The sequence below is a fragment of the Herbaspirillum sp. RV1423 genome (assembly GCF_000577615.1).
In the GTDB taxonomy this organism is placed as follows: Bacteria; Pseudomonadota; Gammaproteobacteria; order Burkholderiales; family Burkholderiaceae_D; genus Herbaspirillum.
In genome coordinates this window covers 1-111202 of the sequence record NZ_CBXX010000011.1, presented here as the reverse complement: position 1 = coordinate 111202, position 111202 = coordinate 1, and the positions used below count along the sequence as shown (strand labels likewise).

Here is a 111202-nt window from a genome sequence, read left to right as displayed (position 1 = left end):
GCCGAGTTCCTGGAAGAACGCCAGTTCTTCGGCGATTTCCAGTGTATCGGCCATCATGCACGATTCGGTCAGCTCGATTTCCATCTGCGCCGGATCGATGCCGTAGTCTCGCAGCGCCGTCGCGATGATGGTATTGAGGTTGCCTTGGTTGAGCTGGCGCGAAGAGACGTTGACCGACATCGGCAGGGCGGGCAAGCCGGCGGTTTTCCATTGCGCCAGTTGCGCGCAGGCCTTGCGGATGATCTGTTCGCCCAGCTTCAGGATCAGGCCGGTTTCTTCCGCCACGGGAATGAATTCCAGCGGCGACACCATGCCGCGTACCGGATGTTGCCAGCGCACGAGCGCTTCCATGCTGCAGAATTCGCCGCTCATGGTGTTCACGCGCGGCTGGAAATGCAGTATGAATTCGTCGCGTTCGATCGCCAGCCGCAGCGCGGTTTCGTTTTCGATCTTGACTTGCAGGCGTTCGGACAATTGCGGCTGATAGAAGCGGAAGCGTTTCTTGCCATCCGATTTCGCTGCATGCATGGCGATGTCGGCGTGCTTGAGCAAGGCGTCCACACTTTCTCCGTCGCGCGGAAACATGCTGATGCCGATCGACAGGCTGACCTGCAGGATGTTCTGGTCGGCCAGCATGAGCGGCTTGGAAAACGCCTGCAGGATGCGTTCAGCGAGCTGCGCAGCATCGTCGCTGCTGCTCGTTTGCTGGATGACGGTGAAGGAATCGCCGCCGAAGCGCACCGTCTCGTGCGGCGCCGCAACCAGTTCGCGCAGGCGTTGCGTCACCGCTTGCAGGAGCAGGTCTCCGCTAGAGTGCCCCAGCGTGTCGTTGACGTTCTTGAAATCGTCGAGGTCGAGAAACAGTACGGCAAAACTGCGGCCTTCGCCGGCCGCCTCGTGCAGCATCTTGTTCAGGTACGGGATGACCCAGTGGCGGTTATGCAGGCCGGTCAGTTCGTCGGTATCGAGCTGTTCCAGCAAGATCGCCTCATGCGCCCTGGTCTCGCTGACGTCGCGCACGGTGATGGCCAGGCCGAAGCGCGTGCGCACCATGCGCCGGTGCAGCCACAATGCGCCCAGCGGACTTTCCGGCGGCGTCCGGTATTCATCTTTGTATTCGCCGTTTTCCATCGCGGTGCGGAAAGTCTGCATCAGCCTTGCGAAGTATTCCTGCGAATAAAAGCGCGACATATGGCGGCCGATGAAATTGGCCTTGTCGGCGCCGAAGATGGCGGCTCCGCGCTCGTTGCAATCAAGCACCTGGAAATCGACGACTTCGCCGTCCTTGTTGCGCAGGGCGAGCCACATATAGAAACCGTCGTTGCCGCCTTCGGTGGCAATGCCGTATGCCTCACGGGCTTTTTCGGTTTCATGCCTGCGAATGGCCAGGCGCGTTGAGAACAGCATGCCGGCAAGGGCGCAAATCGTCAGGAAAACTGAGCATGCCGTGGCGATGAACTTGTAGTCGGCCGCTCTTTCACGAAACGATGCGTAAATGTCTCTGGTCGACATGCCAACCACTGCGAATAATGGATAGTCGCGTACCGCATGCCATGAAACGATGCGTTCTTTACCGTCGCTGAAGGAGGCGCCGGACGCAACCGCGGTGCCGCCCGTGCCGGTCAGCACCGGCAATGACCGGAAGATGGTTTGCTGTGTCTGGGTGACGTCCATCGTGCGCACCAGCAGCGGCAATCCATCCTGCTTGAAGAGCGACATGAAATCGTTTCTGCCTATCGTCGAATCGTCCTGCGCCGGCGCCAGGAATGCCGGTTCCACCGCGACCATGACGACGCCGTCGAAACTGCCGTCGGCGCTGTCGAGGCGGCGCGAGAAACGCATCAGCGTTTTTTGCGAACGTATTCCCATGGCTGGATTGCTGATCAGCAGACCGCCGTGCGGGTGGTTCTTGTGCGCGATGAAATAGTCGCGGCCGGATATGTTGGCAACGTTCTTCAATGGCAATGAACTGGTTTTCAGGTTGCCGTCGCGATCGGAGATGGTGACGTAGAGCAGCGCCGAGGCGGGATAGAGGCCTTGCCGCTGCTGGTCTTCCACGCTCAGGCGGCCCTTGGTGTCGGTCCAGTAATACTTGAGATGCAGGGTGATCTGGTCAATCTGGCTGACGGCGCGCGCGAGTTGTTCAGCATATGACTTCGATTGCGCGCTTGCCTCCCGTAATGCGGCCTTGCCGATTTCCGTTTCCCGTTCCCCGAGTCGCGAGAGCAGCAGCGACCACATGATGACGGCAAGAACGAGGCAGCCAAGGGGCCAGGCAAGGATGCTGAGGACGTTGGGTAAGCGCTTCTTCACTGTCGTTTTTTGGAAGTGTGTCTCTTGATCGAGTGCTTGCACGTATTGTGATCGGTCTTGGCGGTTCTTTTTCAGGCCTCTTTTCTTTTTATGGAAATGTATCCCGTTTCATCGCAGCGCAGCGATTTTTGATGAACGATTATATAGAACTCATTTCATGAGTAGGCCTGAGATGAGTTCCAGAACGTTCCCGTGATTTATATGCTTCCCGGCGGGCCGATGAGATACTTTTTTCGTCCGTGCGTGAAATGGATTGATGGACGTATTGTCCGTATCGTGGGCGAAGGGCATGCCGGGAGCGGCACGCTGGAAGAGGATGAGGATATTGTGCCGCGTCAGCAGAAGCAGGGTTTTCTCTTGTGGTTCCAGATACGCACGCCGAGTGCGCACCAGATCAGGAAAATCATCATATTGGCCGGCAGCCAGACCAGTTGCAGCCAGATGTAGTAGCGCATCCATTCGTTCCAGTGGACCGCATGCTGGGCATCGCGGATGCCTAGCCAGGGCATGGAGCTGAAAGAGATATATCGCGTCCAGCCGAGCACGACTACGATCGGTATCAGTACAAAGCTCCAGAAAAACCAGGTACGGTATACGCGCCCCTGGCAAGCGCCGGTATCGTGCGTCGCGCCGTCACTGAGATAATCGTGACGATTGTTCAGGCTGACCGCGTTATTTGCCACATCGTTCTGCATAGTGCCCCCGCATTTGCAAACTGACTTGATTGAATTTGTTCGGTTTCTTATTTCGTCTTTTCAGCGCTATAGCGTGGGATGGCATCATTCCGACAAGCGCGGCAGGGGAACGAGGCGAAGCCGAAGACGATGCAGAACGGGCAGGGAAATGAAAAGCCGGACGCGCGGCGACTGCTTCCGCATGCCGGCTGGCGGATAATTCTCTGGCTGACCGGAAGCAGCCAAATTTGGACAGGGCATTTACGGTTCTCGCTGAGGTTGTACTTGTCCGCGGTTAATGATCCTGGACACGTTGTTATGCAATAGGAAAAACAAGACGATACGTTTCGTCTCTGATTTTAGGTGCAAAATTCCTACGGCGCAACAAAACTTGCGAGAATGTTGTTAAATTAATTCTATTTTTGTCTTGGCGGGGGAGATGCCGTCGAGCACCAGCGCAACGTGCAGATCGACATGGCGTTCGTCAATGCCGGCGTGGCGCATGAGCATGCGCTGGATGATCGGGCCGTAGAGCAGATCGAAAATGACGTCGAAGTCGAGGTCGGCCTTGAATTCACCACTTTTGATGCCGCGCAGCAATACTTGTTTGGTGGCGTTGCGGCGCGGATCGAGGAAGTTTTCGTTGAACAGGCGCATGGTCTCGGCATCGAACTGGGACAGGCCGATCATTTCGCAGACGATGCGGCCGATTTTGCCGCGATAGAGTTTGGCCAGCTTGCGGATCTGGTCTTCTATGTCGTGCCGGACCGATTCCGTTTCGGGAAATGCCACGTCCGGACCGACTTCGCGCAGCAATGCCTCCATCGCCAGCGAACTCTTGTTGGGCCACCAGCGATAAATGGTGGCCTTGCCCACACCCGCGCGCGCAGCTACGCCTTCAAGCGAGAGCTTGTCGAAGCCGATTTCTTCCAACAGGACGCTCGTGGCGTCAAGAATGGCATCGTGCGTAGCGGGGTTGCGGCGTCTGCCTGTGGCCGGATCAGGCATGTATGTGAGAGAAATGATCGTGCTCCAGTAAATGGTGATGCAGTCTGTCTACCGCTTATATCGGTCATATATGTCACAACTTGAGAAGGAAAACGCCGTTGGTGGCGACTTTCGATAACATTTTTTTACATATTAACGGGAATCAGCCGCCGCCGGATGCCTTCCGGCGGCGCTGCGTGCCAACCCGGGGGGTTCTGGGCGCATCAGCGCCGCAGGAATATGGCTTTGCCGGAATGGTTGATGAGCAGCAACAAACCCATCAGCAGCAGAAAGCCGGCGAACAGGCCGACAGAATTAAGCAGCACGTGGGGATAGCCGAGATCGCGGACGTTGATGAAAGGATAGGGATAAAAGCCGGAATTGTCGCCGCGCCACAATGTGACGAACAGATAAACGACCGGATAGACCAGCCACAGCAGGCTCTTTTTCAGGCTGGGCTGGAAACTCGGGACGAAAAAGATCCAGTAAACCATCGACAACAAGGGAATGACGGTATGCAGGCTCTCATTGACGAGCGCACGGAAACCGGCCGGTTGCCATAACTGGCGCAGCAAAAGATTGTAGGCGATGCCAACGAAGACCAGATAAGCAACCACGGCGGTAATGACCTGCGGCTTGCGGAAAAAACGGTTGACGGGATTGCTGCCTTGCAAGGCAAGCGCGGAAAAGCTGACGGCGCTCAGCAGGATGGTCAGGTTGGTGAGATAGCTGGAAAGCCGCGCCAGTCCATCCATCACGCTCATGCCGTGGCCCAGCACGCGACCGATGGTGATGTCGGTCTGTGCGCTCAGCGCAAACCAACTGACGACGGCAATCGCCAGGGCAAGCATGCAGGACAGGTTGGCGAGTTGCCGGTCGGGAAAGATTTCGGCAGACAAGGTCGGTTCGGGTGTAGGCGTGGACATCGACAATCATCAGAGCAAGGGGTGGGCGGTATGATGCAAGGTCGTTGCGGCAAGCCGCCGTAAAGGCAACTTTAGCGAACATTGAATCACGGGAACAGGTATATGGACCGCACCGGTGAAAATATTGTTCCTCGCCGCTGCCGGAAATCAGTCCAGCGTATGTCGTCGCAGGTTCCGCCATGCTTTGTTCACTGGGCCGGCTCAGATGAAGACGAAATCCTCATTGCAGTCCGGCACCAGCCTGACGGTTTGCCGCAACTGGAAAAACAGCGAGGCGCCAATGGGCAGCGCAATGACTCCGATAGTGATCCACATGATCCATTCCTTATTTAGCACGATAGTGCGAAATTAAAATAAAGCAACCCCGGATACGCGCGCCGGGATCGCACTTTAACGTTTCGGCGCTACGATCACTGAATCAGCCATGATAATTAAAACTGCGATAAGTCGAAATCAGGCGGTCGTATGCCGTCTGCACCCGCTCCAGGGCTTTCGGATCGCGCAGGAAGCGGGCGTCGTGCATCAGTCCGACCATCAGGCAATACAACTCGAACACCAGTTGTTCCGGATCGGTGTCCGGACGCAACTGACCTTCTTCCAGCGCCTGTTCCACGGTCCGATGCAACATGCCGCGCCATTGCAGGATGTTTTTCTTGATGCGCTCGCGCATCGGACTGTCCATGTCGTCGTATTCGAAGGCACCGGCAATATAGATGCAACTGACTTCATCGTTAGTGCGCCGCAGCCAGTTGCGGATCATCGAATTAAGTCGCGGCAACCCTCGCGGCAACGTCATCGCCGGCTTGAAAATTTCTTCGACGAAACGCCGGTCGAATTCGTCCAGCACCGCCTGCTGCAAGGCTTCGCGCGAACCCACGCGCGAGAACACGCCGCTCTTGCTGATGTTGAGTCGCTTGGCCACTTCACCTAGAGAGAGTGACTCCAGACCTTCCGCTGCCGCCATCTCAAGGGCGGTGTCGACGATCGCGGCCAGGGTCAGTTCGCTTTTGGTGGTACGGGGAATGACGGTATCCATGGGGGTCAATTTAGCACACTGGTGCGAAATGTAAAGAAGGTTTTCCTGCGACGGTAAAAGTACGGTTGCGGGAATATTCTCGGCGGAAACTTTTCGTGTCGGCAACAACGCTTGCAACACGGCGGCGGTTTCGGGATCGGCAAGAAAGACGCACTCCATCGCCAGCTCCGACAGCTTGAGGCGGATGATTGGCCGGGAAAGCGATTTGCTGGCGCAGCCGGTCCCGGTCGAGCATGTCGGGAGAGCTCATTGCGCGTTCAGGATGCGTTCAACCCGCTCGGCGCTGGCAGGATGGCTGGACAGGTAAGGCGGAATGTCGGCGCTGGCCGCCTCCTTCTCGCCGAGCTTTTCGAACACATAGGCCAGCTTTTGCCGGCTGATGCCGTTGGCCTTGAACAGCGCGATCGCGTAATCATCGGCTTCGCGCTCGACGTCGCGCGAGTATTTCATGTCGAGCAGCACCGTCGGGATATTGGCGATCACCGCCGATATGTCGCCGAACAAGGCTGTCGCCGCCGCGCCGATGGCCGAACTTTGGATCAGGCGACGCATGAGGTGACGCCGGTGCACGTGGCCAAGTTCATGCGCCAGCACGCCCATGACCGCGTTATCGTCATCCAGCAGCTTCACGATCTCATCGGTCAGCACGATCTGGCCGGAGGGCAGCGCCAGTGCATTCGGCCCGATGCGGCTCTTGCGGAACACAATCTCGTAGTGCGGCACGCCTTCCACCTCAGCGGTCAGCGCGCGAAAACGCGTCTTGATTGCCTGGCGCTGCGCGGCCGGCAACTGCGTCGGCGACAAGATGTGATTGTCGAGAAACTCCAGCGCGCCGGCGCCGATGCGCTGTTCGACGCTTGGAGGCAAGGATTTGGCGACCAGATCAGCCGCCGCGGGCAGCAGGTAAGCGTAGCTCAGCACCAGCACCGCAATCAGTACCGCAGCCGCAGCCAGCGTTGCGCGCCAGTTCTGCTGCATGCGCACCACCAGCGAGTCGCGGTGCGAGGTCGCGTGCAGCAGCGCGGCGAAAGCGGCGTTGTCCTGGATTTCGAGATAGGCGCCGTCGGGATAGGTTACCTTGCGCGCCGCCCGATGCAGTCGCTCGGACACGCGCAACTGCATGATCGGGCAGGCGCGTTCGACATCGCCGCTGATGCTGGCCACGCCGTCTTCCACATGCAGCGTGACGAGATGGCGGCGCGAGGTCTTGCCGTCGAAATAAAATGCAGGGACTTGCATAGCGATGCTCAAAGCGAAAGGTCGAAGTCGAGCAGGTCGGTCATGCCTTCCCCTGTGGCCGAACCATGCGCTTCGTTGTCGGCGACGAACTCATCCAGATTTCCGGCCGGCTGCAGGCTCATCGACTCGATCCGGTAACGCAGCGCGCGGATTTGCGCGAACGGCGTGAACAGCCCCAGCGTCACGATGATGCCGATGATGTTGGTGAGGGCGATGAACATCATGCGGGGCCAGCGCATTTCACTGCGGAAGCGATGTTGGTCGAGCCGGGTATGGTTCCAGATCAGGTTTTGCAGCAGCGTGAGGAAAAGCGGATACATCAGGAAGGACCACACATACAGCGCGAAGAACACCTGCATGTACGCGAATCCGCTACGCAAGATGATCATGGCGAGGCCGCCGAAACTGGCGATGATGATAATGAGACCGGCGATATAAATGCCGAACCCGATCAGGTAGGTCTTGTAAAAATCGCCCACTGAACCGTCGAACGAGAAATGGCTGGCGCCGAAGCGCGATTCATTATGCTGGAAGCGCTTGATGCGTTGGTGCGTGAACGGCGTCAGCAAATACAGCGTGAACAAGGTCAGGACGGGCAGCAGCAGATAAACCTTGTACGCGCTGCGGGCATTGCCGCGAAAACCGAAACGGATGCCGCGATAGCTGGAGTTGTACAGCTTGAATTGCAGGCTGCGCCAAATCAGCCAGGGCACCGCGATCGCAAACACGATCAGCGTCATCACCCCGACGATCGGATTGAGCTTGAACGCGAACTGGTAACCGAACAGCAGCACCACCGCGATGATGCGGCCTTTGAGGATGGCGACGGGATTGCCGTGGTATTCGAAGCTGGTGCCGGCGACAGTAGTGTTGTCATAAAAATAACGCAAGCGTCTGACCTTGGCCCACGCGGAATAAATGCCGAACGTGACGACCGACAGCAGCAGGTTGACTATCCATATGCGGAAATATTCGGAACCGCGTCCGCTGAATGAAAACGCTTCTGTCGCCGGCGCCGCAGGCGCGCCCGTAAAGCCGGGACCGGTATCGGGCTGGCCGGGTTGATTGAGAGTGTCGCTCATGTTTACCCCAAATAGTTGTTATGCGACGCGCGCGTCGAGTGCGGCAAAGAATCTCTTGTCACATCCAAAAAGTCAAGTTGGGAAGCGCGACGATACTTGGGAAGGCCGACGTTAAAAAAGCGGATCGCAGCCATGCTGCGCGACGTGATGGTGTCGCCGATTGGCGACACCTGTAGCGATGCATGCGAAGGCAAGGCTGCGATGATGCAGAACGAAATTTACGTGCGTCGAAAAATTTTATACGCGTTTAAAAATAGGCTGCGCGCGAGGTTCGCGATCTCATTCAACTGTTACAAAATTCTCGTGAACTTTCTAATTTGCGATATGCCGAATCGCTGAGATCCTTGTGCCGCTCATATCGTGCAAACGCAATCGGCATCAGCGATACAGCGATCTCTTCCTCCGCGGAGGACGTAGTCGTCATTGGGATGAAAAAATGATGATTGCGTCGCCGATTTGTTCTATCAGTGCCACGTCTTGCACCGCACATTTATCTTCAGGAGATACCATGCTTCGATCAGAAACCCTCTTTGGCAAACGAGAAACCAATTCGCCAAATACTCCTTTCAGCGCCGCGAACAATCTGGCGCAACCGGGCGTATCCAATGTGTCCAAGACAGCTACCCAGACAACCTCCAGTCCGCAGTCGAACAATTCCGGTTCCAACGAAATGGGCAGCAAGCTGATCGTCGGTCCCAATATCAAACTCAAGGGCGTCGAGATCAATGACTGCGACACTCTTGTGGTGGAAGGCCGCGTCGAAGCGACAATGGATTCGCGTGTGATCCAGATCGCTGAAAAGGGGGCCTTCAAGGGTTCCGCTGAAATCGACCTGGCCGAAATCCGCGGCGACTTCGACGGCGACCTGACGGTGCGCCAGAAGCTGGTGATCTATTCGACCGGAAAGGTCTCGGGCAAGATCCGCTACGGCAAACTGGTCATCGAAGAGGGCGGCCAGTTGAGCGGCGACGTGCAGGTCGGCAGCAACGCGGAACAGCGCGAGCTGTTGCAGGCCAAGACAGCATAAGCCGGGGCGGGCGCCAAAGCGCATGGTACAACCGGAGCCGTTGCAGCATTGACGGCGCGGTCTTTCGGGATGTTCGCGATGCCTTTTGGAGTTTTCCGGAGGCGTTGTGGTGTTGTGCGGTCAAGGATAATCAGTCGTCAGGCCATGCGGCGCTATGCGGCGGCGGTTTGCGTCCGGTCTTTGTCTGGTCATTTATCCGGTCGTTGACGGCCCTTGCCAAGGCATTTTCCTCCGTATTTCCAAGCTCTTGTTCATCGCTTCCAGGCCCGTTTTTCGGGACTGGGATTTTGTGCGCATGCACCGGGCATGCGACAATAACGCTTTTCGCCCTTTTTAGCTGCATTCTGGAAACATATCCGGAGCAGGCGGCAGGCGACAGCGCTTTCAAGATCGACTATGACTCACCCGGAATACATCCTCACCATCTCCTGTCTCGACCAGCGCGGCATCGTGCATCGCGTGTCGGGTTTTTTGGCCGACCACGGCTGCAACATCATCGATTCGGCCCAGTTCGGCGACGCGCAATCGAAGCTGTTTTTCATGCGCGTGCATTTTGCCTCCGAAGACGCGTCCGTGACCGATGAAACGCTGCGCGCGGATTTCGCTGTGCTGGGCGGCTCGCTCAACATGGATTGGCAATTGCACGATGCCGGCAAGAAGCCGCGCGTGATGCTGATGGTGTCCAAGATCGGCCACTGCCTCAACGACCTGCTGTTCCGCTACAAGAGCGGGCTGCTGCCGGTGGAAATCCCGGCCATCGTGTCCAATCACACCGACTTTTACCAGTTGGCGGCGAGCTACAACATTCCTTTCCATCATCTGCCGCTGGCGGCCGGGGCTTCAGAAGACGCCAAGCTGGCGCAGGAAGCGCGTGTGCTCGAAATCGTCGAACACAACCAGATCGACCTGGTGGTGCTGGCGCGTTACATGCAGATCCTGTCGCCGTCGATCTGTGCTGCGCTCAAGGGCCGCGCCATCAACATCCATCATTCCTTCCTGCCCAGCTTCAAAGGCGCCAAGCCTTACTATCAGGCGCATGACCGCGGCGTGAAGCTGATCGGCGCCACCGCGCACTTCGTCACCAGCGATCTGGACGAAGGTCCGATCATCGAGCAGGGCGTTGAACGCGTCGACCATTCGATGGGCCCGGAAACCCTGACCGCCATCGGCCGCGACATTGAGTCGGTGGTGCTGGCGCGCGCCGTGAAATGGTTTACGGAGCACCGTATCCTGCTGAACGGACACAAGACGGTCATTTTCAAGTAACGATTCGAAAAACAAGAACGCCGGCGCGGATATGGCCCGCAGCCGGCGTTTTGCATTGCGAAGGCTGGTGAGCAAGCCCTGGCCGTCAGCCCGGATATTGATCGCGCATGGCGCGCTTGTTGAGTTTGCCGACGCTGGTGCGCGCCAGCTCCCGCACGAACTCGATGCGGTCCGGCACGCCATACTTTGAAATCACGCCATCGTCGGCGGCAGCCAGCACCAGGCTGCGGATGTCGTCGGCGCCGACCTTGCCGACCTGATCCGGCTTCAGCACCACCAGCGCCACCGGGCGCTCGCCCCATTTCGCGTCCTTGATGCCGATCACCGCGGTCTCCGCCACGGCGGGATGGCGCGCGATGATTTCTTCGATTTCCAGCGAGGATACCCATTCGCCGCCGGTCTTGATCACATCCTTGATGCGGTCCGTGACTTGCAGGTAGCCGCGCTGGTCGATGTTGCCGATGTCTTGCGTGTGCAGCCAGCCGCCTTCCCACAGGGCTTGCGAGGCTTCCGGAGCATGCAGGTAGCCTTGCGTCAGCCAGGGCGCGCGCACCACGACTTCGCCGGCGCTCTTGCCGTCGCGCGGACAATCGTTCATGTCGGCATCGACCGTGCGCAGCGCCACCAGCGGCAGCGGCCGGCCGGTCTTGACGCGCGTGGCGACATCTTGTCCGGTGCCGAGTTCGTCGGTGGGGACTTGCGCCAGCGACAGGATCGGGCAGGTCTCCGACATGCCGTAGCCGGTGAACACATCGATGCCGCGTTCGCGCGCGGTCTGCGCCAGCGCGCTGGTCATGGCAGAGCCGCCGATGATCATTTTCCAGTTCGACAGGTCCACATCCTTTGCCGCAGGCGCGCTCAGCACCATGTGCAGGATCGTGGGCACGCAATGCGAGAAGGTCACTTTCTCGGTATCGATCAGCTTGAGTATCGTGTCGGGCACGTAGCGGCCAGGGTAAACCTGCTTGAGTCCGGCCATGGTGGCGACGTAGGGCATGCCCCAGGCATGCACATGGAACATCGGCGTGAGCGGCATGTAGACATCGTCGCGATGCAGGCGTCCTTGTTGCGGCGCCAGCGCCAGTCCTGCAGCGACCGACAGCGTGTGCAGCACCAGTTGGCGATGGCTGAAGTACACGCCCTTGGGCAGGCCGGTGGTGCCGGTCGTATAGAACGTGGTGGCGCGCGCATTCTCGTCGAAGTCGGGGAACTCGCACTTGGGCGAGACGTGCGCCAGCAGGTCTTCATACTCGCCGGCAAAGCCGGGACCGCGCGGCGCAGGCGTGCCGTCGTCGGTGAGCACCACGCAGCGCGTGAGTGTATTCAACTCGCCGCGGATCTGCTTGAGCACCGGCATGAAATCCGAATTGACCAGCAACACGTCGGCCTGGGCATGGTTGAGTGTGTAGGCGATCTGTTCCGGCGACAGGCGCACGTTGACGGTTTGCAGCACGCAGCCGAGCATCGGCACGGCAAAGAAGCATTCGAGATAGCGATGGCTGTCCCAGTCCATCACAGCCACCGTATTGCCGGGTTGCAGTCCCATCTCGCGCAGCATGTTGCCCAGGCGCTGGATGCGTTCGTTGAGATCGGCGTAGGTGTGGCGGCGTTGCGGGGCCAGGCCGTAGACGATCTCCTGGTCCGGCGCGGTCGCCAGCGAGGCGTGCAGCAATTGTTTGATCAGCAGCGGGTAGCTGTACGCCTCGGGCGTGGTGTCGATGATGTGGACGCTCATGCTGTCTCCTGTCGTTGGTGTTGCGAGTCCTGGATATCCGCTCCGGTCTTCGCGTTCAGTTGACAGATGATAGTCCGATTTTCTGTCGCCAGCCTTACTTGGGCGGCAAGACTTCAATCGTGGTGACGGTCAGCGCGCCATTGTTTTTTTTGGCCGTGAACAGTACCTGGTCGCCGGTCTTGACCTGATTCAGCATATCCGGCGAAGCGGCACGAAACACCATGGTCATGGCGGGCATGTCGAGATTGGGAATCTCGCCGTGGCGAATGGTGATCTTGCCGGCGTCGACATCGACCTTGCGGATTTCTCCGCTGACCTTGGGCATTGCATCTTGCGCTGCCGCTCCGGCGACGTGCATCGCACGCATGTCGCGGTTCATGTCCTGCCCGGCGACGGGCAGGACGGTTGTCAACGTCGCCAGCAAGGCAATGGCGGTATAAGCGTATTTCATGATTTTTCCTTTGCAATATCGAGTCAATGTTTGTGTGTCTTGCCGTTGGCCGCGACAGTAACGCTGCCTTTCATGCCGGCATCGTAATGGCCCGGCTGCAGGCAGGCGAAGTTGACTGTGCCAGCCTGGCTGAATTGCCACACCAGCTCGCCGCTCTTGCCGGGATCGAGGGTGATCTGGTTGTCGTCGGCGTGTTCCATTTCAGGATTCTTCAGCATGGCGGCGTAATGCGTCTTGAGTTGGGCGTCGCTGCCGAAGATCATTTCATGCCTGATCTTGCCGTTGTTGGTGACGATGAATTTGATGGTGTCGCCGGCTTTTACCTGGATGTCGTCCGGCGTAAAGCGCATGTTGTCGTTCATGTCGACCTTGATGGTGCGGTCCGCCTTTGCCGCCATGCCGGGCTGGCCGATGCTGTTGTCGGCGTGATCGTCATGATGGTGCGACATGGTTTGCGCCGAGGCGCTGCCGACAGCGGCGAATGCAATGGCGAAGGCAGAAAGAAAATATTGGTATTTCATGGTGTTGCTCCTTGATCAATGTTGATGGGTACGACGGACGACGTTGACGGCATTGCCGTCTGTTTCAGGTTGTTTGCCGGGGGCGGAAGCGGACGGTTGTTGCGGTCCGCGCCATTCATAGGCGACGGTGCCGGGCGGCGCCCGGTACCAGCCGGGATCGCGGTAATCGTTGCGCGCCAGGTTCTTGCGCACCTTGACCACGCTGAACATGCCGCCCATTTCCAGCGACCCGTAGGGACCGGTGCCGCCCATCATGGGCAGGGTGTTGTCAGGCAGCGGCATTTCCATGTCGCCCATGGAGCCGCCTTTGTCGCCCATCACCATGTAGTCGGGAATCAGCTTGTTGATCTTCTTGGCCAGATCGCGCTGGTCGACGCCGATCATGGTCGGCACGTCATGGCCCATGGCGTTCATGGTGTGATGCGACTTGTGGCAATGCAGCGCCCAGTCGCCTTCTTCTGTGGCGTCGAATTCGATCGCGCGCATCTGGCCGACGGCGATGTCGGCGCTGACTTCCGGCCAGCGCGACGCCGGCGGCGTCCAGCCGCCGTCGGTGCCGGTCACGACGAACTCATGGCCGTGCAGATGGATGGGGTGATTGGTCATGGTCAGGTTGCCGACGCGGATACGCACGCGGTCGTTTTGCCGCACCGGCAGCGGATCGATGCCGGGGAAAGCGCGGCTGTTCCAGGTCCACAGGTTGAAGTCGAGCATGGTGTTGACCTTGGGCGTGGCGGCGCCCGGTTCGATGTCGTAGGCGTTGAGCAGGAAGACGAAGTCGCGGTCCACGCGCATGAAGTCGGGATTCTTGGGATGGGTGATCCAGAAGCCCATCATGCCCATCGCCATCTGCACCATTTCATCGGCATGCGGGTGGTACATGAAAGTGCCGGCGCGCCTGGCCGTGAACTCGTAGACGAAGGTCTTGCCGGGCGGGATGCCGGGTTGCGTCAGGCCGGTGACGCCGTCCATGCCGTTGGGCAGGCGCTGGCCGTGCCAGTGCACCGAGGTGTGTTCGGGCAGCCTGTTGGTGACGAAGATGCGCACGCGATCGCCTTCCACCACCTCGATGGTGGGGCCGGGACTCTGGCCGTTGTAACCCCACAGATTGGCTTTCATACCGGGGGCGATTTCACGCACGACAGGTTCGGCGACGAGGTGGAATTCCTTGACGCCGCCGTTCATGCGCCAGGGCAGCGACCAGCCGTTGAGCGTAACGACCGGGTGATAGGGGCGGCCGTTCGGCGGCGACAGCGGGGCCTGCGTGCCGGCGCTGCCTTGCGTGACGGCCTCTGGCAGCGAGGCGGCGCCGATGCGGCTGACCGCGGTGGCGCCGACGGCCAGCGCGGAACCTTGCAGGAAGGCGCGGCGGCTGAGTTTGTTGGCGGGATTATTCATGCGTTTTTCCTTGTGTTTTGCTCTCTGGTGCGGATGTTTGCGCCGACGCAAGCGGTCCGCCCAACGCCAGTTGCAATTCGCTGTCGGCAATCCAGTAATCGCGCGCGGCGTCGATGGCGGCGTTGACAGCGTTGGCCTGTTCGCGCGCATCGGCCAGCAGTTCGAACACGCTGGCCAGCATGCCGTTGTAACGCAGCAGGTATTCGTCGGAGATGCGTTTGCGCAGCGGCACAACCTCGTCGCGATACTGGCGCGCCAGCGTGTAGGCGTGCTGATGCGCGACATAGGCGACGCGCACTTCCGACTGCGCTTGCACGGCAGTGGCGGCCAGGCGATGTGCGGCCTGCATGTAGATCGCTTCGGCCTTGGCCACACGTGCATCGCCCCAGTCGAACAGGGGGATTTCAATGCTGGCCTGGTAACCGATTTCAGCCGCTTTGCCGCTTTCGGTGTTGCGCACATAACCGAGATCGAGCACGTTGACCAGACGCGTGGCCTTGGTCAGGCCGAGCGAGGTCTGCAAGGCAGAGACTTCCAGTCGCGCCGATTGCACGTCCAGCCGTTGTTCCAGGGCGATGGCTTCGATGTCGCCAAGCGGTACGGCCTGTGCGGGAAGGTCAGGCAGGCGCGGCGGCAATTGCAAGGCGCCGTCCTGCTTGCGCAGACCCAGCAGGCGGGTCAGGTTTTCCTTCTCTTGAACGGCTTGTGTCCGGGCGCGCGTCAATTGCGTCGAGGTCTCCATGTAAAAAGCCTGTTCGCGCGCGGCATCGAGTTGCGAGAAATTGCCGCGTTGAGCCATGCGCGCCGCCAGTTCGTGCGCGACTTCGGCGGCTTGCCGCACTTGTTCCAGATAGCCCACGCTTTGTTCCGCCGCGATGCTCTGGTAGTAGGCGCGGCGCGTCTGCGCAGCGGTGCGCAGCATGGCATCGGCCAGCTTCAGCTTGGTTTGTTCGAAGCGCCGCGCCTCAATGCGCGATGTTGCCGGCATGGTCAGCAGGCTCATCACCGAAAATGACAGGCTGCGGTCGATCTTGATATCGTCGCCGCTGTGCGTGCGGCTGAAACCGAAACCGGGATTGGGCAAGCGCCCGGCTTGCACAAGATCGGCTTCGGCAATGCCGAGTTCGCTGTAGGACGCTTGCAGTTCGCGGTTATTGATGAGCGCGATCTGGACGGCGTCGTCGACACCGAGCGGTTTCGCCAGCATGGCGCGCACGCGCTGGCCGACGACATGGACATCCTGTTCGGAGCGCATCCAGCCGGTTGGTCGGTTCAGGCGCTGTTGCGCTGTTTGGTTGACGGCGTCGAAACCGCCGTCGTCGCTGAAGCTCGCGCAACCGCTCAGCACGATGGCGAGCAGCGGCGGCGCGAGCGACCGCAAAGGGGGAAATGCATTCATGTAAGCCTCGTGCAAACGAAGTGTTCGCCGGCGGAAACGACATGCCGGAACGTCAGCAGGAAGCTGCAGGCGGACCGATGCAAGCCGGCGCCGCGCAGACAGCTTCAGTGATTACACGGGCAGTGAAGGGGGGCGTTCGGGATTTTCCGGCGTATAGCCGACGAAGCCATGTTGGACCATGGCGACATGAATGTCTGCCGCGACCGGCAGGTTGATGAGCTTGTCCAGCGCCAGCGGCAGGATGGCGCCGATGGTGCAGACGCTGCAAGAGCTGCAGGAAGCGGTGGATGCCTTGTGTTGATGGAGCATCGACTGATCGGGTGAATGCGCGGCATCGGCTTGCGCGACCACATTCATGCTGTGGCCGGCGTAATGATGTTCTTGCGATGGCGCCGGGTCGGCAACCGCATGCATGGCCTGCGTCTGATGCGAAGGCGCGCACACGACCTGCACGGCGGCGGCGAATCCCTGGACGGGAATCGCAAAAGCCAGCAGCCAGAGCAGGAAGATTTTTACGCGCGAAGTCATGGGCGGTAGTGTAGCACTGCTGAAAACGGCGTCGTTATTTTTTTATCGCGTCTTTGGACGTCGCAGGCCGCAACCCGGTGTATGCGGCGCGCGGTCGGATCAGTTCACCGCTGGCGCGCTGTTCCAGCGCTTGGGCGATCCAGCCCATGCCGCGCCCGAGGGCGAACAGACCGAACGCCGCGCCCACCGGCAATTGCAGATGGCGCCGCAGCGCTGCCAGCGCAAAGTCGAGAGAGGGCGGCAAGCCGATCAGCCGGAATGCCGCCGCGACGGTTTCCTGCAAGGCGGGATGATGCGGCAGGACTTTCGCCAGCAAGGCATCGGCGCGCACGTCGCCGTCGGGATAGAGATGATGTCCGAAGCCCGGCAAGTCTTCGCCGCGCGCCAGGCGTTGTTGCAACCTGCTGGCGATATCGGCATCGCCGGTTTCGTCGAGAAAGGCTTCCACGCGCGCGGTGGCGCCGCCGTGCTTGCCGCCGGTCAGCGCCGCGAGGCCGGCGATGACCGCCGCGCGTAGGCTGGTACCGGTGGAAGCGACGCAGCGCGCGGTGAAGCTGGATGCATTCAGTTCATGGTCGGCGCACAGGACCAGGGCCATGCGAACGAGGTGTGCGCCTTGCTCGTCGAGGCCCCACGCGGCAGCGCATTGTTCATGGATCGGCGTTGCGCCGGAGCGCGTGCCGAGCAAGCTGGCGGCGAGCAGGCGCATCAACGCGCCGCAGCCCTCGGCCATGCGCTCGGGGGCCTGCCAGGCAGCGGTCGGCGCGTCGTCGCTGGCGATCGTGAACAGCGGCAGCATGGCCTCTTCGGCGCGGCGTCCGGCGAAGTGCCTGCGCATGGCGTCGAAGGCCGGATGCGCAACCGCTTGCCGCGCGCCGAAGGCTTGTTCCCGCGAGCAGTTCCACAGCAGTGCGGCGATGTCTTCCACGGTCTGCTCCTGCGTGTCGGCAAGGGTGACGGCGTCCTTGCCGCGATAGTAAAGCCGGCCGTCTTCGATCAGCGTGATGGCCGATTCCAGCACCGGCAAGCCCCAGTTTAGCGTGGCCTTGGCGACTTCCCTGGGTTTGCGTCCGCGTGTGCGCTGGGCGGCGAGGCGTTTCACTTCTTCCTCAAGGTAGCGGCTTTCACGCGACTTGCCGTTGGCTTGCGCCGTGAGCAGGCCGCGGCTGACGTAAGCGTACAAAGTCTGGCGGGAGACGCCGAGCAGGGCTGCGGCGTCGGCGGAACTCAGGTAAGCGGGCATGATGTCCAAGAAACAAATGCGTTTATGTTGAGATTTGTATTGACGATTATGTTGATTATCTTAATCAATATTGACAATTAAAACGACTGGAATATGCTGGCCATCATCTTGTTGAAGAGAGGCAGATATGTTGAATCGCGAATCATCCGAATCCAGTGTGCGCGGCTTCCTGCGTGAGATATGGCTGGCCGCCCACGGCCGCGAGGCCGATCTGGAGCATGTGCATTTCACCGGCAGCGGCAGCTTGCCGTCGATCTTTGCCGTCACCGACCTGGCGACGGCCTCGGTCGGCGCCGCCGGGCTGGCTGTGGCCGAGCTGATGCATGCCGGCGGCGGCGAGTTCGCGCGCGTGCAGGCCGACCGCCGGCTGGCGTCGTTCTGGTTCGGTTCCTCGATCCGGCCGCAAGGCTGGGAAGCGCCGTCTTTGTGGGATACAGTCGCCGGCGATTACCAGACTGCCGACGGCTGGATACGTCTGCACACCAATGCCCCGCATCACCGCGAAGCGGCGCTGACCGTGCTCGATGCGACGGCCGACCGTGCCGCCGTGGCGCAGGCGGTGGCCGGCTGGCAAGCCGAAGAACTCGAAATCGCCGTGGTCGCTCAGGGCGGTTGCGCCGCGCAGATGCGCACGATGGAGCAATGGCGTTGGCATCCCCAGGGCGCGGCGGTCAACAGCGAACCGCTGCTGCATATCGCCGAAGGTCCTGGCGCCGTTGCGCCGGACTGGCAGATCGGCAAGCAGCGTCCGTTGCAGGACATTCGCGTGCTGGACCTGACGCGCGTGCTGGCGGGACCGACCGCGACGCGGTTCATGGCGGGTTTCGGCGCCGACGTGCTGCGCATCGATCCGCCGACCTGGGACGAACCGGGCGTGGTCCCCGATATGGTGCCTGGCAAGCGTTGCGCGCGGCTCGACCTGAAGACCTCGCTGGGGCAGGAAATCTTCACGCAGTTGCTGGCGCAAGCCGATGTGCTGGTGCATGGCTACCGTTCGGATGCGCTGGCCGGGATGGGCTTTGACACCGCCAGCCGCCGCCGCATCAATCCGGCGCTGGTCGACGTCAGTCTCGATGCTTACGGCTGGAGCGGTCCGTGGAAAGCCCGGCGCGGATTCGACAGCCTGGTGCAGATGAGCAGCGGCATCGCCGAGGCCGGCATGCGTCGGCTCGGACGCGACAAGCCGACGCCGCTGCCGGTGCAGGCGCTCGACCATGCCGTCGGCTATCTGCTGGCGACCGCCGCGATACGCGGCCTGACGCAGCGTGTGAAAACCGGCAAGGGCATTGAAATGCGCACGTCGCTGGCGCGCATGGCGCAATTGCTGGTGACTGAATCCGGGCGGCAGGTCGACGCGGTGCTGCAAGCGGAAAACGCCGCCGACCTCGCGCCGGCGATTGAAGAAACATTTTGGGGGCCGGCCCGGCGGCTGCACGGACCGGTGGCGGTCGGCCGCACTGCGATGGCATGGGACCGTCCGGCGATGCCGCTCGGTTCGGCGTCGCCGGAGTTCCAATCAGAGCGAGCGCACTAGCCGCAAACCGTTGAAAACCACGATCAGGCTCGCACCCATATCGGCGAACACCGCCATCCACAGCGAGCTTTCGCCGGTCAGCGCGAGCACCAGGAAAATCGCCTTGATGCCGAGCGCGATCGCGATGTTCTGCATCAGCACGCGATGCGTTTTTTTGCTCAGGTCAATGAAGTCGGGAATCTTGCGCAAGTCATCGTCCATCAGCGCGACGTCGGCGGTTTCCAGCGCGGTGTCGGTGCCGGCCGCGCCCATGGCGAAACCGATCTGGGCGCGTGCGAGTGCAGGCGCATCGTTGATGCCGTCGCCGACCATGCCGACATGGCCGTGCCGCTCGATCAGGCCGGCGATGGCGTCGAGTTTATCCTCAGGCAACTGATCGCCGCGGGCGTCGTCGAGTCCGACGATGTCGGCGATGGCGCGTGCAGTGTGCGCATTGTCGCCGGTCAGCATGGTGACGCTGACGCCAAGCTTGTGCAGGCGCGCGATGGCCTCGCGGCTGCTATCGCGCACGGTGTCGGCGACCGCCAGCAGCAATTGCGCGCTGCCGTCGCGGCACAGGATGGTGGTTGTCTTGCCTTGTTTTTCCAATACCTGCAAGCGTTCTTCCAGCGCCGGGCTGCACATGCCCATTTCATGCACCAGGCGGTGATTGCCGAGGTAGAACTCGCTGCCGCCGATACGGCCTTTGACGCCGCGTCCGGTCAGCGCTTCGAAATCGGTAACGTCATCGGCAACCTCATCGGCTGCGCCGTTTTGCAGCGATTTCCAGTGCGCGGCAATCGCCGCCGAGACCGGATGGTCGGAGCGCAGCGCCAGGCTGGCGGCATGCCGCAACAACATCGCTTCATCGTCCGCGGACAATAGCTGCACATCGGTGACGACCGGCTTGCCGTGCGTGATGGTGCCGGTCTTGTCGAGCGCCAGCGCCTTGAGCAGGCGGCCTTGTTCCAGATAGACGCCGCCCTTGATCAGGATGCCGTGGCGCGCCGCCGCCGCCAATCCGCTGACGATGGTAACCGGCGTGGAAATCACCAATGCGCAAGGACAGGCGATCACCAGCAGCACCAGCGCTTTGTAGAACCACGGATAGAACGCTGCGCCGAATGCGAACGGCGGGACGACGGCGACCAGCACCGCGACCGCCACGACCGCAGGAATGTAATAGCGCGCGAATTGATCGACGAAACGCTGCGTCGGCGCGCGCTGGCCTTGCGCCTGCTGCACGCTTTTGACGATGCGCGACAGCGTCGATTCGCTTTGCGCAGCGGTGACGCGATAATCGAAGGCGCTGTGGCCGTTGATGGTGCCGGCAAAGACCTGGTCGCCGGCTTGCTTGGCGACCGGCATGCTCTCGCCAGTGATGGGCGCCTGGTTGACGGCCGGCTGTCCTTGCGTGACGACGCCGTCGAGCGGAATGCGCTCGCCCGGTTTGACGCGCACTTCGGCGCCGGGGGCCACCAGCTTCGCGGCCAGGCTGATCCACGCGCCGTCCTGCAAGACGGTGGCCTGGTCCGGCGACATCGCCATTAATCCGGCAATGGCATTGCGCGCGCGGTCCAGCGACAGCGATTCGATCATTTCTGCCAGTGTAAACAGCACGATGACGACGGCGGCTTCCGGCCATTGGCCGATGATGGCGGCGCCGATCACAGCCAGCGACATCAGGAAGTTCATGTTCAGCGACAAATGGCGCAAGGCGATCCAGCCTTTTTTGAGCGTGTCCACGCCGCCTGTCGCAATCGCGAACAAGGCCAGCGCAATGACTGCCAGCGAGCGGTCGTCGCCGCTGTTCCACGCCACGACTTCGGCGGCCAGCGCCGCCACGCCGGCGATGCCGACCATCAGCCATTTGCGCGCCGGGATGGCGTAGGAGGCGCCGTGGTCATCTTCATCGCTGCCGATGCTGGCATCGAGCGTGTCGCTTTTGACCTTGGGCAGCATGTCGAGCGCGGTCAGCGTCGCGACGATGGGGGCGACCGAGGCCAGCCGATGCTGCACGGTCAGTTCGCGCTGGATCAGGTTGAACTGCATCGCCGCAACGCCGTCCATGTGCGACAGGCGTTCGCGGATCAACTTTTCTTCGGTCGGGCAATCCATTTTCTGGATGAAGAAAACCGCTTCTTCGGCATCCTTCAGGCCGGTCGGCCTGGCGTTGCCGGCAGCAGGCGAGGAGGCGCCATGATCGTGCCCGTGACCACTTTCCTGGTCATCCTGATGGTTGTGGTCGTGATGACAACAATTCGACATGCATACTCCTGACAAGCAAAATATGAGGGCTTGCTGTATATTTAAAACCCTGAACCAGCTACAGGGTCAAGTCTTTCATGACCCTGTTTCCAGGCGGGTTTCATTGTTCTACAGTAGCCAATACAGGAGCAGGCATGGATATCTTGAAAATAGGCGAACTGGCCGCGCTCACCGATTGCCCGGTGGAAACCATCCGTTACTACGAGCGTGAAACGCTGTTGCCTGCGCCGACGCGCTCGCAGGGAAATTACCGTTTATACGGCGACGCCCACGTCGAGCGTTTGCAATTCATCCGTCATTGCCGTTCGCTCGACATGACGCTCGATGAAGTGCGTAGCCTGCTGCAATTTCGCGACGCGCCCGAAGAGAATTGCGGCGAGGTCGATGCCTTGCTCGACAAGCATATCGACCACGTCGCGCAACGCATCAACGAACTCAAGAACCTGCAAGTACTGTTGAAGAAGCTGCGCGCGCAATGCGACAGCGCACAGCCGACCAAAGACTGCGGCATCCTGCAGGGCCTGGCCAACATGGGCGACGACAGCAAGCCGGTCAATCTCGGCAGCCACGGCAGCGGCTGTCATTGAAGTTGACGTCGTGTAGGGAGCGTCTTCTCTCAGTGGCAGCTCAAGGCGTCGAGGATAGGACAATCCGGACGGGAATCTCCGTGGCAATGCTGTACCAGTTGTTCCAGCGTCGATTTCATTGCCTGTAATTCACGGATTTTCTCGTCCAGGTCATTGATGTGTTCGCTGGCCAGTTGCTTGACTTTGCGGCTCGGACGCGACTGGTCCAGCCACAGGCCCATCAGGTCGGCAATCTGCTTCATCGAAAATCCCAGCACGCGTCCTTGCCGGATAAAGCGCAGCAGATGCACGTCGCGTTCGCTGTAGAGGCGGTAGCCGGCGTCGGAACGCGCCATCTTCGGCACCAGGCCGATGTCTTCGTAGTGACGGATCATTTTGGCCGTGACGCCGGACGCCCGGGCGGCTTCGCCGATATTCATGCTCATGGTTTTTCTCCCTTGCCGTCATGCGGATGCCAGCGTTTCAGCAGGAGCGCATTGCTGACCACGCTTACGCTCGATATCGCCATCGCGGCGCCGGCAATCATCGGATTCAACAGGCCGAAAGCCGCCAGCGGAATGCCGACGACGTTGTAGATGAACGCCCAGAACAGGTTCTGGCGGATCTTGCCGTAGGTGCGCCGCGAGATGTCGATGGCGTCCGCCACCAGCGCCGGATCGCCGCGCATGAGCGTGATGCCGGCGGCTTGCATGGCAACGTCGGTGCCGGTGGACATGGCGATGCCGACATCGGCGGCGGCCAGCGCCGGCGCGTCGTTGATGCCGTCGCCGACCATCGCGATGATTTCCCGGCTCTCGCCGCCGTCATTGCGCAAGCCGACGATCGCCTGCGCCTTGTCAGCCGGAAGGATGTTGGCACGGAAATCGTCGAGGCCGAGTTCTTTTGCTACATGCGCGGCCGCGCCGTAATTGTCGCCGCTCAACATCACGGTGCGGATGTTCAGGTCGTGCAGGCGTCGTATTGCCTTCAGCGCACTAGGCTTGACGGTGTCGCCGAACGCCAGTAGGCCGAGCAGCGTCATGCCGTGTTCCGCATCGTCCTGCGCCAGCCAGGAGATCGTGCGGCCTTGCTGTTCCAGTTCATGCGCCGCAGCGCCGAGCGCAGGGCGGCTGTCCGGCGCGGCGCCCAGTTCCTGCATCCAGCGGGCGCTGCCGAGATAGGTCCGTCGGCCATCGACGATGGCCTGGGTGCCGCGGCCGGGGATGGACTTGCTGTCGCTTGCGGCTGCCGGCGCGATGTTTTTCCTTGCGGCGGCGGCCATCACTGCATGCGCCAGCGGGTGTTCGCTGTTGCGCTGGAGCGCGGCGGCAATGCCGAGCAATTCATCTTCGTTGCGGCCGACCGCATGCAGCGCCGCCAGCACCGGCTTGCCTTCGGTCAGCGTGCCGGTCTTGTCGAAAGCGACGGCGGTGATGCGATGGGCGATTTCCAGCGCTTCCGCATCCTTGATCAGGATGCCGTGACGCGCCGCCACGCCGGTGCCGGCCATGATGGCGGTCGGCGTCGCTAGGCCGAGCGCGCACGGACAGGCGATCACCAGCACGGCGACGGCATTGAGCAGCGCCTGTTCCCAATCGCCGCCGATCAGGCCCCAGCCCAGCAGCGTCAGCAGCGCCAGCGCCAGGACGACGGGAACGAACACGGCGCTGACCTGATCGACCAGGCGCTGTATCGGCGCCTTGGCCGCCTGTGCGTGTTCGACCATGCGAATGATGCGGGCCAACACGGTTTCGGCGCCGATGGCGGCGGTTTCGACAAGCAGCAGGCCGTCGCCGTTGATGGCGCCGCCGGTGACGCGGTCGCCGGCCTGTTTTTCCATCGGCAGGCTTTCGCCGGTGAGCATCGATTCGTCCAGTTGGCTGAGTCCTTCGCGCACGACGCCATCGACGGCCACGCGTTCGCCGGGACGCACCACCACCAGATCGCCGATGCGGACCGCGGACAGGGCGACCTCGCTGTCGACGCCGTCGCGCCGCACCGTGGCCTTGTCCGGACGCAGCGCGTTGAGCGCGCGGATGGCATCGGCGGTCTGGCGTTTGGCGCGGGCCTCCAGCCATTTTCCGAGCAGCACCAGCGTAATGACGGCGGCCGCCGCTTCAAAATAGAAGTGCGCCTCACCATGCATGCCGGCGTGGGCGTCGTTGCCCAGCCATTGCCGGAACAACTGGTAGAGCGACAATCCGTAGGCGGCGCTGGTGCCGAGCGCGACGAGCAGATCCATGTTGCCGGTATGCGCTTTCAGCGCGCGCCAGCCGGCGCGATAGAAACGCGCGCCGAGCCAGAACTGCACCGGCGTCGCCAGCAGCAGTTGCCATGTTCCCGGCAATTGCCATGCAATGCCGAAAAGCATCAGCAGCATTGGCAGGATCAGCGGCGCCGTCAGGATGGCGCCCGCGGCCACCGACCACCAGGCGGGCAAGGCGGCGGTTTTCTGCGCACCGACCTGCGTTGCGGCTGGAAGGCTGGCGTCATAGCCGGCACGCCCGACCGCTGCAATCAACGCCTCGACGGGCACGTCGGCAGTTGTCGCGAGCGTAGCTTTTTCGCTGGCGAGATTGACCGAGACCTCGCTCACGCCGGGCACTTTGCGCAGGGCTTTTTCCACCCGGCCGACGCAGGAAGCGCAGGTCATGCCGGCTATGTCCAGCGTGATTTCTTTTTGCCGGACGTCATAGCCGGCCTTGTTGACGGCGGCGATCAGTTGTTCGGCATGGACGCCCGGTTCTGCTTGCACGGTGGCAAGTTCGGTGGCCAGGTTGACGCTGACGTCGCGCACCGAGGGGATCGCACGCAAGGCTTTTTCGACACGGCCGACGCAGGAGGCGCAAGTCATGCCTTCAACTGCCAGCGTCAGTTCTTGCAGCCTGGGAGAAGCGGATAAAGAGGATATCGAAGAGGGCATGAGTAGCTCGTAGAGGAATTGATCATGATGTCAGCATGATCCTTCCCATCATGGTAAGGTCAAGGCTCATTCTGACACAAATGGCGAGGACAAGTGCTTGACCTTGCCTGCATGGGAAGGTTTAAGCTGCGTTCGTCAACTCAGGATTCGTTAACCGGAAAAGGAGCAATGCCATGCTGACATTCAATGTACAGGATATGACCTGCAACCACTGCGCTGGCGCTATCACCCGCGCCGTCAAGGAAGTCGACGCCGACGCCAAAGTCGACGTGCAGGTGGCGGAGAAGCGCGTCAATATCGACAGCAGCGTCGCTGCGGCGGAGTTCGCCGAAGCGATCAAGGAAGCCGGTTATACGCCCGTTGCCGTTTAAGCCCGGCACCGTCGTCCCGGTGCAAGCCGGGTGATGGCGGGTCGGCGCCGAGTTACTTGCTCAACAGGCGCATGGCTCGTTCCAGTCCGTCAATCGTCAGCGGAAACATCCGCTGGCTCATCAGTTGCTGGACGATGGCGATCGATTGCCGGTATTGCCACAAGCCTTCCGGTTCCGGATTGAGCCAGGCGAAATTGCCGAAGGTGCTGGTGAAGCGCTGCAGCCAGACGGCGCCGGCTTCTTCGTTGTTATATTCCACCGAGCCGCCGGGCTGGACGATTTCGTAAGGGCTCATGGTCGCGTCGCCGACGAAGATCAGCTTGGTGTCCGGCGCATACTTGTGCAGCAGATCCCAGGTCGGGAAGCGTTCGGCGTGGCGCCGGCGATTGTTCTTCCACACATAGTCGTAGACGCAGTTGTGGAAGTAGAAAAATTCCATGTTCTTGAATTCCGTCCTGGCGGCGGAAAACAATTCTTCGGTGCGCGCGATGTGGTCGTCCATCGAGCCGCCGACATCGAACAGCATCATCACCTTGATGTTGTTGCGCCGTTCAGGCTGCATCCTGATGTCGAGATAGCCGGCGTTGTTGGCGGTGGCGCGGATGGTGTCATCCAGCGCCAGCTCTTCCTCGGCGCCGTCGCGTGCGAACTTGCGCAGGCGGCGCAGCGCCACCTTGATGTTGCGCGTGCCGAGCTCGCGTTCGCTGTCGTAATCCTTGTAGGTGCGCTCGTCCCACACCTTGACCGCGCTGCGGTTCTTGCCGGCGCCGCCGATGCGGATGCCTTCCGGGTTGTAGCCGCTGTTGCCGAACGGCGAGGTGCCGCCGGTGCCGATCCATTTGTTGCCGCCTTCGTGGCGCTCATGCTGTTCCTTGAGCAACTCCTTGAGACGGTCCATCAGCTTGTCGTAGCCGAGCTTCTCCAACGCCGCTTTCTGTTCCGGCGTCAGTTCGCGCTGCATGCGTTTCATCAGCCAGTCGAGCGGGATTTCCGGGTTCTTTTCAAAGATCGTTTCTATGCCCTTGAAATAGCTGCCGAAGGCTTTGTCGAACTTGTCGTAATTAGCTTCGTCCTTGACCAGCGTGACGCGTGATAGGTAGTAAAAGTCATCGATAGCCGGCGAGATGACGTTCTTTTGCATGGCCTCAAGCAGGATCAGGAACTCCTTGATGGAGACCGGGATCCGTGCGTCCTTGAGCGTGAAGAAAAAGTCGATCAGCATGATGAAATAAAGTGGCGGTCCGGAATCAATGGCCCAGCTTGAATTGCAGATGACGTTTGACCGTCGGCCATTCGGATTCGATGATCGAGAACACCACCGTATCGCGCAGCGAGCCGTCCGGCATGCGTTGATGGTTGCGCAGGATGCCGTCCTGTTTGGCGCCCAGGCGCAGGATGGCGGTGCGCGATTGCTGGTTCATCCAGTGCGTGCGGAATTCCACGGCGATGCAGCGCAGCGTCTCGAACGCATGGGTCAGCAGCATCAGCTTGCACTCGGTGTTGATGCCGGTGCGCTGGGCGCTGGCGGCGGTCCAGGTGGAACCGATCTCGAGCCGGCGATGCATGGCGTCGGCGTTCATGTAGGTCGTCATGCCGCATAAGGCGCCGGTATCATGGCGCCGCGTGACGAAAGGCAGCATCGAGCCTTGTTCCTGCAACCTGAGACGACGTTCGATTTCGGCGCGCATGTTTTCGGGTTTGGGAATGGAGGTATACCAGAGCTTCCACAGCTTGCCGTCCGAAGCCGCCGCGATCAGCGCGTCGTGATGGTCGAGCGACAGCGGTTCGAGCGTGGCGTACTGACCTTTGAGCGTGATCGGGTGCAGGAATTGCATGGCGGACTCCTTGCGGGGCAGTGTACGGTTAACGGTTGTTGCGGGACATGAACACCAGGCGTTCGAACAGATGCACGTCCTGTTCATTCTTGAGCAGGGCGCCATGCAGCGGCGGGATGGATGCCTTGCCGTCCTTGCTGTGCAAGGTCTCGGCCGGAATGTCTTCGGCCAGCAGCAGCTTGAGCCAGTCGATCAGTTCCGAGGTCGACGGTTTCTTTTTCAATCCCGGGATGTCGCGCACTTCATAAAATGTCTGCAGCGCCTGCGCCAGCAGGTCGCGCTTGAGGTGCGGAAAGTGCACGTCGACGATCTGCTGCATGGTGTCCTTGTCGGGGAACTTGATGTAATGGAAGAAGCAGCGGCGCAGGAAGGCGTCGGGCAATTCCTTTTCGTTGTTCGAGGTGATGATCACCAGCGGGCGATGCCTGGCCTGGACCATCTCGCGCGTTTCGTAGACATAGAACTCCATGCGGTCGAGTTCGCGCAGCAGATCGTTGGGAAACTCGATGTCGGCTTTGTCGATTTCGTCGATCAGCAGGACTTGCGGCTCATCGGCGGTAAACGCCTGCCACAGCACGCCCCTGACGATGTAGTTGTGGATGTCCTTGACGCGCTCGTCGCCGAGTTGCGAATCGCGCAGGCGCGATACCGCATCGTATTCGTACAGACCTTGTTGCGCCTTGGTGGTCGATTTGATATGCCATTGCAGCAAGGGCCGGTTCAATGCGGATGCCACTTCTTCGGCCAGCATGGTCTTGCCGGTGCCGGGTTCGCCCTTGATCAGCAGCGGGCGCTGCAAGGTCAGCGCGGCGTTGACGGCCAGTTTCAGGTCGTCGGTGGCAACGTAACTGGAGGAACCTTCAAAGCGTGTTTCTTGTCGCATGGCAGGATGTCATCAGGACGAAAATAAATCCGAGTATAAGGTAAAAATCCGGGAGCACATTCCGTGTCCGGTTGAAATCCGGCATTTCGTCCCCAAATAGTATTGCTATGTGATCGACGGCGCCTTTGTCGTTGTTGCCGATCCTTTTTCCTCATAAAACAGAGTGAGGCATGAAGTTTCTTTTCCTTAAGATACGCGTGATCTGGCGGCGCTTTCGCCATGGCCTGCAAGCGCGTTACGAACACCACGCCGATCATGCGCCGCAGTTGGAAGTCCTGATGCGTCGCGCCGATCCCGATTCCGCCTGGCACGATCGCGCCAACTGGATGATCGATGTCGCCGAATGGATACGCCATCAGCCCAAGGTGTCCCTGTTGGACGCCGAGGGCTGGCGCCGGGTCAAGCATCAGCGCGTGCGCGCGATGCTCGACTGGCTCGACGCGCATCGCGATATCCGGCGGCAAGTCCAGAACTGCTTGCAAAAGACCCTGCGCGAAGCCAGCGGCCCCGAGTTGTTTTCGGTCACCGGTTTGCCGCATGAGTCCGCCTTTTTCTCCGAACTGACCGAGCGCGCCTTCAAAATACTGCTGCCGCGGCATCTGTCGCCGAGCGAGCTGCCGACCTTGTTCGCCGCGATGTTTCCTGATCCGGACGACGCCGAATGGTTGCTCGAACTAGACCAGGAGTTGCAGGAGCGCCTGTGGAAGCTGGCTGCCGACGACGGCATTTCGCACACCTATTGGCAGCAGATCGAAGAGGCCCTGACCTATCTGACCACGGTGGTGGTGGCCGACGGCATCAGCCCGGCGTTCCGCCAGCGGCTGGAACCGAAGATGCCTCTGCAGGCCACGCCGTTCATGGCGTTGCGGCGGGAGATGGAAGCCTATCTGCGCGCCGCTCCCTATGACGAAGGTGCCTTGCGCAGCGCGCGTATGCTGATCGCGGTGTGCCAGGCGCAGACCGACCGCATTTATGCCCATCTGGACGAATACGGCGTTTCGGTCAGCCTGGTGTATCGCCTCGAACGCATGCGCGCGCAACTTGGGCGCATGGGACGGCTGATCGACGTGCGCTCCTCGACGTGGAAGGCGCAGCCGGCAACTCCCGAAACCGGCCGCGTGCAACTGCTGCTGGCGGATCTGGTCGCCGCGCATCACAGCCGCTCGTCGGTGCGCAGCCTGGTGCGGCGCAGCTTTGCGCTGCTGGCGCGCAAGATGGTCGAACGCAGTGCCGATCATGGCGAACACTACATCGCGCGCGACCGCGCCAGCTATTACGCGATGCTCAAGGCCGCCTGTTTCGGCGGCATCGTGACGGCGTTTACCGTGCTCATGAAAATCGCCTTGGGCAAACTGGGGCTGGCGGATTTCTTCGAAGGCGCTTTTGCATCGCTGAACTACGCGATCAGTTTCCTGATCATCGCCGCCATTGGCGGCGTGCTCGCCACCAAACAGCCTGCGGTGACCGCGCCGGCGCTGGCGGCCAAGATGGGCGAGCTGGATACCGTCGACGGATTGCGCGCCTTGCTCGGCGAGACCGCGATGCTGCTGCGATCGCAGGCGGCGGCGATCTTCGGCAATATCGCGGCGGTGATTCCGACCATGCTGCTCATCACGGCCGCGTTCATGCTGATGTTCGGCGCCACGCTGATGACGCCGGACAAAGCACGTGCCGCCATGCATGACCTGTCGCTGGTCGGGCCGGCGCCCTTGTATGCCGCCTTCACCGGCGTCCTGTTGTGGTTGTCCAGCCTGGCTGCGGGTTTTGCCGACAACTGGTTTGCCCTGCGCCGCCTGCGCGAGGCGCTGGCGCACCAGCGCCGCCTGGTCCATGCGCTCGGCGCCACGCGTGCCGCGCGCTGGGCGGCCTGGCTGGAACGCCATGTCGCCACCATCGCCGGCAATGTGTCGCTTGGCGTCTTGCTAGGCATGACGCCGGTGCTGGCGCATTTTTTCGGTTTGCCGCTGGATGTGCGCCACGTCACGCTGGCGACCGGTACGCTGGTTGCCGCCGGCGCCAGCCTCGGCTGGGGTATCGTGGCGACGCCGGCCTTCTGGCTGGCGGTCTGCGGCGTCCTGCTGATCGGCGCGCTGAACGTGGGCGTGGCGTTTTCTTGTGCGCTGGCCCTGGCTTTGCGCGCGCGCGACATTCCTGCGCGGATTCGGCGTGTGGTTTTTCGTGCTGTGCTGCGACGTTTCACGGCTTCGCCATGGACGTTCTTCTTCCCTGAAAAAGCCGTAAGCGCTTCTGTCAAGCCTGTTCCGACCGAATCGGAAACTGAAGAAGAACGCTGAAGCAGCGCAATAAGCCGAGCTTGAGGGCAGCGCTGTTGTAATTTGGCGCGCCGCGACAGTTTGACTCGCGGCGCTCTTGGGGTAAAATCAACCGGTTTTTTGGCGTCGCAGGGGAAGGGCGAGAATGCTTAAGCCAAATTGGTTGAGCCAATAATGTATAGCCAAACCTGTGGAACCAGCTTCGAAAAGTGTCGTGTTTCGCCTTGTTTGATTTTATTTACCCCTGCCAATATGAAAAAACTATTCGTACTGCTCGCTTTTGCGGGTGTTGCCAGCGCGGCCTCGGCCGTCGATCTTGCAGGTAACACCGGTAAGGTCAATGTGTCGATGTGCATCGGCTGTCACGGGATTCCGGGCTACAAAGCGACTTACCCCGAGGTCTATCAGGTCCCCATGCTGGGCGGCCAGTCTGAAAAATATATCGAGAACGCGCTGAAGGCCTATCAAAAAGGCGAGCGTAAGCATCCAAGCATGCAGGGTATCGCCGCCAGCCTGTCCGACAAGGACATCGCTGCACTGGCTGCTTACTACTCACAGCAAAAATAAGGGAAGCACGAGATGAAAAATATCCTGACCTGGGCGGTTTTTGCCGCTGCCTCCGCTGTTTCCCTGCATGCCCTCGCGGCGGGCAATGCCGAATCGGGCAAGCTGCTGGTTGAAAAATACAATTGCGCTTCCTGCCACGGCAAAGATTTCAATTCCCCGATCGACCCGTCCTACCCGAAGCTGGCGGGCCAGCATCAGGATTACCTGCAACACGCGCTGATCTCCTATCGACGCGGCAACGACGGCATGAACGGTCGCACCAACGCGATCATGGCCGGCCAGGCCAAGGTGCTGACCGACAAGGACATCCAGGACATCACCGCTTATCTGCATGGCTTGCCGGGTTCGCTGGTGCTGCAAAAGTAATGTGCAGTAAATGCGGCAACGTAAAAAGCCTCTTCATTGAAGAGGCTTTTTTCATGGTCGCGTCATGCGATGGTGAATGCTAGAACGCATCTCATGCCTATTGATGAAATGAGTTCTAGCGGCGCTTGATGCTTTCGATATAAGCCGCGCCATCCGGAGGCAGGCCGCTGCGCTGTGAATTCCAGATCATCTCGCCCAGGCATTCCATGATTTCATGATGCGCTTCATGTTCCGAGCCCTTGCGCTGCGCCAGCGCCTGGAAGGCTTTGCGGATGCCGGGCGGCTGGTCGATCGAAATCTGCTCGCTGATCGACAAATGCATCGACAGATGCAGGAAGGGATTGTGCCCTTGCTCGACCGAATAGTCTGCCGCCAGCGCCTGTTCGACATCGGCCAGGGCATCGTCGTATTCGGGATGCTGGGCGATCCAGTCGCGGGCGATGGCTTCGAGCGGGGTCAGGATCTGGTTGGCGCGATGCTTGCGGAAGGTTTCGCAGAAGAAGCGGCGTACGTCATGCTGGGACGGGTTGAACATTGCGGCGGCTGGTAAAACGCGTGAAAGCCTTATTGTACGTCCTATCGGCAAGATCGTCCGGAGCAAGCGGACAGTGAGCAATTGCGAAGGCATTCTGCACAAGGATTCAAGCAGATCGAATTGTCCTGCGGTAATATGTCCGCGCAAGACGAGCACACATCGTCACATCCAGGGAGAAAGGGAACTCCGCTCATGAAACTCATGCTTTGCAGTTTTCAGCTAGCGTTCCTGTTGTTGGCGGCGCCATTGGCATCGATGGCGTCGGTCGCCAAAGAAGCGGCGAAAGAGAAAGAAATGCAAATCGTCCTGATCGGTTATGCCGGTCCGTTGAGCGGCACTTCCGCCGGCGTCGGCAAAAGCATGGCCAATGCCGTGCAACTGGCGATCGATGAAGCCAACCGGCACGGTTTGCAAATCCAGGGCAAGCCGGTGCAGTTGCAGGCGCTGATCCAGGATGACCGCACCAATCCGCGCACTGCCGAATTCGTGGCGCACTATCTCGTCAAAAGCGGCGTCATCGGCGTGATCGGGCACTGGAACAGCGCCGCCAGCCTGGCGGCTGCACCCATCTACAATGCTGCCGGCGTGATCCAGATTTCACCTGCTACCATGAGCACGCTGTACACCCAGCAAGGCAACCGTGCCGTGTTCCGCACCATTGGCAACAACGGCAGCGCCGGCAGCTACACCGCCGACTATGCCGTCAAGAGCCTGCAGGCAAGGCGCTTTCTCGTGGTTGACGACGGCACGCCGTTCGGACGCGGCTTCGCCGAGCAATTCAGCCGTTCGGCGAAGGATAACGGCGCCCAGATTGTCGGTTCGCATTCCGTCAGCGACAAGACTTCGGACTTCAATGCGGTGCTGGCCGACGTGGCCAGGCTACGGCCTGACGCCGTACTGTTCGGCGGACTCGACATGCAGGCGTCGACCTTGGCACGCAGCCTGAAGCGGCGTAATCCCGAGACCCGCTTCATCGGTGCCAGCGGCACGGTCGGCTTACCGTTCCTGCGGGCGGCGGGCGCCGACGGCAATGGCAGCATTGTGCTGGAGCCGGGTTTGCCGATGGATAAAATGCCGGGTTGGAAGAGCTTCGAGAAGAACTATATGCAAAAATTCGACAGCAATATCGACTTGTACGCCCCGTTCGCTTACGACGCTACGCAAGTGCTGATCGCCGCCATGCGGCAGGCCAATTCAGTGGAGCCGAAGAGGGTCGCGGAAGTGCTGCATGAAATTCGCTTCAACGGCATGACGGGAACGATTTCCTTCAATCAGGACGGCGACCTCAACAATCCGACCTTCACCATCTATGAAGTGCAGAACCAGAGCTGGGTTGTGAAGAAGGTCATCAGCGGCAGCGCCAATTGATTGACAGGGAGACGCTGACAGGACGCCGCTAGCGGCTGTCCTAAACACCCTTTTGCGGCAGCGGCGTTTTTTGCCTGAACTCGCACAGATCTGCGATGATGCAGTTCCAGCATTGCGGCTTGCGCGCGGTACAGGTGTAGCGACCGTGCAGGATGAGCCAGTGATGGGCGTCCTGCAGGAATTCCGGCGCCACGAATTTCATCAGCTTGCGTTCGACTTCATCGACATCTTTGCCCGGCGCAATGCCGGTACGGTTGGAAACGCGGAAGATATGCGTATCGACCGCGATGGTCGGATGGCCGAAGGCGGTATTGAGCACCACATTGGCAGTCTTGCGGCCGACGCCGGGCAGGGCTTCCAGCTCTTCGCGTGTCTGCGGCACTTCACCATCATGCTGTTCCAGCAGGATGCGGCAGGTCTCGATGACGTTTTTGGCCTTGGTGCGGAACAGGCCGATGGTCTGGATGTAGGGAATCAGCTTGTCCACGCCCAGCTTGTAGATCTTGGCCGGCGTATTGGCGACCGGGTACAGCTTGCGCGTGGCCTTGTTGACGGAGACGTCGGTGGCCTGGGCCGACAGCAGCACCGCGATCAGCAACTCGAACGGCGTGGAGTACTCCAGTTCGGTGGTCGGGGTCGGATTGGCTTGGCGCAGGCGGGTGAAGATTTCGCGGCGTTTTTCGCTGTTCATGGCTGGTCAGTTTGGCTTGGCGTTCGGTTGGTCGCTGCTGGCGGCGGCTTGTTCTTTTTTCAGGCGTGCGCGTTCAATGGCTGCCTGGATGAGGGCTTTCTTGCGATCCTGCTCGGCTTTTTCTGCGGGCGTCAGTGCGTCGACTGCTTCGACTTCCCTGAGTTTTGCGGCGGCTTTCGCGGCCAGGCGGGCATCGTTTTCTTCCTTCTCGCGGAGCAGTCGGACGTTGCGGAAATCATGCTGCCTGCGGGCGGCGTCGGCTTGTTCCTGCGACCAGGCGTTCCAGCCGGTTTTGCCCGGCGTGATTTCCACCATCTCGATGCAGTCAACCGGGCAGGGCGCCACGCACAGATCGCAGCCGGTGCAGGCATCAGCCAGCACGGTATGCATTTGTTTGGCGGCGCCGACGATGGCGTCGACCGGGCAGGCCTGGATGCACAGCGTGCAACCGATGCAGGCGGTTTCATCGATGACCGCGCGGGTGCGGCTGCGTTCGACGCCGTTGGCGGGATTGAGCGGCACGACCGGCTTGCCGAGCAATTGCGCCAGCCGCGCGACGCCTTGCGCGCCGCCGGGCGGACATTGATTGTAGCCGGCGCGGCCATCTGCAATCGCTTCCGCATACGGGCGGCAGGCGGGGTAGCCACACTTGCCGCATTGGGTTTGCGGCAGCAGGTTTTCGATCTGGTCGGCAAGTGAGAGGACTGCGGAAGATGACACGGTGAGATAAAAAAGCGAAATGAAGCCGTATTATCCCGGGAAACCGGCATGGCGTGGGAAATGAGAACCGTCAGGCGACAAAAAAGCCTTTGCCGGCGTTCGGCAAAGGCTTGCGGGACATGCTGCGATCAGGAGTTGGCTTTGATGAATTCGCCGATCTTGGGACAGATGATTTCACGCCAGCGGCGGCCCGAGAAAATGCCGTAGTGGCCGCACTTGGGGGCAGTGAAATGCTGCTTGCGCGACTTGGGAACCGACGAGCACAGATCTTGCGCGGCCTGGGTCTGGCCGGAGCCGGAAATGTCGTCCAGCTCGCCCTCGATGGTGAACAGCGCCACCGATTTGATATCTTGCGGACGCACCGGTTTGCCTTCGATCTTCCAGGTGCCTTGCGGCAGGTCGAAGTCCTGGAACACGATCTTGATGGTTTCCAGGTAGAACTCGGCCGGCATGTCCAGCACGGCATTGTATTCGTCGTAGAATTTGCGGTGGCTTTCGGCGGATTCGTCGTCGCCGTCGCGCAGGTGCATGTAGAAATCCCAGTGGCTTTCCGCGTGGCGACGCGGGTTCATGGCGACGAAACCGGCGTGTTGCAGGAAGCCCGGATAAACCTTGCGGCCGAAGCCGGGATAATTCGGCGGTACGCTGTAGATCACGGTATTTTCAAACCAACTGAACGGCTTTTCGGTCGCCAGGTCGTTGACCGAGGTCGGCGATTTGCGGGCGTCAATGGGGCCGCCCATCATGGTCATGCTCTTGGGCAGCCTGGGATCATCGGCGCTGGCCATCAGTGAGATCGCCGCCAGCACCGGCACGGTCGGCTGGCACACTGAAATGACGTGTACGTCCGGACCGAGCGTGCGGATGAATTCCTGTATGTAATAGACATAGTCGTGCAGGTGAAAGGCGCCTTTGTCGAGCGGCACCATGCGTGCGTCGGTCCAGTCTGTGATGAAGACGTCATGGCCCGGCAGCAAGCCGCGCACGGTGTCGCGCAGCAGCGTCGAATGGTGGCCGGACAGCGGCGCCACCAGCAGCACAGTGGGTTGCCCGAGCGCGGCAAACTGTTTGCTGTCCATATCCTTGCTGAAGTGGATCAGGCGGCAGAAAGGTTTTGTTTCGGCAATTTTTTCGATGACGCCGACAGTCTTGCCGTTGATTTCGGTCGATTCGATCTGGAACTGAGGTTTTTCGTAGTCTTTGCCGAGGCGATACAACAGCTCGTAGCCGGCAGCGATACGTTGTGCAAATGGCGTGTGGGCTAGCGGGGAGACTGGGTCGGAGAACAGCTTGGCCGAGGTTTCCGCCCATTGCATCAGGGGATTGAGAAAGGCGCGGTTTAATTCGTGAAGTTGATAAAGCATGGCGGACCTTTACACATATTACGCATGAAGCTGGCTGATAGGTTCACAACGGCATCATGTGCTGTCGAGACTACAATCTTGCTATGTTGCAATGCAATATTTTACCATGCTTTGCCTGTGGCCGTGGCGCTTCGGGGCATGATAAAAACACCAAATGTCGACAAAGAATTTTCAGGTTGTCGATCAAATAAAGGCTTTTTATTCAACGATTTATAGCGACATTATCGGCATCCGAATGTTTGACTTGAACCTATATGTGGGGCGAAAGGCAAGAAAAAAGCCCCTGTCCGAATGGAGAGGGGCTTTGTCGGCAAAACGGGATTAATCGAAAACCGGTGTTTCCACGCCGAGGATCTTGTGCAGTTTCGGCGATGTCGTCGTGTACTGCATATGGATCTTCTTCTCGGGGAAAATGTAGGGCGCCGCGCCGAAAGCGGCCAGCGCGGCTTCGTGGAAGCCAGACAGGATCAGTTTCTTCTTGCCCGGGTAGGTGTTGATGTCGCCGACTGCGAAGATGCCGGGAACATTGGTTTCGAATTTCTCGGTGTCGACAACCTTGAGCTGTTTGCGCTCGATGTCCAGGCCCCATTCGGCGATCGGACCCAGCTTCGGCGACAGGCCGAAAAACACCAGCAGCATGTCCAGCGGCAGGCGGCGGGTGACGCCATCGGCGCCGGTGACCTTGATCTCGGACAGCTTGCCGTCCTTGGTTTCGAAGCCGGTGGCCTGGCCGACCAGGAATTGCATTTCGTACTGTTCGCACAGTTCCTTCATCTTGGCGACCGAGGCCGGCGCGGCGCGGAATTCTTCGCGACGGTGCAGCAGCACGACGGATTCGGCTTTGCCGACGAAGTTCAGCGCCCAGTCCAGCGCGGAGTCGCCGCCGCCGCAGATGACGATATTCTTGCCTTCAAACAGCGCAGGTTCCTTGACGCGGTAGAACAGTTGCGAGCCTTCGAAGGCTTCGATGCCGTCGACCTTCAGCGTGCGCGGCTGGAACGAACCGACGCCGGCGGCGATGAAGATGGTCTTGGTGATGAACTTGGTGCCGGCGGAAGTTTCGAGATCGAAACGGCCGTCTTCGCGCTTTTGCACCACGGTGACTTCCTGGCCCAGGTGGAAAATCGGATCGAACGGCTCGATCTGCTTCAACAGGTTGTCGGTCAGTTCCTGGCCGGTGCAGACGGGTACGGCAGGGATGTCGTAGATCGGCTTGTCAGGATACAGTTCGACGCATTGGCCGCCGACATTGGGGAGCGAGTCGATGATGTGCGCCTTGATTTCCAGCAGGCCCAGTTCGAATACCTGGAACAGGCCGACAGGACCGGCGCCGACGATGACGGCATCGGTTTCGATCGGTGTTGTCTTGCCGGCGTCGGCGGCAGCGATCTTGAAGTTATCCATATAAAAATCCAATTCCCGTTTCAGTTGAGGGTGCTTCCAGGCTCAATTGGCTATCGGCCAGGGCAGGTCTGCACGGCATATCGCCCATGCATTCCCGGTCTTGGCTGGATGGCTGGAGGTGAAGGCTGTCGGTCGAGGAGGGCGGAGCCGGGCTCTGCTGTCAGTGTTCCCGGCGCCGCGCCGATGCAGCGCTTAGCGTTGCAGGAACTCCAGTTTGTTCTTGACGTCTTTCCATTCCTCGGCTTCCGCCAGGGGGGCCTTGGTCTTGGTGATAGAAGGCCAGTTGCGCGCCAGTTGCTCATTGAGCTTGATGAACTCCTGCTGATCGGCCGGGACGTCTTCTTCCGCATAGATCGCATTGACCGGACATTCCGCAACGCAAACGGCGCAGTCGATGCACTCGTCCGGATCAATTGCGAGAAAATTCGGGCCTTCGCGGAAGCAATCAACCGGGCATACATCAACGCAGTCCGTGTAACGGCAGCGGATGCAGGATTCGGTCACAACGTGGGTCATAACAGTCCTATCTGTAAAATTTCTTTAAAACCGATGGCAAACTCACCCGGAATTAGTGGCAATATGGCGCGATTCATTTTGCGCACGTATGGATATTGCCGCCGGAGTTTGTATTCTTCCTGCGTGTTGCGTATTTTTCAGGCAAATTCGGAGCAAATCCTCTGCTTGAGCAACAATTTCTATGCAACCGGCTGGAAAGCCTTGTATTTTAAGGCAATTCAACTTTTCTCACAAATGAGGCTTATACAGATTGCGTATAAGTAAATATGAAATATTCATTCGTCCAAGGACAAGATTAAAAGTGCATGACGAACAAGCAAAGGCAGGCTTCATGAGGCGCGCTCTGGCCGTGCTGGCAATGGCTGCGGGCGTGGCGGCGGCTGCGGCGGCCCAGGCCGGGAACATCCGCATCGGCGAAATCAACAGTTTTACCGGCGCGACGCAGTCCGGCCAGGCTTACCGTAACGGGGCCGAATTGGCCGTTGCCGAAATCAACGCCGCCGGCGGTCTGCTCGGCCGCCAATTGGAGCTGATTGCGCGCGACGACAATGGCAGTTCCGACGAAGCGGTCCGGCATGCCCAAGCCCTCATCAGGACGGACCGCGTGGACGTGTTGACTGGTTCCATGCTGTCGAACGTGGCGCTGGCCGTGGCAAAGACGGCGGCGTCGGAGAAAAAGCTGTTCGTGGTCGGCGACGCCCTGTCGGACGCGATTACGCTGGACAAGGGCAATCGCTATACCTTCCGCCTGCGGCCGTCGACCTACATGCAGGCCGCGATGCTGGCGGAAGTCGCCGCCAGGCTGCCGGGACGCCGTTGGGCCATCGTCGCGCCCAACTATGAGTACGGGCAAAGTGCAGTGTCCAACTTCAAGCTGTTGTTGAAAGAACGCCGTCCGGACGTCGAATTCGTCGCCGAGCAATGGCCGGCCCTCGGCAAGATGCGCGCCGAGGCAGTCGTGAAGGTGCTGCGCCAGGCGCGTCCGGACGCTATTTTCAACGCCACGTTCGGCGGCGATCTGAAGGAGTTCGCGGAAGAGGGCAGCCGTCAGGGCTTGTTCGCCGCCAGCACCGTCTTTTCGATGTCCGCTGGCGAAGCGATCGGTGACACGCTGGCGCAATATGAAGGCGCCAAGAACTGGGTGGTGCTCGGCTATCCCGCCGAACAGATCGCGACCGCCGAACATCAGCGCTTTCGCGAGGCATACCTGAAGCGCTTCAGCGAGCGTCCGCTATTGTCGGCGATCTTCGGCTACAGCACCATCATGTCGATCGCCGCAGGCATCAAGAAGGCCGGCTCCGTCGATTCGGAGAAACTGGTCGTCGCCATGCGCGGCCTGGGCGTGGAAACACCGGTCGGTCCGATCACCTTCCGCGCCGAAGACCAGCAGTCGAGCATGGGCGCTTTCGTCGCAACGCTGGTCTGCAAGGACGGCCGCAGCAGCATGAACGACTGGCGCTACCTCGACGGCATGCGCTACATGCCGGGCGACACCTATGTCAGAAGCCGCCGGCCGGCGTCGGCGATGCGATGAGCGTTGCGGGCCGTGCCCGAACATCGACCCCGCCCGCGGACGGGGCGCCTTCCGCTTCATCCAAGGTAAGATAGTATCCCTTGTCCCTTCATAGCAACGATCATTGCGAATCGTCAGGCACCATGATTATTTCTTCCTTGCTCGATACCGATCTTTACAAGTTCACGATGATGCAGGTCGTGTTGCATCACTTCCCGGGGGCGCAAGTCGAGTACCGCTTCAAATGCCGTAATGAGGACATCGACCTGACGCCCTACATCGACGAGATCAAGGCCGAAATAGCCGCCTTGTGCCGCCTGCGCTTCCAGGAAGCTGAGTTGGCCTACCTGCGAAGTTTTCGCTTCATCAAGAGCGATTTCGTCGATTTTCTGGATTTGTTCCACCTCAACGAAAAATACATCAGCGTCGTGCCATCGCCGGCCAACAACGGCGAGATCGAGATCCAGGTCAAGGGGCCGTGGTTGCACACCATCCTGTTCGAAGTGCCGGTGCTGGCCATCGTCAACGAAGTCTATTTCCGCGATACGCAGCGTGCGCCCGATTACGAAACCGGCCGCGCGCGCCTGCGCGAAAAAATCGCACTGCTGACCGACAATCCCCTGCTGGAAGGTTGCAAGATCGCCGACTACGGCACGCGCCGCCGTTTCTCGCGCAGTTGGCATGCCGAGGTGATCCTGGCGATGAAGGAAAGCATGGGCAGCCATTTCGCCGGCACCTCCAACGTCCAGTTCGCCATGCAGCACGATCTGACGCCGTTGGGCACGATGGCGCACGAATACCTGCAAGCCTGCCAGGCGCTCGGTGCGCGCCTGCGCGATTCGCAGATATACGGCTTTGAAATGTGGGCGCGGGAGTATCGCGGCGACCTCGGCATCGCCTTGTCGGATGTCTACGGCATGGATGCTTTCCTGCGCGACTTCGACATGTATTTCTGCAAGCTGTTCGATGGCGCCCGCCACGATTCCGGCGATCCCTTCGAATGGGGCGAGCGCTTGCTGCAGCACTACAACGACAACCGCGTCGACGCCAAGAGCAAGGTGCTGGTGTTCTCCGATGGCCTCGACTTCGACAAGGTGGTCTCGCTCTATCTGCGTTTCAAGGACCGCGCCAAGGTCGCCTTCGGCGTCGGCACCAATCTCACCAACGACCTCGGTTATACGCCCTTGCAGGTGGTCATGAAGATGGTGCGCTGTAACGGCCAGCCGGTGGCGAAACTCTCCGATACGCCGGCCAAGAACATGTGCGACGATGAAGCCTACGTCAAGTATTTGCGGCAGGTGTTCGAAATCAAATAAGCGTTTTCCCGTACATGAATCCGCAATAAAATTGCTCGGGTTGAAATATTTTAAAGCGAGCCGATCCTGGTGATCGGCAACGGCCTTGCTGTTATAGTGTGCCCTCGTCCGATCCGGTTTTTTCGTTTCTACAGGGCCAAAATTGCGCACAAAACTTTCCACAATCTCGGCCTGCCTGGCCCTCGCTTTGCTGCTTCCCATTCCGGCCGTGGCGGCCGATCTTGATGGAGGCAGCCTGTCTGCATCGTGGGGAATTCCATTCATCGGCCTGCTGTTGTCGATCGCGCTGGGGCCGTTGCTGTTCGCGCATTTCTGGCACCACCATTTCGGCAAGATTGCACTCGCGTGGGCGGCGGCTTTTTTGCTGCCGTTTGCCGTCGCGTTCGGCGCTCACGCCGCAGTGGCCGGGACGGTGCATGCTTTGCTGGCGGAATACATTCCTTTCATTGCCTTGCTGACCGCCTTGTTCGTGGTGGCCGGCGGCATTTGCGTGCGCGGCAATCTGCACGGCACGCCGGCACTCAATACCGGCCTGTTGGCGCTGGGGACGGTGCTGGCCAGCATCATGGGCACCACCGGCGCATCGATGCTGCTGATACGCCCGCTGATTCGCGCCAACGACAACCGCAAGCACGCGGTGCATATCGTGGTGTTCTTTATTTTCCTGGTGGCCAATGCCGGCGGTTCGCTGACGCCGCTGGGTGACCCGCCGTTGTTCCTGGGTTTCCTCAAGGGCGTGGATTTTTTCTGGACCATGCAGAACATCTTTCCGGAAACCTTGTTCATCTGCGTTTCATTGCTGGTGATATTTTATTTTCTGGATCGCCATTTTTATCAAAACAAAGAGGAGGAGTTGCCTCCCGCTGCCGATCCCACACCTGATTCCGGCATCCGCTTCGAAGGGAAATTCAATTTCTTCCTGTTGCTGGTGGTGATCGGGCTGGTGCTGATGAGCGGCTTCTGGAAGCCTGGGGTGGAATTCTCCGTCATGGGTACGCCGGTTGAGTTGCAGAATCTGTTGCGCGATATCGCCTTGATTGCGGTCATCCTGATTTCCTTGTGGAGTACACCGAAAATCGCACGCGAAGGGAACGATTTTTCCTGGGGGCCGATCCTCGAAGTGGCGAAACTGTTCGCCGGCATTTTTGTTACGATCATTCCCGTCATTGCCATGCTGCGCGCCGGCGAAACTGGCGCGTTCGGCGCGGTAGTGCGCGCCGTCACCGGCGCTGACGGACAGCCCGTCAACGCCATGTATTTCTGGATTACCGGATTGCTGTCATCCTTCCTCGACAACGCACCGACTTATCTGGTGTTCTTCAATACTGCTTCGGGCGACGCGCATACGTTGATGACGACGCTCAGTTCCACTCTGGCGGCGATCTCCGCCGGCGCCGTGTTCATGGGCGCCAACAGCTATATCGGCAATGCGCCCAACATGATGGTCAAGGCCATTGCCGAAGAGCGCGGCATCAAGATGCCTTCGTTCTTCGGCTATATGGCGTGGTCGCTGGCCATCCTGGTGCCGCTGTTCATCGTGATGACCTTTCTGTTTTTTGTTTAACGATAAAAGAGACATGCATGAAACCCAAGATATTCGTTGCCCGTGCCGTTTTCCCCGAAGTGCTGGAGCGCCTGGCGCAGCATTTCGACGTCGAGTCGAATCAGGAAGACCGCATCTTTTCCGCGGATGAACTGATTGTCAAAGTGCAGGGCAAGGCGGGTCTGTTTTCCACGCCCAGCGAGCCGGTGACGACTGCATTATTCGCGGCCAATCCGCAATTGAAGGCGGTTTGCAACATGGCGGTCGGCTACAACAACATCGATATTGCCGCTGCGACCAAGGCCGGGGTGCAGGCGACCAATACGCCCGACGTACTCAACGAAACCACCGCCGATTTCGGCTGGGCCTTGTTGATGGCCACCGCGCGCCGCGTCACGGAATCGGAACACTGGCTCCGCGCAGGACACTGGAAAAAATGGAGTTACGACAGCTTCGTCGGTCCCGACGTGCATGGCTCGACGCTGGGCGTTATCGGCATGGGCCGCATCGGCCAGGCGATTGCGCGCCGCTCAATGGGTTTCGACATGAACGTGGTCTATCACAACCGTTCGCGTCTCGCGCCGGAACTGGAAGCGCGCGCCAATAACGCCAATTATGTCGGCAAGGAGGAACTGTTGCGTACAGCGGATCACGTGATCCTGGTCCTGCCGTATTCCAAGGAGTCGCATCACACCATCAAGGCCGCCGACCTGGCATTGATGAAGCCGCAAGCCACGCTGATCAATCTGGCGCGCGGCGGTATTGTCGACGACGCGGCGTTGATCGACGCCTTGCGCGACAAGAAGATCGCTGCGGCCGGCCTCGACGTGTTTGAAAACGAACCGGCTTTCAATCCCGGTTTCCTGGCGCTGTCGAACGTCGTGCTGACGCCGCATATCGCTAGCGCCTCGACGCCGACCCGGCTGGCCATGGCCAACTGCGCAGCCGACAATCTGATCGCGGCCTTGTCGGGGCAGACGCCGCCGAATCTGCTCAATCGCGACGTGCAACCGAAAGTGTGATAAAAAATTGTTCTGCATGCAATAAAAAAACCGCCTTTGAACTGACCCCTTAAAGTTGGACAAAAGTCCAACCTTTGGGTTTTTTTACATGGCGGTTTTTTTATTTGTTCCGGCCGTCGGGATCAGCCCTTGAGTTCGGCGATCAGGTCGATGTACTGCTGCTGGGCTTCTTCCTGCGGCAAGCCTTTGAGGGCTTCCCAGGCGTCCCATTTGGCGCGGCCGACGAAATCGGTCATGCCCGGACGGTCGCCTTGCACGTCGCCGCTGCTGCCTTGCTTATACAGGCCGTACATCTTCAGTAGGGTCATATTGTCCGGGCGTTCCGAGAGGTTCTTGGATTCCGCCAAGGTTTGTTCAAATTGTTCTTGCAGGCTCATTGTTTCCTCCTTGATGCCTTGAAACTGGCTCAGACAGCCAGCAGTTCGACCTCGAAGATCAGCGTGGCGTTGGGCGGAATCACACCGCCGGCGCCGCGTGCGCCATAGCCGAGGGAAGCGGGGATGATCAGCTTGCGGATGCCGCCGACCTTCATGCCTTGCACGCCTTCGTCCCAACCTTTGATCACATGGCCTGCACCCAGAGGGAACGCAAACGGATCGTTACGGTCTTTACTGGAGTCAAATTTGCTGCCGGCGCTGCCATCCGGATTTTGCAACCAGCCGGTGTAATGCACGCTGACATGGTTTCCTGCCTTGGCTTCGTCGCCTGCGCCAACCTGGATTTCTTCGTACTGCAGTCCAGAGGAGGTAGCGATAGTAGACATTTTTTTCCTTTCAAAGAGTATGTTTATGCCGTTTTTAGCCGCGCGTCCGGGAGCGGGAGGGTTCTGGAAAGCCCGTCTTCCCTACGTTTTGCGCATGAGCATGCTGCGTTACTGAACGGGGGTGGTCGCAGTGTAAACCAAAACAACCGGATCAACACCTCTCGTGTCAGCCGAATGGCCGGTAGAGGCGTTATGTTCCCTTGGGGCGTGCTTTTTACAAATGTTATGCACGATAAGATCGCAATTTTTCAAGTAAAGTTCTTCATGCTGCATAGTCTTGCCCGGTTTTCCCGGCTTATCCTTTTGGCGCTGTGCGTGTTGCTCAATGCTCCGGTATATGCGAACGTGGTCGTCGTACTTAATTCGGGAGACGCGACCGTTTCCCTGCTCGACCAGGCGACTTATAAGGAAATCAACACTTTTTCCGTAGGCAAGGAACCGCACCACCTGATGGCGACGCCCGACAACAAGTCGCTCATCGTTGCCAGCGCCACCGGCAATCAACTGATTTTTCTCGATCCCAAGACCGGCCAAGTGCAACGCCAGTTGCGCGGCATTATCGATCCCTATCAAATCGGCTTTTCGCCGGACCAGAAATGGTTCGTCGCCAATGGCCTGCGGCTGGATCGCGTCGACATTTATCGCTACGATGGACATAACCTCGACCTCGCCAAGCGCGTGCGTCTGGCGAAAACACCCAGCCATATTGCTTTCGACGCCGACAGCACCACCGCCTTCGTCACCCAGCAAGGCAGCGACGAAGTCAGCGCCATCGACCTCGCCACGCAACAGGTCAAATGGACCATGCCAACCGGCAAATTGCCCGCCGGTATTTTCATGACGCCTGACAACAAATACCTGCTGATCGGCATCATGGGCAAGGATTATGTCCAGGTCATCGACTGGCGCGCGCAAAAGACAGTCAAGACGATCCGTACCGGCGAAGGCGCGCACAATTTCCGTGCACAAGGCGACAAGCGTTACGTCTACGTCTCCAACCGCGTGTCCAATACTATCAACGTCATCGACCTGCAGACCCTGGAAAGCGTCGGCCACATTGCCGTGCCGGGCGGTCCGGATTGCATGGAAGTGACTGAGGACGGCAAGACCATGTGGGTCACCTTGCGCTGGATCAAGAAGGTCGCAGTCATCGACTTGCCCAGCAAAAAAGTCGTGAAAGTCATCCCGGTCGGCCGCTCGCCGCACGGTATTTACTTCTTCAATCGCGCTCCCGACCTCTGATGCAGATCGCCCCGTCTCGCCTGCGCAAGCTCGCCGCCCTGACCGTCATGGCGGTCGCGATCTGGCCGGCGCAGGCGGCCACCGACGACGCCGGCGCCTGCAAGGGAACGATCTACCTGACTTTCGATACCGGCAGCCAGTCGCAGGCCGAGTTCATTGCGCAGACGCTGAACCGGCATCACATCAAGGCGACCTTCTTCCTCGCCAACGAAAAGACCATCAACGGCGACTACACGCTTGATCCGGCGTGGGCGCCCTACTGGAAGGCGCGAGTGGCGGAAGGCCATGCCTTCGGCACCCATACTTTCGATCATGTCTATGTGCAGCGCGATCTTCCCGATGGCCATATCGAGGTCAAGCCGCAATTCGGCGCCCATGCCGGCAAAAAGGAAGTCTGGACCGCTGCGCAATACTGCGACGAGCTGCAGCGCGTGGCCCGGCGTTTCAAGGAATTGACCGGCGCCACGCTGGACCACCTGTGGCGCGCCCCGGGCGGCAAGCTGACGCCGCAACTGCTGGCGGCAGGACGCGCTTGCGGTTATTCTCATGTGGCATGGGCCGATGCCGGCTTTTCCGGCGACGAACTGCCGAGCGACAAATGGCCCAATGCCATGCTGTTGCAACAATCCTTGCGTAAACTGAAGGACGGCGACATCGTGATGGCGCATCTGGGCATCTGGTCGCGTAAGGATCCGTGGGCGCCGACGGTGCTGGAGCCACTGATTTCAGGATTGGAACAAAAGGGATTCTGTTTCGCCACCTTGCGTGAACATCCGGCTTACCAGGCCGCCCTGAGCAAGCAGCAGACTGCGGTCATCAAATAAGTATTCATCATGATGCACATCATTCAGGTTTTTTCCGATTTGTTTGCGACGGCCCAAGGGTGGTTGTTCGAGACCGTGGTCCAGCCGATGGTGTTTGCCCTCGGCCTGGGCGAGTTCGTCGAAGAGGCGTTCACCGGCACCGAATGGTTCCTGGTCGGCGTGTGCGAACTGGCGGTGCTGTTCATCATCCTGCGTCCCCTGGAATCATGGATCCCGGTGCATCCGATCACCGACAAGCGCGCGCGCTGGAACGATTTCATCTATACCGCCCTGCATCGTCTCGGCGCGTTTTCGATCCTGGTGTTTTTCCTGCTCGATCCGCTGATGGCCTACCTCAGCGAGTTCTTGCACTGGGAAGGCTGGGGCACCTTCAACCTCGATGACGTCTGGCCCGGCGTGACCGATCAGGCGCTGGTCAGCTTCCTGTTTTATCTGGTCGTGCTGGATTTTTGCGACTATTGGTACCACCGCGCCCAGCATGGCTTCCGCTGGCTGTGGGCCTTGCATAGCCTGCATCACAGCCAGGAAAACATGAACCTGTGGAGCGACGACCGCAATCATCTGCTCGACGATCTGGTGCGCGACGTCCTCATGGGCCTGGTGGCGCTGGCGATCGGCGTGCAGCCGGGGCAATACATCCTGCTGGTGTCGGCTTCGCGCATGCTGCAAAGCCTGCAGCATGCCAACGTGCGCATCCATTTCGGCCGCATCGGCGAATACCTGCTGGTCTCGCCGCGCTTCCATCGCCTTCACCACGCCATCGGCATCGGCCATGAAAGCCGCGGCAGGAATTCGCTGGGCGGGCATAACTTTGCCGTGCTGTTCCCGATCTGGGACGTGCTGTTCCGCACTACCCATTTCGGCACCGGCTTCGCCATGACCGGCGTGCGCGATCAATTGCCGCCGCCGGCCGGCAAGGGGCGCAACTACGGGCGCGGCTTCTGGGCGCAGCAGTGGCTGGGACTCAAGCGCATCATCGAGTTCTCAAGGAAGGCCGCGCGCTGATGCGGCTCCTGACGACCTCGTTCGGGCGGGCGCTGCTGTCGCAGTTGCATATCAGGATGCTGCTGCTGACCATCCTCCCCTTTGTCGTCTCCATTGCGATCTGGGGTGTCGCCCTCTGGTGGGGATTGCAGCCGATGATCGACTGGCTGCAGGACTATTTCGTCGTCCACAACGGTTTCGGCGTCGCCGGCTCCATTCTCAACTGGTTCAACATGGGCGCGTTGAAGACGGTCATCGTGCCTTTGCTAGCCATGTGGGCCTTGCTGCCGCTGATGATACTGACTGCGTTGGTGTTCGTCGGGCTGTGGGCGGTGCCGGTGATTGCGCGGCACGTCGGCGGCCGTCACTATCCGCAACTGGAGCGGCGCCACGGCGGTTCGTGGTGGGGCAGCCTGTGGACGTCGCTGTGGTGTTTCGCCGTATTCGTATTTGCCTGGATCGTCACGTTGCCGGTGTCGATCTTTCCGCCGCTGGCCTTCGTCATCCATCCGGTGCTGTGGGGATGGCTGACGTATCGCGTGATGGCCTACGACACGCTGGCCGACTATGCCACAGCGGAGGAACGCCGCACCATTTTGCATATGCATCGCTGGCCTTTGCTGCTGGTGGGCGCGGTCGCCGGTGCAATGGGAGCGGCGCCGACGCTGTTGTGGCTGGGCGGGGCGCTGTCGGTGATTTTTTTCCCGCTGCTGGCTGCCGGCGCGATCTGGCTGTACGTGCTGGTGTTTGTGTTCACGGGACTGTGGTTTCAATACTATTGCCTGGAAGCCTTGAGCAAGCTGCGCGTGTCGGCTTCCGCGACTGCAGGAGCACCTGCCTGATTTTACAGATCAGGGCATAATGTGTGGCTACTACCTGCAGGAACGAACGGATACCTATGGCTATCGGACTCATCATCATCGGCGACGAAATCCTCTCCGGCAAACGCGTCGACAAGCATTTCCCCAAAGTACTTGAACTACTGACCGCACGCGGTCTGCAACTCAACTGGGCGGAGTACCTGGGCGACGACCCGGCGCGCATCACCAATACCCTCAAGCGCACTTTTGCCGGCGAAGACATCGTCTTCTGTACCGGCGGCATCGGCGCCACCCCGGACGACCACACGCGCCAATGCGCCGCTGCTGCATTGGGCGTGCCGCTGGCGCTGCATCCCGACGCCAAGGTGAAAATCCAGGAACGCATCGCCGACACGGCGCGCGAATCGGGTATCACGCCGATCTACGATGCGCCGGAAAACCTGCATCGCCTGAAGATGGGCGAGTTCCCGGTCGGTTCGTCGATCATTCCGAATCCCTACAACAAGATTCCCGGCTTCTTCGTGCCCAACGTCAGCGGCGAGGGCGCGCATTATTTCGCGCCGGGATTCCCGGTGATGGCGTGGCCGATGTTCGAATGGGTGCTCGATACGCATTATGCGCACCTGTTCCATCGCCTGGCCTGGGCGGAGAAGTCCGTGCTGGTGTTCGAGATGCCGGAATCGACGCTCACGCCGTTGATGGAATCCATCGAAGCTGAATTTTCACAGGTGAAGGTATTTAGCTTGCCGCACGTTGGCGACGACAAGACGCGCCGCCATATCGATCTGGGCGTCAAGGGAGAACCGTCGCAAGTGGAACTGGCGTTCAGCATGATGAAGGCTGGGCTGCGCCAGCTCAGGGCCGAGTACCAACAGGTAAATTGAGCGGAAGAAAGATGGCGGGGTAAAAAAATGCCCCGGCTCGCCGAGGCATCGGAACGGTATCTTAGGAGGAAATCAGATACCGAGGAGACAACGATTGCTCCGAGGCGCTACGGGAAAACAGCATGCGCCTCATTGCTGAATGACGTATATCGCACAAGCATCGCTTGCATTGCATCTTGCAGCGTTACCACGTATCAACGTACCGGTAAAGCAAACCAGGCAGAATAATCATCATAACGAATAATGTCTGCCCGGGTGTTGTTGCCGTTTAACTTATTCGCTGAAATTATTTCTTGCTGCCGCGCGCTGTTGCTTTTACGGTCGCCTGAGACAACTGATCGACGGCGGTGGAAACATTCGATTCCAGCGCTTCGGCGGCCTGCTTGGCACTCTTGGTGAATTGCTCGTAACCGGCATTGAAGTTGCCAATCGTGGTCTTGACGAACGACATGGCGTTTTCGGTACCGGCCGGCGCATTCTTGGAGGCCTCGTCGATCAGCGAAATCACCTTGCGGTTGACTTCGGCCAACTGCGCTTCTGCGGTCTTGGTCAGTTCAGCCTGGGTAGTCGATACGATGCCGGCCAGATGGCGGCCGTAGGCGAGGCCTTTTTCCACGGTCGGTTGGGCCTGGGCGGTGGACAGGGAGAAAAATTCCTGTGGATCTTTGGCGGTCAGCAGCTTTTGCGCGGCTTCATGGGTTTCTTCCAGGGAAGATTTGGTGGCTTTCAGGTTCAGGTCCACCAGTTTTTCGACGCCCTCGAAAGTCTTGTTTGCAAACTGGCTTAACAGCGCGATCTGGGCTTCGAAGTTTGCTTTGGTTGCAGCAGAAAATTGGTCTGTGAGGGTCGTCATTTGCGTAGTCCTTTGGTCCGATATTGAAATGAATGGAATGATCAGGGAAGGTGCACGCATATTGTTGGATACTCTTTTGTGCGGCGCACAAAATGAATTCTAGGTGAAAATACTGACAAGTCAATGGATTTTGTCGGCAATTTTTAAAATGATTGTGATTTGTTTTTTATGTCGACACCCATACTCCCACGTCGGATTTTTTTTGCAAAAAGATGATGCGATGAGCCAGCTTTGAAAGCCTATTTTGAAAGCCTATTACAGCGACCATTTTGTTTTGCCGTTGCCGGCCGGGCATCGTTTTCCCATGATCAAATACCGCCTTATTCGTGAGGGGGCAGCGCGCGAAGTCGCAGATCTGGAATTCCACGAAGCCCAGGCGGCCAGCGACGGTGTGCTGGCACTCGCGCATCATCCCAGGTATGTCGATTTGGTGTCGCACGGCCGGTTGCCGGAGCAGGTGCAAAAAGACATCGGCTTTCCGTGGTCTCCGGAAATGGTCGAGCGTTCACGCCGATCGGCCGGCGCCACCATTGCCGCCTGCCGCAGCGCATTGGAACAGGGCGTTGCCGTCAATTTGGCCGGCGGCACGCATCATGCCTATGCTGATCGCGGCGCGGGTTTTTGTGTTTTCAACGACGCCGCCGTCGCCGCGCGCCTGATGCAAGCCGAACGCCGCGCCGCGCGCGTGGCTGTGGTCGACCTCGATGTCCATCAGGGCAACGGCACCGCGTCCATATTGTCGGATGACGATTCGGTGTTTACGCTGTCGCTGCATGGCGAACGCAATTATCCATTTGAAAAAGAGCGGAGCGATCTCGACGTCGCCTTGCCCGATGGCGTGACGGATGCCGGATATCTATCGGCGTTGCAAGATGCATTGGCGCAGTTGATGGAGCGCTTCGATCCGCAACTGATCATTTATCTGGCCGGTGCGGATCCGCATGAGGGCGACCGGCTTGGACGCATGAAGCTCACCATGGCGGGCCTGGCAGCGCGCGACAGACAGGTCTTCGAACTGGGACGCCAGCAAAAAATTCCAATCGCGGTTACGATGGCGGGCGGTTACGGCAAAAACATAGAAGACACCGTCGCCGTCCACGTACAAACAATTACGCTTGCCAGTCGATACGCTGCCGACTGGAACTAATCAACGCCGCGGGAATGTTCCAATTGCAACTTCCCGCACCATGTTTCTCGGATAAGTATGATTCGCACCGCCGCAGGCGCCCGCCAGGAAGACCGTTCCTGGCATCCCATATTGCTCAATCTGATTCCCTTGGCTTTCGTGCTGATCTGGAGCACCGGGTTCATTGTCGCCAAATTCGGTTTGCCGTATGCGCCGCCGCTGACTTTCCTGATACTGCGCTTCATCGGTGTGCTGATTTGCCTGTTGCCGCTGGTGCTGATCCTGCGCGCGCCTTGGCCGCAGGGCCGGCAGGTTGGCCACATCGCCGTGGCCGGGGTGTTGCTGCATGCCGGTTATCTGGCTGGCGTGTGGTGTGCCATCAAGCTGGGCATGCCGGCTGGGCTGAGCGCTCTGATCGTAGGACTGCAACCAGTATTGACGGCATTCGCCGCGCCTTTTGTCGGCGAGCGCGTGAAAGGGCGGCAATGGCTGGGCCTTGCCTTGGGTTTGTGCGGTGTCGGTCTGGTGGTTGCCAGCAAGATTTCGTTGATCGGCTTGTCGTGGAGCGCCATTTCTCTCTGCGTGATGGCGCTGGCGGCGATCACTATCGGCACCTTGTATCAAAAGCGTTTCTGTCCGCGGTTCGACTTGCGCACCGGCACCATCATCCAATTCATCGCCTCGATGCTGGTCACGCTGCCATTTGCGATATTGATCGAGGGTTTCGATTTCCATCTGCGCACGGTGATGTGGACACCGCAGTTCATCGGCGCCTTGCTGTGGTCTGTCCTGGCGTTGTCGATCGGCGCCATTTTCCTGCTGTTTGCCTTGATCCGGCGCAGCGCGGCGACGCAGGTCACGAGCCTGCTCTATCTGACGCCGCCCACCACGGCGATGATGGCCTGGTTGATGTTCGGCGAGGCTTTCAACATGGTCGGCATCATCGGCATGCTGGTGGCCGTGGTCGGGGTGGCGTTCGTGGTTCCCAAATAAGGGGGCTCAGGCCGGCATCAGGGTAATCAACTTGAGATCCGGTCGGTTCGCCACGCGGAAATTCACCTGCTGATAGGTCAGTTCGCCGCGCACCGGATGCCGGAACAGCCGTTTGCCGCCTTCGCGTTCCACCACATCCTGCAGGCTCCATGCACGCTTGAACAGGCTGCTGCGCGCCGACAGTTCTTCCACCATCGTCTTGATCTGCGGATCGTCCAGGTATTGTCCGCAATCGGCGCGAAATTCGGCAACAAGCCGGCGCGCCCGTTGTTCCCAATCGGTGATGAGGTCTTGCGAGGCCGCGGTGCAGAACGTGAAGAACAGCAGGTTGCTGCTTTCGCTTTTGGCATTGAGCCAGCCGGTGAACAGATTCCGCGCCGGGACATTCCATGCCAGCGCGTTCCAGTAGCGATCCAGCACGTAGGCCGGTTCACGGATGCTGCGCACGACGTCGAGGATTTCCGGCGCGATGTTCTCGCTGTGGTCGTCCTGATGCACTGGATCTTTCTTTTCCGCCAGCTCGAACAGATAGGCGCGCTTGGCGCGCGGCAGATGCAGCGCATCGGCGATACGCGACAGCGCTTGCGCAGAGATCGAATCGGTGCGGCCCTGTTCTATCCAGGTGTACCAGGTCACGCTGATGGCGCATAACTGCGCGACTTCTTCGCGCCGCAACCCGGGCGTGCGGCGACGCGTGCCATGCGCAAGGTGGCTTAGGCCGGCCAGCGCCGGGGAAGTTTGTTCACGCTGGGTCTTGATGAATTCTCCCAGCGCCTTGCGCTTCATGTCCTGTTTAATGTCTGCGGTTGCCATGGCGATAATGAAAGGCTGATGCTGTTGGATTTGGTAATAGTATAAATGGTGAACTTGTACCAGGATACAGGATCGCTAAACTAAGGCTTCCGTCACTTTATTCATCTTCGGGAGCCAAGCAATGCGTAGCCATAACCAAGTGATTTCAGAACAATTCGGTAATACCGCAGCATCCTATCTGACCAGCGCCGTCCACGCTCAGGGCGCCGACCTGCAAGACCTCGCGGCGTATGCCGCCGCATATCCGCAAGCCCGCGTGCTGGACCTCGGCTGCGGTGGCGGCCATGCCAGCTTCGCAATGGCGCCGGTTGCGGCGCAGGTGATCGCCTACGATCTGTCCGCGGAGATGCTTGAAGTCGTGCGCGCCGCCGCAGCGGATCGCAAGTTGTCCAATATTGAAGTTCAGCAGGGCAGCGCCGATCGCCTGCCGTTCGCCGATGCGTCCTTCGACGTCGTCTGCACGCGCTTCAGTGCGCACCACTGGCGCAACCTGCCGCAGGCATTGCAGGAAGCTGCACGCGTGCTGAAGCAGGGCGGCCGTTTTGTCGTCATCGACACGGCGGCGCCGGCCGATGTGTTATCCGATACCTACATGCAGGCGATCGAATTGTTGCGCGACACCTCGCACGTGCGCAACGTCAGTCTGTCCTCGTGGAAGAAGCTGATCGCGCAGGCCGGTTTGCAGGTAGGCTTTTCCAAGAGCTGGAAGCTGACGCTGGAATTTGCCTCCTGGGTCGCGCGTATGCGCACGTCGCCGGAACATATCGTCGCCATCCAGTCGCTCTGGCGCGCCGCACCGGCAGAGGTGCGCAGCTACTTCAATGTCGCAGAGGATTATTCCTTCGACATCGATACGGTACTGATCGAAGCCATCAAGAAATAATATGCTGTACGACCTAATCTGGCTTCCATAATATATTGGACCAAGGATGAGCCGGCGCTTAGAGTGGCATCGTTTTGCCACCGGGAAGGGAAGCTCCAGCCATGAAAGCCCTGCGCTCATCCGATTTTCTCGCCGTCCTTGCGCTCGCTGCCGCAGCCTTGTTCTGGGCCGGCAATATGCTGGTCGGCAAAGCCCTTAACGAACAAGTCGCGCCGATGGCGCTGGCGTTCTGGCGCTGGGGGCTGATCCTGCTGATTCTGGCGCCGTTCGTCGTGCGCGACGTCATACGCTACCGCGGGGAAATCCGCGCGGCCACGCCGGTACTCATGCTGCTCGCCTTGCTCGGCACCGGTCTCTACAATGCCCTGATTTTCGGCGCCCTGCATTACACCAGCGCCACCAACGCTGCATTGCTGAATTCTTCGATTCCCGTGTGGACCTTGCTCTTGTCGGTGCCGTTTCACAGGCGTTGGCCGGATCGTATGGAACTGCTCGGCGTCATCGTGTCACTCTATGGTGTGGCAGCGATCATCAGCCACGGTTCGCTTGTCGGCCTGTCGGGTTTCCGGCTCAATCGCGGCGATGCCTGGATGCTGGTCGCGATGGTGATGTGGAGCGTGTATCTGCTGCTGTTGCCGCGTCGTCCGCGCGTGTTGCCGACGTTTTGTTTTCTGTGGGTGACCGGTGTGCTCGGATTGTCTGGCTTGACTTTGCTGATGCTGGTCAACGGAGGCGGGCAGGCGTTCGTTATACCGCTCAATCGGAGTACTGCCGCCGGTGTTTCTTATCTGGCAGTCTTCCCAAGCATACTGGCGACCCTGGCGTGCAATTACGGCATCGACCGTATCGGTTCCGTCAGGGCATCTCAATGCGTCCATTTGGTGCCTGTATTTGCTTCTGTTATCGCGATGGCCTACCTCGGGGAGACATTACACTGGTATCATGCTGCAGGTTTTATTCTTGTACTGGCGGGTCTGTTTATAGCAAATCACAAAGGTGTCGCGGCCATGAAAAAAGTCGCGTAGGTTTTCAAAAACGAAAAAAATGCGCTTTTTTTAAGAAAGTCGTTTAAAAAGTTGCGCTAACTACCTAATTATCTTGCGATTTTCCCTCGGTTTGCTACACTGCCAACAGTTTCTTGTGCGTATCAATCAGGGGGAGGTTTACCAATGCTTAAATCTGCGCTAGCTGTCGTTGCTACGGCACTTTTCGTTCTGGTCGGTATTTCTCCTGTACAAGCGCAAACTTCGGTTAACACCAAGAAAACGGTCGTTAAAAAGACCGTTATCAAGAAAGTTGTCGTTAGACGACATTCTGCCGCCTCTCCCAAACGCGCCACCCAGGCATCTCTCGACCGTCGCGAAAAGCTGGTCAAGAAGGTCGCCATGGTCCACGGCAAGCGCCGTGTGGTTTATCAGCGCGTGGCGGCCATACCGACGGTGCCGGTGGTGCCTCCGGTCATGACGGCGGGTGATCTGGCCGGGCTCAACCTGACGCAGGATCCGTTGGCCCTGCGTTCCAACGTTGCATTGGTCATCGATCAGGCCAGCTCGCAAGTCCTGTTTGAAAAGAATTCCTCGGTGGCCTTGCCTATTGCCTCGGTCACCAAGCTGATGACATCCCTGGTGGTGGTGGAAGCACGCCAGAACATGGAAGAAATCCTGACCGTCACCGATGACGACGTCGATCGCGAAAAACACAGCAGTTCCCGCCTGCGCGTCGGTGCGCAACTATCGCGCGACGACATGTTGCACATCGCCCTGATGAGTTCCGAGAACCGCGCCGCCTCCGCTTTGGGCCGCAATTATCCGGGCGGTCTGCCGGCCTTCGTCGCCGCCATGAATGCCAAGGCTCGCTCGCTCGGCATGATGGATACGCACTACGTCGATTCGACCGGCTTGTCCAGCCATAACGTCGCCAGCGCGCGCGACCTCGCCAAACTGGTGGTCGCCGCCTATAACTATCCGATCATCCGCCAGTACTCGACCGATGCCAAATATATGGTCGAGCCCAGTGGCCATGCATTGCAGTACGCCAGCTCCAATCGTCTGGTCGCCAGCAAGGATTGGGACATCGGCCTGCAAAAGACCGGTTACATCAATGAAGCCGGCCATTGCCTGGTCATGCTGACCAAGATCGAGGGCCGTTCGGTGGTGATGGTGTTCCTAGATTCCAAAGGCAAGCTGTCGCATGTCGGCGATGCCGCGCGTATGCGCAAATGGCTGTCCGAGCAAGGTCCGCAGAACCTGACCCGCGTCAACTTGCATGCACGCGCCGACGAAGGCTGATCAGACATTCGACCGGTCTCGGGCCGGGTAATAAAAAAGGCGAACGTGGTTCGCCTTTTTTCATTCTGTTCCCTGCAAGAAATTCTTTCAGGCACCATCCTGCTGGTTTGCGTAACCAAGCGCCGAGGAGATTTGCGCTGCCGTCGTCACCAGATCTTCTACCCATTCCTCTTGCAGCCGGTCCGCTGGCGCTGAGATCGACAAGCCGGCCACCAGTTTGCCCGAGTCGTCCCGAATGCCGGCCGCCATGCAGCGCACACCCAGTTCCAGTTCCTCGTTGTCGCGCGCATAGCCGAGCGCGCGCACCATGCTCAGTTCGCGCTCCAGCTTGCCGAGGTCGGTGATGGAATTCTTGTTGTGTCCGGCCAGCCCGGTGCGTGTGGCGTATGCGCGCACCGCCTTGGGATCGTCGATCGACAGGAACAGTTTGCCGGTGGAGGTCAGATGCAGCGGCGCGCGGCCGCCGATGGCGCGCACCACCTGCATGCCCGAGCGCTCGGAGAACGAGCGGTCGATATACACGATTTCATCGCTTTGACGTACGGACAGATTGATTGTCTGATGCGTCTTGCGGTGCAGCGCGCGCATGAAGTCGAGCGCCGCCTCGCGCACGCTCAGGCGGCTCTTGACGATATTGCCCAGTTCCAGCAAACGCATGCCGAGGCGATAAGTGCCCGGTTCGGAACGGTCGACGAAACGTTTCACCACCAGATCGTTGAGGATGCGGTGGGCAGTGGAGGGATGCAATTTGGTCGTCGCCGACAATTCCTTCAGGCTGATCGGGTCCGGAGACGCTGCCAGTGCATCCAGCAAAGACACCATGCGTTCGATGACCTGAATCGATATTGCGCCTGTGTCGTCGTGGGCTTCTTTTTTCATAGCGGTGTTTGATGCATTGCAATAGGTCCTTTATACCACATTGTGAAAAATAGAAAAAGGCGATGCGCTATTGCGAGGCATTTCTTTGTGTTTCCACCGGCTCTGCGTAGGGGCGAAAATGGAGCCGTACGTAAAGCACGTATTTAGAACTCGCATTACATTCCGTCATGACGTCGTCGAGGTCGATATGACGATGGACCGCCATTTGCCCGTCAATTCATAGCTGCGGGCTATATTGCTGCAGGTGATTCCCATATGCGTATTTGATATGAAAGGCCGCATCTATATTCGGCGGCCTTGCGATTGCATATCTGATTTCCGCATATTGAGAGAAGAAAGTATTCGTTCGTTTTTTATTGCTCCCTCATTAATCTGTGCTCTCCAGAACAAAACTGAACCAAGAGGGATGCAGATCATGTTGAAAAAGTTTATCAAGTCGGTTGCGGTGGCAGCCTTGTTTTCGCCGCTGGTGCAATTGGTGCCGCTGGCGCACGCCGCAGATATCTCCTTGCTGAATGTCTCTTACGACCCGACTCGCGAACTCTACGCCGACTACAACAAGGCCTTCGCCAAATACTGGAAAGCCAAGACCGGCGACAACGTGACCATCAAGGCGTCCCACGGCGGTTCCGGCAAGCAGGGCCGTTCGGTGATCGACGGCATCGACGCCGACGTCGTCACGCTGGCGCTGGCCTACGACATCGACGAAATCTCCGAAAAAGCCAAGCTGTTGCCGGCCGACTGGCAAAAACGCCTCGAGCACAATAGCTCGCCCTACACCTCGACCATCGTGTTCCTGGTGCGCAAAGGCAATCCGAAACACATCAAGGATTGGGACGACCTGATCAAGCCGGGCGTATCCGTGATTACGCCGAATCCCAAGACTTCCGGCGGCGCACGCTGGAACTACCTGGCGGCCTGGGCCTATGCGCTGAAGAAGGGCGGCAATGACGCCGCGGCGCGGGACTATATCTCCAAGCTGTTCAAGAACGTGCCGGTGCTGGATTCCGGCGCGCGCGGCGCCACCATCAGCTTTGTTGAACGCGGTCTCGGCGACGTCCTGCTGGCTTGGGAAAACGAAGCGTTGATTTCGCTCAAGGAATGGGGCCCGGACAAGTTCGACGTCGTCACGCCGTCGCTTTCCATCCTGGCTGAGCCGCCGGTAGCGCTGGTCGACAAGGTCGTCGACCGCCGCGGCACCCGCAAGGTCGCCGAAGAGTACCTCAAGTATCTGTACTCCGACGAAGGCCAGGAAATCATCGCCCGGAATTACTACCGCCCGATCAACCCGAAGATCGCCGCCAAATACGCGTCGCAATATCCGAAGGTCAATCTGATCACAGTCGACAATACCTTCGGCGGCTGGCAAAAAGCCCAGAAGGATCATTTCTCCGACGGCGGCAGTTTCGACCAGTTGTACGTGCCGAACAAGAAGTAATCGAACAGCAACGCATGAGGTTTCCGGAAGCGCACATCACAGCTTCCGGCATCTTCACCGGATTCACCCTTTGAGTTTTTACCATGACGATTCTCCTGCTGGCCGGTAGTCCCTCCGCGCCATCCCGTTCCACCCGCTTGCTGCATCACGTCGGCGAAAAGCTGGCCGCGCTCGGGCACCGTTATTCCAAACTGGATGTGCGCGACTTGCCCGGGCAGGCATTGATCCGCGCCGACTTCAACGACGCCGAGATCAAGGCTGCGCTGGCCCGCGTCGCGGAAGCGTCGGCGGTGGTGGTCGCCACGCCGGTGTACAAAGCGGCGTACAGCGGCGTGCTGAAAGCTTTCCTCGATCTGCTGCCGCAGTTCGGCCTGACCGACAAGCTGGTGTTGCCGCTGGCGACCGGCGGCAGCCAGTCGCACATGCTGGCGCTCGACTACGCCTTGCGTCCCGTGTTGTCGTCGCTGGGACCCAGGCATGTCCTGCCGAGCATTTACGCCACAGAAGCGCAGGTGACCTGGTCCGAGCAGGAAGGCCTGGTGCTGGACAGTCCGATCGTCGCGCGCGTGCAGGAGGGCGTCGAGCAACTGTCGAGCAGCCTGATTGCCTTGCACAAGACGGCACCCGGTGTGTTTACCGACGTTCCGTTTTCGCAGATTCGATGTAGCGTTTAAGCGCCGCACAGACTTCACTATTTTGATCGACGGCCATCGAGATCTGCGACATACGCAGAGGGGCCGTCTTACGCCAAAAAACTATTTCGGGAAAACAGATGAGTGCACAACAACAACGCTTTACCAGACGCCGCACCTTGGGTTTGCTATCCGCATTGACCTTCGCCGCCGCGACCCTGGGCGCCAGCCATCTAGCCGCCGCACAATCCAAACCGGTGCTGCGCATCGGCTATCAGAAAGCCGCCAGCACGCTGGTGTTGCTGAAGGCGCACGGATCGCTGGAAAAACGCCTGCAAGCGCAAGGCGTGGAAGTGAAATGGGCGGAATTCGCCGCCGGTCCGCAATTGCTGGAAGCGCTGAACGTCGGTTCGGTCGACTTCGGCTATGTCGGCGAGGCGCCGCCGGTGTTCGCGCAAGCCGCAGGCGCCGACTTCGTCTATACCGCCTATGAAATCCCGACGCCGAATGCGGAAGGCTTGCTGGTGCAAAAGGATTCGCCGATCAAGACCGTCGCCGGACTGAAGGGGAAGAAAATCGCCTTCAACAAGGGCTCGGACGTGCATTGGCTGGTGGTCGCCCTGCTCAAGAAGGCGGGGCTCGGCTACAGCGACATCCAGCCGGTCTACCTGGCGCCGGCCGATGCGCGCGCCGCGTTTGAAAAAGGTGCGGTCGATGCGTGGGCCATCTGGGATCCGTTCCAGGCCGCCGCCGAAAAACAGATCGGCGCACGCCGTCTTGCCACGGGCGTGGGCGCCGTCAGCCATCATCAATTCTTCCTGAGCGCGCGTCCTTTCGCTGAAAAGAATCCCGAGATCATCAAGATCCTGCTCGAAGAAGTCACCAAGGAAGGCCAATGGATACGCGCCAACATCAAGGAAGCAGCGGCCCAACTGGCGCCGATCCAGGGCCTGGATGCGGACGTGATCGAAGTCGGCCTGAAGCGCTACGAGCATATCTTCAAGCCGGTCGACGCCAAGGTGCTGGAAGAACAGCAGCGCATCGCCGACGCCTTCTTCGATCTCAAACTGATTCCCAAGAAACTCAACGTCAAGGATGCGGTGCTGAAATAAGCGCCGCCGCAATGCCGTTTTTGCCTATCATCGATTGGAGTCTGCAATGAACGTTTTCTGGTTTATCCCCACCCACGGCGACAGCCGCTATCTCGGCACCGCCGAAGGCGGCCGTCTGGTCAGCCACGACTACATGAAGCAGGTCGCCGTCGCCGCCGACACGCTGGGATATGACGGCGTGCTGCTGCCGACCGGACGTTCCTGCGAAGACGCGTGGATCACCGCCGCCAGCCTGATCGGCGAAACCAGGCAACTGAAGTTCCTGGTCGCGGTGCGTCCGGGCCTGACCGCACCGACCTTGTCGGCGCGCATGGCGGCCACGTTCGACCGCCTCTCTGGCGGCCGCCTGCTGGTCAATGTCGTCACCGGCGGCGATCCGGCCGAGCAAGAGAGCGACGGCATCTTCGGCACGCACAAGGAACGCTATGAAATCTCCGACGAGTTCCTGAAAATCTGGCGCGACGTCCTGAGCAAAACGCACACCGGCGGCGAAACCGATTTCGAAGGCAAGCACCTCAGCGTCAAGGGCGCCAAGGCCCTGTATCCGCCGGTGCAGACGCCGTACCCGCCGCTGTATTTCGGCGGTTCGTCGGATGACGCGATCGATCTGGCCGCAGAACAGGTCGATGTCTACCTGACCTGGGGCGAACCGCCGGCAGCGGTTGCGGAAAAAATCGCCAAGGTCCGGGCGCGCGCCGACAAGGCAGGGCGCAAGCTGCGCTTCGGCATCCGCCTGCACGTGATCGTGCGCGAAACCAATGACGCCGCCTGGCGCGCCGCCGACGAACTGATCAGCAAGCTCGACGACGCCACCATCGCCAAAGCGCAGCAGACTTTCGCCAAGATGGATTCCGAAGGACAGCGCCGCATGGCCGCGCTGCACGGCGGCAAGCGCGACAAGCTGGAGGTCAGCCCCAATCTGTGGGCCGGCGTCGGCCTGGTGCGCGGCGGCGCGGGCACCGCGCTGGTCGGCGATGGCCCGACCGTGGCGGCGCGGATGAAGGAGTACGCCGACCTCGGCATCGACACCTTCATCCTGTCGGGCTATCCGCACCTGGAAGAATCCTATCGTTTTGCCGAACTGGTATTCCCGCTGTTGCCGCGCAAGCAGAAGGAAACGCTGCCCGGCTTCAACCTGAGCGGTCCGTTCGGCGAGATTGTCGGCAATACCCATGTGCCGCCGCCGGCAGCACCGGTGCTGCGCGTGTCTGAAAGTTAAGGATCCATCATGAGTGCAAGCATCGCCGGTTCTTCCGTCGAGACGCAGCGCAAGACCGCAGTTGGAAAACGCAGCGGCAACGGCTTCGGCGCGACGCAATTGCTGTCCTGGGCCTTGCCGGTCGGCCTGATCGTCGTCTGGCAGATCGCCGCCCAGGTCGGCTGGCTGTCCAGCCGCATCCTGCCGGAACCGCTGGCCGTGCTGCGCGCGGCGTGGAACCTGTCGCTGTCGGGCGAGTTGTGGACCCATCTCGGCGTGAGCACCGGGCGCGCGGCTTCCGGCTTTGCCGTCGGCGGCGGGATGGGGCTGCTGCTGGGCCTGTTGACCGGCACCTTCCGCCAGGCCGAAGTGCTGCTCGACACCACGCTGCAAATGGTGCGCAACATCCCTGCGCTGGCGCTGATACCGCTGGTGATCCTGTGGTTCGGCATCGACGAGATGTCCAAGCTGTTCCTGGTGTCGGTGGGTGTGTTCTTCCCGATTTACCTCAACACCTTCCACGGCATCCGATCGGTCGACAAGGGCCTGATCGAGATGGCCAGGAGTTACGGCTTGTCTGGCTGGCCGCTGTATCGCGACGTGATCCTGCCGGGCGCGTTGCCGTCCATCCTGGTCGGTGTGCGCTTTGCGCTGGGGCTGGTGTGGGTGCTGCTGATCGTGGCCGAGACGATTTCGGCGCAGGCCGGCATCGGTTACATGACCATGAATGCGCGCGAATTCCTGCAAACCGATGTGGTGCTGGTCGGCATCCTGTTGTATGCCCTGCTGGGCAAGCTGGCCGATGTGCTGGCGCGCGGCCTGGAAAAATTCTGGCTGCGCTGGCATCCGGGTTACCAATGAAAGAGGACGGCATGATGCAGAACAATCCCGTCGAACATACCGAAGTGAATAATGCCGCCGAACGCAAGGTCCGCGGCGTGCGCGTGGTAGCCAAAGCGCTGTCCAAATCGTATGGCGGCCGCGAGGTGCTCAAGGTGGTCGAGCTCGACGTCGAACCCGGCGAGTTCGTCGCCATCGTCGGCCGCAGCGGCTGCGGCAAGAGCACTTTGCTGCGCCTGATCGCCAAACTGGAAACAGCGACGCAAGGCGAGGTCGCCTTTGCGCAACACGGCGCCGATAAGCGTCAGCCCGGCTTCCAGCCGGAGACGCGCATCATGTTCCAGGACTCACGCCTGCTGCCATGGAAGCGCGTGCTCAACAACGTCGCGCTGGGTTTATCCAAGGCCGCCTTGCCGGCGGCATCGCAGGCCTTGCGCCAGGTCGGCCTTGAAGAACGTGCAGGCGAATGGCCCGCCGTGCTGTCTGGCGGCCAGCGTCAGCGCGTCGCGCTGGCCCGTGCGCTGGTGCATGACCCGGAGCTGTTGCTGCTGGACGAACCGCTGGGTGCGCTCGACGCGCTGACCCGCATCGAGATGCAGCAACTGATCGAATCGCTGTGGCAAAAGCGCAGCTTCACCGCCGTGCTGGTCACGCATGATGTACAGGAAGCGATTGCGCTGGCCGACCGTGTGGTGCTGATCGAGGACGGTCGCATCACGCTGGATCAGCCGGTCGACCTGCCGCGTCCGCGTGCGCGTGGCAACCCGGCATTCGCCCGGCTTGAGGAATACATTCTGTCGCGCGTGCTGCAGCATCCGGCCAGCGCGCCGGACAGTTCGCTCGGCGACATTTCGCTGCAGAAGACCGTCAGTCAGGTGCAGTGGGCGATTTAGGTTTCCATCATTTATTTTTTTAACGCAGTCCCTCAAGGAGCAAAGCATGACCATTCAAGCCATCAACGTCCGTAATCAATTCAAGGGCAAAGTGAAAGCCATCATCGAGGGTTCGGTTGTTTCAGAAGTCGACGTCGAAACGCCTGCCGGCATCGTGACCTCAGTCATCACCACACGTTCGGTCAAGGACCTCGGTCTGGTGATCGGCAGCGAAGTCGTCGCGCTGGTCAAGGCGACCGAAGTCTCGATCGCTAAGCTCTGATCTGCTTTCGCATCGGAGCCGTCGATGAAGTATCAAGCCCTGGAAAAATATCTTGCCCGCCTTGACGGTTCCGTCAAGGAAGGGGCCAGGGTATGGCTGGATGCGGAAGGGAAGGCGCAGGGCAAGTATTTCAACACTACGCTCACTTCCGCATTCCAGCCGATACGGATGTTCGGCAATCACGAACTTGCCGACGCCGGTATCGTCGCGCACGAAGGTTTTGCGCGCAGTTATTCCGAAGACGACAGCGGCCTGCACTTGTGGCGCCTGCTCGATCAGGCCGCCAGCGACGACGAGTCGGTGGAGCTCGACCGGCTGTGCCGCATGCTGCATTCCATCAATTTTTACCGCCAGGCGGAAGACGAAGTCAGCCTGCATCTGAGCGTGCATGCTCGCCTGCTGGCTGCGGTTGAAAGCAATCACGGCATTGCTTTCCGACGCATCCTCAATTTGCTGGAATTGCCGCATGAGAAGATCGTGCTGCAGATGCCGGTGGTCACGCAAAATCAGGGCTGGCTGCTGAACTATGTGTTGGACAATTACAGGCGCAACGGATTCAGGCTCGGCATCAGCGCCGCCGACGCGCGCGACGCGCTGGCGTTGCTGGACAAGGTCAAGCCCGACATGATCAAGGTCGATGCACGCGAACTGGCCGACGAAGAGAGTACGGAGCGGCTGCTGCGCCGGGCCGGCGAGCACGACATCCGCGTGGTGTTCAAGCGCGTCGAAAATCCGACGGTCTTCGGCAAGTTGCAGGAATTGGGTAGTAGCCTGTCGACGCCGGTGTATGCTCAAGGGTATCTGTGGGACACGCCGAAATCGACCCTGGCGCAGCCGACGCCGAACCCTGAAAGCAAGGTGGCCTGACATGAGCAAGACGACCGCAACGACAGAAAACGGTGCCCGCATCGCGGATTTCCGCGTGCTGGTGGTGCCGGGACTCGACGGCAGCGGTCCGGATCATTGGCAGTCGCGTTGGCAGCGGCTCTATCCTTCCTTCGAGCGCGTCGAGCAGGATCGCTGGGATGTCGCCGACTTGCCGGTCTGGTCGGCGCGTTTGCAGGAAGTGTTGGCGCAGCGCCCGCAACCGACCGTGATCGTCGCGCACAGCTTCGGTTGCCTGACGACGGTGCATCGCGCGGGCATTGATGCCGCCCATGTTGTCGGCGCGCTGCTGGTGGCGCCGGCGGATCCTGAAAAATTCAAAGTGACCGATGTTGTCCAGGTACGGCTGCCGTTTCCTTCGGTGGTGATCGGTAGCACCGACGATCCCTGGATGTCTGCTGAACGCGCTGAGCATTGGGCGGGCGTTTGGGGGAGCGAGTTTGTCAATGCGGGGGCGGTGGGGCATATCAATACTGCTTCGGGGTTGGGGGATTGGGTGGCTGGGCAGGATGTGTTGGCGGAGTTGGTTAAGTGGGTTGGTAGCCGTAATTCTGTGGCTTCTGCTTAGGCTCGATTGTTCCTTTTTCCATAACGAGTTCTTTTCTTTCTTCGGACGACCGTGGTTGCCGGGGGCGGCCCGGCAGCCGCTCACTTTTCTTGCTTCGCCAAGAAAAGTAAGCAAAAGAAGGCGACCGCGATTCGCCGCCCCGCTTTGCGGGGTTCCCGTTGATGTCACGCACAAATCGGGAAGGGAAACAAACTCGCTTCGCTCAGACAAGTTTCCCTTCTTTATCCGATTTATGCGCGTCACCAACGGCAGCTCATAAGCGGAACGTCTTTTTCGGCTCGCTTCGCCTTGCCTTGGGTGGCTCGCCTCCGGCATCGTGATTACTTAGATTCCTTGTCCACCGGCCACTTCAATTCTTTGCGCCGTCACCCAGCGATTGTCCGCCGACAGCAGGCTGGCGATCATCGGGCCGATGTCATCCGGTACACCTACGCGACCCAGTGCGGTCAGGCCTGCAAACTGTTTGTTGATCTCGGGATTGTCACGCACGACGCCGCCGCCAAAGTCGGTTTCGATGGCGCCGGGCGCGACCGTGTTGACCGCGATGCCGCGGGCTCCCAATTCCTTTGCCATATAGCGCGTGAGCACTTCGACCGCGCCTTTGGCGGCGGCATATACCGCATAGCCGGGGAACGCGGTGCGCGTCAGTCCTGAGGACAGGTTGACGATGCGGCCGCCGTCGGCGATCAGGGGCAGCAGGGTTTGCGTGAGGAAATACACTCCCTTGAAATGTACATTCACCAGTCCGTCGAACTGTGCCTCGGTGGTGTTGCCGATCAGCGCGTAGTCGCCGTGGCCGGCGTTGTTGACCAGGTGATCGATGGTGTCGCGCGACCAGGTATCGCGCAGCACGGCGCGCAGGCGTTCGGCGAAGGGCGCGAACGTGGCGACGTCGCCGGTGTCGAGTTGCAGCGCGACTGCCTTGCGGCCGAGCGCCTGGATTTCAGCGACTACGGCTTGCGCTTCGTCGCTGCGGCTGTGGTAGGTGAAGACGACGTCGCCGCCGTGGCGGGCGATGCTGAGGGCGGTGTTGCGGCCGAGTCCGCGGCTGGCGCCGGTGATGAGAGTGATCTTGGTCATGATGGAGCTCCTGTGCCAATGGGTTGATGGAAGCCGCAGTATCGAACGCAGGGGACAGGCCCGGTTACCGGAAACTCGACGTTCCTTGCCTGATCCTCCAAGTCGTGCGCAAGTCGTGTGCAAGACTGTCGCCGACAAGGTAGGCTTGCACCATGACGACCTTGCTCACCACCGTGCAACGCTATGCCGACGCCCACGCCGAACTGGACGGGCTGGCGCATACGCCCATCGCCGGGCTCACCATCGTGCGCGCGACTGAAGTCAGCGAATTGCTTTACGCCATTTCGCAACCGCTGGTGTGCCTGGTCTTGCAAGGCGGCAAGCGCGTGGCCGTGGGCGCGCAGGCCTTTGCCTTTTCGGCCGGCGATTCACTGTTGATCACGGCGGACGTGCCGACGGTCAGTCAGATCACGCGTGCGAGTCTGGCGGCGCCATATCTGTCGCTGGTGCTGGAACTCGATCCTGCGGTGATTGCCGATCTGGCGATGCAGATGGAGATGGTGCCGGCTGCTGCGCAGGCGCCGGTGCGCGTCGATCCGACCGATGCCGAAGTCGCCGACGCGGCGCTGCGGTTGATGCGCTTGCTTGATCGTCCGGCGGCGTTGCCGGTGCTGCAGACCCAATTGACGCGCGAGCTGCATTATTGGCTGCTGGCGGGCAAGCATGGCGCGGCGATTCGCAACCTGGGGTGGCCGGATAGTCAGGCGCGGCGCGTGGCGCGTGCGGTGGAAGTGTTGAGGACTGATTTCGCGCAGGCGTTGCCGGTCGAGCGCCTGGCGGAGGTGGCGGGCATGAGTCCGTCGTCGTTCCATCAGCATTTTCGCAGCGTGACCTCGTTGTCGCCGTTGCAGTTCCAGAAACAGTTGCGCCTGATCGAGGCCAGGAGGCTGATGCTGGCCGAAGGCGTCAGCGCCAGCAGTGCGGCGTTCTCGGTCGGCTATGAGAGTGTGCCGCAGTTCACGCGCGAATACGGCAGGATGTTCGGCCTGCCGCCAGTGAAGGATATCGAACAGGCGAAGAGCAGGGTGCGTGCTTCCGCCTCAGTCTGACCACGCGCCGGTCTTGCCGAGCGCCTTCAGGATGCCGTGCTCTTCGATGCTGCGCAGGAATGTCTTCACCGCAGAAACAAACTCCACCCGCTTGGCCAGTTCACTGCCGAACACGGCTTCCATCGCCAGCAAGGCATCCACGCGCTCGTCGACGTCGGCGATGCATGCAGCCGCCTGCAGGGATTCAGCCAGCGGATCCGAGATCGGATACATCAGCCCGGCTTCGTCTTCGCCGCGCAGATAGCGCATCCAGCCCGCCACCGCAAAACATAATCGCTCGCATGGCTGGCCCGCATCGAGCCGCGCACGGATGGTGCCTAGCAGGCGCTGCGGCAATTTCTGCGAGCCATCCATGGCGATCTGTTGCAGACGATGTTTCAGTGCCGGATTACGGAAGCGTTCCACCAGTTCGTCGCGATATTCCGCCAGGCCAGGGCGTTGCAGTGTCGGCGCAATTTCCCGCGTCATCATCTGTTCGATGAAACCGCGCAAGCCATCGTCGCGAATGGCCTGGTCGACGGTGACATAACCCGCCAGCGCACCCAGGTAGGCCAGGCTGGAATGGCTGCCGTTGAGCATGCGCAGCTTGGCATGCTCGTAGGGTTCAGCGTCTTCCACCAGGGTGGCGCCGACGGTTTCCCACGCCGGACGCGGACCGGCGAAGCGGTCTTCGATCACCCATTGCGAGAACGGCTCCGTCACGACCGGCCAGGCGTCGTCGACGCCGAGGCGTGCGGCGACGGCGGCGCGATCTTCATCGGTGGTTTTCGGCACGATGCGATCCACCATGGAGTTGGGGAAAGCGCCGTGCCGTGAAATCCAGCGCGCCAGATCGGCATCGACCCGCTCGGCGAATGCCAGCACCAGACCGCGCGCGGTATTGCCGTTGGACGGCAGGTTGTCGCAGGACAGCACGGTGAACGGCGGCAGCCGGGCATTGCGGCGCTTGTCGAGTGCGCGCACGATGAAGCCGATGGCTGAACGCGGCGCGTCGGCATGGGCAAGATCGTGGACGATGTCGGGATGGTCGAAGCGCAAGGCGTTGGTTGCCGGATCGTGGCAATAGCCTTTTTCCGTCACGGTCAGGCTGACGATGTGGCAATGCGGATCGCACATCGCCGCCAGCACCGCAGCAGGCGATTCCGGCGCGACCAGCGATTGCGCCAGCGCACCGATCACACGCAATTGTTCGCCATCGACGCCGCGAATGCTCAGTGTGTAGAGATTATCCTGCGGCGCCAGCGCATCGCGCGTGTCGGGCTGGCGCAGCGAGACGCCGACGATGCCCCAGCGCAGGTCGCCCGCGGCCAGCACCGCATTGGTATAGACCGCCTGGTGCGCCCGGTGGAAGGCGCCCAGGCCGAGATGCACGATGCCCGGCAGCAAGGCCGCTCTGTCGTATGTCGGCAGGGCCGCCTGCGCATCGACTTGTTTGCCGGCTTGCGCCAGCGCTTTCTGGTTCAGTCTCATCTTAATTCTGCGGATGCTCTTTGACGCGCGACACCAGTTGCGTGGGGCTGACGAAACGCATCGCGATCAGCAGCCAGATCAGCGTCACGATCATGTAGACCATCGCCATCGCATCGATCGATTGCGACGCCCGCACGCCTGCCGCAAACACCGAGTAATACAGCGCCACCACCAGCGTTTGCGTATCCGAGCCGGCGGTCAGGAAGGTCAGTTCGAACATCGCGATCGTGCGCACCAGCACCAGCAGCGACGCCGCCAGGATGCCCGGCGCCAGCAGCGGCACCAGCACGTGGCGGAACATCGTGAAGGTGCGCGCGCCGAACACGCGGGCGGCCGATTCCAGATTCGGATCGATCTGTTCGATGAAGGGCGTCATGACGAGGATCACGAACGGTAGCGCCGGCAGCAGGTTGGCGATGATCACGCCGGGCAGGGTGCCGGCCAGATGCAGTTCATACATCAGCGTCGCCAGCGGAATGCCGTAGGTGATCGGCGGAATCATCAGCGGCAGCAGGAACAGGCCGGTCAACAGCTTCTTGCCGCGGAAGTTGCGCCGCGCCAGCGTGTAGGCAGCCGGTACGCCGATCAGGATGGACAGCACCACCACCGACAGCACTACCTGCATCGTCACCAGCAGCACATCGCCGAGCTGGAATTCCTGCCAGGCGGCGGAATACCATTCCAGCGTCCAGCCGCTCGGCAGCCAGGTGCCGAGCCAGCGTTTGGCGACAGAGTTGGTGGCGACCGAGGCGATCATCAGGCCGACGTTGATCAGGAAGAAGGTCATCAGGCCCACCACCAGTCCGCTCCACGCGCGGCTGGCCCAATGCGTGCGACGCTTCGGCGAGGATGGTCTGGAGTCGGATTGCGATGTCATCATGGGAGAAGTAGTTGTCGTTGCTTGATTCATGATTAACCCTTGCCGCCGGTGACCGGCCCGCGATAGAACAGATTGCGCAAGCCGAGCACGATCACCACCACGCCCAGTTGCACCGCGCCCATGATCATCGCCACCGCCGACGCCATGGAATAGTCGTAGTTCTCGAACGCCGCTTCATACGCCGCAATCGAAATCACGCGCGTCGCGCCGGCCGGCGAACCGAGCAGCACCGCCGACGGGAATACCGAGAACGCCTGCACGAACGACAGGCAGAACGCCATCGCCAGTCCCGGCAGGATCAGCGGGAAAATCACGTAGCGGAACTGGTTGAACGGATTCGCTCCCAGCGTCGCCGCCGCGCGCGGCAGCACCGGATCGATGCCGGTGATGTACGACAGGATCAGCAGGAAGGCGAACGGAAAGCCGGAGATCACCAGCGAAATCACCACGCCTGCATAATTGTGCGTCAGGCGGATCGCGCCCTCATAGACATGCAGCGTCTGCAGGATCTGCGCGAACCAGCCCTTGGGGCCGAAGTAGGTCAGCATGCCTTCGGCGATCAGCACCGTGCCCAGCGTGATCGGGATCACCAGGATGGTGGTGGCGATCTTCTGGTACGGCGTCTTGTGACGCAGGCGATAGGCCACCGGCACCGCGATCAGGATATTGATCAACGTCGCCGGCAAGGCCAGCTTGAGCGTCACGCCGATGGTCATCCACAGGTTGTCGGTGCTGAAGAACTTGATGTAATTCGACAGCATGCCGCCTTCGAGCGGCTGGAACGACAGGATCAGGCCGTGGATGAAGGGATAGACGAACACCGCCAGCATGAAGATCACGGCCGGCGCGGCCATCCACATGGCGGGGTCGCGCCAGCGCGCGCCGGCGGTCTGGGAAGACATCTGCATCATGCCACCTGCTCGAAAGGATAGGCCAGCACGCGGTCCGGCGCGACCGAGACGCGGATGGTCTCGCCCGGCGAGGCCTTGCCTTCGGCGCGCACATACAGGCGCGTGTTGTCTTGCGTGCGCAGCATGAACAGCGACTCGCGGCCGTAGTACTCGACCGATTCGACGCGCGCGCCGAGGCTGTTGGCAGGGGTGCTGCCATCGGCGCAGATGCTGAATTCCTCCGGACGGATCGATACCGCTGCACGGCCGTTGAGGCGCATCTTGGGAATGCCGGTCAGATGGATGCCGGGACCCGCCAGCGTGACGGTTTGCGCGTCCTGGCCGACGACGTCGAGCACCAGTTCGTTGCGATAACCCATGAAGCGCGCCACCGCCAGATTGGACGGCTGGCCGTAGACTTCCGGCGGCGTGCCGATCTGCTGCACCTTGCCGTCCTTCATGACGACGATGCGATCCGCCAGCGACAGGGCTTCGTCCTGGTCGTGCGTGACGTACAGCGTGGTGCGGCCGAGTTCGCCGTGGATGCGGCGGATTTCGGAACGCATTTCCAGGCGCAGCTTGGCGTCGAGGTTGGACAGCGGCTCGTCCATCAGGATCAGCGGCGGTTCGATGACGATGGCGCGGGCGATCGCCACGCGCTGCTGCTGGCCGCCGGACAATTGGCCGGGCAGCTTGTGCATGTGCTGCGCCAGTTGCACCAGGTCGAGCGCGCGCTTGACGCGGGTCTGGATCTCGGCGCCGGACACGCCGCGCATCAACAGGCCGAAGCCGACGTTCTTGGCCACCGTCATGTGCGGGAACAAGGCGTAATTCTGGAACACCATGCCGAAGCCGCGCTGTTCCGGCGGCAACGTGTCGATGCGGCGATCGTCAAGATAGATGCCGCCGTCCGATAGCGGCAACAGGCCGGCGATGCAGTTCAGCGCAGTCGATTTGCCGCAGCCGGAAGGACCGAGCAGGGCGATGAATTCGCCGCGCGCAATGTCCATCTGGAAACCGTCGAGCGCGGCGATCTGCGGCGCATCGCCGGTTTTTGCAGGGCCGTCGAAGCGACGTGTCACGCGATCCAGTCGCAATGTCTTGAAGTCATGTTTCATGCTTGCCTCTTGTTGAACGTAATGAGCCGGGCGGCGTGCAATCCATCGTTGCCGTCCGGCTTGTCTCTGCTTTTCTTCTGCTGCGTTTGCTTTTACCAAACCTGTTCATGATCTGTAGCGAGAGGTCATCAGCCGGTGGCGGACGGAGCACAGGAACCGGAATGCACTTCAGTACATGAGGATTCCGAGCACCGCCCGCCGCCGGATCATGGCCTCGCAGTATGATCATGAGCAGGTTTTATTTGAATTTTTGAGCGCCGACTTGCTCATCCCAAATGCGGAATGCATTCACCATCACCTGCGCATCCAGCGGCTGCACATGCGGGAATCTGGCGATCCAGTCGGCGTACTCGGCGCGGCCGAATTCCTTCAAGGTGTCCTGGCTGGACTGCGGCGCCATTGTCACCGGCACGTTCTTGATCGCAGGGCCGGGGTAGAAATAACCCTTGTCGTAGGTCTGCGCCTGTTGCTTCGGCAGCAGCAGATATGCCATCACGTCCAGCACCACGGCTTGCTTGGCCGGGGCGAGGCCCTTCGGCACGATCATGTAATGGGTATCGTTGACCCAGGTCATGTTCTTGAAAGCGCCGACCTTGAATTCTTTCGGCACCACGCCCAGCGCGCGCGGGTTGATGTCCCAGCCGGTCACGGTGACGGTCATGTCGCGCGAGCCTTCGCCGAGTTCCTTCATCACCGCGCCGGTACCGCCGGGGTAGTACTCGATGCAGGTGTTGAGGTCTTTCAGGTAAGCCCAGGTTTTATCCCAACCCTTGACCGGATCTTTCGGATCCTTGTCGCCGAGCAGATAGGGCAGGCCCATCAGGAAAGTGCGGCCGGGGCCGGAATTGGCCGGACGCGCGTAGATCAGCTTGTTCGGATTGGCCTTGCACCAGGCCAGCAATTCCTGCGGCGTGGTCGGGACCTGCTTGACCTTGTCCGGGTTGTATTCCAGCAGCGGACCGGCCGGCATGAAGGCGACCGCAAGGCCCTGGTTGTGCGCCAGTTCCTGCATGCGTTTGACTTCCGGCAGGTAATTGTCGGTCAGCGGCGTGAATTTGGCGGCGTTCTCGGGCAGCAAGGTTACCCACAGGTTTTGCTCGATGCCGGCAGCCAGGATGTCGGTGCCGCCCAGCACCAGGTCGATGTCGCTGCGCTTGGCATTTTGCATGGCCTTGAGCTTGCTCGGCAGTTCAGGCGCAGGCGCCTTGGTGAAGGTGAATTTGACGTTGGGGTGGATGGTCTTGTAGGACTCGATGGCGTCCTGCAGCAAGGCCAGCGAACCGGCGACGTCGACCACGTTGATGGTGACGGCAGATTGCGCCTGCGCCGGATTGCCGCCGACCAGCGCGGCCAGGCCGAGGCCGATGGCGACCGCCATGAAGGTGCGGCGCGCGGCCTTGTTCACGGTGTTTTTGACCTGCTGCTGCCAATGGAAAACCTGTTTCATTGTTGTCTCCTCCTAGGGATTGAATTGTTGGGTAGCGGGATAAAGCGGACGTCTTGTGACGCTCTGATGAATCTTCAAACCGTACTGCTTGTTGATGCCGTCTTGCCGATGTTGCTTCCTTCGAGAAGTGGATTACAAACGATAGGCCTGCCTGGCCAGCCGGTAAGTCAGATCGTGCGCAAGTTCCAGCGCTTCGTCTTCGCGCAGGCGATGTTCGGCCACCAGTCGCGCCAGATAGCCGCAGTCGATGCGGCGGCTGACGTCGTGGCGCGCCGGGATTGACAGGAAGGCGCGGGTGTCGTCGTTGAAACCGACCGTATTGGCGAAGCCGGCGGTCTCGGTGGTCAGTTCGCGGAAGCGGCGCATGCCTTCCGGCGCGTCGAAGAACCACCAGGCGGGACCGAGCTTCAGGGCGGGATACACGCCGGCCAGCGGAGCCAGTTCGCGCGAATAGCTGGTTTCGTCGAGCGTGAACAGAATGATGCTCAGGCGCGGATCGAGGCCGAAGCGATCGAGCAGCGGTTTCAACGCGCCGACGTATTCGGTCTGCATCGGGATGTCAAAACCTTTATCGCGGCCGAAGCGCGCCAGCATCGCCGGGCTATGGCTGCGCCATGAGCCGGGATGGATTTGCATCACCAGGCCGTCGGCGATGCTCATGGCCGCCATTTCGGTCAGCATTTGCGCGCGGAACAGTTCGGCTTGGTCGCGGCTGATGTTGCCGGACAAGGCCTTGTCGAACAGCGCCTTGCATTCGGCGAGCGGAAGGTCGGCGGTGCGCGCGCTCGGATGGCCATGGTCGGTCGAGGTGGCGCCGTGTTCCTTGAAGAAGGCGCGGCGGATGCGATGCGCCTGCAGATAGCCTTCCCAGGTGCGGGTGTTTTCGCCGGTCAGTTCGCCGAAGCGCTCGACGTTGGCGGTAAAACCTTCGAATTCGGGATCGACCACCGGATCGGGACGATAGGCCGTGATTACGCGCGGACGGCCTTTGGCGGTTTGCCAGAGATCGCTCTTCAGCTTGCCGTGATGGGCGAGCGGATCGAGCGGCGATTCGGTGGTGGCGATGACGTCGATGTTGAAACGTTCGAACAATGCGCGCGGGCGGAATTCGGGACGCCGCAGGCAGGCGTCGATATGGTCGTAGAGACGGTCGGCGTTGGCGATGTTCAGGCTTTCTTCGAGGCCGAACACTTCCTGGAACACATGGTCCAGCCACATGCGCGACGGTGTGCCGCGAAACAGCGGCCAATGCTTCGCCACCAGGCGCCAGATGCGGCGCGGATCGGTTTCGACGGCGCTGCCGTTGCTGCCTTCACGTGCGGGGATGCCTAGCTCTTCCAGCTTGATGCCCTGGCTGAACAGCATGCGGAACACATAGTGGTCCGGCTGGATCAGCAACGCCGACGGATCGGGGAAGGCGGCGTTGTCGGCGAACCAGCTCGGGTCGGTATGGCCGTGCGGGCTGACGATGGGCGCGTCCTTGATCTCCTGATAGAGACGCCGCGCAATGGCGCGCGTGTCCTGGTCGGCAGGGAATAGTCGGTCGGGGTGCAGCAATGGCATGTCGTCTCCTCATTTCCAATGTCTTGCTTGGCTACCGTCGAATCCTTGGCTTTTGCGGCTTCTGGGGGATTGCGAGGCAGCGCTCGTTCTGAATCCTCTATTCCGTGTGGTGCGGCAGGTAGGCCTTGCCGCCGCCCCAGCCGCGCGAGAACTCGGTGGTCACGCGTTCGAGATGGGCGTGCATCGCCTTGCGCGCGCCTTCGGGGTCGCGGTCGACGATGGCTTGCAGGATGCGCCGATGGTCGACCAGCGTCTGCTGGCGCAACTCTTCGGTATGGAAGTGTTCTTCCATCTTGATCCACAGGCGGCCGCGCTGGTTCCACAGGTTTTCGATCACGCTGACCAGGGCGCTGTTGCCGGTGGCGCGGGCAATCGAGAGGTGGAAGCTGCGGTCGGCTTCTTCATTGTTGGGGCGGTCGTGATAGAAGCGCTCCATGTCGTTGAGCGCGCGCAGGATGGCGTCAAGCGCGCCGTCGGTGGCCATGCGCGCGGCGATCGCGGCGACTTCGCCTTCGATCAGGCAGCGCGCCGACAGGATCTCGAACGGGCCCGGCCCGATCTCCTGGATGGCCGGCGCCGCGCCTTTCTTTTCAATCACGTAAATCCCCGAACCGCCGCGCACTTCGATGATGCCGGTCAGCTCCAGGGCGATCAGCGCCTCGCGCACCGAGGCGCGGCTGACCTTGAGCCGGGTGGCCAGATCGCGTTCCGACGGCAGGCGTTCGCCGGGATGGATTTGCTCGTCGCGGATATACGCCTGGATGCTGTCGGCGACCACGCGATACAGCCGCGTTTCGGGAGCGCTGAGTTCGGCAAGGGCAGTGACGGTTTTGAGCATGGCGAGCTTGTCAGGTGATCGCTAAAAAATTGGTCAGGCCATTCTAGGTTGGCCTGACCAATATTGCAATATGGTCTGGCCGATTTATTTTTTGGTTGACCGATGTGAGAGTTTGTAAGGCTTGCAGACGTATTGAAACGTAAATACAGATGTGAAAAGTGGTTGACCAGTTTTGTTTTTGATTGGTGATCAGTCGTCTGATGACTATAGCTGAAGCCGCTTTCAAGGAAAAGGGGAAATGTGTTCTCAGGTTTGCTTCAGCCGCTTTTGCCCCATTCCGTTATGCACAAAACTTCTATGGACATGCAAAAAAATTCGTTCTCTTTATAACAATGCGATGAGAATATCGGCATTCATTAGTCGTATTTGTAATAAGGCGACGCCAACCTGTTGCCGATCAAGCACGCTGCGCAGTTGCGTTGCCGGCCGATCCAAGAACAAGGAAGTACTAGCGTGACTGTTTCCATCGCAGCCAACAAGAAAGCGCCGTTCCGAGTGTTGCCGGGCTTCCGCCTGTCGCTCGGTTTTACGCTGTTCTATCTCACCCTGATCGTGCTGATTCCCTTGTCGGCGGTGTTTCTCAAGACCTTCACCATGACCTGGGATGCCTTCGTCAGCGCGGTGACCTCGCCGCGCGTGATGGCGTCGTACCGGCTGACCTTCGGCGCATCGCTGCTGGGTGCGTTGATCAATGTGATTTTCGGCGGCATCGTGGCCTGGGTGCTGGTGCGCTACAAGTTTCCCGGCAAGCGCATCGTCGACGCGCTGGTCGACCTGCCGTTCGCCTTGCCGACGGCGGTGGCGGGTATTGCGCTGACCACGCTGTATTCGCAGAACGGCTGGATCGGCCGCTATCTGGAGCCGCTCGGCATCAAGGTCGCCTTTACGCCGTTGGGCGTGCTGGTGGCTCTGACTTTCATCGGTTTGCCGTTTGTCGTGCGCACTGTCCAGCCCGTGCTGGAAGACGCCGAGCGCGAACTGGAAGAGGCCGCCGCCAGTCTCGGCGCCTCGCGTCTGCAGACGTTTGCGCGCGTGATTTTCCCGACGGTGTTTCCGGCCCTGCTGACCGGTTTCGCGCTGGCTTTCGCCCGCGCCACCGGCGAGTACGGTTCGGTGGTGTTCATCGCCGGCAACATGCCGATGGTGTCGGAAATCACGCCGCTGTTCATCATCACCAAGCTGGAGCAATACGATTACACCGGCGCGACGGCGATTGCCGTGGTGATGCTGGTCGTGTCGTTCGCCTTGCTGCTGACCATTAACCTGTTGCAAGCCTGGGTCCGCAAGCGCGGCCAGGCCGAGAAAGTCTGATATGAGCGCCGTCATCACTCCCGGCATCAATGCCGCACCGTCGCGCGGAGAGCCCGCCCATGCGCCGGCCGCCACGCTGGAGCCGGCTTGGGTACGCATCCTGCTGATTGCGATTGCCTTCCTCTTCCTGACGCTGTTCCTGTTCGTGCCGCTGGTGGCGGTGTTTTACGAAGGGCTGAAGAAGGGCCTGGACGTCTATATCGATTCGATCGTCGAACCGGATGCCTGGTCGGCGATCAAGCTGACCTTGCTGACCGCGGCGATTGCAGTGCCGCTGAACCTGGTGTTCGGCGTGGCGGCGGCGTGGTCGATCGCCAAATTTGAATTCCGCGGCAAGAACATCCTGCTGACGCTGATCGACCTGCCGTTCTCGGTGTCGCCGGTGATTTCGGGCCTGATCTATGTGCTGCTGTTCGGCCTGCAAGGCTATTTCGGACCGTGGCTGCGCGAGCATGACATCAAGATCCTGTTCGCCGTGCCGGGCATCGTGCTGGCGACGGTGTTCGTGACCTTCCCGTTTGTGGCGCGCGAGCTGATCCCGTTGATGCAGTCGCAGGGCAGCGAAGAGGAAGAGGCCGCGCTGGTGCTGGGGGCATCCGGCTGGAAGACCTTCCGCCACGTGACGCTGCCCAACATCAAATGGGGCCTGCTGTACGGCGTGATCCTGTGCAACGCCCGCGCCATGGGCGAGTTCGGCGCGGTGTCGGTGGTGTCCGGCCACATCCGCGGCGAGACCAACACGATTCCGCTGCAGGTGGAAATCCTCTACAACGAATTCAACATCGTCGGCGCTTTCGCCGTGGCGTCGCTGCTGGCCTTCCTGGCGCTGGTGACGCTGGCGATCAAGACCTTTATCGAATGGCGCCTGCACAAGCAGTTGGCGGCCAATATCGTCCCGGATCAGGAGTAAGTCATGAGCATCGAAGTCAAGGACATCAACAAGCGCTTCGGCAATTTCGTCGCGCTCAACAACGTCTCGCTGAATTTCCCGGCGGGGGAATTGACAGCCTTGCTGGGGCCGTCCGGCTGCGGCAAGACCACGCTGTTGCGTATCATCGCGGGGCTGGAATCGCCTGATTCCGGCCAGGTGCTGCTCGACGGCGAGGACGCCTCGGCGCGCCACGTGCGCGAACGCCAGGTCGGTTTCGTGTTCCAGCATTACGCCTTGTTCAAGCATATGACGGTGTTCGAGAACATCGCCTTCGGCCTGCGCGTCAAACCGCGCAGCCGGCGTCCGTCGGAAGCGCAGATCCGCGAAAAGGTCACGAGCCTGCTCGAACTGGTGCAGCTCGACTGGCTGGCCGATCGCTACCCGCCGCAGTTGTCCGGCGGCCAGCGTCAGCGCATCGCGCTGGCGCGCGCATTGGCGGTGGAACCGCGCGTGCTGCTGCTGGATGAGCCGTTCGGCGCGTTGGATGCCAAGGTGCGCAAGGAATTGCGCCGCTGGTTGCGCCGCCTGCATGACGAGTTGCAGGTCACCAGTATTTTCGTCACGCATGACCAGGAAGAGGCATTGGAAGTCGCCGACCAGATCGTGCTGATGAACAAGGGCAACGTCGAACAGATCGGTTCGCCCGGCGAGGTCTACAACCATCCGGCATCGCCTTTCGTGTACGGCTTTCTCGGCAACGTCAACCTGTTCCACGGCCGCGTGCATGAAGGCGTGCTCGACGCCGGCGGCATCACCTTCGATGCGCCCGATCACGCGCAGGCGCAGGATGAAAAGGGCATCGGCTACGTGCGTCCGCACGACCTCGACGTCGACCGTTATTCGCCCGGCGTGGAAGGCATCGTGGTCCAGCTCAGGCGCTCGCACGCCATCGGTCCGCTGGCGCAACTGGAACTGGAGCGCGACGACAATGCCCAGTTGATCGAGGCCGTCATTTCCAATGAACGCTTTGCCCAATTGAACCTGAAAGATGGCGAAACCCTGGTGGTGCGTCCGCGCCGCCTGCATGTTTTCGTCGAGGATACCGTTTCCCGGAATAAGGATGCACGATGAATTTCCAGCAACTACGCTCCATTCGCGAAGCCGCGCGTTGCGGTTTCAACCTGACGGAAGTCGCCAACGTCCTGTTCACCTCGCAACCGGGCGTAAGCCGCCAGATCCGCGAGCTGGAGGAGGAACTCGGCGTCGAGATCTTCGAGCGCAACGGCAAGCGCCTGACCGGCCTGACCGAGCCGGGCAAGGGCATCCTGCACATCATCGAACGCCTGCTGCTGGAAGCGGAAAACCTGCGCCAGGCCAGCCAGGAATACGCCGGCGAGCAAAGCGGCACGCTGACCATTGCGACCACGCACACGCAGGCGCGCTATGTCTTGCCGCGCGTGGTGCAGGCGTTCCGCGCGGCCTTTCCGCAAGTGCGCATCGCGCTCCAGCAAAGCGCGCCCGAGCATATCGCCGAATGGGTGATGTCGGGCAAGGCCGACGTCGGCATCGCGACCGAGGGCCTGAGTCAGTTCAAGGATCTGGTGTCGTTCCCCTGCTATACCTGGCACCACGTGGTGGTCGTGCCGCAAGGCCATCCGCTGCTGTCGCTCAAGCATCCGGTCACGCTGGAAGAGCTGGCGGCGCATTCGCTGATTACCTATGACGTCGGCTTTACCGGCCGCGGCCATATCGACGACGCCTTCCGCACTGCCGGCATCGACAAGGACATCGTCCTGACGGCCATGGACTCGGACGTGATCCAGCAGTACGTGGCGCTCGGCTTGGGCGTGGGCATCGTTGCCTCGATGGCGATCGAGCAGGGCAAGCATCACGGTCTGGAAGCGATCGAAGCGTCGCACCTGTTTGCCTCCAACGTCACGCGCCTGGCGGTGCGTCGCGGCGCCTACCTGCGCGCTTACACTTACGACTTCATCCTGCAGTTCGCGCCGGAGTTGAAGCGCGCCGATATTGTCGCTGCGCTCAACGAGCCGACCGGGCATTGAGCCGACGCAAGCCTGCCGTTGAAACCATCTTCAACCGCCTTCATTTGAAGGCGGTTTTGTTTTGGGCGATATAAGTATCGGTCGCCGGCGCCGCGGGCAGGCAGCCCAGGCCTTGCAAGGTGGCGTGCACGGCTTCGTCGAGCGGCGTGTGCGGCTCGCTGCCGAGCACTTGCAGCAGGCGCGTATTATCCATGCGCACCGGCTGCTGCCACAGGTAGCGCATCTCCTTCATTTCCCTGAACAGCGGCACGAAAGGCGCCGCCGGTCCCAGCAGCCACCACGGGAAGCTGCGTACCGGCAGCCTGGCGTTGCCGAGCGCACGGCGGATGGCGGCGATCATCTGCATGCCGTCGGCGTCCCAGTGGCCGGCCATCTGGAAGCGTGCGAACGCATCGAGCGATTGTTCGCGCTCCACCAGGCGCATCATGGTTTCCGCCAGGTCGGGCAGATAAGTCCATTGATGGCCGAGGCCGGCCTTGCCGGGATAGATAATCGACGTCGGCGTCTTGCCGGGCTTGACCAAGGCTTGCGAAAACCAGTTGTTGCCGGCCTGCGGACCGAAAAAATCCCCGGCGCGCACGATCAGGCCGCGTACGCCGTCGCCCGATGCCGCTTGCAGGCGGCGCTCCATTTCCACGCGGATCGCGCCTTTGCGCGTGACCGGATGCTGCGGCGACATTTCGTTGAGATCGGGCAAGGCATCCGGGCCGTAGTTGTAGACCGTGCCCGGCAACAGGATGCGTGCGCCGAACGCCTTGGCGGCGGCGATGCTGTTGTCCATCATCGGCAGCACCAGTTCGGCCCAGCGCTGGTAGCCGGGCGGATTGACCGCGTGGACGATCAGGTCGGCGCCGCGTGCGGCCGCGACCACATCGGCGCGCTGCATGGCATCGCCCGCTATCCACTCGAACGTGTTCATGCCGGGCCGTGCGGCCATGCCTTCTGCATCGCGGTGCAGGGCACGCACATGCCAGCCGCGCGTCAGCAGCTTGCGGGCCATTTCGCCGCCGATGCCGCCGGTCACGCCGAGAACCAATGCAGTTTTTCCGTTTGCCATGATGCGTTCCTTTGTTGTGGAGTAAAGACTGCCCCAGTGTCGGGTAAATTCAGGCTAAATGGAATTGGTTAAAAGTATCGAGATGCTATACTTATTTGTATGGCTAAACAAAATACCGCCGATCCGGGCTGGGAGTTGTATCGCTCCTTTCTGGCCGTGCTCAACGAGGGCTCGCTCTCGGCGGCGGCGCGTTCGCTCGGCCTGACCCAGCCGACCATCGGCCGCCATGTCGACGCGCTGGAGCAGGCGGTCGGCTTTGCCTTGTTCATCCGCTCCCAGCACGGCTTCATGCCGACCGAAGCAGCGTTGAGTCTGCAGCCTTATGCCGAGAGTCTGGCGGCGACGACGGCGGCGTTGCTGCGCGCGGCTTCGGCGCATGGCGGGCAGGGCGAGCAGGTGCGCGGCACCGTGCGCATTACCGCCAGCGAAGTGGTCGGAGCGGAAATCCTGCCGGCCATCCTGGTCCGGCTCAAGCAGGCGCACCCGGAACTGACGGTGGAACTGGCGTTGTCGAATCGCGTCGAGGACTTGCTCAAGCGCGAGGCTGACATTGCGGTGCGCATGCTCAGGCCGACGCAGGAAGTGCTGGTGGCACGCCGCGCCGGCGCCATCGAGTTGGGATTGCATGCGCACAAGGATTACCTGGCGCGGCGCGGGACGCCCAGAAACATGGAGCAACTGAGCGGACACACGGTGATCGGTTTCGACAAGGAAACCGCCTTCATCCGCAACGTCGCCAAGGACATGCCCGCAGTGCGCCGCAGCCGGTTCGCGCTGCGCACCGACAGCGATCTCGCGCAACTGGCGATGTTACGCGCCGGTTACGGCATTGGCTTTTGCCAGGCGCCGCTGGCGCGCCGCGACGGCAATCTGGTGCGCCTGCTGCCGAAGCAGTGCTCCCTCAAGCTCGATACCTGGGTGGCGATGCATGAAGACTTGCGCAACAGCGCGCGCGTGAGCGTGACCTTCGATGCGCTGGTGGCGGGTTTGCAGGAATACATCGCTCAATGAGCGGCGCTCCGCCTCGCAAGCGTCCGGTGTGCCCGCGTTGCCTGCGTGCGCAGAGCAGTTGCATCTGCCATTGGATACGCTCGCTGGCGTCGCAGACGCAGGTGCTGATTTTGCAGCATCCGCTGGAAATCCATCAGGCCAAGGGCAGCGGCAGGCTACTGCATCTCAGTCTGGAAGGAAGCGTGCTGGTCGTCGGCGAACAATTTGAGGAGGGGCGGTTGCGGGCATTGTTGTCTGCCTCGGAGGCGGGGCAGGCGATCCAGCCGCTGCTGTTGTATCCGCGGACGCCGGGCGACCGGCAAGTTGCGCTGTTGCCGGACTTGGCCATCCCGTCGCGCCTGCGCCTGGTGATCCTCGACGCCACCTGGCGCAAAAGCCGCAAGATGCTGCACCTGAATCCTTTGCTGCAAACGTTGCCGCGCTTGCCGCTGAGCGATCCTCCTGCTTCGCAATACCGTATCCGCAAGGCCCATCGCGCCGATCAGTTGTCCACGCTGGAAGCGGCTTGCCATGCGCTGGCGCAACTGGAGCAAAATGCAGCGCGCTATTTGCCGTTGTTGCAGGCCTTCGACGGCTTTGTCGACCAGCAGGCCGCCTACGTTCCGGCCGGGGACGAATTCAACGATCCAGCGTAATCGGCAAGCCCGACAGCGGCTTGACTTCTTCCAGGCAAATCATCGAACGCAAGCCGGCCACGCCCGGCACCTGCATCAGGCGATCGGTGAGGAAATGCGACAGGCTTTTGAGATCGTGCGACACCACTTTGAGCAAGTAGTCGAAATCGCCGGAAATCGTGTAGCACTCGATGATTTCCGGGAACGCCCGAATCACGCTTTCCACCTCGCGTACCTGTTTGAACTGGGCGCGGTCCAGCGACAGGGCGACAAACGCCGTGACATCCAGTCCGACGGCGGAAGGCGCCACCAGGGCGGCGTAACGGCGTATCACGCCCTGTTCTTCCAGTACGCGCACGCGGCGCAGGCATTGCGGCGGCGACAGGTGGATGTTGTCGGAGAGGTCGACGTTGCTCATGCGGCCGTCGTTTTGCAGCAATTCAAGGATCTTGACGTCGAGTTTATCCATGGAATCTCCTTGATATGAAACAAAGCTGCACAACTATGTCATTGAATATAGGATAAAGAAAGCAAATTTCCAATGTTCATCTGTAAAATTTCTCATATTGAAGCAAGCGGAGACGCCTCGTTGCGCCACTCATCATGATCAAGTACATCGGAACCCGGGAATTGAAGTCCTTTCTTGCCGCACGCCCGGTCGAGCGCGTTATCGAGACGCTGGCAGGCTATATCAAGGCAGACTACTTGCGCTGGCAACAGTTCGACAAAACGGCGCGCACGGCGAGCCATTCGACGGTCGGCGTGATTGAATTGATGCCGATTTCGGACTGCCGGCTGTATGCGTTCAAATATGTGAACGGGCATCCCGGCAACACCTCGCAGGGTTTGCTGACGGTCACCGCATTCGGCGTGCTGGCCGATGTCGCCAGCGGCTATCCGCGCCTGCTCAGTGAACTGACGCTGACCACGGCATTGCGCACGGCGGCGACGTCGGTGCTGGCGGCAAGGCACATGGCGCGGCCCGACAGTCGTATCATGTCCTTGATCGGCAATGGCGCGCAGAGTGAGTTTCAGGCGATTGCTTTTCACCGCCTGCTCGGCATCGAAGAGTTGCGCGTGTTCGACGTCGATCCCGCAGCCACACAGAAACTGTGCCGCAATCTGGCCGCGTATCCGGACTTGCGCATCGTGCGCGCCGGCAGTGCCGCCGAGGCGGTGCGCGGCGCGGACATCGTCACCACCGTGACGGCGGACAAGCGCAGGGCCGTGATCGTTACGCCCGACATGATCGAAGCCGGCACGCACATCAACGCCGTCGGCGGCGATTGCCCGGGCAAGACCGAATTGCATCGCGATGTGTTGGACAAGGCGCGCGTGATCGTGGAGTTCGAGCCGCAATCGCGCATCGAGGGCGAGCTGCAGCAAATGCCGGCGGACTTTGCCGTGACCGAGTTGTGGCAGGTTTTGTCGGGCGCCGCGGTCGGACGCGGCAGCGAGGCCGAGGTGACGGTGTTCGACTCGGTGGGTTTCGCGCTGGAGGATTTTTCGGCGCTGCGCTATCTGGACGAACAGCTCGGCGACGAGCATGCGCAACATATCGACCTCGTGCCGGAACTGGCCGATCCGAAGGATTTGTACGGCGCCGCCATGAATGGCGGTTTGGGTGGTCCGATGACGGCTGAAACATTGCAGGCGGCGCAGGCATTGCTGCACGCCTGAACCAAGGAAAATATATGAAAGAAATCAGACTGATCGGCGCACCCACAGATATCGGCGCTGGCCGCCGAGGTGCATCGATGGGGCCGGAAGCCCTGCGCGTGGCAAACCTGCAGCAGGCCTTGCAGCAGTATGGCCTGCGAGTGGCGGACGGCGGCGACGTGAACGGTCCGCCCAACCCGCAGCAAGGGCCGGTCGGCGGCTTTCGTCATCTGGAACAGGTTGCGGCTTGGAACCGTCAGGTGCATGAAGCGGTGTACGGCGCCTTGCATCAGGGACAGTTGCCGGTCTTGCTGGGCGGCGACCATGCGCTGGCGATCGGTTCGATTGCGGCGGTGGCGCAGTATTGCCGCGAACAGGGAAAGAAGCTGCTGGTGCTGTGGCTGGACGCCCATGCCGACGCCAACACCAATACCTCGACGCCGACCGGCAATATCCACGGCATGCCGGTAAGCTGCCTGCTCGGCATCGGTCCGGAACAATTGACAGGCATCGGCGGCAAGGTGCCGGCGCTGGCGCCGGACGCCATCCGCCAGATTGGCATCCGCAGCGTCGACCGCGAAGAAAAGCAGCACCTGCGCGAACTCGGCCTGCGCGTCTACGACATGCGCCATATCGACGAGTATGGCATGCGCGTCGCCATGGAACAGGCCTTGGCCGGCATCGATGTGGACACGCATCTGCATGTGAGTTTCGACATCGATTTTCTCGATCCGGCGGTGGCGCCGGGCGTCGGCACGGCGGTGCCGGGCGGCCCGACCTATCGCGAGACCCAGTTGTGCATGGAAATGATCGCCGACACCGGACGCCTGGCGTCGCTCGACGTGATGGAACTCAATCCGGCCTGCGATGTGCGCAATCAGACAGCGGAACTGGTTGTCGAACTGGTCGAAAGCCTGTTTGGAAAATCGACGCTGATCAGATGAAGATCTTGCGTCGATCCGTTCAACGCAAGGCGTCGGCGCATTCCTTGACCAGCGCCGGACCTCGATAGATCAGGCCCGAATACAATTGCACCAGCGAGGCCCCGGCTTGGATCTTTGCCTTGGCGTCGCTGCCGCTGAGGATGCCGCCGACGCCGATGATAGGCAGGGCGTCGCCGAGTTCGGCCTTGAGGCCGCGCACCACCTGGTTCGACAATTCAAACACCGGCGCGCCCGACAGGCCGCCGGTTTCGTCGGCATATTGCAAGCCCTTGACGGCGTCGCGCGTGATGGTGGTGTTGGTGGCGATGACGCCGTCGAGTTTGTGGCGCAGCAGCGCGTCGGCGATGTTCTTGATCTGTTCGCTGTCGATGTCCGGGGCAATCTTCAACACCACCGGCACGTAGCGCTTGTGCCGGTCGGCCAGGCGCTGCTGCGCGTCTTTCAGTTGCGACAGCAGGGCGTCGAGTTCGGATGCGTCTTGCAACTGACGCAGGTTCTTGGTGTTGGGCGAGGAAATGTTAACCGTGACGTAGCTGGCGTAGGGATAGACCTTTTCCAGGCAGTGCAGATAATCGTCGGCGGCGCGTTCGATCGGCGTGTCGGCGTTCTTGCCGATGTTCAGGCCGAGCACGCCCTGTTTGTTCTGATAAAAACGCGAGGCCTGCACGTTGGCGACGAAGGCGTCGACGCCGCCGTTGTTGAACCCCATCCGGTTGATGATCGCATGCGCGGCGGGCAGGCGGAACATGCGCGGCCTCGGGTTGCCCGGCTGCGCGCGCGGTGTGACCGTGCCGATTTCAATCGAGCCAAAACCCAGCGCCGCCAGACCGTCGATGTAAGAGCCGTCCTTGTCCAGGCCGGCAGCGAGGCCGATTGGGTTGGGAAAGGTGATGCCCATGACCGTGCGCGGATCGGCGGCGGGTTTGCTGATGAAGTCGGTCAGGCCGAGCGCGGCGGCGCGGCGTAGTGCAGGCAGCGTCAGGTGATGGGCGGTTTCCGCATCGAGGGAAAACAGCAGGGGACGGGCAAGGGCGTAGAGGAATTTGTCGGACACGATAGTCGGCTGGAGAGAAAAGTGCCGCTATTTTAACGTGTTCCGAGGTGCTTTCCGACGGAAATGGCTTGCCGGAAACGATCGCTTATTTGAATCATCCCGAGGGTGACAATCGGCCCGGTTACTCGCGCAATTCGCTCCAGTTGCCGTTCTGCAATGCTTCCAGGGGCTGGAAATTGGTCTTGTAGGCCATCTTGGCGCTTTCCTTGATCCAATAGCCCAGGTACACGTAGGGAATGCCGAGCAGGCGGGCCTGTTCGATTTGCCACAGGACATTGTAGGTGCCGTAGGACGAGCCTTCGACATCGGGATCGTAGAAAGTGTAGACCGATGATAAACCGTCATCAAGCACGTCGATGATGCTGATCATGCGCAAGGCGCCGCCTGGTTCGCGGAATTCGACCAGGCGCGTGTTGACCTTGCTTTGCAGCAGGAATTGCGCGTATTGGTCGCGGCTGTCATGGTCCATGCCGCCGCCGGCGTGCCGCACCGACTGGTAGCGCAGGTACAGTTCGTAATGCTCGTAGGCATAGGTCAGGTTGGTGACCAGCGTCACCAGTTGCCGGTTCTTGTTCCAGGCGCGGCGCTGGCTGCGGTTGGGCACGAATTCGGCGGTCTTGATGCGCACCGGCGTGCAGGCGTGGCAGCCGTCGCAATAGGGGCGGTAGGTGAAGATGCCGCTGCGGCGGAAACCGGTCTTGACCAATTCGGAATAGACGTCGGCGTTGATCAGGTGCGACGGCGTGGCGACTTGCGAGCGGGCTTGCTGGTTGTCCAGATAACTACAGGGATAGGGAGCCGTTGCATAAAACTGCAACGTCGAAAACGGCAGGTCTTTAAGGTGCGTCATGTGCGTCCTGTTGTGCAGTCACTGGCAGTCACTTCGCTGTGCGCCGGGTGTTCGGCCCGTGTAACGATTGCGTCACGATTACCAGTAATTTACACTACTTTTCCGCGTCGGTAACAGTGCCTGCCGCAAGGGTTTTCACGCATGGGGAAACAGGTCCAGCGGATGCCAGAATCCGATCTGCGGCGCCTCGATGGCCTGGCGCAGGTGCGCGATGAATTCGCTGCGCGGAATGGGAATGGCGCCCAGCGACGCCAGGTGCGGGGTCTCCTGCTGGCAATCGATCATCTGCACGCCGTGCCGGCGCAGGAAATGCACCAGATAGGCCAGCGCCACTTTGGAGGCGTCGGTCACGCGCGCGAACATCGATTCGCCGTAAAACATCTGGCCGATGGACACGCCATAGGCGCCGCCGACCAGCTTTCCCTCCAGCCAGACCTCCGAAGAGTGGGCATAGCCGGCGCGGTGCAGGCCGCAATAGCCATCGACGATATCCTTGGAAATCCAGGTGCCGACTTCACCCCGGCGTGGCCCGGCGCAGGCGCGCATGACTTCCCGGAACGCCGAATCGAAGCGCACCTCCCAACGCTTGTCGGTATGGCGGCTGCGCTCCACCTTGCGCAAGGTTTTTTTCAGGCTGTCGGAAATGATGAAACGGTCGGTATACAGCACCATGCGCGGATCGGTGCTCCACCACAGGATGGGCTGGCCTTCGGAGAACCACGGGAAGATGCCGTGGCGATAAGCGTCCAGCAAGCGTTGCGGCGACAGGTCGGCGCCGGCGGCGAGCAAGCCAGCCGGCTCGGTCAGGGCCTTGGAGACATCCGGGAAGGGCGAGTCGACATCCAGCCAGGAAATCATGCGTGGCCCCGCGTTTACTCGGCTTGCGTCATGCGTTTGCGAATGTCGTCGGTATGCAGGCCGAAGCCGCCATCGCCGGTCCTGACTTTGGCGAAGTCGGAAAAAAAGGCGCGCAATGTGTACTCGACGGTGGGAAAAGCGATGTCCGGCCAGGGGATTTCGTCTTCCTTGAACAGGGCCACTTCCAGGCTTTCGGTGCCGGCGGCGTAATCGAGATCGAGCAGTTCGGCGAGATAGAAGAAATGCACCTGATGCACGTGCGGTACATTGATCAGCGAGAACAGCGGGCCCAACTCGATGCGCGCGCCGGCTTCTTCTTCGGTTTCGCGCACGGCGGCATCGGTGGTGGTCTCGCCGTTTTCCATGAAACCGGCCGGCAGCGTCCAGTAGCCGTAACGCGGTTCGATGGCGCGCCGGCACAGCAGCACGCGCACTTCGCCGTCACGCTTCCATGCCGGAATCGAACCGATCACCATCTTGGGATTTTGGTAATGAATGGCGCCGCAATTGCTGCATACGTAGCGAGGGCGATTGTCATCTGGAGGAATCTGCAAGGAAACCGGATGAGCGCATTCAGAACAAAATTTCATAAAAGACTGTGGGCGTATTTTTGTAGGAATGTCCGAAGGCGACCAATTGCGCCATCGTGGAATGGATATTTCATGGCAAAGCGCGGTAGAAGTGTATCACTGTCGTCAGCAGGGACACTTTTTTATCGGTCGCGTGCGTGGCAACGCAGCCCGCAGCAAGGCGAACGGAGGCATTCAGCGATAATGAAAGTATTCGCCCTGTTCATTTGCATAGTTCGGATATATGTCGTATAATCTTTTTCTTCAGACGCGGGGTGGAGCAGTCTGGCAGCTCGTCGGGCTCATAACCCGAAGGTCGTAGGTTCAAATCCTGCCCCCGCAACCAAATTTGTCTAAAACCGTTGATAGCCTTGGCTCTCAGCGGTTTTTTGCATTTCGGGCGGTGTGCCACAAAGTGAGCCACCTCGCCATGCCACAAATCAAAGCCCCTCGGCTGTACCGCAACCGTTGCGGTGTTTTCTATTTCCGCCTCAAAACCGCCCAACAAGACCGCAAGGTCAGCCTTCGCACGAAATGCCCGGTGACTGCTAACATTGTTGCTTTGCAATTGAATGCAGTCATTGAACGGGGTCGGGCAATGAATAAGAACTCAAATAATCCGAACGTTGTGGACTTCAATTTCAATCTGGACGACATCCGTCGATACGAAATTGAAGTGGGCGGCATCAAAATCAAAGCAGATGGACCGCAAAACGCGTGATGTAATATCGCGGATCGACTTTTTTCAGTGTTTCGGGGATGAGGCCGCTCCGATTGTCTGCCAAGATCGTCAGTTCCACATTGAATCCATCCAGAAAAACGAAAGCCCGCTCCGTGGCTTCCATCGCTCTTCGTCCTTCTATCCAAAGCTTGCGAGTGGATATCCAGAGACCGAAGGTTAATAATGCCATCAAGACATTGAAAATAGTTTGCAAGACATCAAGAGGTTTCGAGTCATCTTTCGAAGACGGGGGCGAGACTGTTGCATCTTCTTTATCGGCAACGGCTTTGGATGCTATTGATCGGAGGGAATCTCACGGAAGCCTCGACAGCCGCGTAACTGATCGCCAAGGCGATCAAGGTTGAGTAAAACAGATATTTCCTCATACGGCCCCCCAATTGGCTATTGTTGTGGGGTCATCATACGGAGAGAGTTGAAAACTGGACGGTGGTGAGAAGCGAGGGGCGAGGCTTTCGTTGGGCAGGTCACTCTTCTTGAAATTGTAGGAATGCGACTCGCATCAGCTCTGTCCCTGTGGCGATATCGAGTTTCTGTTTGATGTGCTAGCAGTATGCCTCAATTGTGTTGGGCGAAACGTTGAACTCGCGAGCGATGTCCGATTTCTTGAGTGTAGCCCAGTTCGTGCTGTCTTAAGATAGCTTGGGACAACTTCTAACTTGAATTGTGCCGTGTATTTCGTCAATGAAAAACCCCGAAAGTGGGGAGCCAACTTTCGGGGTTCAGTTCGCGCCGAGGTCTTTTCTATCTCAGCTTGCAGAGCTTATCAAGCAGTCGTCTTGGCTCCATCGCCGTTTTGCACGATCGCCGTGGTCGAGCCGGTTTTCGATGTGGAGTTCACGTCGGTCTTGATGTCGCCGCCCGCATTGGCCATCAGTTTGGCAAAATCGACAGTGGATTTGTGTTTTGTGGCAGCTTGCTGCGCGTGGACAGTGGCAGCGGCTGTGCTCGATGAAACGGTATTGGTCGTCATGGTGGTCACCTCTATAGAAAGACGAGTTCGTGGTCGGTTCCAGCGAGGCCAGTATAGGCGAGGAAATCGGAGCGGTTGATGGCGTGCCGTGAAACTTACACAGCTTTACGTTCATGACATGCTGGCGTCTTTTCTTCGCAACTACGCCTCGTCTTCCGCCGCCAACGCAAGCATTTCCTCATAGGCGGACTGCGCGGCCCGGCGATATGCAGGCGATTCGCGGCGACGTTCGTCGGCGGCCAGTTGCTGCATCTCTTTGTATGCGCGATCGGCTCGCTGGCGAGCGGCCGTCGATGGTATCTGTGCGCGTTGCGTTGCGGTAGGCGCGGCGGTTCCGGGGCGGCGCTGCGGGCGCGGTGCCGGAGGTGTGGAAGGCGCGTCCGGGCGGGTCAGCCAGGCGACGAGGACCGGCAGCAGCAGTATCGGCCAGATCAAAAAAAGGAATTGCATGACGGCATTGGCGGGTTGAATGAACATGCCATGCATTGTCCGCAGTCCCGGCGCCGGACAATATAGGAAAAATCTCAAACTCGATTTCGGGAGAGTGAAGCCGACGGCAGGCCTTTCCTGTTCGCACGGAAAGCGACGTTAGCCAGTTTTATGTTCCAATGGCGGCTTCCTGTTTCCTGAAAGTGAAAGAGAAAACGATGACCTCTTTTCGTTGCTTGCCGTGGATCGCCGGCCTGATGCAGGCTCTCGCATTGTCGCTGATATTGGCGGCTTGCCAGTCCATGCCGGCGAAGCCGGGCGTCGCCGACCGGCAGAAAATCGATCATCTGCTGACGCTCATCGATCAGCGCCTGGATGTGGCGGCGAAGGTGGCGCAGTCGAAGTGGAACTCCGGCGCGCCGATCAATGACCCCGTACGCGAGCGGCAGATCCTGGACGATCTCACGGCATCGCTGCAAGATGCCGGCGACGCCGACAAGGCGTTCATGCGCCGCTTCTTCCAGGCGCAATTCGATGCCGGAAAGATCATTCAACTGACCCTGCACGCGCAATGGCGGCGGGAAGCGCATGCGCGTTTCGCCAATCCTCCCGATCTGGCGCGCGATATTCGTCCCGAACTGGATCGGCTCACGCCCTTGCTGATTGCGGCGTTGAATCAGGTGCGGCCATTGTTGCCGCAGGCGTCGGCAAAGCAGTACCTGTATCAGCGCGGCGCTGCGCTGGTGCGGGGCGACGCCGATGGCGCCGTGCGAACGGAAGCGTTGCGCGTTCTATTGGAGTAGCGTCGGTTCAGCGCTTGTTTCGTCCGGCGCAGGCTTTTTGCCGCACGGACAAGCCGGGCAGGGCGGTTATATCGTCACGCTTCAGGCAAGCGCGATAAGCCTCGGCATAAGACCGGAATTCGGCGCGTGCGGCGGCGGTCGGCAGATCAAGCAGGCGCTTGATGAAATCGCGGCTGCCGATTTCGAAGTGCTGGTAGTCGATCGGCTGTTTCCAGTACCCCCCCCAGACCAGGAAGCCGTGCCGGAAGAAGACATCCCGCACTGCTTCCGCCATGCCCGGCCGAGGCTTGCGCGTCACGTAATCCGGATTTGCCGCAGGCGGCAGCACGACGGTGTCTTGCGCGGCATTCTTGCCGATATAAGGATTCTGCAAGGGATTGATGTCGATCGCGACGCCATAGGCATGCTTGGACCATGCGCCGCCGCCGGTCATCGGACGGCCGTTGAATGCCGAGGTATTGTTGTCCCGCATCGAGGCTTCGTCGTCGCCCCGGTACGCCTCCAGCGGTTGCGCCATCTGCAACGGAAATCCGCGCGCCAGCAGTTCGTCGAAGATGTCTTGCACCTGCGGCGCGACGGCGTCGAGGACGACGACGCGCCCATCATCGTGCAGCTTGCCCTGGAAATCGCGATAACGGAACGAGACTTGCGCCAGACGCGCACAGGGTGCCGGATTCTCCGCGCTGAGCACCTTGGTTTCTTGCATCCGTGCACATTGCTGCGGTGTCAACGGCGCAACGCCGGCCGCTGCGCCGGTGCAGGACATCAGTGCCGCCATGGCGGGGAAAATGATCTTTGGAAAATGAGGGAATGGCAGCGGCATGCGATGGCGGACAGGAAATTATCGAAAGATTTCGTCGCGAATACTTACGCAAAGATGCGTCATTCTCCTACAAGACGCTACCTTTGTGGCGGGAACGATTGAAGACGAGGGTATCTAAATTTGTGGAGGTACTTGTCGTACCCATTCGTGTTCAACAACTCTTGGAGGCATCTATGTTAGTACGCCACGCAGTGTTAGCTTCGGTCATGTTCACGGCCCTTCTGGCCGGTTGCAACAAGCGCGATGAGGCGCCGTCAACACCCGCCGCCAGCGATTCATCGAGCGCCGCGCCGGCGCCGGCCGTGCCCAGCCCGCCAGCCATTGCGCCGCCGCCAGCACCGGACGCCGGCAGCAACGCAACCCCGCCAGCGACACCCCCGGCTGACAGCAGTACGAATACCGACAAGAAGCCCTAAGGAAACGATACAGGGAAAGACCCTGCATACGGGCGCTTCAGGCACCTCAAAAATATTGTGGATGTGTTTGGAATAAATGCGAACTTTGTTCGCACGAGGGAATCCTAAAAATGGTTGAACTGTTCCTTCAACCTCCCTCTTGAAAGGGATTTTGACCCGCAGGACTATGTCTGCGGGTTTTTTTTATGGATAACCCGCTTCAGAAGGCCGGCACCAGCGACCCCTTGAATTCGGTCTCGATGAAACTGCGCACTTCAGGGGATTGATATGCCTTGACCAGTTTCTTGACCCAGGGTTTGTCCTTGTCTTCGGTGCGTGTGGCGATCAGGTTGGCATAGCGGCTTTTGGCGTCTTCGACGGCGATTGTGTCGCGCTTCAGCGACAGGCCGGCCTTCTCAGCATAGTCGTTATTGATCGATGCCGCCGCCAGGTCGTCGAGCGAACGCGGCAGTTGCGCGGCGTCCAGTTCCACCAGCTTCAGTTTCTTCGGGTTTTCGATGATGTCGAGCGGCGTGGCATTGACGCCGTTTTCACCGACACCCGGCTTCAGTTTGATCAGGCCGTATTTTTGCAGCAGCAACAAGGCGCGATTGCCGTTGGAGGGATCGTTCTGGATGCCGATGCTCGCGCCTTGCGGCAATTGATCCACAGATTTGTACTTTTTCGAATAGATGCCCAGCGGCGCCGTGATGGTCAGCCCGACCGGCACGATCTTGTAGCCGCGCGCCTTGATCTGACTGTCGAGGAAAGGCTTGTGCTGGAAAGCGTTGGCATCCAGGTCGCCTGCGGCCAGCGCTTCGTTGGGCTGCAAGTAGTCGCTGAAGGTGACGATCTGGATGTCCAGGCCGTCGCGTGCGGCGACTTTCTTCACGACTTCAAACGTCTGCTCGGCATTGCCGACCGAGACGCCCACCTTGATTTTTGTCTTGTCCTGAGCCGATGCCGTATTGAGGCTCAATGCCAGCAAAACGGCCAGCACATTGATTGACCAGCGATGCATTTTTTCTCCCGATGATATGTATAGGCAAACACCCTGCAAAGGGTAGGGCCATGTTTGCATATCGGTTGTCGCGGGAGAAGGAAGGAATCCGCATGTCCATATGCGTCTTCCGTTGCCAGTTGGTTGCTAGCTTTTGGGGGATTTCAGAATCTTCTGCAGGATGCGATTGGGAGGCTCCTGGCAAATCTCGCACCAATCGATGAATTCCATGACGTCGACGTAGCGTTCGCCATTTTCCACTTTCGATATGTACGACTGCGTCTTGCGCATTTTCTGCGCAAGATCGGTCTGGGTCAGTTGCGCCTTTATTCGCACGGCTTGCAATTGCAGGCGTAACGCTTCGTATCGAGGTGTGTAGAGCATATGGTTATGCTATATTCCAAATTGGAATATTCCATTTGAGAATATTCTTGCTATGTCAGTCGCCAGGAGTGCGCTGTGTGAACGTTTTTTTATTTTTTATACCGACAGACAGGACCAGACGCACAAATCAGACAGAAAGGAAACGCGGTGCAGATAAAGACGTGACGTCGCGCGGCGAGACATCAGACAGGCATGAAGGGATGCCGGTCCTGAACGTCATGCAGCGGCTTGTTCAGCATGAGTGCGAGTGCCATCAATTTTGCAATTCCCATTAACAAGAATGAGAAAGAGTGATCATGAAATGGTTCTATAACTTGAGAATAGCGAACAAGCTGGTCATTTCGGTTGTTGGCGTGCTTATCCTGACGGCGATTCTCGGTGTTTTTTCCATTGCTCAACTGTCCCGCGTGAGTCAGGCCTCGACGGACATCAGCACCAACTGGATGCCGAGCATGCGTTCCGCGTTGCAGATGAAAGCCGCGTTGAGCCGGATCCGGGCTTCGGAGTTGCAGCATATCTTGTCGGACAACGATCAGGATTTCGGTTTTTACGAACGCGCGATTGCAGCCCAGTTGACGCAGTTCAAGGAGTTTGATGCCAAGTATCTCAGTTTGGTTTCAGAACCGGAAGAGAAAAAAGCGTATACCGAATTCAAGAAGAATTTCAATATGTATCTGGCCGAAAACGCGAAGGTGCTGGGTCTGTCGCGCGTCAAGAAAGTCGATGAAGCGCGCGAACTGGTGCGCGGCGATTCGACCAGGCTGTACCGGCTCATCAACGATCAGCTCGATCGCATGGGGGAAATCAGCGAAGCCGGCAGCGCCAAGGCCGATGAGGCCGCCATTTCGATGTATGAGAGTTCACGCATCTGGATCGTGGGCTTGCTGGCGGGCAGCATTATCCTGGGAATGCTGCTGGCTTTCTGGATTGCAAGAATTGTCTCACGCCCGTTGAATGTGGCCGTCGAGGTCGCCAGGCGCGTTGCCGAGGGAGATCTGACTGCACACATCGACGTGCAATCGAAAGATGAAACCGGTCAGTTGATGCAGGCGCTCAAGGCGATGAACGATAGCCTGCTGAACATCGTTTCACAGGTCAGGACGGGGACCGACATGATCGCCACGGCCTCCACCCAGATCGCGACCGGCAATTCCGATCTGTCCAGCCGCACCGAGGAGCAAGCCAGTTCTCTGGAGGAAACCGCCTCGTCGATGGAAGAGCTGACCTCAACCGTCAAGCAGAACGCCGACAATGCGCGCCAAGCCAATCAACTGGCGGTTTCCGCTTCCGAAGTGGCGATCCAGGGTGGCAGCGTGGTCGGGAAGGTGGTCGACACCATGGGCGCCATCAACGACTCGTCGAAGAAAATCGTCGACATCATCAGCGTGATCGACGGGATTGCCTTCCAGACCAACATCCTGGCATTGAACGCCGCGGTGGAAGCCGCACGCGCCGGCGAGCAGGGACGGGGATTTGCGGTGGTGGCGTCGGAGGTGCGCAGTCTGGCGCAGCGTTCGGCGTCCGCCGCGAAAGAAATCAAGGGGCTGATCGACGATTCGGTCGACAAGGTCGGTTCGGGCAGCAAGCTGGTCGCGCAGGCCGGCCAGACCATGACTGAAGTGGTGGCCAGCGTGAAACGCGTGACCGACATCGTCAGCGAGATTACCGCCGCCAGCCAGGAGCAGAGCGCCGGTATCGAGCAGGTCAATCAGGCCATCACGCAGATGGATCAGGTCACGCAACAGAATGCGGCGTTGGTGGAGGAAGCCGCGGCGGCGGCGCAATCCTTGCAGGACCAGGCCGGCAAATTGTCCGGGATTGTCGGCATTTTCAAGATCGAGCAGGAGCAATTGCAGGCGCCCGGCACGGCCAAACCGATCAACCCGCTCAAGCAGCAGATGGTGGACATTTCGCCGCGCGCGGCCGCGCTGAAGGGACAGACAGCGCCCAAGCTGGCGCCGCCCAGGAACAATGACGATGAGGAATGGGCGCAGTTCTGAGCAGGGTTGTCATGTTTTTGCCGCCGACGCCGCCTTGTCGCAAGAAAGGTGGCATTTTTTTGTGGCGCGAGTTTCTTTTCCGTGGACAAAAAGTGCAGGAAGGGGTTGATTTTTCGGGCAAAAATTGGGTAAAACGACAAAAATTTAAAAAAAGATGTCGGATATGACGAAAATGTTACACTCCTGACCCATGATTCCAAACATCGGTAAAAATGAGGAATCTTGTTGATAATGTGGCTTGGTCGCGTTATTACCTGAATCAATAAATAATTGGAGGAAATTCAATGAAATCCTTGAACCGTCTGACAAAAATTGCCCTGGCTGTTGGTGTTGCCGCATCCGTCGTTTCCTTTGCCGGCATGGCCCGGGCAGAAACTGTGAAGATCGCGATTGCCGGCCCGATGACTGGCGCCGTCGCCCAGTACGGCGATATGGTCAAGGCCGGCGCACTGACGGCAATTGAACAAATCAATGCCGCCGGCGGCGCTGGCGGCAACAAGTTCGAAGCGGTCCTGATGGACGACGCCTGTGAGCCGAAACAAGCTGTCGCGGTCGCCAACAAGATCGTCAGCGAAGGCATCAAGTTCGTCATCGGCCACGTCTGCTCGGGCTCGACCATTCCGGCTTCCGACATTTATGAAAACGAAGGCGTGGTCATGATCACGCCTTCGGCGACGGCGCCTCAACTGACTGAAGCCAAGCCGCACAAGTTCATCTTCCGCACCATCGGCCGCGATGACCAGCAAGGTCCCGCCGCCGCCAAATACGTGATCGAAAAGCTGAAGCCGAAGAAGGCTGCCGTGCTGCACGACAAGCAATCCTACGGCCAGGGCGTGGCGACTTCGGTCAAGGCCGGCCTGGATGCGGCGAAGATTCCTGTTGTCGTGTTTGAAGGCGTGAACGCCGGCGACAGCGATTATTCCGCCGTCATCACCAAGCTGAAATCGCAAGGCGTCGACTTCGTCTACTTCGGCGGCTACCATCCGGAAATGGGCCTGATCATGCGCCAGGCGCGCGAGCAAGGCGTCAAGGCCGTGTTCATGGGGCCTGAAGGCGTGGGCAACAAGGACATCACCGCGATTGCCGGTCCTGCTTCCGAAGGCATGCTGGTGACGCTGCCGGCCGACTTCGCCGCCGATCCCGCCAATGCCGCGCTGGTCAAGGCTTTCGCCGCACAAAAGCGCGATCCAAACGGTCCGTTCCAGATGCCTGCCTATTCGGGCGTGAAGGTGATTGCCGATGCGATCACCGCCACCAAGTCGACCGACCCGACCAAGGTTGCCGCGTACATCCATGCCAATTCCTTCAAGACACCGATCGGTACCATCGAATATGACAAGAAGGGCGACCTGAAGTCGTTCAAGTTCGTCGTGTTCACCTGGCACAAAGACGCAACGAAGACTGAAGCCAAGTAATTTTTTCATCGGCTTGCAGTAGTCGTCCTCACTGACGTCCCATGCAAATGCCCCATTGCGGTAAGAATGGGGCATTTGCACATCTATATTTGCCGGGTTTCCTATGAATGAACTGCTCCCTCAACTGACCCAGCAGCTCGTCAACGGGCTGAGTCTGGGCGCGATCTATGCATTGATCGCCATCGGCTACACCATGGTCTACGGCATCATCGGCATGATCAATTTCGCGCATGGCGAAATTTACATGATCGGTTCCTACGTCGGCCTGGTGACGCTCACCGCTATCGGCGTGCAGGCGGGCTATCCCTTGCCGCTGTTGCTGGGCGCCGCGCTGATCGTTTCGGTGGTGGTCACCGGCTTGTACGGTTGGACGGTCGAGCGCGTGGCTTACCGGCCGCTGCGCGGCGGGCCGCGCCTGGTGCCGTTGATTTCGGCTATCGGCATGTCGATCTTCCTGCAGAACTACGTGCAGATTGGCCAGGGCTCGCGCGACATGTCGGTGCCGGTGCTGATTTCCGGCGCCGTCGAGTTCCAGATGGGCAGCGATTTCACGGTAACGATTCCCTATTCGCGCATGATCATCGTCAGCGTCACCTTGCTGCTGATGGTGTGCCTGACGCTGTTCATCGCGCGTTCGCGCATGGGTCGCGCCTGCCGCGCCTGCGCTGAAGACATGGGCATGGCCAACCTGCTCGGCATCGACACTAATCGCGTGATTTCCTTCACCTTCGTGCTCGGCGCGATGCTGGCGGCGGTCGGCGGCGTGCTGATTGCGCTGACCATCGGCAAGCTCAATCCGTATATCGGCTTCATCGCCGGCATCAAGGCGTTTACTGCGGCCGTGCTGGGCGGCATCGGCAGCATTCCCGGCGCCATGCTGGGCGGCGTGCTGCTGGGGCTGGCCGAGACCTTTGCCGCAGGTTACCTGCCGGCCGAATACAAGGACGTGGTGTCCTTCGCCTTGCTGGTGCTGATCCTCTTGTTCCGCCCGACAGGTTTGCTGGGCAAACCGGACGTGGAGAAAGTCTGATGCCGATTACACTCAAAAACGCCGTGGCGGCGGCGATCCTGACCGCCATCCTGACCACGCCGATGCTGGGCCTGCAATTGAAGCTCGAAGGCTATCGCGTGGTCCTCAACGCGCACTGGACGCCGGTGCTGATTGCGGTGCTGGCGGTGTTCGTGTTCCAACTGATCAAGCCGTTCCTGGCGCGCAGCGCCAAGAAGATCCACCTGCCCGCATTGCCGCAGTTGCAGCCGCGCCAACAGCGCTACGGCTTGCTGGTGCTGCTGGCAGTCGCGCTGGTGTGGCCGTTCTTCGGTTCGCGCGGCAATGTCGACGTGGCGACGCTGGCGCTGATCTACGTGATCCTCGGCCTCGGCCTGAATATCGTGGTCGGTTTCGCCGGCCTGCTCGACCTGGGATATGTCGGTTTCTACGCGGTTGGCGGCTATACCTATGCCTTGCTGAATCAGTACTTCGGTTTCACGTTCTGGGAGTGCCTGCCGATTGCGGCCGGCATGTCGGCGCTGTTCGGCTTCGTCCTGGGCTTCCCGGTGCTGCGCCTGCGCGGCGACTACCTGGCCATCGTCACGCTGGGCTTCGGCGAAATCATCCGCCTGCTGCTCAACAACATGACCTCGCTGACCGGCGGTCCGGACGGCGTGTCGGGCATCCCGAAACCGACCGTGTTTGGCATCGAAATGGCGCGCAGCGCCAGCGTCGAGGGCGGCACCACCTTCCATGAAATGCTGGGCCTGACCTATCAGGGCGGGCACATGGTGATCTTCCTGTATTTCCTTGCCTTGCTGCTGGTGCTGTTCACGTATTTCGTGACCAGCCGCCTGATCCGCATGCCGATGGGGCGCGCCTGGGAAGCCTTGCGCGATGACGAGATCGCCTGCCGTTCGCTGGGCATCAATCCGACCAAGATCAAGCTGTCGGCGTTTACGCTGGGCGCGGCGTTCGCCGGTCTTGCCGGCAGCTTCTTTGCCGCGCGCCAGGGCCTGGTGAATCCGGAATCCTTCACCTTCATCGAATCGGCGCTGATCCTGGCGATCGTGGTGCTGGGCGGCATGGGCTCGCAACTGGGTGTGATCCTGGCGGCGATCCTGCTGACCGTGCTGCCGGAAATCGCGCGCAGCTTCGCCGAATACCGCATGCTGATTTTCGGCCTGGTGATGGTGCTGATGATGATGTGGCGTCCGCAAGGCTTGCTGCCGGCGACGCGTCCTCATGTGGAGTTGCCAAAATGACGGCGATGACGACAAACAATACTTTGCTGGAAGTCTCCGGCCTGTCGATGCGTTTCGGCGGCCTGCTGGCGGTCGACAGCGTGTCGCTGTCGGTGATGGACAAGGAGGTCTTCGCCATCATCGGTCCCAACGGCGCCGGCAAGACCACGGTGTTCAACTGCATCAGCGGCTTCTATCAGCCGACCAGCGGCGACATCAGCCTGGGCGGCGCGTCGATTGCGCGCAAGCCTAGCCATGTAGTGGCGCAGCAAGGCCTGGTGCGGACTTTCCAGAACATCCGCCTGTTCAAGACCCTGACCGTGGTTGAAAACCTGCTGGTGGCTCAGCACAACCAGCTCAACAACAACCTGGTATCGGGCCTGCTCAAGCTGCCGGGATATCGTCGTTCCGAAAAGGATGCGCTCGATCGCGCTGTCTACTGGCTCGACCAGCTCGGCCTGACGGCGCTGGCCAACCGCGAAGCCGGCACCTTATCGTATGGCTTGCAACGCCGCGTCGAGATCGCGCGCTGCATGATCACCAGGCCGCGCCTGCTGCTGCTCGACGAACCGGCCGCCGGCCTCAATCCGCAAGAGAAGCAGGAGCTGCAGCAACTGATCGACAAGCTGCGCCGCGAACACGGCGTCGCCGTGTTGCTGATCGAACACGACATGAGCCTGATCATGGGCATCTCCGACCGCATCCTGGTGATGGAGCACGGCAAGCCCATCGTCACCGGCACGCCGGACCAAGTGCGCAACGACGAGCGCGTGATCAAAGCCTACCTGGGAGAAGAGTGATGTTGCAGTTTGAACAGGTGCACACTCATTACGGCGCCATCGAGGCGCTGCATGGCGTATCGCTGAATGTGGAGAAGGGCGAGATCGTCACGCTGATCGGCGCCAACGGCGCCGGCAAGACCACCTTGCTCATGACCTTGTGCGGCAAGCCGCGCGCCTCGAGCGGCAAGATCGTTTTTGAGGGCGAGGACATTACCCGGCGTTCGACCCATGAAATCATGCGCATGGGCATGGCGATTTCGCCGGAAGGCCGGCGTGTTTTCCCGAGCCTGACCGTGCTCGAAAACCTCAAGATGGGCGCGTTCTTTGCAAAGAACGAGGAGATCGAGCAGGGCATCGAACATGTCTTCGGCTTGTTCCCGCGTTTGAAGGAGCGCGCACACCAGCGCGCCGGCACCATGTCCGGCGGCGAACAGCAGATGCTGGCCATCGGCCGTGCGCTGATGAGCAAGCCGCGCCTGCTGTTGCTGGATGAACCGACGCTGGGCCTGGCGCCGCTGGTGATTGCGCAGATCTTCGAGATCATCCGCACCATCCGCGACAACGGCGTCACGGTGTTCCTGGTCGAGCAAAACGCCAACAAGGCGCTGGGCGTGGCCGACCGCGGCTACGTGCTGGAAAACGGCCATGTCGTGCTGGCCGACACCGGCGCCAACCTGCTGGCCAACGACGCCGTGCGTAAAGCCTACCTGGGCCATGCTTAAGAATTAAGGGCTGTATCTATAATAAACTGACCTTGTCTACAGGAAAAAAAGGGACTTGCCGGTAATGCCATTCAGTTAAGCTTAATCAGCTTCGATTTTTGAAGTGAAAAGAGTCGTAAAAATAAGAGGCGCCGCTCCGAATAACTTCGCAGCGGCGCTTTTTTTGTTTTAACCGGACAGCATAGGGGTTTGCTGGAAACTTTTATATGGCTAACATGCTAATTTGACAACTCAAGGCTGAGGGGCTCGTATGCTATACGACGGAATCGAAGTAACTGATCTAAACGCGATTTGGTGGATTGAAGAAAATCAGCGAATAAAAGCGTTACCCATCATTAGCACACATAATTTTATAACTTTAGGTTCAAAAACCAAGAATGGCGGCGTAGTTCATACAGCCACCTCAGGTCGAACAATTAATGGTATTTCGGTGGCGTTAGTTGGCGATGAGGTGCGCTATCCAAACGGGGAAATTGCCTTCATCACCTCAGGCGCGGGCGCTGCATCGATATATGACGGAAAATGCCTTGCCGTAGAGGGTAGCCATGTCAGCAATGGCGACGGAATCGAAACCAGTAACCAGAAAGGCTACGGCATCGTTATCCGAGCAGGCATGCCACCCATCCCCGGTTTCCTCGAAGAGGGATACGTACCGCCTCCTTTGGAAGCCTTGCAGGGATGAAGCGCTTCTACATTTTCGAAGGTGACAAGACCTCATCTGGCGGGACGCCGATAGCGTCGCAAGACCACTCTACCTGGCATGGTCGCAAGTACATCATGCTTGACGATAAGGTCTACTGCCCGGCGTGTAAGAAGACCGGCACGGTCGTTGGACAAGGCGCGCGTCTAAATGACGACTGGATGGGAAAGCGTCCCGCCCTCAATGACGATATATGTGTTTGTGATTGCAGGCCGGCGCCAAAACTGATCGCTTATCAGGATAGTGATTGGCAGATGATGACCGCCGAAGAAGTCGCCTATCAGGGCGGCGGGGCGGCTCGGAACGTAGCTGCCACCGCCCCAACCTCGCAATTTTTTGGCTCAACACTTGGTGACGACGAGACTCACGCGATCCGGTTTCAAGCGCTCGATCCCGAGACGGGCGACCCTATGCCCAAGTGCGCCTACATCCTGATGCGCGAGAACGGCGCTCAGCATGGTGGTGTCACGGATCGAGAGGGCTTCACGGAGGTCATCGAAACCGCACGGCCTGAACAGATCGGCATCCACTTCATGTTCAAGTCTCCCAAGGGTGAAACCATTGATCGAGAGGACTTGGCAGCATGAGCGACATTCGCAACGAGGATCTCAAGACGGGCACCTTTGACACTTGGGCCGTCATCAAAGCCAAACGGGCTGTTGCGGTCAATACCGTGCAGGTGAAGGTCAATCACAAAGCCGCCACCCGGCAAGCGATCATCGTGTCGCTTCGGCGAGAAGGCTATACCGTTGAAACCCGTGCCCAGTGGAAAGCGAAAGAACCACCCGGAAGTCCGAAACGCGACTGGGACTATCACGGCATTGCGATCCACCATGCGGGCAACAGCTTTTCGTGTGAAGCGGACAGCGCAGAGCAGTTACGAAAAGCGGAACGCATTGACTTCGAGAAATTCGGCCATCTCAGCTATCACTATGCAATAGGCTGCGATGGATTGATCTACGAAGCACTCGATATTCGAAACAAAGGGGCACATATCGCGGTAGGCAATACAGGCGTGATCGGTATCGTCATGCTGGCAGACCTGAGCGTACACGGCGAAGCGTACAAGGAGGAATACCACGAAAAGTCCTTGCTTGGAAAGATGAGAGGAATTTTCGATTGGGTTCCGGATAAGGTGGATGTCGTGACCGATGAGCCGCCAGAAGTGCAAATAAAGGCGCTCTTCGCTTTGGTGAAAGCACTCCGGACCTATTTTCCCATCACCAGTCTTGGTGGTCATCGAGAATACCAGCGTTTGGCGACTCATGAAGGCAGAGCCTGTCCTGGCGCGTACGGGATGATTCTGGTGAATATGTTGCGCAACGACCTGAAGCTGGGAGGCCCAAAATGAGCCAACGGTTGTTGTCCATCACGCTGGCATTACTTCTGGTTATGACTGTATGGCTCTTTCTTGGCATCGAAGAGACACCTCGTGAGCATCGCACTGATTACGAGTTCTTCGCTAAGCAGATGCCAAGTCTTCAGGTTATTTATCGTAATCCCGCAGTCTGCGGCGAATGCGATGTTGAACCTTTTTCCACGCTATCCCCAGAAACGCTGGAAAAACTTTCCGGCTTTTGCCGGGTACGGTTCGGCCTAGATAACATTCGGGCATGCTATGCAGTCTTCGAGGAGATGCAGCGCATGGCGACTGAACGGACAGCCCAACCTGAGAAAACCCCATGAAGCGGCTCATTGCCATCGCAACGGGAGTCCTCATGTCAGCTTGTTCGAACAAAATGCATCAAGTATGGGTGGCAACCCGAAGCACCCCCGTGTACGCATCTCAGAGCGACACGGAAGAGAAAATTCTGTTCACGCTAGCAGCAGGCGATGCTTGTATTCCCTTGAGAGACGTTGTCATGAAGGTATATCTGCACACTGAGATGCAATGCAAAAACGGGCGCGGGTGGGTTATCGACAAACAAAATTTTGACATAAAATCGACTGGCTGACCCGAGTTACATCGTACGCGAATGACCATAGAATTTTTATTAAAGGCAGGTGTATGAAATTCTTTGTTTTATTTCTCCTATGTTTTGCGTCAAATTTTGCTATTTCTGACAGCCTGAAGATAGGTGAAAATATTGCCGGTGAAGTGATTCATAAAATAGATGCAGAAAAAATTACGAACGACATTTACACGCCTAATGCTTACCACTTTATAAAGAAAGATCAAAGTACCCCGACCTGCTCACTTGTTGACAGAAAAAACCAAAGTAACCTATTGGAGATAATGTCGCCGGAGGAAATGGAATACCCCAATTGTAATAAAATTTGGAGGCCGATCATAACCAAGATTGGTAGCGATTATTATGCTACGTATAGATATGACGTTGAAGATCCTAAGAAAGTTTTCACTTCGTCCTATCAACTGGTGAAAATTGCAAAAGACGGATTTTATAAGTGCAAGCAAAACGACTCAATCAACGAACTTCTTCAACAGAAAAAAACAAACACTTCTGCTGCGATTAGGGACGTAATAAAGATAATCGGATGTACTCCGCTTGCGGATGATCGTAGCGTTTGACGAAATTGATGTTCCGGCACACATCTCCAAATGAAACTTATTATCGTAATCCTCGGTGCTTATTTTCTCTGCCAATTTCTTCTGGCGCAAACGCCACTAGTATTGAATCAGACCTGCGCTGTTTTGTGGGAGAGTCTCCGCAAAAGACGAAACTCGAGATGATGCGATATTCGGACGATGCTAACGGCGGCTGGACAGGGGGATATATCAAATATGGAAAAAACAAACCTCCGATTACAATCGTCTAGCCGGTCAGCTTTGGCTGCGAAAATATGTCGTGCGTAAAGCGTATTTAGGCCGCGCTTAAATCACATTTCCGGCCGCGCGTTGTCAAGTTTTTCACAACGAGCGGCCGGCATTGTCGAATGTTTTGCCCGCTATAAAAAACCGGCAGGGCCGGTTACAGTAGATCACTTGAGCGAAGCAGCTATCCAGCAGCTTCGAGCGAGCATCAAGCCGATCACATCGAGGTAAACACATGTACCTACCCAGCCATTTTGCCGAACCGGACCGCAACGCCCTGCATCGCCTGATGCAGGAAAATCCCTTGTCGACATTGACTACGCTGACGCCGGTCGGCCTGAATGCCGACCATATCCCATTGTTGCTGAGCCCTGATGAGGGCGAACATGGCGTGTTGCGCGGCCATGTCGCACGCGCCAATCCGCTCTGGCGGGAATATGTGCAAGCGACCGAAGTGCTCGCAATCTTCCAGAGCGCCGACAGCTACATCTCGCCGTCGTGGTATTCGACCAAAAAAGAACACGGCAAGGTCGTGCCGACATGGAACTATGCAGTCGTGCATGCTGCCGGTCCGCTGCGCGTCATTGATGATGCCGAGTGGCTGCGCGGCTTGCTGAAGCGCCTGACCGCGCGTCATGAATCCTCCATGCCGCAGCCGTGGTCGATCGAAGATGCGCCTGCGGATTACATCGACAAGATGCTGGGCGCGGTGGTCGGCATCGAAATCGTCATCACAAGACTGGTCGGAAAATGGAAGGTCAGCCAGAACCAGCCGGCGCAAAATCGCGCGGGCGTGATCGACGGTTTGCGCAGCCTGGAACGGCCGGACGCCGCTGCCATGGCGGCGCTGGTGGCCGAGAAAAACAACAAGACGTGAATTGCAGCGCCGTGCAGGCGCTACAGGTCGTCGCCGGCAAAATGTCTTCCACGGCGAAGCGCCCCTGTGTCTTCCGCTTTCCGCTCAGATCACACCGCGGCGGATCTGATCCAGCTCGATCGATTCGAACAAGGCCTTGAAATTGCCTTCGCCGAAGCCGTCGTTGCCCTTGCGCTGGATGATCTCGAAGAAGATCGGTCCGATCAGCGTCTGCGTGAAGATCTGCAGCAGCAGGCCCTGGCCTTCGGTCGGCGCGCCGTCGATCAGGATCTTCAGTTGGCGCAGCGCCTGCAGGTCTTCCTTGTGGCCGGGAATGCGGCGCTCCACCAGATCGTAATACGTGTCGATCGTGTCTTGCAGCGGCACCTTGCGCTGATACAGCGTGCGCACGGTGTTGTAGATGTCGTCGGTGCCCAGCGCAATGTGCTGGATGCCTTCGCCGTTGTACTGCTTGATGAATTCCTCGATCTGCGATTTGTCGTCCGCGCTTTCGTTGATCGGAATGCGGATCTTGCCGCACGGGCTGGTCATAGCGCGCGACTTCAGGCCGGTCAGCTTGCCTTCGATGTCGAAGTACTTGATCTCGCGGAAATTGAACAGGCGCTCATAGAACGACGACCAGGTATCCATCGCGCCCCGCATCACGTTGTGGGTCAGGTGATCGATATAGGTCAGACCGACGCCCACCGGATGGCGCTCGACGTTGGGGAAGAATTCGAAGTCGATGTCGTAGATCGAGCCGCGCTCGCCGTAGCGGTCCACCAAGTACAGCAGCGAGCCGCCGATGCCCTTGATGGCGGGGATGTTGAGTTCCATCGGGCCGAGCTTGGCGGGCACGCCTTCGGCGCCCATCTCCAGCGCCCGCTTGTAGACCGCGGCGGCATCCTTGACGCGGAACGCCATGGCGTTGACCGAGGCGCCGTGGACCTTGGCGAACGCGGTGGCGTTACTGTCCGGTTCGGCGTTCAGGATGAAATTGATCTGGCCCTGGCGATATAGCGTGACGTTCTTGGAGCGGTGGCGGGCGACCGCCGAGAAGCCCATCGATTCCAGCACGGCGGCAATCGGCAGCGGATCCAGTGCGGCATATTCGACGAACTCGAAACCGTCGGTGCCCATCGGATTGTCGAACAGGTCGGTGGCGCTGCGAATGGAAGAAATCTGCGTGGTCTGGCCCATCATGGTCTCCTGGTGGTCGGAGCGGGCCGGCGCCTTGTGAACCCTTTGCACTCGCTCCGTGCTGGGTGGTATGTCAGGCTAGTTTATTGCAGTAAAAGTGCAAAATGTGATTGTTATATCCAAATTTTTCGCGGTATTATGCACAAATTATTCGTATTTGTGCCTAAAAAAGGGAATTATGAGTGCAATCACCGTAGACCGGTTTGATCTGGCCTTGCTGACCGAATTGCAGCGCGACGGTCACATCACCAACAGCGCCCTGGGCCAGAAAGTGCACCTTTCGACATCGCAGATCAGCCGCCGCGTGCAGCGTCTGGAAGAGGCCCACGTCATCGAGCGTTATACCGCAGTGCTTGATCCGGCGGTGGTCGGGCTTGGCGTCACGTCGTTCACCAGCGTCACGCTCGACCGCCAGGGCGAAACGCGCGGCGACCAGTTCGAGAAGGCAGTGCAGGACATGCCGGAGATCATGGAATGTTTTTCCATCACCGGCGAAGCCGATTATATCCTGCGCATCGTCGCGCCGGACCTGGCGGCATTTTCCGAATTCATGATGACGCGTTTGCTGCGCCTGCCGGGCGTCACCAACGTCAAGTCCAACATCACCATGAAACAGATCAAGCACTCGCACGTGCTGCCGCTGGACCATGTCACGCAACCGGCGCAAAGCCGTCAGCGCATCAAGTTTTCGTCCTGATTTGCAACGCCGGATTTGAAAGCAAGGCGCGGAGTGCCGGGCTGCGGTCGGCTTCTTATACTGCGATGACCGTGTAACTAAAAGGTGTCATCATGTCCAGTATGAATACCCGTAATGCCTCTTCCTCCGAAGCGGTTTCCAAGGCGTCCGCCAGTCCGGACGACTTGCGCTGGCAAGCGGTAACGCAGCGCGACAAAACCGCCGACGGCGCCTTCTATTACGCCGTGCGCACGACCGGCGTGTATTGCCGTCCGTCGTGTCCTTCGCGTCAGGCGCGCCGCGAAAACGTCGCGTTTTTCGATACCGGCATGCAAGCCGAGCACGCCGGATTCCGTCCCTGCAAGCGTTGCAAGCCGAACGAAGCGGCATTGGCCGAGCGCCAGGCGCAGGTGATTGCCGCGGCTTGCCGCGCCATCGAACAAGCCGAAGAATTGCCTTCGCTGGATGAACTGGCGCAGATCGCCGGCATGAGCCGTTTCCATTTCCACCGCGTGTTCAAAGAAAAAACCGGCGTCACGCCCAAGGCATATGCCGCTGCGCATCGCGCCCGGCGTTTGCGCGAGGAGTTGGCGCAAAGAGGCACCGTCACCGACGCAATGTACGAGGCCGGCTTCAATTCCAGCGGCCGCTTTTATGCCGAGTCCGGCGGCCGGCTGGGCATGACGCCGAGTGCCTGGCGTGCCGGCGGCAGCGGTGCGCAAATTCATTTTGCCGTGGCGCAGTGCTGGCTCGGTGCGATCCTGGTGGCGACCACGCAGAAGGGCGTCTGCGCCATCACGCTGGGCGATGATCCCGATCGACTGGTGCGCGATTTGCAGGACCAGTTTCCGCAAGCCGAACTGGTCGGCGGCGATGCCGAATTCGAAAAGCTGATCGCCCGGGTGATCGGTTTCATCGACGCGCCGCAAGGCGATCTCAACCTGCCGCTGGACGTGCGCGGCACGGCATTCCAGCAGCGCGTATGGCAAGCGTTGCGGGATATTCCGGCCGGCACGCGTGTCACCTATTCCGACATTGCCGAACGTATCGGCAAACCGAGTGCGGTGCGCGCCGTCGCCAGCGCCTGCGCGTCGAATGCGATCGCGGTGCTGATTCCCTGCCATCGCGTGGTGCGCATGGACGGTTCGCTGTCCGGCTATCGCTGGGGCGTCGATCGAAAGAAGGCGTTGCTCGACAGGGAAAGCGGATCGTGAAAGCGATCGTGACAGAGAGTGTGCAATGAGCGGCGACCTGTTCGCCGCCTTACGTGTCCCGGCGAGCGAATCCATCGCCGATGGCGCGACATGGTTGCACGCCTTCGCCGACGATTGCGCGGCGGCCTTGCTGCAGGCGCTGGAAGACGTGACCGCGCAGGCGCCGTTCCGGCAAATGCAGACGCCGGGTGGTTACACCATGTCGGTGGCCATGAGCAATTGCGGCGAGTTCGGCTGGGTAACGGACCGGCGCGGCTATCGCTATCAACGCGAGGATTCGCTGTCGGGTGTGGCATGGCCGGCCATGCCGGAAGTATTTCGCGATCTGGCGGCAAGGGCGGCGACGGCCGCCGGTTTCAGCGGCTTCAGGCCGGATGCTTGCCTGATCAATCGCTATATTCCCGGCGCGCGCATGTCGCTGCATCAGGACAAGAACGAGAGCGACATGCATCAGCCTATCGTGTCAGTCTCGCTGGGTTTGCCGGCGACGTTTCTGTTCGGCGGCGCGGCGCGGTCCGACAAAGCTGTGCGCATGTGCCTGGAAAGCGGCGACGTGGTGGTATGGGGCGGCCCGGCGCGGCTGCGGTTTCATGGCGTCGACACGCTGGCCGAAGGGGCGCATGCGTTGACCGGAAGGTGTCGTTACAACTTGACTTTTCGCAAAGCTTGTTGAGTTTCGAGACGATCCCCAAAATGGGGCGCAAAAAGACAAGCCGGTGCATAAGGTCTAAAATTCCGGTTTTCTTTCCCCATCACACATAGAGACAAACAGGCCATCATGGAGACAGCGCTTAACCCTCCGGAGATCCCACCGGCAATAGAAAAACAAGCGGCAGAGAAGACCGGCTTCCGCGTATTGGGAGCAATCAGTTTTTCGCATTTCCTCAACGACATGATTCAGTCGCTGCTGCTGGCGATTTATCCGCTGTTGAAGGGCAATTTCCATCTGAGCTTCGCCCAGATCGGCCTGATCACGCTGACATTCCAGGTGACCGCTTCGCTGCTGCAGCCGCTGGTTGGCCTGTATACCGACAAACACCCGAAACCGTATTCGCTGGCCATCGGCATGGGCTCGACGCTGTGCGGTTTGCTGCTGTTGTCGGTGGCGCCCAATTTCACCGTGCTGCTGATCGCCGCCGCGCTGGTCGGCACCGGTTCCTCGGTCTTTCATCCTGAAGCCTCGCGCGTGGCGCGCATGGCCTCGGGCGGTCGTCACGGCCTGGCCCAATCGCTGTTCCAGGTCGGCGGCAATGCCGGCAGCGCCATGGGGCCGTTGCTGGCGGCGTGGATCATCATTCCCGGCGGCCAGCACAGCATCGCGTGGTTCACCATCGCGGCGTTGATCGCCATCGTCGTGCTGCGCCAGATCGGTCACTGGTATCAACGCCAGCAACTGGCGGGCAAAACCAAGCCGAAAAAGAAGGCGGCAAGCCATGTCGAGCTGCCGCGCAACAAGGTCGTCATGGCGGTCGGCATTTTGTTGCTGCTGATCTTTTCCAAGTACTTTTACATGGCCAGCCTGTCGAGCTATTTCACCTTTTATCTGATCAGCAAGTTCCAGTTGTCGGTGCAGGATGCGCAGATCCACTTGTTCGTGTTCCTGTTCGCGGTGGCGATCGGCACCGTGCTCGGCGGCCCGATCGGCGATCGCGTCGGCCGCAAGCTGGTGATCTGGGTGTCGATCCTGGGCGTGGCGCCGTTTACGCTGATGCTGCCTTACGCCAATTTGTTCTGGACCGGCGTGCTGACGGTGATCATCGGCATGATCCTGGCGTCGGCGTTTTCGGCGATCCTGGTGTTTGCGCAGGAACTGATGCCGGGCAAGGTCGGCACGGTGTCGGGATTATTCTTCGGTTTCGCCTTCGGCATGGGCGGCATCGGCGCCGCGTTGCTGGGCAAGCTGGCCGACATGACCGATATCTTCTTCGTCTATCAGGTTTGCGCCTTCCTGCCGCTGATCGGCTTGCTGGCGGCTTTCCTGCCCAAGCTCGAGAAATCGCGCGCAGCATGATCGGCTTCGCCGGCTTTCCGCGCATGCAGCGGAAGGCCGGCGGGCTTCAGTTTTTCTTCTTGTTTCCTTCCTTCTTTTTCTTCTGTTCCTGCAGCAGCGCCAATACCGTCGCTTCTTCCGGACTCAGCGCATGGATGTCGCCGATCGGGTTGTCGTCCGCCTGCTGTTTCAGTTGGCCCACGGTCACGCCGTCCAGATACGCTGAAATCACGTCCGGATGCACGTAGCATTTGCGGCAAATTGCCGGCGTGTTTCCCAGTTTCTTGGCCACGTGTGCGATCGCCTGCACGATGTTTTTCCTGGCCTCGGCCTGCGAGTCGAATTGCCGGGGCTCGTCCAGCGCCGATGCAGCCAGCACGGTTCCGGCCCAGGTGCGGAAATCCTTGGCGGTGTAATTCTCACCCGTGACGTCACGCAAGTAGTCGTTGACGTCGCTTGAGTCTATTGCGTGCGTTTCGCCGGCCTCGTCGACGTATTGGAACAGCTCCTGTCCCGGCAGATCGAGCAGCTTGCGCACGATGCGCACCATGTAGGGATCGTGAAGCTTGATGGTGTGCTGCACGCCGCTCTTGCCGTGAAAATGGAATTTGATGTCGGCGCCGTCGGCCTTGACATGGCGGTTGTTCAGCGTGGTGATGCCGAACGATCGGTTGTTGCGCGCGTACTCTTCGTTGCCGATGCGCATGAGCGTGGCCTGCAACAGATAAACGACGGTTGCCAATATTTTCCGCTTGTTCAGGCCTGGTTTTTTCAGGTCGCGTTCCAGGCATGTGCGTATCTGCGGCAATGCCTGCGCGAACGCAATCATGTGCTGGTATTTGACCTCGTCGCGCACGCTGCGCCAGAGTGCGTGATAGCGGTATTGCTTACGCTGGCGGGCGTCGCGTCCGGTAGCCTGGATGTGGCCGTTGGCCCAGGGACAGATCCACACATCCTCCCAGGCGGGAGGTATCGCCAGCGCCTCGATGCGTGCGATCTCAGCCTCGTCGCGGACAGGCCGGCCTTCGCTGTCCGTATAGACGAAACTTCCGTGGCCGCGCGTGCGGTGGATGCCGGGAGTATCGTCATTGACATAGCGCAGGCCGCTTTCCCTGGCAAGCTGTTTTACTGTCCGGCCAGTCTGGTTCATTGTGGGCACGCAGTCAGCATGGCGGTGGATTGGTGCATGCATACGAAGAGCTTTCTTCAGGAGAGCTTGCGTTTGCGGGCAACGAAGGGTAGTGCTGGAATGGCAACTATGGCGAGGACAACCGACATGCGATACAGGTCAAAAGAAATCTTCTGCATGGTGCCTTCGTTGTGACGGCAGGAGG

112 protein-coding genes, 1 tRNA gene and 1 other RNA gene (1 of these 114 cut by a window edge) are annotated in these 111202 nt (G+C 59.9%); 61 read left to right on the top strand and 53 right to left on the bottom strand.

What is annotated here, in order from left to right; all coding sequences use genetic code 11:
* The 7 genes from RV1423_RS13135 to RV1423_RS13105 all read right to left on the bottom strand — a co-directional run.
* Nucleotides 1-2313, bottom strand: partial view of an EAL domain-containing protein gene (locus RV1423_RS13135; RefSeq protein ID WP_034297176.1) — the 5' portion only. Its footprint begins 345 nt before the window's first position; the window shows 2313 of its 2658 coding nt (coding positions 1-2313); its start codon is at nt 2311-2313; its stop codon lies beyond the left edge, outside the window.
* A 335-nt stretch (nt 2314-2648) separates the two neighbouring features.
* Nucleotides 2649-2996 carry a hypothetical protein gene (locus RV1423_RS13130; RefSeq protein ID WP_197034935.1) on the bottom strand — a complete coding sequence of 116 codons (348 nt, stop codon included), beginning with the start codon at nt 2994-2996 and terminating at the stop codon, nt 2649-2651.
* 396 nt (nt 2997-3392) lie between these two features.
* Nucleotides 3393-3995, bottom strand: coding sequence for a TetR/AcrR family transcriptional regulator (locus RV1423_RS13125; RefSeq protein WP_081768811.1), 603 nt, complete (start codon nt 3993-3995; stop codon nt 3393-3395).
* 203 nt (nt 3996-4198) lie between these two features.
* Nucleotides 4199-4900, bottom strand: coding sequence for a Pr6Pr family membrane protein (locus RV1423_RS13120; RefSeq protein ID WP_034297171.1), 702 nt, complete (start codon nt 4898-4900; stop codon nt 4199-4201).
* Nucleotides 4901-5318: 418 nt separating this feature from the next.
* Nucleotides 5319-5936: a TetR/AcrR family transcriptional regulator gene (locus RV1423_RS13115; RefSeq protein WP_034297283.1), complete on the bottom strand. Its 618-nt coding sequence runs from the start codon at nt 5934-5936 to the stop codon at nt 5319-5321.
* 246 nt (nt 5937-6182) lie between these two features.
* Complete coding sequence (locus RV1423_RS13110) at nt 6183-7175, bottom strand: M48 family metallopeptidase (RefSeq protein WP_034297168.1); 993 nt, start codon at nt 7173-7175, stop codon at nt 6183-6185.
* 8 nt (nt 7176-7183) lie between these two features.
* Nucleotides 7184-8257 (bottom strand): YjgN family protein, encoded by a 1074-nt coding sequence (locus RV1423_RS13105; protein ID WP_034297167.1) that lies wholly within the window; start codon nt 8255-8257, stop codon nt 7184-7186.
* A 508-nt stretch (nt 8258-8765) separates the two neighbouring features.
* On the opposite strand from RV1423_RS13105, the gene RV1423_RS13095 reads away from it, so the two are divergent.
* Both RV1423_RS13095 and purU read left to right on the top strand, forming a co-directional pair.
* Nucleotides 8766-9284: a polymer-forming cytoskeletal protein gene (locus tag RV1423_RS13095; RefSeq protein WP_034297163.1), complete on the top strand. Its 519-nt coding sequence runs from the start codon at nt 8766-8768 to the stop codon at nt 9282-9284.
* Nucleotides 9285-9680: 396 nt separating this feature from the next.
* On the top strand, nt 9681-10550 hold the full coding sequence (gene purU / locus RV1423_RS13090; protein ID WP_034297160.1) for a formyltetrahydrofolate deformylase: 870 nt from the start codon (nt 9681-9683) through the stop codon (nt 10548-10550).
* 85 nt (nt 10551-10635) lie between these two features.
* Here purU and RV1423_RS13085 read toward each other — a convergent pair whose 3' ends face one another.
* From RV1423_RS13085 to RV1423_RS13055, 7 genes are all read right to left on the bottom strand, one after another.
* Nucleotides 10636-12285: a fatty acid--CoA ligase gene (locus RV1423_RS13085; protein WP_034297157.1), complete on the bottom strand. Its 1650-nt coding sequence runs from the start codon at nt 12283-12285 to the stop codon at nt 10636-10638.
* 94 nt (nt 12286-12379) lie between these two features.
* Entirely contained in the window at nt 12380-12736 is a 357-nt protein-coding gene (locus RV1423_RS13080; RefSeq protein ID WP_081768810.1) for a copper-binding protein, read from the bottom strand.
* A 23-nt stretch (nt 12737-12759) separates the two neighbouring features.
* Nucleotides 12760-13257: a plastocyanin/azurin family copper-binding protein gene (locus RV1423_RS13075; protein ID WP_034297154.1), complete on the bottom strand. Its 498-nt coding sequence runs from the start codon at nt 13255-13257 to the stop codon at nt 12760-12762.
* A 15-nt stretch (nt 13258-13272) separates the two neighbouring features.
* On the bottom strand, nt 13273-14655 hold the full coding sequence (locus RV1423_RS13070) for a multicopper oxidase family protein (RefSeq protein ID WP_034297151.1): 1383 nt from the start codon (nt 14653-14655) through the stop codon (nt 13273-13275).
* Nucleotides 14648-16054 (bottom strand): TolC family protein, encoded by a 1407-nt coding sequence (locus RV1423_RS13065; RefSeq protein ID WP_034297148.1) that lies wholly within the window; start codon nt 16052-16054, stop codon nt 14648-14650. The genes RV1423_RS13070 and RV1423_RS13065 overlap by 8 nt, the downstream gene beginning before the upstream one ends.
* A gap of 111 nt (nt 16055-16165) precedes the next feature.
* Nucleotides 16166-16582: a hypothetical protein gene (locus tag RV1423_RS13060; RefSeq protein ID WP_034297145.1), complete on the bottom strand. Its 417-nt coding sequence runs from the start codon at nt 16580-16582 to the stop codon at nt 16166-16168.
* A 34-nt stretch (nt 16583-16616) separates the two neighbouring features.
* The gene (locus RV1423_RS13055) at nt 16617-17825 is read right to left on the bottom strand and encodes a citrate synthase family protein (protein ID WP_034297279.1); all 1209 of its coding nucleotides are present in this window, start codon (nt 17823-17825) and stop codon (nt 16617-16619) included.
* 127 nt (nt 17826-17952) lie between these two features.
* On the opposite strand from RV1423_RS13055, the gene RV1423_RS13050 reads away from it, so the two are divergent.
* Complete coding sequence (locus tag RV1423_RS13050; protein ID WP_051516661.1) at nt 17953-19359, top strand: CoA transferase; 1407 nt, start codon at nt 17953-17955, stop codon at nt 19357-19359.
* On the opposite strand, the gene RV1423_RS13045 is transcribed toward RV1423_RS13050, so the two are convergent.
* Complete coding sequence (locus RV1423_RS13045) at nt 19342-21606, bottom strand: heavy metal translocating P-type ATPase (RefSeq protein ID WP_034297143.1); 2265 nt, start codon at nt 21604-21606, stop codon at nt 19342-19344. The two genes, RV1423_RS13050 and RV1423_RS13045, sit on opposite strands and share 18 nt — an antisense overlap.
* A 134-nt stretch (nt 21607-21740) precedes the next feature.
* On the opposite strand from RV1423_RS13045, the gene cadR reads away from it, so the two are divergent.
* Entirely contained in the window at nt 21741-22193 is a 453-nt protein-coding gene (gene cadR, locus RV1423_RS13040; protein WP_034297141.1) for a Cd(II)/Pb(II)-responsive transcriptional regulator, read from the top strand.
* Nucleotides 22194-22222: 29 nt separating this feature from the next.
* Here cadR and cueR read toward each other — a convergent pair whose 3' ends face one another.
* Both cueR and RV1423_RS13030 read right to left on the bottom strand, forming a co-directional pair.
* Nucleotides 22223-22612: a Cu(I)-responsive transcriptional regulator gene (gene cueR, locus RV1423_RS13035; RefSeq protein WP_034297140.1), complete on the bottom strand. Its 390-nt coding sequence runs from the start codon at nt 22610-22612 to the stop codon at nt 22223-22225.
* Between the two features lie 2 nt (nt 22613-22614).
* On the bottom strand, nt 22615-25095 hold the full coding sequence (locus RV1423_RS13030) for a heavy metal translocating P-type ATPase (RefSeq protein ID WP_034297137.1): 2481 nt from the start codon (nt 25093-25095) through the stop codon (nt 22615-22617).
* 173 nt (nt 25096-25268) lie between these two features.
* On the opposite strand from RV1423_RS13030, the gene RV1423_RS13025 reads away from it, so the two are divergent.
* Nucleotides 25269-25466, top strand: a complete 198-nt coding sequence (locus RV1423_RS13025) for a heavy-metal-associated domain-containing protein (protein WP_034297135.1) — start codon at nt 25269-25271, stop codon at nt 25464-25466.
* A gap of 52 nt (nt 25467-25518) precedes the next feature.
* On the opposite strand, the gene RV1423_RS13020 is transcribed toward RV1423_RS13025, so the two are convergent.
* Genes RV1423_RS13020 through RV1423_RS13010 form a run of 3 tightly spaced genes read right to left on the bottom strand, consistent with a single transcriptional unit; the run spans nt 25519 to nt 28184 of the window.
* Nucleotides 25519-26688 (bottom strand): VWA domain-containing protein, encoded by a 1170-nt coding sequence (locus RV1423_RS13020; RefSeq protein WP_034297133.1) that lies wholly within the window; start codon nt 26686-26688, stop codon nt 25519-25521.
* Nucleotides 26689-26713: 25 nt separating this feature from the next.
* The gene (locus RV1423_RS13015) at nt 26714-27301 is read right to left on the bottom strand and encodes a GNAT family N-acetyltransferase (protein WP_034297130.1); all 588 of its coding nucleotides are present in this window, start codon (nt 27299-27301) and stop codon (nt 26714-26716) included.
* A 28-nt stretch (nt 27302-27329) separates the two neighbouring features.
* Nucleotides 27330-28184, bottom strand: a complete 855-nt coding sequence (locus RV1423_RS13010; RefSeq protein ID WP_034297127.1) for a MoxR family ATPase — start codon at nt 28182-28184, stop codon at nt 27330-27332.
* Nucleotides 28185-28354: 170 nt separating this feature from the next.
* Between RV1423_RS13010 and RV1423_RS13005 the strand changes: the two genes are divergently transcribed.
* The 3 genes from RV1423_RS13005 to RV1423_RS12995 all read left to right on the top strand — a co-directional run bounded on the left by RV1423_RS13005 (nt 28355) and on the right by RV1423_RS12995 (nt 31390).
* A complete protein-coding gene (locus tag RV1423_RS13005) occupies nt 28355-30478 on the top strand; it encodes a site-specific recombinase (RefSeq protein ID WP_034297124.1) in 2124 nt (707 codons plus the stop codon).
* Nucleotides 30479-30709: 231 nt separating this feature from the next.
* Nucleotides 30710-31024 carry a cytochrome c gene (locus RV1423_RS13000; RefSeq protein WP_034297122.1) on the top strand — a complete coding sequence of 105 codons (315 nt, stop codon included), beginning with the start codon at nt 30710-30712 and terminating at the stop codon, nt 31022-31024.
* A gap of 12 nt (nt 31025-31036) precedes the next feature.
* On the top strand, nt 31037-31390 hold the full coding sequence (locus tag RV1423_RS12995) for a cytochrome c (protein ID WP_034297120.1): 354 nt from the start codon (nt 31037-31039) through the stop codon (nt 31388-31390).
* A gap of 115 nt (nt 31391-31505) precedes the next feature.
* Here the strand turns inward: RV1423_RS12995 and RV1423_RS12990 are convergent, their stop codons facing one another.
* Nucleotides 31506-31925, bottom strand: coding sequence for a DUF1841 family protein (locus tag RV1423_RS12990; protein WP_034297117.1), 420 nt, complete (start codon nt 31923-31925; stop codon nt 31506-31508).
* A gap of 192 nt (nt 31926-32117) precedes the next feature.
* Here RV1423_RS12990 and RV1423_RS12985 point away from each other — a divergent pair, with 192 nt between their 5' ends.
* Complete coding sequence (locus tag RV1423_RS12985; protein WP_231502246.1) at nt 32118-33293, top strand: branched-chain amino acid ABC transporter substrate-binding protein; 1176 nt, start codon at nt 32118-32120, stop codon at nt 33291-33293.
* 40 nt (nt 33294-33333) lie between these two features.
* On the opposite strand, the gene nth is transcribed toward RV1423_RS12985, so the two are convergent.
* The 5 genes from nth to fdxA form a co-directional block, all read right to left on the bottom strand.
* Nucleotides 33334-33984 (bottom strand): endonuclease III, encoded by a 651-nt coding sequence (gene nth / locus RV1423_RS12980; RefSeq protein WP_034297114.1) that lies wholly within the window; start codon nt 33982-33984, stop codon nt 33334-33336.
* Nucleotides 33985-33990: 6 nt separating this feature from the next.
* Nucleotides 33991-34704, bottom strand: coding sequence for an electron transport complex subunit RsxB (gene rsxB, locus RV1423_RS12975; protein ID WP_034297112.1), 714 nt, complete (start codon nt 34702-34704; stop codon nt 33991-33993).
* A gap of 128 nt (nt 34705-34832) precedes the next feature.
* Nucleotides 34833-36068 carry a polyhydroxyalkanoate depolymerase gene (locus RV1423_RS12970; RefSeq protein WP_034297111.1) on the bottom strand — a complete coding sequence of 412 codons (1236 nt, stop codon included), beginning with the start codon at nt 36066-36068 and terminating at the stop codon, nt 34833-34835.
* Nucleotides 36069-36389: 321 nt separating this feature from the next.
* Nucleotides 36390-37472, bottom strand: a complete 1083-nt coding sequence (locus tag RV1423_RS12965) for an NAD(P)/FAD-dependent oxidoreductase (protein ID WP_034297274.1) — start codon at nt 37470-37472, stop codon at nt 36390-36392.
* 192 nt (nt 37473-37664) lie between these two features.
* Complete coding sequence (gene fdxA, locus RV1423_RS12960; protein WP_034297109.1) at nt 37665-37988, bottom strand: ferredoxin FdxA; 324 nt, start codon at nt 37986-37988, stop codon at nt 37665-37667.
* Nucleotides 37989-38319: 331 nt separating this feature from the next.
* On the opposite strand from fdxA, the gene RV1423_RS12955 reads away from it, so the two are divergent.
* The 4 genes from RV1423_RS12955 (at nt 38320) to RV1423_RS12940 (ending at nt 43382) form a co-directional block, all read left to right on the top strand.
* Nucleotides 38320-39522 carry an ABC transporter substrate-binding protein gene (locus RV1423_RS12955; RefSeq protein ID WP_034297272.1) on the top strand — a complete coding sequence of 401 codons (1203 nt, stop codon included), beginning with the start codon at nt 38320-38322 and terminating at the stop codon, nt 39520-39522.
* A gap of 122 nt (nt 39523-39644) precedes the next feature.
* On the top strand, nt 39645-40817 hold the full coding sequence (pncB, locus tag RV1423_RS12950; RefSeq protein WP_034297107.1) for a nicotinate phosphoribosyltransferase: 1173 nt from the start codon (nt 39645-39647) through the stop codon (nt 40815-40817).
* A 142-nt stretch (nt 40818-40959) separates the two neighbouring features.
* A complete protein-coding gene (locus RV1423_RS12945) occupies nt 40960-42381 on the top strand; it encodes a sodium:proton antiporter (protein WP_155835101.1) in 1422 nt (473 codons plus the stop codon).
* 17 nt (nt 42382-42398) lie between these two features.
* Nucleotides 42399-43382, top strand: coding sequence for a D-glycerate dehydrogenase (locus RV1423_RS12940; protein ID WP_034297106.1), 984 nt, complete (start codon nt 42399-42401; stop codon nt 43380-43382).
* Nucleotides 43383-43504: 122 nt separating this feature from the next.
* On the opposite strand, the gene RV1423_RS12935 is transcribed toward RV1423_RS12940, so the two are convergent.
* Nucleotides 43505-43759, bottom strand: coding sequence for an acyl-CoA-binding protein (locus tag RV1423_RS12935; protein WP_034297103.1), 255 nt, complete (start codon nt 43757-43759; stop codon nt 43505-43507).
* Nucleotides 43760-43788: 29 nt separating this feature from the next.
* The gene (locus RV1423_RS12930) at nt 43789-44145 is read right to left on the bottom strand and encodes an FKBP-type peptidyl-prolyl cis-trans isomerase (protein ID WP_034297101.1); all 357 of its coding nucleotides are present in this window, start codon (nt 44143-44145) and stop codon (nt 43789-43791) included.
* Between the two features lie 264 nt (nt 44146-44409).
* On the opposite strand from RV1423_RS12930, the gene RV1423_RS12925 reads away from it, so the two are divergent.
* The 5 genes from RV1423_RS12925 to RV1423_RS12905 are packed head-to-tail and all read left to right on the top strand — an operon-like array spanning nt 44410 to nt 48900.
* A complete protein-coding gene (locus RV1423_RS12925) occupies nt 44410-45387 on the top strand; it encodes a cytochrome D1 domain-containing protein (RefSeq protein WP_034297268.1) in 978 nt (325 codons plus the stop codon).
* A gap of 47 nt (nt 45388-45434) precedes the next feature.
* A complete protein-coding gene (locus RV1423_RS12920) occupies nt 45435-46211 on the top strand; it encodes a polysaccharide deacetylase family protein (protein ID WP_051516667.1) in 777 nt (258 codons plus the stop codon).
* A gap of 18 nt (nt 46212-46229) precedes the next feature.
* Nucleotides 46230-47216: a sterol desaturase family protein gene (locus RV1423_RS12915; RefSeq protein ID WP_034297266.1), complete on the top strand. Its 987-nt coding sequence runs from the start codon at nt 46230-46232 to the stop codon at nt 47214-47216.
* Nucleotides 47216-48037: an EI24 domain-containing protein gene (locus RV1423_RS12910; protein ID WP_034297096.1), complete on the top strand. Its 822-nt coding sequence runs from the start codon at nt 47216-47218 to the stop codon at nt 48035-48037. The genes RV1423_RS12915 and RV1423_RS12910 overlap by 1 nt, the downstream gene beginning before the upstream one ends.
* A 56-nt stretch (nt 48038-48093) precedes the next feature.
* Nucleotides 48094-48900, top strand: a complete 807-nt coding sequence (locus RV1423_RS12905; RefSeq protein WP_034297094.1) for a molybdopterin-binding protein — start codon at nt 48094-48096, stop codon at nt 48898-48900.
* Nucleotides 48901-49186: 286 nt separating this feature from the next.
* Here the strand turns inward: RV1423_RS12905 and RV1423_RS12900 are convergent, their stop codons facing one another.
* Nucleotides 49187-49753: a phasin family protein gene (locus RV1423_RS12900; protein WP_034297092.1), complete on the bottom strand. Its 567-nt coding sequence runs from the start codon at nt 49751-49753 to the stop codon at nt 49187-49189.
* Between the two features lie 304 nt (nt 49754-50057).
* Between RV1423_RS12900 and RV1423_RS12895 the strand changes: the two genes are divergently transcribed.
* Entirely contained in the window at nt 50058-50900 is an 843-nt protein-coding gene (locus RV1423_RS12895; protein ID WP_373419959.1) for a histone deacetylase, read from the top strand.
* Nucleotides 50901-50957: 57 nt separating this feature from the next.
* On the top strand, nt 50958-51872 hold the full coding sequence (locus RV1423_RS12890) for a DMT family transporter (RefSeq protein WP_034297089.1): 915 nt from the start codon (nt 50958-50960) through the stop codon (nt 51870-51872).
* A 6-nt stretch (nt 51873-51878) separates the two neighbouring features.
* On the opposite strand, the gene RV1423_RS12885 is transcribed toward RV1423_RS12890, so the two are convergent.
* On the bottom strand, nt 51879-52685 hold the full coding sequence (locus tag RV1423_RS12885) for a helix-turn-helix transcriptional regulator (protein ID WP_231502244.1): 807 nt from the start codon (nt 52683-52685) through the stop codon (nt 51879-51881).
* Between the two features lie 121 nt (nt 52686-52806).
* Here RV1423_RS12885 and RV1423_RS12880 point away from each other — a divergent pair, with 121 nt between their 5' ends.
* From RV1423_RS12880 to pbpG, 3 genes are all read left to right on the top strand, one after another.
* A complete protein-coding gene (locus RV1423_RS12880) occupies nt 52807-53568 on the top strand; it encodes a class I SAM-dependent methyltransferase (protein WP_034297088.1) in 762 nt (253 codons plus the stop codon).
* Nucleotides 53569-53669: 101 nt separating this feature from the next.
* Nucleotides 53670-54593, top strand: coding sequence for a DMT family transporter (locus RV1423_RS12875; RefSeq protein ID WP_051516660.1), 924 nt, complete (start codon nt 53670-53672; stop codon nt 54591-54593).
* Between the two features lie 144 nt (nt 54594-54737).
* Nucleotides 54738-55856 carry a D-alanyl-D-alanine endopeptidase gene (pbpG, locus tag RV1423_RS12870; RefSeq protein ID WP_034297086.1) on the top strand — a complete coding sequence of 373 codons (1119 nt, stop codon included), beginning with the start codon at nt 54738-54740 and terminating at the stop codon, nt 55854-55856.
* An 87-nt stretch (nt 55857-55943) separates the two neighbouring features.
* On the opposite strand, the gene RV1423_RS12865 is transcribed toward pbpG, so the two are convergent.
* On the bottom strand, nt 55944-56735 hold the full coding sequence (locus RV1423_RS12865; protein WP_034297083.1) for an IclR family transcriptional regulator: 792 nt from the start codon (nt 56733-56735) through the stop codon (nt 55944-55946).
* 415 nt (nt 56736-57150) lie between these two features.
* Between RV1423_RS12865 and RV1423_RS12860 the strand changes: the two genes are divergently transcribed.
* The 9 genes from RV1423_RS12860 to RV1423_RS12820 all read left to right on the top strand — a co-directional run bounded on the left by RV1423_RS12860 (nt 57151) and on the right by RV1423_RS12820 (nt 64563).
* Nucleotides 57151-58173: a sulfate ABC transporter substrate-binding protein gene (locus RV1423_RS12860; protein ID WP_034297259.1), complete on the top strand. Its 1023-nt coding sequence runs from the start codon at nt 57151-57153 to the stop codon at nt 58171-58173.
* Between the two features lie 83 nt (nt 58174-58256).
* Nucleotides 58257-58847: an NADPH-dependent FMN reductase gene (ssuE, locus tag RV1423_RS12855; RefSeq protein ID WP_034297082.1), complete on the top strand. Its 591-nt coding sequence runs from the start codon at nt 58257-58259 to the stop codon at nt 58845-58847.
* 98 nt (nt 58848-58945) lie between these two features.
* Nucleotides 58946-59917 carry a sulfonate ABC transporter substrate-binding protein gene (locus RV1423_RS12850; protein ID WP_034297080.1) on the top strand — a complete coding sequence of 324 codons (972 nt, stop codon included), beginning with the start codon at nt 58946-58948 and terminating at the stop codon, nt 59915-59917.
* 46 nt (nt 59918-59963) lie between these two features.
* Entirely contained in the window at nt 59964-61136 is a 1173-nt protein-coding gene (gene ssuD / locus RV1423_RS12845; protein ID WP_034297077.1) for an FMNH2-dependent alkanesulfonate monooxygenase, read from the top strand.
* A 9-nt stretch (nt 61137-61145) separates the two neighbouring features.
* Entirely contained in the window at nt 61146-61976 is an 831-nt protein-coding gene (gene ssuC / locus RV1423_RS12840; protein WP_034297076.1) for an aliphatic sulfonate ABC transporter permease SsuC, read from the top strand.
* 14 nt (nt 61977-61990) lie between these two features.
* Complete coding sequence (locus tag RV1423_RS12835; RefSeq protein WP_034297257.1) at nt 61991-62848, top strand: ATP-binding cassette domain-containing protein; 858 nt, start codon at nt 61991-61993, stop codon at nt 62846-62848.
* Between the two features lie 46 nt (nt 62849-62894).
* Complete coding sequence (locus RV1423_RS12830; RefSeq protein WP_007884497.1) at nt 62895-63110, top strand: molybdopterin-binding protein; 216 nt, start codon at nt 62895-62897, stop codon at nt 63108-63110.
* A 24-nt stretch (nt 63111-63134) separates the two neighbouring features.
* A complete protein-coding gene (locus RV1423_RS12825) occupies nt 63135-63977 on the top strand; it encodes an EAL domain-containing protein (RefSeq protein ID WP_034297073.1) in 843 nt (280 codons plus the stop codon).
* Between the two features lies 1 nt (nt 63978).
* Nucleotides 63979-64563 carry an alpha/beta hydrolase gene (locus RV1423_RS12820; RefSeq protein WP_034297071.1) on the top strand — a complete coding sequence of 195 codons (585 nt, stop codon included), beginning with the start codon at nt 63979-63981 and terminating at the stop codon, nt 64561-64563.
* Between the two features lie 324 nt (nt 64564-64887).
* Here RV1423_RS12820 and RV1423_RS12815 read toward each other — a convergent pair whose 3' ends face one another.
* Nucleotides 64888-65643, bottom strand: a complete 756-nt coding sequence (locus RV1423_RS12815) for an SDR family NAD(P)-dependent oxidoreductase (protein WP_034297069.1) — start codon at nt 65641-65643, stop codon at nt 64888-64890.
* A gap of 152 nt (nt 65644-65795) precedes the next feature.
* Here RV1423_RS12815 and RV1423_RS12810 point away from each other — a divergent pair, with 152 nt between their 5' ends.
* On the top strand, nt 65796-66692 hold the full coding sequence (locus RV1423_RS12810; RefSeq protein ID WP_034297067.1) for an AraC family transcriptional regulator: 897 nt from the start codon (nt 65796-65798) through the stop codon (nt 66690-66692).
* Here the strand turns inward: RV1423_RS12810 and RV1423_RS12805 are convergent.
* From RV1423_RS12805 to RV1423_RS12775, 8 genes are all read right to left on the bottom strand, one after another.
* Nucleotides 66684-68162 carry a mannitol dehydrogenase family protein gene (locus RV1423_RS12805; protein ID WP_034297066.1) on the bottom strand — a complete coding sequence of 493 codons (1479 nt, stop codon included), beginning with the start codon at nt 68160-68162 and terminating at the stop codon, nt 66684-66686. The two genes, RV1423_RS12810 and RV1423_RS12805, sit on opposite strands and share 9 nt — an antisense overlap.
* Nucleotide 68163: 1 nt before the next feature.
* Nucleotides 68164-69042, bottom strand: a complete 879-nt coding sequence (locus RV1423_RS12800) for an ABC transporter permease (protein WP_034297064.1) — start codon at nt 69040-69042, stop codon at nt 68164-68166.
* Nucleotides 69043-69074: 32 nt separating this feature from the next.
* Nucleotides 69075-69944 carry an ABC transporter permease gene (locus RV1423_RS12795; protein WP_155835102.1) on the bottom strand — a complete coding sequence of 290 codons (870 nt, stop codon included), beginning with the start codon at nt 69942-69944 and terminating at the stop codon, nt 69075-69077.
* Between the two features lie 5 nt (nt 69945-69949).
* Nucleotides 69950-71050: an ABC transporter ATP-binding protein gene (locus tag RV1423_RS12790; RefSeq protein WP_034297060.1), complete on the bottom strand. Its 1101-nt coding sequence runs from the start codon at nt 71048-71050 to the stop codon at nt 69950-69952.
* Between the two features lie 102 nt (nt 71051-71152).
* Nucleotides 71153-71227: non-coding RNA, sX9 sRNA (locus tag RV1423_RS29045), on the bottom strand.
* Nucleotides 71228-71288: 61 nt separating this feature from the next.
* On the bottom strand, nt 71289-72428 hold the full coding sequence (locus tag RV1423_RS12785) for an extracellular solute-binding protein (RefSeq protein ID WP_051516665.1): 1140 nt from the start codon (nt 72426-72428) through the stop codon (nt 71289-71291).
* Between the two features lie 201 nt (nt 72429-72629).
* A complete protein-coding gene (gene uxaC / locus RV1423_RS12780) occupies nt 72630-74060 on the bottom strand; it encodes a glucuronate isomerase (RefSeq protein WP_034297055.1) in 1431 nt (476 codons plus the stop codon).
* Between the two features lie 97 nt (nt 74061-74157).
* Nucleotides 74158-74898: a FadR/GntR family transcriptional regulator gene (locus RV1423_RS12775; RefSeq protein ID WP_034297054.1), complete on the bottom strand. Its 741-nt coding sequence runs from the start codon at nt 74896-74898 to the stop codon at nt 74158-74160.
* A 453-nt stretch (nt 74899-75351) separates the two neighbouring features.
* Between RV1423_RS12775 and cysT the strand changes: the two genes are divergently transcribed.
* From cysT to RV1423_RS12755, 4 genes are read left to right on the top strand one after another with little or no spacing between them, the layout of a single operon-like run.
* On the top strand, nt 75352-76209 hold the full coding sequence (gene cysT, locus RV1423_RS12770) for a sulfate ABC transporter permease subunit CysT (RefSeq protein WP_034297052.1): 858 nt from the start codon (nt 75352-75354) through the stop codon (nt 76207-76209).
* A gap of 1 nt (nt 76210) precedes the next feature.
* Nucleotides 76211-77119: a sulfate ABC transporter permease subunit CysW gene (gene cysW, locus RV1423_RS12765; RefSeq protein WP_051516659.1), complete on the top strand. Its 909-nt coding sequence runs from the start codon at nt 76211-76213 to the stop codon at nt 77117-77119.
* Nucleotides 77120-77122: 3 nt separating this feature from the next.
* The gene (locus tag RV1423_RS12760; protein WP_034297048.1) at nt 77123-78211 is read left to right on the top strand and encodes a sulfate/molybdate ABC transporter ATP-binding protein; all 1089 of its coding nucleotides are present in this window, start codon (nt 77123-77125) and stop codon (nt 78209-78211) included.
* Nucleotides 78208-79143, top strand: coding sequence for a CysB family HTH-type transcriptional regulator (locus RV1423_RS12755; RefSeq protein ID WP_034297047.1), 936 nt, complete (start codon nt 78208-78210; stop codon nt 79141-79143). The genes RV1423_RS12760 and RV1423_RS12755 overlap by 4 nt, the downstream gene beginning before the upstream one ends.
* A 40-nt stretch (nt 79144-79183) precedes the next feature.
* Here the strand turns inward: RV1423_RS12755 and RV1423_RS12750 are convergent, their stop codons facing one another.
* A complete protein-coding gene (locus tag RV1423_RS12750; protein ID WP_034297046.1) occupies nt 79184-80200 on the bottom strand; it encodes an SDR family oxidoreductase in 1017 nt (338 codons plus the stop codon).
* Between the two features lie 99 nt (nt 80201-80299).
* Here RV1423_RS12750 and RV1423_RS12745 point away from each other — a divergent pair, with 99 nt between their 5' ends.
* Complete coding sequence (locus RV1423_RS12745) at nt 80300-81211, top strand: LysR family transcriptional regulator (RefSeq protein ID WP_034297044.1); 912 nt, start codon at nt 80300-80302, stop codon at nt 81209-81211.
* A complete protein-coding gene (locus RV1423_RS12740) occupies nt 81208-81846 on the top strand; it encodes a tRNA-uridine aminocarboxypropyltransferase (protein WP_034297043.1) in 639 nt (212 codons plus the stop codon). Before RV1423_RS12745 ends, RV1423_RS12740 begins: the two co-directional genes overlap by 4 nt.
* Here the strand turns inward: RV1423_RS12740 and RV1423_RS12735 are convergent.
* The gene (locus tag RV1423_RS12735) at nt 81830-82294 is read right to left on the bottom strand and encodes an Lrp/AsnC family transcriptional regulator (RefSeq protein ID WP_034297041.1); all 465 of its coding nucleotides are present in this window, start codon (nt 82292-82294) and stop codon (nt 81830-81832) included. The two genes, RV1423_RS12740 and RV1423_RS12735, sit on opposite strands and share 17 nt — an antisense overlap.
* Before the next feature lie 134 nt (nt 82295-82428).
* Between RV1423_RS12735 and RV1423_RS12730 the strand changes: the two genes are divergently transcribed.
* Complete coding sequence (locus RV1423_RS12730; RefSeq protein ID WP_034297040.1) at nt 82429-83505, top strand: ornithine cyclodeaminase; 1077 nt, start codon at nt 82429-82431, stop codon at nt 83503-83505.
* A gap of 14 nt (nt 83506-83519) precedes the next feature.
* Entirely contained in the window at nt 83520-84428 is a 909-nt protein-coding gene (gene rocF / locus RV1423_RS12725) for an arginase (protein WP_034297038.1), read from the top strand.
* A 19-nt stretch (nt 84429-84447) separates the two neighbouring features.
* On the opposite strand, the gene RV1423_RS12720 is transcribed toward rocF, so the two are convergent.
* The 4 genes from RV1423_RS12720 to RV1423_RS12705 form a co-directional block, all read right to left on the bottom strand.
* Entirely contained in the window at nt 84448-85482 is a 1035-nt protein-coding gene (locus RV1423_RS12720; protein ID WP_034297036.1) for a quinone-dependent dihydroorotate dehydrogenase, read from the bottom strand.
* 121 nt (nt 85483-85603) lie between these two features.
* On the bottom strand, nt 85604-86332 hold the full coding sequence (locus RV1423_RS12715) for an arginyltransferase (protein WP_034297033.1): 729 nt from the start codon (nt 86330-86332) through the stop codon (nt 85604-85606).
* A gap of 135 nt (nt 86333-86467) precedes the next feature.
* Complete coding sequence (gene aat / locus RV1423_RS12710) at nt 86468-87190, bottom strand: leucyl/phenylalanyl-tRNA--protein transferase (protein WP_034297031.1); 723 nt, start codon at nt 87188-87190, stop codon at nt 86468-86470.
* 14 nt (nt 87191-87204) lie between these two features.
* Nucleotides 87205-87780, bottom strand: coding sequence for an NUDIX hydrolase (locus tag RV1423_RS12705; RefSeq protein ID WP_034297028.1), 576 nt, complete (start codon nt 87778-87780; stop codon nt 87205-87207).
* Nucleotides 87781-88028: 248 nt separating this feature from the next.
* Here RV1423_RS12705 and RV1423_RS12700 point away from each other — a divergent pair.
* A tRNA-Met gene (locus RV1423_RS12700) sits at nt 88029-88105 on the top strand.
* A gap of 3 nt (nt 88106-88108) precedes the next feature.
* Nucleotides 88109-88480, top strand: a complete 372-nt coding sequence (locus RV1423_RS29810; protein WP_155835100.1) for a hypothetical protein — start codon at nt 88109-88111, stop codon at nt 88478-88480.
* A 784-nt stretch (nt 88481-89264) separates the two neighbouring features.
* On the opposite strand, the gene RV1423_RS12695 is transcribed toward RV1423_RS29810, so the two are convergent.
* Both RV1423_RS12695 and RV1423_RS12690 read right to left on the bottom strand, forming a co-directional pair.
* Nucleotides 89265-89471 (bottom strand): hypothetical protein, encoded by a 207-nt coding sequence (locus RV1423_RS12695; protein WP_155835099.1) that lies wholly within the window; start codon nt 89469-89471, stop codon nt 89265-89267.
* 141 nt (nt 89472-89612) lie between these two features.
* Complete coding sequence (locus RV1423_RS12690; RefSeq protein ID WP_155835098.1) at nt 89613-89957, bottom strand: hypothetical protein; 345 nt, start codon at nt 89955-89957, stop codon at nt 89613-89615.
* A 161-nt stretch (nt 89958-90118) separates the two neighbouring features.
* On the opposite strand from RV1423_RS12690, the gene aroQ reads away from it, so the two are divergent.
* Nucleotides 90119-90703, top strand: coding sequence for a gamma subclass chorismate mutase AroQ (aroQ, locus tag RV1423_RS12685; RefSeq protein WP_034297253.1), 585 nt, complete (start codon nt 90119-90121; stop codon nt 90701-90703).
* Between the two features lie 7 nt (nt 90704-90710).
* On the opposite strand, the gene RV1423_RS12680 is transcribed toward aroQ, so the two are convergent.
* Complete coding sequence (locus tag RV1423_RS12680) at nt 90711-91481, bottom strand: M15 family metallopeptidase (protein ID WP_231502242.1); 771 nt, start codon at nt 91479-91481, stop codon at nt 90711-90713.
* 218 nt (nt 91482-91699) lie between these two features.
* On the opposite strand from RV1423_RS12680, the gene RV1423_RS12675 reads away from it, so the two are divergent.
* Nucleotides 91700-91942: a hypothetical protein gene (locus RV1423_RS12675; RefSeq protein ID WP_034297249.1), complete on the top strand. Its 243-nt coding sequence runs from the start codon at nt 91700-91702 to the stop codon at nt 91940-91942.
* Nucleotides 91943-92141: 199 nt separating this feature from the next.
* On the opposite strand, the gene RV1423_RS12670 is transcribed toward RV1423_RS12675, so the two are convergent.
* Nucleotides 92142-92942 (bottom strand): MetQ/NlpA family ABC transporter substrate-binding protein, encoded by an 801-nt coding sequence (locus RV1423_RS12670; RefSeq protein ID WP_034297020.1) that lies wholly within the window; start codon nt 92940-92942, stop codon nt 92142-92144.
* A 126-nt stretch (nt 92943-93068) separates the two neighbouring features.
* Entirely contained in the window at nt 93069-93305 is a 237-nt protein-coding gene (locus tag RV1423_RS12665; RefSeq protein WP_034297017.1) for a helix-turn-helix transcriptional regulator, read from the bottom strand.
* Between the two features lie 296 nt (nt 93306-93601).
* Here RV1423_RS12665 and RV1423_RS12660 point away from each other — a divergent pair, with 296 nt between their 5' ends.
* The 12 genes from RV1423_RS12660 to RV1423_RS12600 all read left to right on the top strand — a co-directional run bounded on the left by RV1423_RS12660 (nt 93602) and on the right by RV1423_RS12600 (nt 104809).
* Nucleotides 93602-95305, top strand: coding sequence for a methyl-accepting chemotaxis protein (locus RV1423_RS12660; protein ID WP_034297014.1), 1704 nt, complete (start codon nt 93602-93604; stop codon nt 95303-95305).
* Between the two features lie 284 nt (nt 95306-95589).
* Nucleotides 95590-96720 carry a branched-chain amino acid ABC transporter substrate-binding protein gene (locus tag RV1423_RS12655; protein WP_034297012.1) on the top strand — a complete coding sequence of 377 codons (1131 nt, stop codon included), beginning with the start codon at nt 95590-95592 and terminating at the stop codon, nt 96718-96720.
* Between the two features lie 103 nt (nt 96721-96823).
* Nucleotides 96824-97750 (top strand): high-affinity branched-chain amino acid ABC transporter permease LivH, encoded by a 927-nt coding sequence (gene livH / locus RV1423_RS12650; protein ID WP_034297009.1) that lies wholly within the window; start codon nt 96824-96826, stop codon nt 97748-97750.
* On the top strand, nt 97750-98976 hold the full coding sequence (locus RV1423_RS12645) for a high-affinity branched-chain amino acid ABC transporter permease LivM (protein ID WP_034297008.1): 1227 nt from the start codon (nt 97750-97752) through the stop codon (nt 98974-98976). The genes livH and RV1423_RS12645 overlap by 1 nt, the downstream gene beginning before the upstream one ends.
* A 5-nt stretch (nt 98977-98981) precedes the next feature.
* Nucleotides 98982-99755: a high-affinity branched-chain amino acid ABC transporter ATP-binding protein LivG gene (gene livG / locus RV1423_RS12640; RefSeq protein WP_034297247.1), complete on the top strand. Its 774-nt coding sequence runs from the start codon at nt 98982-98984 to the stop codon at nt 99753-99755.
* Entirely contained in the window at nt 99755-100459 is a 705-nt protein-coding gene (locus RV1423_RS12635; RefSeq protein WP_034297006.1) for an ABC transporter ATP-binding protein, read from the top strand. Before livG ends, RV1423_RS12635 begins: the two co-directional genes overlap by 1 nt.
* A gap of 250 nt (nt 100460-100709) precedes the next feature.
* The gene (locus RV1423_RS12630) at nt 100710-101141 is read left to right on the top strand and encodes a PAAR domain-containing protein (protein WP_081768809.1); all 432 of its coding nucleotides are present in this window, start codon (nt 100710-100712) and stop codon (nt 101139-101141) included.
* Entirely contained in the window at nt 101138-101746 is a 609-nt protein-coding gene (locus RV1423_RS28545) for a PAAR domain-containing protein (RefSeq protein WP_051516658.1), read from the top strand. Before RV1423_RS12630 ends, RV1423_RS28545 begins: the two co-directional genes overlap by 4 nt.
* Entirely contained in the window at nt 101743-102510 is a 768-nt protein-coding gene (locus tag RV1423_RS12620; RefSeq protein ID WP_034297004.1) for a peptidoglycan recognition family protein, read from the top strand. Before RV1423_RS28545 ends, RV1423_RS12620 begins: the two co-directional genes overlap by 4 nt.
* Nucleotides 102507-102845, top strand: coding sequence for a hypothetical protein (locus tag RV1423_RS12615; protein ID WP_034297002.1), 339 nt, complete (start codon nt 102507-102509; stop codon nt 102843-102845). Before RV1423_RS12620 ends, RV1423_RS12615 begins: the two co-directional genes overlap by 4 nt.
* Before the next feature lie 322 nt (nt 102846-103167).
* Nucleotides 103168-103689 (top strand): hypothetical protein, encoded by a 522-nt coding sequence (locus tag RV1423_RS12605; protein WP_034296998.1) that lies wholly within the window; start codon nt 103168-103170, stop codon nt 103687-103689.
* Nucleotides 103690-104167: 478 nt separating this feature from the next.
* On the top strand, nt 104168-104809 hold the full coding sequence (locus RV1423_RS12600) for an FMN-binding negative transcriptional regulator (RefSeq protein WP_034296997.1): 642 nt from the start codon (nt 104168-104170) through the stop codon (nt 104807-104809).
* 84 nt (nt 104810-104893) lie between these two features.
* On the opposite strand, the gene hppD is transcribed toward RV1423_RS12600, so the two are convergent.
* On the bottom strand, nt 104894-105988 hold the full coding sequence (gene hppD, locus RV1423_RS12595) for a 4-hydroxyphenylpyruvate dioxygenase (RefSeq protein WP_034296995.1): 1095 nt from the start codon (nt 105986-105988) through the stop codon (nt 104894-104896).
* Between the two features lie 178 nt (nt 105989-106166).
* On the opposite strand from hppD, the gene RV1423_RS12590 reads away from it, so the two are divergent.
* The 4 genes from RV1423_RS12590 to RV1423_RS12575 all read left to right on the top strand — a co-directional run bounded on the left by RV1423_RS12590 (nt 106167) and on the right by RV1423_RS12575 (nt 109889).
* Entirely contained in the window at nt 106167-106685 is a 519-nt protein-coding gene (locus RV1423_RS12590) for an Lrp/AsnC family transcriptional regulator (RefSeq protein WP_034296994.1), read from the top strand.
* Between the two features lie 92 nt (nt 106686-106777).
* Nucleotides 106778-107878 (top strand): bifunctional DNA-binding transcriptional regulator/O6-methylguanine-DNA methyltransferase Ada, encoded by a 1101-nt coding sequence (ada, locus tag RV1423_RS12585; protein WP_081768808.1) that lies wholly within the window; start codon nt 106778-106780, stop codon nt 107876-107878.
* A 25-nt stretch (nt 107879-107903) separates the two neighbouring features.
* A complete protein-coding gene (alkB, locus tag RV1423_RS12580) occupies nt 107904-108551 on the top strand; it encodes a DNA oxidative demethylase AlkB (RefSeq protein WP_034296991.1) in 648 nt (215 codons plus the stop codon).
* Between the two features lie 105 nt (nt 108552-108656).
* Nucleotides 108657-109889, top strand: coding sequence for an MFS transporter (locus tag RV1423_RS12575; protein ID WP_034296989.1), 1233 nt, complete (start codon nt 108657-108659; stop codon nt 109887-109889).
* Between the two features lie 46 nt (nt 109890-109935).
* Here the strand turns inward: RV1423_RS12575 and RV1423_RS12570 are convergent, their stop codons facing one another.
* Nucleotides 109936-111018, bottom strand: coding sequence for a DNA topoisomerase IB (locus tag RV1423_RS12570; protein ID WP_034296987.1), 1083 nt, complete (start codon nt 111016-111018; stop codon nt 109936-109938).
* Between the last annotated feature and the right edge of the window lie 184 nt (nt 111019-111202).

What these genes read in the sequence shown, in the direction of transcription:
- ssuD (WP_034297077.1), top strand. Translation starts at nt 59,964, where the DNA reads ATGAACGTTTTCTGGTTTATCCCCACCCACGGCGACAGCCGCTATCTC.
- RV1423_RS12985 (WP_231502246.1), top strand. Translation starts at nt 32,118, where the DNA reads ATGAAACTCATGCTTTGCAGTTTTCAGCTAGCGTTCCTGTTGTTGGCG.
- RV1423_RS12990 (WP_034297117.1), bottom strand. Translation starts at nt 31,925, where the DNA reads ATGTTCAACCCGTCCCAGCATGACGTACGCCGCTTCTTCTGCGAAACC.
- RV1423_RS12920 (WP_051516667.1), top strand. Translation starts at nt 45,435, where the DNA reads ATGGCGGTCGCGATCTGGCCGGCGCAGGCGGCCACCGACGACGCCGGC.
- RV1423_RS12965 (WP_034297274.1), bottom strand. Translation starts at nt 37,472, where the DNA reads ATGGATAACTTCAAGATCGCTGCCGCCGACGCCGGCAAGACAACACCG.
- RV1423_RS12820 (WP_034297071.1), top strand. Translation starts at nt 63,979, where the DNA reads ATGAGCAAGACGACCGCAACGACAGAAAACGGTGCCCGCATCGCGGAT.
- ada (WP_081768808.1), top strand. Translation starts at nt 106,778, where the DNA reads ATGTCCAGTATGAATACCCGTAATGCCTCTTCCTCCGAAGCGGTTTCC.
- RV1423_RS12645 (WP_034297008.1), top strand. Translation starts at nt 97,750, where the DNA reads ATGCCGATTACACTCAAAAACGCCGTGGCGGCGGCGATCCTGACCGCC.
- alkB (WP_034296991.1), top strand. Translation starts at nt 107,904, where the DNA reads ATGAGCGGCGACCTGTTCGCCGCCTTACGTGTCCCGGCGAGCGAATCC.
- cysW (WP_051516659.1), top strand. Translation starts at nt 76,211, where the DNA reads ATGAGCGCCGTCATCACTCCCGGCATCAATGCCGCACCGTCGCGCGGA.
- RV1423_RS13010 (WP_034297127.1), bottom strand. Translation starts at nt 28,184, where the DNA reads ATGCGACAAGAAACACGCTTTGAAGGTTCCTCCAGTTACGTTGCCACC.
- RV1423_RS12790 (WP_034297060.1), bottom strand. Translation starts at nt 71,050, where the DNA reads ATGAAACATGACTTCAAGACATTGCGACTGGATCGCGTGACACGTCGC.
- uxaC (WP_034297055.1), bottom strand. Translation starts at nt 74,060, where the DNA reads ATGCCATTGCTGCACCCCGACCGACTATTCCCTGCCGACCAGGACACG.
- RV1423_RS12940 (WP_034297106.1), top strand. Translation starts at nt 42,399, where the DNA reads ATGAAACCCAAGATATTCGTTGCCCGTGCCGTTTTCCCCGAAGTGCTG.
- RV1423_RS12995 (WP_034297120.1), top strand. Translation starts at nt 31,037, where the DNA reads ATGAAAAATATCCTGACCTGGGCGGTTTTTGCCGCTGCCTCCGCTGTT.
- RV1423_RS12885 (WP_231502244.1), bottom strand. Translation starts at nt 52,685, where the DNA reads ATGGCAACCGCAGACATTAAACAGGACATGAAGCGCAAGGCGCTGGGA.
- purU (WP_034297160.1), top strand. Translation starts at nt 9,681, where the DNA reads ATGACTCACCCGGAATACATCCTCACCATCTCCTGTCTCGACCAGCGC.
- livH (WP_034297009.1), top strand. Translation starts at nt 96,824, where the DNA reads ATGAATGAACTGCTCCCTCAACTGACCCAGCAGCTCGTCAACGGGCTG.
- RV1423_RS12800 (WP_034297064.1), bottom strand. Translation starts at nt 69,042, where the DNA reads ATGATGACATCGCAATCCGACTCCAGACCATCCTCGCCGAAGCGTCGC.
- RV1423_RS12875 (WP_051516660.1), top strand. Translation starts at nt 53,670, where the DNA reads ATGAAAGCCCTGCGCTCATCCGATTTTCTCGCCGTCCTTGCGCTCGCT.
- RV1423_RS12635 (WP_034297006.1), top strand. Translation starts at nt 99,755, where the DNA reads ATGTTGCAGTTTGAACAGGTGCACACTCATTACGGCGCCATCGAGGCG.
- RV1423_RS12880 (WP_034297088.1), top strand. Translation starts at nt 52,807, where the DNA reads ATGCGTAGCCATAACCAAGTGATTTCAGAACAATTCGGTAATACCGCA.
- ssuE (WP_034297082.1), top strand. Translation starts at nt 58,257, where the DNA reads ATGACGATTCTCCTGCTGGCCGGTAGTCCCTCCGCGCCATCCCGTTCC.
- RV1423_RS13125 (WP_081768811.1), bottom strand. Translation starts at nt 3,995, where the DNA reads ATGCCTGATCCGGCCACAGGCAGACGCCGCAACCCCGCTACGCACGAT.
- cueR (WP_034297140.1), bottom strand. Translation starts at nt 22,612, where the DNA reads ATGAATATCGGCGAAGCCGCCCGGGCGTCCGGCGTCACGGCCAAAATG.
- RV1423_RS12750 (WP_034297046.1), bottom strand. Translation starts at nt 80,200, where the DNA reads ATGGCAAACGGAAAAACTGCATTGGTTCTCGGCGTGACCGGCGGCATC.
- RV1423_RS13070 (WP_034297151.1), bottom strand. Translation starts at nt 14,655, where the DNA reads ATGAATAATCCCGCCAACAAACTCAGCCGCCGCGCCTTCCTGCAAGGT.
- RV1423_RS12680 (WP_231502242.1), bottom strand. Translation starts at nt 91,481, where the DNA reads ATGGCGGCACTGATGTCCTGCACCGGCGCAGCGGCCGGCGTTGCGCCG.
- RV1423_RS13045 (WP_034297143.1), bottom strand. Translation starts at nt 21,606, where the DNA reads ATGTCGAATTGTTGTCATCACGACCACAACCATCAGGATGACCAGGAA.
- RV1423_RS12665 (WP_034297017.1), bottom strand. Translation starts at nt 93,305, where the DNA reads ATGCTCTACACACCTCGATACGAAGCGTTACGCCTGCAATTGCAAGCC.
- pbpG (WP_034297086.1), top strand. Translation starts at nt 54,738, where the DNA reads ATGCTTAAATCTGCGCTAGCTGTCGTTGCTACGGCACTTTTCGTTCTG.
- cadR (WP_034297141.1), top strand. Translation starts at nt 21,741, where the DNA reads ATGGATATCTTGAAAATAGGCGAACTGGCCGCGCTCACCGATTGCCCG.
- RV1423_RS13085 (WP_034297157.1), bottom strand. Translation starts at nt 12,285, where the DNA reads ATGAGCGTCCACATCATCGACACCACGCCCGAGGCGTACAGCTACCCG.
- RV1423_RS12930 (WP_034297101.1), bottom strand. Translation starts at nt 44,145, where the DNA reads ATGTCTACTATCGCTACCTCCTCTGGACTGCAGTACGAAGAAATCCAG.
- RV1423_RS12630 (WP_081768809.1), top strand. Translation starts at nt 100,710, where the DNA reads ATGCTATACGACGGAATCGAAGTAACTGATCTAAACGCGATTTGGTGG.
- RV1423_RS12935 (WP_034297103.1), bottom strand. Translation starts at nt 43,759, where the DNA reads ATGAGCCTGCAAGAACAATTTGAACAAACCTTGGCGGAATCCAAGAAC.
- RV1423_RS13105 (WP_034297167.1), bottom strand. Translation starts at nt 8,257, where the DNA reads ATGAGCGACACTCTCAATCAACCCGGCCAGCCCGATACCGGTCCCGGC.
- RV1423_RS12860 (WP_034297259.1), top strand. Translation starts at nt 57,151, where the DNA reads ATGTTGAAAAAGTTTATCAAGTCGGTTGCGGTGGCAGCCTTGTTTTCG.
- RV1423_RS12605 (WP_034296998.1), top strand. Translation starts at nt 103,168, where the DNA reads ATGAAATTCTTTGTTTTATTTCTCCTATGTTTTGCGTCAAATTTTGCT.
- RV1423_RS12890 (WP_034297089.1), top strand. Translation starts at nt 50,958, where the DNA reads ATGATTCGCACCGCCGCAGGCGCCCGCCAGGAAGACCGTTCCTGGCAT.
- RV1423_RS13075 (WP_034297154.1), bottom strand. Translation starts at nt 13,257, where the DNA reads ATGAAATACCAATATTTTCTTTCTGCCTTCGCCATTGCATTCGCCGCT.
- RV1423_RS13030 (WP_034297137.1), bottom strand. Translation starts at nt 25,095, where the DNA reads ATGCCCTCTTCGATATCCTCTTTATCCGCTTCTCCCAGGCTGCAAGAA.
- RV1423_RS13055 (WP_034297279.1), bottom strand. Translation starts at nt 17,825, where the DNA reads ATGCCCGCTTACCTGAGTTCCGCCGACGCCGCAGCCCTGCTCGGCGTC.
- RV1423_RS12825 (WP_034297073.1), top strand. Translation starts at nt 63,135, where the DNA reads ATGAAGTATCAAGCCCTGGAAAAATATCTTGCCCGCCTTGACGGTTCC.
- RV1423_RS12660 (WP_034297014.1), top strand. Translation starts at nt 93,602, where the DNA reads ATGAAATGGTTCTATAACTTGAGAATAGCGAACAAGCTGGTCATTTCG.
- RV1423_RS12760 (WP_034297048.1), top strand. Translation starts at nt 77,123, where the DNA reads ATGAGCATCGAAGTCAAGGACATCAACAAGCGCTTCGGCAATTTCGTC.
- RV1423_RS12615 (WP_034297002.1), top strand. Translation starts at nt 102,507, where the DNA reads ATGAGCCAACGGTTGTTGTCCATCACGCTGGCATTACTTCTGGTTATG.
- RV1423_RS13000 (WP_034297122.1), top strand. Translation starts at nt 30,710, where the DNA reads ATGAAAAAACTATTCGTACTGCTCGCTTTTGCGGGTGTTGCCAGCGCG.
- RV1423_RS12835 (WP_034297257.1), top strand. Translation starts at nt 61,991, where the DNA reads ATGCAGAACAATCCCGTCGAACATACCGAAGTGAATAATGCCGCCGAA.
- hppD (WP_034296995.1), bottom strand. Translation starts at nt 105,988, where the DNA reads ATGGGCCAGACCACGCAGATTTCTTCCATTCGCAGCGCCACCGACCTG.
- RV1423_RS12905 (WP_034297094.1), top strand. Translation starts at nt 48,094, where the DNA reads ATGGCTATCGGACTCATCATCATCGGCGACGAAATCCTCTCCGGCAAA.
- RV1423_RS13060 (WP_034297145.1), bottom strand. Translation starts at nt 16,582, where the DNA reads ATGACTTCGCGCGTAAAAATCTTCCTGCTCTGGCTGCTGGCTTTTGCG.
- RV1423_RS12910 (WP_034297096.1), top strand. Translation starts at nt 47,216, where the DNA reads ATGCGGCTCCTGACGACCTCGTTCGGGCGGGCGCTGCTGTCGCAGTTG.
- aroQ (WP_034297253.1), top strand. Translation starts at nt 90,119, where the DNA reads ATGACCTCTTTTCGTTGCTTGCCGTGGATCGCCGGCCTGATGCAGGCT.
- RV1423_RS12670 (WP_034297020.1), bottom strand. Translation starts at nt 92,942, where the DNA reads ATGCATCGCTGGTCAATCAATGTGCTGGCCGTTTTGCTGGCATTGAGC.
- RV1423_RS28545 (WP_051516658.1), top strand. Translation starts at nt 101,138, where the DNA reads ATGAAGCGCTTCTACATTTTCGAAGGTGACAAGACCTCATCTGGCGGG.
- ssuC (WP_034297076.1), top strand. Translation starts at nt 61,146, where the DNA reads ATGAGTGCAAGCATCGCCGGTTCTTCCGTCGAGACGCAGCGCAAGACC.
- RV1423_RS13015 (WP_034297130.1), bottom strand. Translation starts at nt 27,301, where the DNA reads ATGCAATTCCTGCACCCGATCACGCTCAAAGGTCAGTACGCCACGCTC.
- RV1423_RS13080 (WP_081768810.1), bottom strand. Translation starts at nt 12,736, where the DNA reads ATGAAATACGCTTATACCGCCATTGCCTTGCTGGCGACGTTGACAACC.
- RV1423_RS13025 (WP_034297135.1), top strand. Translation starts at nt 25,269, where the DNA reads ATGCTGACATTCAATGTACAGGATATGACCTGCAACCACTGCGCTGGC.
- RV1423_RS12675 (WP_034297249.1), top strand. Translation starts at nt 91,700, where the DNA reads ATGTTAGTACGCCACGCAGTGTTAGCTTCGGTCATGTTCACGGCCCTT.
- RV1423_RS13115 (WP_034297283.1), bottom strand. Translation starts at nt 5,936, where the DNA reads ATGGATACCGTCATTCCCCGTACCACCAAAAGCGAACTGACCCTGGCC.
- RV1423_RS13005 (WP_034297124.1), top strand. Translation starts at nt 28,355, where the DNA reads ATGAAGTTTCTTTTCCTTAAGATACGCGTGATCTGGCGGCGCTTTCGC.
- RV1423_RS12570 (WP_034296987.1), bottom strand. Translation starts at nt 111,018, where the DNA reads ATGAACCAGACTGGCCGGACAGTAAAACAGCTTGCCAGGGAAAGCGGC.
- RV1423_RS12715 (WP_034297033.1), bottom strand. Translation starts at nt 86,332, where the DNA reads ATGACGCACCTTAAAGACCTGCCGTTTTCGACGTTGCAGTTTTATGCA.
- RV1423_RS12900 (WP_034297092.1), bottom strand. Translation starts at nt 49,753, where the DNA reads ATGACGACCCTCACAGACCAATTTTCTGCTGCAACCAAAGCAAACTTC.
- RV1423_RS12830 (WP_007884497.1), top strand. Translation starts at nt 62,895, where the DNA reads ATGACCATTCAAGCCATCAACGTCCGTAATCAATTCAAGGGCAAAGTG.
- rocF (WP_034297038.1), top strand. Translation starts at nt 83,520, where the DNA reads ATGAAAGAAATCAGACTGATCGGCGCACCCACAGATATCGGCGCTGGC.
- RV1423_RS13110 (WP_034297168.1), bottom strand. Translation starts at nt 7,175, where the DNA reads ATGCAAGTCCCTGCATTTTATTTCGACGGCAAGACCTCGCGCCGCCAT.
- RV1423_RS12925 (WP_034297268.1), top strand. Translation starts at nt 44,410, where the DNA reads ATGCTGCATAGTCTTGCCCGGTTTTCCCGGCTTATCCTTTTGGCGCTG.
- RV1423_RS12775 (WP_034297054.1), bottom strand. Translation starts at nt 74,898, where the DNA reads ATGCTCAAAACCGTCACTGCCCTTGCCGAACTCAGCGCTCCCGAAACG.
- RV1423_RS12740 (WP_034297043.1), top strand. Translation starts at nt 81,208, where the DNA reads ATGAGCGGCGCTCCGCCTCGCAAGCGTCCGGTGTGCCCGCGTTGCCTG.
- RV1423_RS12955 (WP_034297272.1), top strand. Translation starts at nt 38,320, where the DNA reads ATGAGGCGCGCTCTGGCCGTGCTGGCAATGGCTGCGGGCGTGGCGGCG.
- fdxA (WP_034297109.1), bottom strand. Translation starts at nt 37,988, where the DNA reads ATGACCCACGTTGTGACCGAATCCTGCATCCGCTGCCGTTACACGGAC.
- RV1423_RS13120 (WP_034297171.1), bottom strand. Translation starts at nt 4,900, where the DNA reads ATGTCCACGCCTACACCCGAACCGACCTTGTCTGCCGAAATCTTTCCC.
- RV1423_RS12745 (WP_034297044.1), top strand. Translation starts at nt 80,300, where the DNA reads ATGGCTAAACAAAATACCGCCGATCCGGGCTGGGAGTTGTATCGCTCC.
- RV1423_RS12815 (WP_034297069.1), bottom strand. Translation starts at nt 65,643, where the DNA reads ATGACCAAGATCACTCTCATCACCGGCGCCAGCCGCGGACTCGGCCGC.
- RV1423_RS12805 (WP_034297066.1), bottom strand. Translation starts at nt 68,162, where the DNA reads ATGAGACTGAACCAGAAAGCGCTGGCGCAAGCCGGCAAACAAGTCGAT.
- RV1423_RS12655 (WP_034297012.1), top strand. Translation starts at nt 95,590, where the DNA reads ATGAAATCCTTGAACCGTCTGACAAAAATTGCCCTGGCTGTTGGTGTT.
- RV1423_RS12705 (WP_034297028.1), bottom strand. Translation starts at nt 87,780, where the DNA reads ATGAAATTTTGTTCTGAATGCGCTCATCCGGTTTCCTTGCAGATTCCT.
- RV1423_RS12590 (WP_034296994.1), top strand. Translation starts at nt 106,167, where the DNA reads ATGAGTGCAATCACCGTAGACCGGTTTGATCTGGCCTTGCTGACCGAA.
- RV1423_RS12810 (WP_034297067.1), top strand. Translation starts at nt 65,796, where the DNA reads ATGACGACCTTGCTCACCACCGTGCAACGCTATGCCGACGCCCACGCC.
- RV1423_RS12895 (WP_373419959.1), top strand. Translation starts at nt 50,058, where the DNA reads ATGATCAAATACCGCCTTATTCGTGAGGGGGCAGCGCGCGAAGTCGCA.
- RV1423_RS12755 (WP_034297047.1), top strand. Translation starts at nt 78,208, where the DNA reads ATGAATTTCCAGCAACTACGCTCCATTCGCGAAGCCGCGCGTTGCGGT.
- RV1423_RS13065 (WP_034297148.1), bottom strand. Translation starts at nt 16,054, where the DNA reads ATGAATGCATTTCCCCCTTTGCGGTCGCTCGCGCCGCCGCTGCTCGCC.
- aat (WP_034297031.1), bottom strand. Translation starts at nt 87,190, where the DNA reads ATGATTTCCTGGCTGGATGTCGACTCGCCCTTCCCGGATGTCTCCAAG.
- RV1423_RS12575 (WP_034296989.1), top strand. Translation starts at nt 108,657, where the DNA reads ATGGAGACAGCGCTTAACCCTCCGGAGATCCCACCGGCAATAGAAAAA.
- nth (WP_034297114.1), bottom strand. Translation starts at nt 33,984, where the DNA reads ATGAACAGCGAAAAACGCCGCGAAATCTTCACCCGCCTGCGCCAAGCC.
- RV1423_RS12690 (WP_155835098.1), bottom strand. Translation starts at nt 89,957, where the DNA reads ATGCATGGCATGTTCATTCAACCCGCCAATGCCGTCATGCAATTCCTT.
- RV1423_RS12730 (WP_034297040.1), top strand. Translation starts at nt 82,429, where the DNA reads ATGATCAAGTACATCGGAACCCGGGAATTGAAGTCCTTTCTTGCCGCA.
- RV1423_RS12620 (WP_034297004.1), top strand. Translation starts at nt 101,743, where the DNA reads ATGAGCGACATTCGCAACGAGGATCTCAAGACGGGCACCTTTGACACT.
- RV1423_RS13050 (WP_051516661.1), top strand. Translation starts at nt 17,953, where the DNA reads ATGTTGAATCGCGAATCATCCGAATCCAGTGTGCGCGGCTTCCTGCGT.
- pncB (WP_034297107.1), top strand. Translation starts at nt 39,645, where the DNA reads ATGATTATTTCTTCCTTGCTCGATACCGATCTTTACAAGTTCACGATG.
- RV1423_RS12785 (WP_051516665.1), bottom strand. Translation starts at nt 72,428, where the DNA reads ATGGCGGTCGCCATCGGCCTCGGCCTGGCCGCGCTGGTCGGCGGCAAT.
- livG (WP_034297247.1), top strand. Translation starts at nt 98,982, where the DNA reads ATGACGACAAACAATACTTTGCTGGAAGTCTCCGGCCTGTCGATGCGT.
- RV1423_RS12970 (WP_034297111.1), bottom strand. Translation starts at nt 36,068, where the DNA reads ATGCTTTATCAACTTCACGAATTAAACCGCGCCTTTCTCAATCCCCTG.
- RV1423_RS12600 (WP_034296997.1), top strand. Translation starts at nt 104,168, where the DNA reads ATGTACCTACCCAGCCATTTTGCCGAACCGGACCGCAACGCCCTGCAT.
- RV1423_RS13095 (WP_034297163.1), top strand. Translation starts at nt 8,766, where the DNA reads ATGCTTCGATCAGAAACCCTCTTTGGCAAACGAGAAACCAATTCGCCA.
- RV1423_RS12795 (WP_155835102.1), bottom strand. Translation starts at nt 69,944, where the DNA reads ATGTCTTCCCAGACCGCCGGCGCGCGCTGGCGCGACCCCGCCATGTGG.
- RV1423_RS12735 (WP_034297041.1), bottom strand. Translation starts at nt 82,294, where the DNA reads ATGGATAAACTCGACGTCAAGATCCTTGAATTGCTGCAAAACGACGGC.
- RV1423_RS12695 (WP_155835099.1), bottom strand. Translation starts at nt 89,471, where the DNA reads ATGACGACCAATACCGTTTCATCGAGCACAGCCGCTGCCACTGTCCAC.
- RV1423_RS13020 (WP_034297133.1), bottom strand. Translation starts at nt 26,688, where the DNA reads ATGCTGATCGACTTTTTCTTCACGCTCAAGGACGCACGGATCCCGGTC.
- RV1423_RS12850 (WP_034297080.1), top strand. Translation starts at nt 58,946, where the DNA reads ATGAGTGCACAACAACAACGCTTTACCAGACGCCGCACCTTGGGTTTG.
- RV1423_RS12865 (WP_034297083.1), bottom strand. Translation starts at nt 56,735, where the DNA reads ATGAAAAAAGAAGCCCACGACGACACAGGCGCAATATCGATTCAGGTC.